The organism is Neobacillus niacini (genome assembly GCF_031456445.1).
In the GTDB taxonomy this organism is placed as follows: Bacteria; Bacillota; Bacilli; order Bacillales; family Cytobacillaceae; genus Neobacillus; species Neobacillus niacini_I.
Map to the genome: position 1 here is coordinate 1 of NZ_JAVDUQ010000008.1, position 115,343 is coordinate 115,343.

The window sequence follows — 115,343 nt, forward strand, 5'->3', positions numbered from 1 at the left end:
ACTCTTGCTTTCCCCAATCCCATTTTTCTTAATTATACAAAAAAGTACCCTATAGAGGACTTTTTTTAAGTGTCTACTCTATAGGGTACATTTTAAATTGGCTAAGGTTTTTTTATTGGCCGATAGGAAAGTATAACTTTCCTATCAGGCATAAGTGCAACTACGTCTCTGTCTTCGCCCTTAGGGGCTCGCCAGCCGGCGAGTTTTCTTTACATCATATGCGGTGCGAGTTGTCAGGGCATGATACTAATTCCGTTTGGTGTTTTTCCAACGTTTATCGTCTTGATTACTTTATTTTGCGAGTTGTCGATAACATTTAGAGTATCATCAAACATATTGGTTGCATACGTAAATTTATTATCCGGACTCGTTACGACCCCATGTGAACCTTTGCCTGTCTCAATCGTTGCCACCACTTGTAGTGATTTTAAATCAACCTTTGTTATGGAATGAGAAGGGGCATCTTCTGTTCCTTGGTTAGCCACGTAAGCAAATTGATCGCCCGTTCCGATATAAACTTGTGCAGGTCCGTTACCCACTTTGACTTTATCCACTTTTCCTGAAGCTAAGTTTACAATGGCTAAGGCATTTTCTTTATTTAAAGTAACCACTAATGTTTTACCATCCGTTGTAATTCCGGTAGTAACGGGGGTTTCTCCAACTTTAATCTTTTTCTCCTCCTTCAGGATTTGAAGGTTTAGAACACTCACGGTGTCTTCTCCCATATTTGCTACATAGGCGAACTGGCTATCCTTTGAAATCCTTAACCCGTGCGGACCCTTTCCGGTTGGAATGGTTTTAACCATTGCATAATTTTTTGCATCAATCACTGAAACAGTATTATCCTCATTGTTTGTGACTAAAACGTACTTTCCATTTTCCGTAAAGACGATATGGGCAGGGTGGTTTCCGACTTCTACCTCTTTAATCATTTTATCTTTATAAGGATCAAAGAATATTGCTTTTCCTTTCATGTCCATGGACTTGTCATGACCATGCATCATTTCCGGAACAACCGTTGCAGCCACCACTTTCCCATCTGGTGACACCTGAATATTATGAACGGCTCCGTCAAACTTAAAGTTTGAGAGAACCTTTTGCTCATTAAGACTTATTTTGGAAATACTTCCGCCTTCATTCGCTGTAAAGAGATAGCGATCCCCTTGATTTGATTTTGATACCTCTGTTTTTCCATTTCCCTTATTTGTTTTATTCCCACACCCTACAAGAAATAATGAAAAAATTAAAATGCTGGTTAAGAATAAAGCTAAATATTTTTTCATGTGATTTTCCTCCTTTACAATTTCAATACCATGATAATGTTTAAATTTGCAGAAAGTATGGATTTTGATTAATAAAGAGCAAAAGTAAGGAAAGTTGGCGAATTTTTGACAAAAATAAAAAATACATAATTTCATGAAATTTATTTGCTAAAGTTAAATTTGGATAGGAAAAAGATAAAAAAATAAATAATCGGGCTTTACATAGGGTAGGGGGGTATAGTACTATAAATACAGAGGAAAATATACTAAGAATATCCGAAAGGAATGAACATAATGGAAAAGATAACATTAAATGTTAAAGGAATGTCTTGCGGTCATTGCGTAAAGGCGGTAGAAGGAAGTCTGGGTGCTCTGTGCGGCATTAGTTCCGTTAAAGTCGATTTAAAGGGTGCTAAAGTGGATGTAGAGTTTAATCCAAATGAAATTTCATTGGAAAAAATAAAGGAAACAATCGATGACCAAGGGTACGATGTGAATTAAAGAGCGTGGAAAAGACGTGCTAGCTCCTAGCACGTTCCTTTTCATAAAAAATATACCTATATAGGGTATGAGGAGCTGGCTTTTATGAGTCGAAATATAAAAGAAACCAATCTACAAATTTCAGGAATGACCTGTGCTGCCTGTGCAGTAAGAATTGAAAAAGGTCTTAATAAATTAGAAGGCGTTGAAACAGCAAATGTGAATCTTGCCTTAGAGAGATCCAATGTTAAATATGATCCGGAAAAAATAAAGGTTGAGGACATTGAAAAGAAGATAAAGGATTTAGGATACGATGTTGTTAATGAAAAAGCTGAATTTGACATCACCGGAATGACCTGTGCTGCTTGTGCCACTCGAATCGAAAAAGGTCTTAATAAGTTAGATGGTGTCGTGAAGGCTAATGTGAATTTGGCACTTGAAAAAGCAACAGTGGAGTACAATAGTGCCGTTCTTTCAACCGGTGAAATCATTAAAAAGGTGGAAACCCTTGGTTATGGTGCTCATATAAAGGAAGATGTAAAGGAAACGATTGACCACCGTCAAAAGGAAATTGAAAAACAATCAGGGAAGTTTATTTTTTCGGCCATCCTCTCATTCCCACTTTTATGGGCAATGGTAGGTCATTTCAGCTTTACTTCCTTTATTTGGGTTCCCGAAATGTTTATGAATCCATGGGTTCAATTGGCTTTAGCTACACCAGTGCAGTTTATTATCGGAAAACAGTTTTATGTTGGTGCTTATAAAGCATTAAAAAATAAAAGTGCCAATATGGATGTTCTTGTTGCATTAGGTACATCAGCAGCTTATTTTTATAGTTTGTATCAATCGTTTACTTCTATTGGAAGTCATGCACCATCAGTGGAACTTTACTATGAAACAAGTTCCATTCTCATTACGTTAATTATTCTCGGGAAACTGTTTGAGGCGAAAGCAAAAGGGCGTTCATCTGAAGCAATTAAGAAGTTGATGGGTCTTCAGGCAAAAACGGCAATGGTTGAAAGAGCAGGAATGGAACAAGAAGTCCCGATTGAGGAAGTAATCGTTGGGGATATTCTTCATATTAAACCTGGTGAAAAAATCCCGGTTGATGGGAAAATAATAGAAGGGCGTTCTGCTATTGATGAGTCGATGTTAACAGGGGAAAGTGTTCCTGTTGATAAAAGTCCTGGGGATGAGGTAATTGGAGCTACAATTAATAAAAATGGATTTTTAAAAGTGAAGGCAACAAAGGTAGGAAGAGATACAGCTTTAGCCCAAATTATTAAAGTTGTAGAGGAAGCACAGGGATCAAAAGCGCCAATCCAGCGCCTTGCCGATCAGATTTCCGGAGTATTTGTGCCAATTGTTGTTGGGCTTGCTGTCCTGTCCTTTGTTGTTTGGTATTTTTTCGTAACACCCGGGGATTTTGCAGAGGCGTTAGAGAAATTGATTGCGGTACTTGTTATTGCCTGTCCATGTGCACTAGGTTTAGCAACACCGACTTCCATCATGGCCGGATCCGGTCGTGCAGCGGAATATGGAATTCTGTTTAAAGGCGGCGAACACTTGGAAATGACGCACAAGATTTCTACTGTTGTTCTAGATAAAACTGGCACGGTTACAAATGGAACACCGGTTTTAACAGATGTTTTCACAGACAAATCTCAAACAGAAGTAGAATTTTTATCACTGGTTGGATCTGCTGAGAAACAATCAGAACACCCGCTTGCTCAAGCAATCGTTCAAGGAATTAAAGATAAAGGAATTGCCTTAAAGGATGCAACGGAGTTTGAAGCGATTCCCGGATTTGGTATAAAGGCAATTGTCGAAGGAAAAGAGCTGCTGGTGGGAACAAGAAAGTTAATGAAAAAGTTTAATGTATCTGCGGAAAATGCTCTTGATCAGATGGATGCTTTAGAAAAGGCAGGAAAGACTGCTATGCTTACAGCAATAAATGGTCAATTTGCTGGGATTGTGGCAGTGGCTGATACGATAAAAGAAACATCCCAAACAGCGATCAGCCGCCTTCGAAATATGGGAATTGAAGTGATTATGATAACAGGAGATAATCAGCAAACCGCGAATGCAATTGCTGCTCAGGTTGGTATTGACCATGTAATTGCCGAAGTTCTTCCTGAAGGTAAAGCGGATGAAATAAAGAAACTGCAGGCACAAGATAAAAAAGTGGCGATGGTCGGAGATGGAATCAACGATGCACCAGCCCTTGCCATCGCGGATATCGGTATGGCCATTGGGACCGGTACCGACGTTGCAATGGAGGCAGCTGATATTACGCTGATTCGCGGGGATCTAAATAGTATTGCCGATGCCATTTTTATGAGTAAGAAGACGATTCGCAATATAAAGCAGAACCTTTTCTGGGCACTTGCCTATAACACGCTTGGAATTCCAGTTGCTGCACTTGGGTTCCTTGCACCATGGCTGGCAGGTGCAGCTATGGCATTCAGCTCGGTCTCGGTTGTACTGAATGCATTGCGTTTGCAAAAGGTTAAATTGTAAATGGGGGTGGATGTCCTGTCCACTCCCTTTTTTTACTTAAAAAATATTACAAAATTCGTAACTGCATACTTTCTCCATTATTCTAGGATATGATTAAGATAACAGGTTAAATTTTTTTCCGAGAATTTACAATTTCCTCTATTTAGGTAAATAAAAAAAGCCGTTCATGAAGGGGCATTAGTGGGAATGAAGATTAAAGTTAATAGCATTTCTTTTAAGCTAGGCTTATTGTTTAGTGGGGTTTTTATTGTTTTGCTGCTGCTATTAGGGCTTGTTTTATATGGAGTATTTACCAATTTATTTGTGGACTATATAAAACAAGATCTCCTCGCTAGAGGAACAAATCATGCGAAAATTTTGGAAGAAAAGTTTGACCAACTAACTATTGAACACGTTGTAGCAATGGAAAAAGGTGTTGTAACAGAAGTAGCTGTTACAGATAACCAATCAAAATTTCTTGCTTCATCGATCAAACCTAATCTTGATATGAAGCGGCATCTTCTTTCCAATCATAGTAAAAATTCAACTAGAATTATTGAAGAAGATTGGAGACATCACCAATACATTATTACCGTCTCGGCAATTGGAAATGGGAAGGGCTTTGTTTATATGTATTACCCAACCTATATTTTAAGGGACATTGTGTTTGTCATGAATCTATTAATTGTTGTAACAAGTGTTGGGATTGTTTTATTAGCACTTGGATTGATTGGTTTTCTCTCTCGAAAACTGACAAAGCCTTTATTAACCATGAAGGAGGCAACAAATCTTATGGCATTAGGTAAATACCAGCAAGCGATAACAGTAAATGGAGATGATGAAATTTCCGAGCTGGGTAAGTCCATACAATTGTTGGGTGAGAAGCTCCAGTACTTTGAAGACAGCAGGAATGAATTCCTGGCAGCTGTTTCTCATGAACTTCGTACTCCCTTAACGTACATTAAGGGATACAGTGACATATTAACGAAGGGAATCATAAAAACTCGTGAAGAAGAAACAAAATACTTAGAGATTATTAACAAAGAAGCAAATCGGATTTCTTTTCTTATAAATGATTTATTTGAGATGAGCAAACTTCAGATAGGAACGTTTGAATTGAATAAAGAATGGGTCTATATTGATCCGATTATTGAAAAAGTTATTGCCAGCTTGAAACCTGCTGCCACAAATAAAGGGCTACAAATCATTGAAAGTCTTCAAACGGAAAATCAAAAAGTCTTTATTGATTTCCAAAGAATGGAGCAAGTTTTCTATAACCTTATAGAAAACGCAATAAAATACACGAATAATGGAGAAATTGTTGTCCGCACTTATTTGAAAAAGGAGTTTACCATAATTGAAATAGAAGATAGCGGGATTGGGATTCCTTCGGATGATTTACCGAAAATCTGGGAACGGTTTTATCGAGTTGATCAATCTCGCACGAGAAAAACCGGTGGGACAGGATTAGGATTATTTGTAGTGAAAAACATTATTGAATCCCATGATGGCCAAATTCGAGTATGGAGTAAAGAAAATGAAGGATCGACCTTTACCATTTTTCTAAGAAACAAGCCTGAAAAGTCTGTTTAATTAATGGGGAGAACAAAAATGAAAAAAATATTAATCGTTGACGATGAGTTTGACATGAGACAATTGTTAAGGTTGTATTTACAACAAGAAAGCTATCTTGTAGAGGATGCAGAAGATGGCAGAAAAGCATGTGATAAAATTGAAAAAGACGATTTTGATTTAATCATTCTTGACGTGATGATGCCGATCATGGATGGGTGGAAAACGCTCAAAAATATTAGGGGAATATCTGAAGTACCTGTGATTATGCTAACGGCAAAGGGATCTGTTCAAGATAAAGTAACGGGTTTAACCATCGGAGCTGACGATTATCTTGTAAAACCATTTGATGAAGCAGAATTAATGGCAAGAGTAAAAGCATTACTCCGCAGAGCCCAATCTAATTTTAAAAACGATGAGGTTTTAAAATATAAAGGACTTGTTTTGAACTTATCTGCTAGGGAAGTAACTTATCAGGGAAGCATCATTCATTTAACACAGACTGAATTTGATCTATTAAGAGTTTTCATCGAACATATGGGGAAGGTTTTAACTCGGGAGCAGTTGGTAGAGTTGATTTGGGGCATTGAATTTATGGGAGAAGATCGTACGGTTGATTCCCATATTAAAAATTTAAGGGAAAAATTAAAAGCCGCGGGAATTGATCACTCACTGGTTAAAACGGTCTGGGGAATCGGATACAAAGTGGAATAGGGTGAGAATATGAAACGGTTATGGCCAATATTGCTGCTTTCATTTTTTATCATAATTGGCATTTCTTTTTTAATTATGGTGGTAAGAATGGTATGGTTTCCCCCTAGTTCGATGGGTATGATGATGGGAAGAAACATGATGTTCCATCATATGTTTTTTATGCTAAGTCAAATCATTGTTATCTTTATCATAATCCTAGTTGTGCTGATTGTCGTCTGGTTGATTAAAAAAATGAAAAACCATAATAAGAATGGGGAGTAAAGACACACAGGTAAAATCGGCATAAAACCGGTTCTTGCTTTGTGTGTTTTTTTGTTATTTATGTTTCTTTCTACATACTTTCTTCATGTTTTCCTTTTATAGTTTAGATATAGAAATAAAGAATCACCATTAAAAAAGGAGTGAAAGGTCATGAAAAAAATAATGATTTTAGGCGCTTTTGCAGCAGCACTTATCGTTGGGGGAGGAACTGGGGCTTATATGGCATACGCCAAAGATAGCACCGTAAATCCAACAGCCGCCATGCATCATCAGGGAATGAATATGGAGCAAATGATGAAACAAATGAAATCTGGAAATCTGGAAAATATGCAACAAATGATGAAACAAATGAAACCTGAAGATCTAGAAAATATGCAACAAATGATGGAAGAGGGAAATATGAATTTTGGCCAAATGAAGAAGTATATGAAACAGATGCACCCAGACCTAAGCAATCAACAATTAGAAGAACTTTATAAAAGTATGCATAGTAAAGATGGTGCATGCAACAGTAAGGGTTCTAAAGGAATGATGGGAGATAATCTTTAAAAAATAAGAAGACATTTTCTCTAGAGGTCGGTAAAAGAAGGAGTGACTATGATGGAATGGCTATCGTATTTGCTCATATTACTTTGCCCGCTTATGATGATTTTCTGTATGAGAGGGCATGGTGGACATAAACATCAGCATGAACAACATTTTACCAAAAACATGGAAACAAAGTTAAAACTTCTTGAAGAGGAAAATAACAAACTTAAAAATGAAATGGAGTCAATATCCAAAATAGTAAAAAAGGGGTCATAATTTTTTGAGCCGTCACCTGGAAAGGTTACGGCTCTTTATGGTTATGATAGTTACGTGCGCTTCAAACTCGGCAGAATGCTAAAAGGTTTGGCTAAATGACATGTTATTTTTAAAGGGATAGAATTTAGATTCATTTTTCTGTTGCAATTTTGTGAATTAATTTTTAGAATTAATAAACAGAAATCAATGAATGAGGTGTACCCATTGGTGATTGAATATTTGTCGGCACTTATTATGCCGGGTTTACTCGTTTTATTATTTACCCGGGTCACTTACAATCGGATTATTGGTCTTGCCTTAACTGTCGCATTAATTGCTGCTTCTGCCTATAAAGGTTATACCAACACATTACCACTGATCATCATCGATGCTTTATCATTGACGGCTGGTTTTTGGTTGGCTGCAAAAATGAAGCCGAGAATGATAAAAAAAAGCTAGAAACTAATTTGATTGTCTGCCAAATCGGGATTTGGCAGGCTTTTTGTTTGGATTTGCAAATAAAAGTGGTCGATTCGCAAATAAACCCTCTTGAATCGCAAATAAAACAGTTCAATCCGCAAATAAGCCGGTAAAATTCGCAAATAAACAGGAAGTTTCGCCTTATAAGAGAAACTGGTAAGTGAGAAAATATGAGGATAACGGAAATCTCTTTGAAAAAAACGAATATTCGTTCGCATATTATTGGTTTGTTTTTGGGGTTTTGTGGTAAGATGGTAATATAGATTTTGGAAAGAATCACTTTTCAGCCGCAACCGGTCCGAGACTTTTTTTAGAACTGAAAAGTAATTAATGGAACCTATTGTATTTAGGGGGAAATTTTGTGAAGGACCAATTTGAATTAGTATCTAAATATTCGCCGCAGGGCGACCAACCGGAAGCTATCCGTCAATTAGTGGAAGGAATCCATGAAAATAAACGGCGTCAAACCCTTTTAGGAGCAACAGGGACTGGTAAAACCTTTACGATTTCGAATGTCATAAAGGAAGTAAATAAGCCAACACTGGTGATTGCTCACAATAAAACACTGGCCGGACAACTGTACAGTGAGTTTAAGGAGTTTTTCCCAAACAATGCGGTTGAGTATTTTGTCAGCTACTATGATTATTATCAGCCGGAAGCCTATGTTCCACAGACTGATACTTTTATTGAAAAAGATGCAAGCATCAACGATGAAATTGATAAACTTCGGCACTCAGCAACTTCTTCGCTTTTTGAGCGGAAAGATGTCATCATCATTGCCAGTGTCTCCTGTATCTATGGTCTCGGTTCACCGGAAGAATACCGTGAAATGGTACTCTCCCTCCGAACAGGAATGGAAATTGAACGCAACCAGCTGCTCCATCGTCTCGTCGATATCCAATATGAACGTAACGACATCGATTTCAAACGGGGAACATTCCGCGTCCGCGGCGATGTGGTCGAGATTTTCCCTGTTTCACGGGATGAGCACTGTATGCGTGTTGAATTTTTCGGTGATGAAATTGACCGGATTCGCGAGGTCGATGCCCTAACAGGAGAAATAATCGGTGAACGGGATCATGTCGCAATATTCCCGGCCTCCCACTTCGTAACAAGAGAAGAGAAAATGCGCATTGCCATTGAAAATATTGAAAAAGAGCTGGAGGAACGGCTAAAGGTCCTTCGGGAAAATGATAAATTGCTTGAAGCCCAGCGAATCGAACAGCGGACTCGCTATGATCTTGAGATGATGAGGGAAATGGGATTTTGTTCAGGGATTGAGAACTACTCGCGCCATCTAACATTGCGGCCGCCAGGTTCAACACCCTACACCTTGCTCGATTATTTTCCAGAGGATTTTCTGATGGTGATTGATGAATCTCATGTAACATTGCCGCAGGTAAGAGGAATGTTTAATGGAGATAAAGCTCGCAAGGAAGTGCTCGTTGAACACGGCTTCCGCCTGCCTTCTGCATTAGACAACCGACCATTGACCTTTGATGAATTTGAAAAGCATATTCACAATATTATTTTTGTCTCGGCAACTCCGGGACCATATGAGTTAGAACATACACCGGAAATGATTGAACAAATTATCCGCCCGACAGGATTACTGGATCCAACCATTGAAGTTCGTCCAATTGAAGGGCAAATTGATGATTTAATTGGTGAAATCCAGGATCGGGTGAAGTTCAATGAACGGGTGCTGATTACAACCTTAACGAAAAAAATGTCCGAAGATCTAACCGATTACCTAAAAGAAATCGGCATAAAAGTCCAATATCTTCACTCAGAAGTTAAAACACTCGAGCGAATTGAAATTATTCGTGAACTGCGTCTTGGAAAATATGATGTCCTCGTCGGAATTAACCTGCTCAGGGAAGGACTCGATATTCCGGAGGTTTCGCTTGTGACCATTTTAGATGCGGATAAAGAAGGCTTCCTCCGTTCCGAACGCTCTTTAATCCAAACGATTGGACGGGCGGCAAGGAATGCTAACGGAAAGGTTATCATGTATGCCGACCGGATGACCAATTCAATGGAATTGGCAATAAGTGAAACGAAGCGCCGTCGTGAGATTCAAGAGGAATATAATCAAAAGCACGGAATTACACCGCAGACGATTCAAAAGGAAATTCGCGATGTTATCCGGGCAACACATGCGGCTGAGGAGCAGGAGGATTACAAACCGGCAGCGGCACTTGGCAAATTGTCCAAGAAAGAAAAAGAGCGCGTAATTGCCAATATGGAAAAAGAAATGAAGGAAGCCGCCAAAGCGCTTAATTTTGAGCGGGCCGCCGAGCTTCGTGATTTAATTTTAGAATTGAAAGCGGAAGGATAACGTTAATCATGGCAATGGAAAAACTTATTGTAAAAGGAGCCAGGGCTCACAATCTTAAAAATATTGATGTTACAATTCCCAGGGATAAACTAGTGGTCTTAACGGGACTTTCCGGGTCTGGAAAGTCCTCGCTTGCCTTTGATACGATTTATGCAGAAGGACAGCGCCGCTATGTTGAGTCTCTTTCCGCCTACGCCCGGCAATTCCTTGGACAGATGGATAAGCCGGATGTCGATGCGATAGAGGGATTATCTCCAGCAATCTCGATTGATCAAAAAACCACAAGCCGAAATCCCCGGTCAACAGTAGGAACAGTAACCGAGATTTATGACTATTTACGGTTATTATTCGCACGAGTTGGGCATCCCACTTGCCCGATTCATGGAATTGAAATTTCATCGCAAACGATTGAGCAAATGGTCGACAGGATTCTTGAATATCCTGAACGCACAAAAATGCAAATTCTTGCCCCAATCGTCTCCGGCCGTAAGGGAACCCATGTAAAGGTATTCGAGGATATTAAAAAGCAAGGCTTTGTCCGTGTCCGTGTGGATGGCCAAATGCTCGACATCGGCGATGAAATCGAACTGGAAAAAAATAAAAAGCATTCCATCGAAGTGGTTGTGGACAGGATTGTGGTTAAAGAAGGAGTTTCCTCAAGGGTGGCTGACTCCCTTGAAACGGCCTTAGGGCTCGGTGAAGGAAAAGTAATCGTTGATGTTATCGGAGAGGAAGAACTTTTATTCAGTGAAAACCATGCCTGTCCGCACTGTGGTTTTTCCATTGGGGAACTAGAGCCGCGAATGTTCTCTTTTAACAGCCCATTTGGTGCCTGCCCTCAGTGTGACGGGCTCGGCTCCAAGCTGGAGGTTGATGTCGACCTTGTCATACCGAACAAGGATTTAACGCTAAAACAGCATGCGATTGCCCCGTGGGAGCCAACCAGTTCGCAATATTATCCACAGCTGCTTGAGGCAGTCTGCGACCATTATGGTGTCGACATGAATATTCCGGTTAAGGATATTCCAAAGCACCAAATGGATAAAATTTTATACGGATCCGATCGTGAAAAAATTTATTTCCGTTATGAGAATGATTTCGGACAAATCCGTGAGGGACACATTGAATTTGAAGGTGTACTTCATAACGTTGAACGCCGATACAAGGATACCAGTTCCGATTATATTCGTGAACAGATGGAAAAATATATGGGGCAGCAGCCATGCCCGGCTTGTAAGGGGTATCGTTTAAAGCCGGAAAGTCTCGCTGTCTTAATCTCCGGCAGGCATATTGCTCAGATTACCGATCTTTCCATTGAAGAAGCACATCAATTTTTCTCCGAACTGCATCTTTCAGATAAAGAGATGCAAATTGCCAAATTAATTTTTCGTGAGATTAGCGAGCGGCTAGGCTTTTTAATCAATGTTGGACTTGATTATTTAACCTTGAGCCGAACGGCGGGAACTCTTTCCGGCGGTGAGGCTCAGCGAATTCGTTTAGCAACCCAAATCGGTTCACGGTTAACCGGGGTTTTATATATTTTGGATGAACCATCCATCGGTCTTCACCAGCGTGATAATGATCGGCTAATTGGAACCTTGCAAAATATGCGTGATATTGGGAATACACTGATTGTTGTCGAACATGATGAGGATACCATGCTCGCCGCAGATTATTTAATTGATATTGGACCGGGAGCCGGGGTACACGGCGGGGAAGTGGTTTCTGCTGGTACACCTGAAGAAGTGATGGCTGATCCGAATTCTTTAACCGGTCAGTATTTATCTGGTAAGAAATTTATCCCGCTCCCACTTGAGCGCAGAAAATCCGATGGTCGTTTTATTGAAATTAAAGGGGCATCGGAAAACAATTTAAAAAATGTCAATATAAAGATTCCGCTTGGAATATTTATCGCCGTTACCGGTGTCTCTGGGTCGGGAAAAAGTACGCTGATTAATGAAATCCTTCATAAGTCACTGGCGCAAAAGCTGCACCATGCCAAAACTAAGCCGGGTGAGCATAAAAGTATTAAAGGAATTGATTATTTAGAAAAAGTCATTGATATTGATCAATCGCCAATCGGCAGAACACCACGTTCGAACCCTGCGACGTATACGGGTGTTTTTGATGACATTCGTGATGTATTTGCGACGACAAACGAAGCAAAGGTCCGAGGCTATAAAAAAGGCCGCTTCAGCTTTAATGTAAAAGGCGGCCGCTGTGAAGCCTGCCGTGGCGATGGAATAATCAAAATTGAAATGCACTTTTTGCCTGATGTATATGTTCCTTGCGAAGTGTGCCACGGGAAACGCTATAACCGCGAGACACTTGAAGTAAAGTACAAAGGAAAAAACATTTCCGATATTTTGGATATGACGGTGGAGGCGGCCGTTCAATTTTTCGAGAACATTCCAAAAATCAGCCGCAAGCTGCAAACGATTTTGGATGTGGGGCTTGGATACATCAAATTAGGGCAGCCGGCAACGACTTTATCAGGCGGGGAAGCGCAGCGGGTGAAGCTCGCCTCTGAATTGCACCGGCGTTCAACTGGAAAGTCCTTTTACATTTTAGATGAACCTACAACCGGGTTGCATGTAGATGACATTGCCCGTCTCCTTGTTGTGCTTCAGCGCTTAGTGGAGAATGGAGATAGCGTTCTCGTCATTGAGCATAATCTTGATGTGATTAAAGGAGCAGATTATTTAATTGATCTAGGTCCGGAGGGCGGCGATAAGGGCGGTACAATTGTGGCGACAGGCACACCGGAAAAAGTCGCAGAGGTCCCTGAGTCCTATACGGGAAGATATTTAAAGCCAATCCTTGAACGTGACCGCATGCGGATGAAAAAGCAAATAGATGAAAAAGAAATGATCGCAAAAAGCTAGGATTAAGTGTCCTGGTTTTTTGCTTTTTGAAACTTTTAATCGATTCAATTCGTACTAAATAAGTAGAAGGTAGGCGTAAAAGTCCCAAGGGCGGAATAGGATGAATAGAATAAATGATTCGGGGTGAAAAACATGAAAGAGGAAAGAAAACGGATTTTACAAATGGTCGAGGATGGAAAATTGAAGGTTGATGAGGCGTTATCCTTACTTGAGGAACTTGAAAAAGCACAGCAGACCATGGAGCAAAAAAAAGAGCAAATCGTTCGTGAGCTTTCCACTGCAGTCAAGTTTGAGGAGTCAGGCAAAGACAATCAAGAACATGTCCACGGAAACAAATTCCAGTCTACGAAAGATAAAATATTTGAGTTTGTTGATTCCGCTTTGAAAAAAATTAAGGACTTTGATCTTGATTTAAACTTCGGACAATCCGTGGAGATCTCCCATATTTTTCATCATGGCGACGTTTATTTAAAGGATATGGATTTGGATGTGGCCAATGGTTCATTAAAAATTGCCGCGTGGGATCAAAACGATGTTCGGATTGAATGTCAGGCAAAGGTATATCGGGTTGACACCCCTGAACAGGCAAGACAAAACTTCTTAAAGGATGTCATTTTTGCAATTGAAGGGGAAAAGCTCCGCTTTACGACCCAGCAAAAATGGATGAAAGTCGATGCGGTTGTGTATATCCCGCAGGCACAGTATGAACGAATTCGTGTAAGAATGTTTAATGGACCCATTTCAGGTGAAGAATTAAATGTATCCGATTTTCGCGTCAAAACCGCAAATGGGAAAATTGACCTTACCCGATTAAACGGGAAGCGTGCTGAAATCGAAACGGCAAATGGCCATATTAAGCTTCAAAACAGTATTATCGATGACATTGAAGCGGAGACCATTAATGGTGCTATTAAACTAGACGGCAATTTTAGAAAAATGGAAACGCAGACTTTCAATGGCAATATCACTTACAGCTTGAATGGGAATCGCTGTGAGTTAATCTCAGCAAAGGCAACAACCGGCAGTATTGATATTTATGTACCTGATGGTGTTCCGGTTAATGGGGAATTAAAGACCAATCTTGGCGGCTTTAATATGAAGCTTGAGGGAGTCCAAATTCTCGAGGAAAAAAGTGAAATGATTCAAAAATTACTGCGGTTCGAATCGATTAATCATCCTGACCGGCAGTTAAAGGTATTTGCCGACACAAAAACGGGTTCCATTACGATTCATAAATCAGATGGAGTCATTCCTTTTAAATAGGTGGGAGTTTAGATGACAAAAACATTATTACCATTCGAGCGGGTTGTTAAAATATGAGATGGCTGCTTGGTGTCCTGATCAATGCTGTTTTATTTATGGCGATGGCAGGATATTTTCACGAAAGCTTTCAGTTGACAGGGTTTACAGCTGCTTTGCAGGCTAGCTTCCTCCTATCGATTCTAAATATTTTGGTGCGCCCGCTCTTGATCTTATTAACTTTACCAGCAACCGTTTTAACTCTCGGTCTATTTCTGTTTGTGATTAATGCGATTACCCTTGAGCTTACCGATGCCATCATGGGTCCGTCCTTTGAAATATCCGGCTTTGGCATGGCCTTGTTTGCTGCAGTCATCATGTCAATTGTTAACCTGATCATTCAAAAAACGATTCTGGAACCTTCAAAAAACACTAAAACGAAAAAATAGCACAGGAGAGATCCTGCGCTATTTTTTTGCGTCATAATCATGAAAAGAGTCATAACCATCCTTTTTTAAAGCAATAAAATAGAGTAGGTATACCTTTGTTTTCTATTTTTTTCATGGCAGTATATCCGAGAAAGTGTCTAAATTATTTGGTTCTTGTTTAAAAAATGCTAAAATAAGAGGAAACTTATTTTAATTTAATACCACTAGCATCAGCATTTATACCAAAACATCAGGCATCAATAGAAGCTTGCGTTTTTCTAAAAAAGGAGGAACCTACTTGGTAAAGGTACGCACGAAGGAAATTTTAGAAAAATTTCATCTTGAACTAATTAGTGGTGAAGAAGGAATAAACCGCCCGATTACCACAAGCGATATTTCCAGACCAGGCATTGAAATGGCCGGATATTTTGAATTTTATCCTGCAGAGCGAATCCAGCTTTTGGGGAAAACGGAGCTTTCTTTTTTTGAAGAACTTACACTTAGTGAACGCATGTCCCGGATGGAACAGCTTTGCACTGATATTACTCCGGCCATCATTGTTACACGTGGTCTGGAGATTCCTCAAGAATTGATTGAAGCGTCTGAACGGGAATCTGTACCTGTCCTTCGCTGTGGCATGAAAACGACGCGTTTCTCCAGCCGATTAACGAATTTTTTAGAAAGTAAACTTGCGCCAACTACTGCTGTCCACGGAGTATTAGTTGATATTTACGGCGTTGGGGTGTTAATTACCGGTAAAAGCGGCGTTGGTAAAAGTGAAACTGCTTTGGAATTGGTCAAACGTGGACACCGTCTTGTCGCAGACGACTGTGTCGAAATCCGCCAAGAGGATCAAGATACCCTTGTCGGTACCTCTCCAGAATTAATTGAGCATTTATTAGAAATCCGCGGACTCGGAATTATCAATGTAATGACCTTATTTGGTGCAGGAGCAGTCCGCAGCAACAAAAAGATTTCGCTCGTGATCAGTCTCGAAAATTGGGATTCCAAAAAGCAGTATGACCGCCTTGGATTAGATGAAGAAAAAATGAAAATCATTGATACGGATGTAACCAAGCTGACCATTCCTGTTCGTCCCGGTCGAAACATTGCCGTTATTATCGAAGTTGCTGCAATGAACTTCCGGCTTAAACGGATGGGGGTTAATGCCGCCCAGCAATTTACTGAGCGTCTCTCCGAGGTCATTGAAGAAGGGGAACATGAAGATATTTAAGGGAAATAAGGAGACAAGAACATGAAAGAAAATATTCAGCCGCTTAACCCCATTGCCTTTACACTTGGACCGATTGAAGTGCACTGGTATGGAATTATCATAGGTTCAGGTTTGGCACTTGCCCTGTTCCTTGCCATCAGAGAAGGAAACCGCCGTGGTCTTCCGAAGGATACCTTTGCTGACTTAATGCTCTGGGCGATCCCGATTGCAATTATTTCAGCGCGGATTTATTATGTGATTTTTGAATGGAAGTATTATGCCCAGCATCCTAGTGAAATTCCTGCTATATGGAATGGAGGGATTGCCATCCATGGAGCCCTCATTGGTTCCGTTATTACCACTTATATCTTTGCAAAAAAACGGGGAATTTCCTTTTGGAAAATTACTGACATTGCTGCACCAAGCATCATCCTTGGCCAAGCTATCGGCCGCTGGGGAAATTTTATGAACCAAGAAGCACACGGTGGAGAAGTCACGAGAAGCTTCCTTGAAAATTTACATTTACCAGACTTCATTATCAACCAAATGTATATTAATGGAACCTATTATCACCCAACCTTTTTATACGAATCTGTTTGGGACTTTATTGGCTTTATCTTATTAATGCTGCTTCGCCGCGTTAACCTAAGACGTGGGGAGTTATTCCTCTCCTACGTGATTTGGTATTCCATCGGTCGTTTCTTTGTCGAGGGGATGAGGACCGACAGCCTCATGCTGACCAGTACCCTTAGAATGGCGCAAATGATTTCCATTGTTTTGGTCATTGGTGCGTTGGCTATCCTGCTGATTCGGCGAAAAAAGCATCTGTCAGAAGAACGTTATTTAGATCAATAAGTATAATAAGGCGGTGTAGGAAGCAACGATGACGAACAATATTACCACCCTTCTATTTGATTTAGATGGGACATTAATCGATACAAATGAATTAATTATTGCTACTTATTTACACACACTTGAAAAATATTATCCAAACAAATATAAACGAGAAGACGTCTTTCCGTTTATGGGGCCAACGCTTCAAGAAGCATTTGAAATGGTTGGGGCGGACCCGACCCGCGTGGAGGAAATGATTTTAGAATATCGGACCTATAATCTTGCGAACCATGATTTGCTCGTGAAAGAATTTCCAAATGTGCTCGAAACCATCCGGACGTTGAAGGAAAAAGGCTATAAGCTTGGAGTTGTCACAACCAAGCGTCATGATACGAGTTTAAAGGGCTTAGCCTTAATGAAGCTTGAAGAGTATTTTGATGTTGTGATTGCCTTGGATCATGTGACAAAGGTGAAGCCGGATCCAGAGCCGATTTTTAAAGCATTGGAGCAATTAAATTCTACATCTGAGGAAACCATTATGGTAGGAGATAATTTCCATGATATATTGGCAGGGAAAAATGCCGGTACGAAAACAGCTGGGGTTGCTTGGACGATTAAAGGTCGAGACTATCTTGCAAAATATGAACCGGATTATATGCTGGAAAACATGGCAGACCTATTAACCATTCTCGGAGAGTGAAAAGGATGAGAAAAACAACCCGCTACCCGGTTGAAGGGGCGAATTCCTTATGGCATGTTTACAAAACAGTTCCATTTTGGAAGGTGGTTAAAAATTTTATTGTCATCCAGCTGGCGCGGTACATGCCGTTTCTCGGGGTGAAAAATTGGCTGTACCGCACCTTCCTCCGGGTAAAGGTTGGGGAACAAACCTCGTTCGCATTAATGGTGATGCTCGATGTCATGTTTCCGGAAAAAATCAGTGTTGGCCGCAATACGGTTATTGGCTACAATACGACCATCCTGGCCCATGAATATTTAATTAAAGAATATCGGCTTGGTTCAGTCGACATTGGCAGTGAGGTCATGATTGGCGCGAATTCGACAATTCTCCCCGGAATCACAATTGGAGATGGGGCGATTGTTTCAGCCGGCACCCTTGTACATAAGGATGTACCACCGGGAAGCTTTGTTGGTGGAAACCCAATGCGGGTGATCTACACAAAGGAAGAACTGGAAAACCGTTGGGCAGATGACTTGGTTTATGGAACCGATAATAATGTAAAAGTCTAGTCTAAATCGACTGGACTTTTTTTGAATTTTTTAAAAAATGGGTACAAAAATAGGTGATAAGGCACATTTTCGTTCTCTATTCGGAACGTTATAATAATAGAGCACATATTAAAAGATTCATTCCTACACATCGGCAAATTTTTAATAGGTTTTATTTCTATTAAAATTTTGCCGATTTTTGTCTGAATCTATGAAAAGGGAGAGGATTACTTCTACACATTTTTAGAGACTGGTTTTTAATGGAATAAATTCCAAAAAAGGGATAGGTGGAAAGGTGTATGAAGAAAAAGAATTTTGGCAGACTTAGTAAATTAACGGTTTTCGCATTATTATTAGGTACGCTCACCTCACCATTTGCATCTTTTACTGCAAAGGCGGCAGATGCAGGAACAGCTCCAGTTAAACTTCGTCTGATGGAAACTACAGATATTCACTCCAACGTGATGGATTATGATTACTATAAGGATGCTCCTGTCAATAACTTCGGATTAGATAGAACTGCTGTGTTAGTCAAACAAGCTAGAGCAGAAGAACGAAATGCTGCTACGCATGACACTTATGAGCAGAACTCTATGCTTTTTGATGCAGGAGATTTAATTCAAGGAAATCCACTTGCTGATTATGTTGCAAAGGTTCATCCCCTGGGTCCCAACGATGTTCACCCAGTCTTTAAAGCTATGGCATTATTAGACTATGATGCTGGTATTGTAGGAAACCACGAATTTAACTATGGTTTGGACTATTTAAATTCAGTATTGCAGCATGCTCCGTTCAAAGCTGCTACTGGTGGGGTTGGCCGTGATGGAATTGTAAACGCCAACATTTATGTTGACGATCATAATTCCGATCCGTCGGATGACCAGAACTACTTCACACCTTATAAAATCATCAATAAGGTTGTAAAGGATGGAGATGGAAAGGATCAAACCATTAAAGTTGGCGTAATCGGATTTGCACCACCGCAAATTATGAATTGGGATAAAGATAAATTAGAAGGCAAGGTTATTGCTAAAGATATTGTCCAAACAGCTAAAAAATTCATACCGGAAATGAAAGCGAAAGGTGCTGATTTAATTGTTGCCATCGCCCACTCTGGTTGTGATATTGCCCAGAAAGACCAAGAAAATGCAGAAAATGCTGTTTACGCATTAAGTACAGTTCCAGGAATTGATGCATTACTATTTGGACATGCTCATGTAAACTTCCCTGGTGATGCTCAATTCAATGGGAAAGATGGAATCGACAACACAAAAGGAACCATTAACAATGTCCCTGCAATGGAGGCAGGTTTTTGGGGAAACAACCTTGGTGTAATGGATCTTAAATTGGAAAAAGTCGAAGGAAAATGGAAGGTTACCGATTCAAAGGCTGCTCTAAGACCTGTTACAACTGTTCAAACTCCCGACCAGGATGTGGTGAATGCTGTAAAAACTGAGCACGAAGCAACCATTGAATATGTGCGCGGAAAAATTGGTACCACTACCGCTCCTTTGTATAGTTATTTCGCCCAGGTCCAGGATGACCCGACAATCCAAATTGTCAACAATGCCCAAACGGAATACGTTAAGAAATGGATTGAAAGTAAAAACCCGGAATTAAAAGATATCCCAGTGTTATCAGCAGGAGCACCGTTCAAAGCCGGAGGCAGAAGCGGTCCGGACTATTATACAAATATTGAAGCTGGCGATCTCTCCATTAAAAGCGCTAATGATTTGTATTTATATCCTAATACTCTAAAAGCGGTACAAGTAACGGGTGCTACAGTAAGAGAGTGGCTTGAAATGGCAGCAGGACAATTTAATACCGTAGATCCTAATAATGGACATCCACAAGACATTATTAATGATGCTTTCCCATCCTACAATTTCGATGTCATTGATGGAGTAAAGTATCAAATAGATATTACTCAAAAACCGAGATACGACAAAAATGGTGTTCTGATTAATGCTGATTCCCATCGTATAGTAGGTTTGACAATGCCTGATGGAACACCTGTTAAAGACGATCAACCGTTTATTGTTGCCACAAACAACTACCGTACAGGCGGCGGCGGAAACTTCCCTGGCATTAACGGAAAAGAAAAAATTGTCGTGGATTCTCCGGATGAAAGCCGACAAGTATTAATGAACTACATTCAAGATCAAGGTACAGTCAACCCATCCGCAGATGGTAACTGGTCCATTAAGCCTGTTAATAAAACAGCCCAATTGACTTTTAAATCTTCGCCTTCAGCGAAAACTTATGCTGAACAGTCAAGTACGATTAAATCGATTGGAAAAGTAACGGATAGTGATGGGAAGGTTTGGGGCAAGTATCAATTCGGTAAAGATGTTCATGTTCAACTATTAGGCATCAATGACCTCCATGGACAATTGGATTACAAGACAACAGTCTCAGGAAAACCTGTAGGCGGCATTGAATACTTAGCCGGTTATTTGAAAGAAAGAGAAGCATTGAACCCAGCTAACACATTAATGGTCCAAGCTGGAGATGCAGTTGGGGCAAGCCGCCCAGTATCTGCGTTATTACAGGATGAACCAACCATCCGCTTCTTAAACGAACTTGGTTTTGACGTGGGTACGATTGGTAACCACGAGTTTGATGAAGGTGTCACAGAAATGAAGCGGTTAATCTATGGCGGTGCCCATCCAAAAACGGTTGATAAGTATGGACCATTTGAAGGAGCAGCATTCCCTTACGTCGTTGCAAATGTTGTGGACGATAAAACAGATGAGCTAATTTTACCACCGTATGTAATAAAAGAAGTGGATGGTGTTAAGATTGGATTTATCGGTGTGGTTACAACTGAAACACCAAGCATTGTTACCCCAAGCGGCGTAGCAGGAGTTCATTTCACGGATGAAACAGATGCCATTAATAAGTATGCGAAGGAATTAGAAGGTAAAGGTGTTAAATCCATCGTTGTACTTGCCCATGATCCAGGAACCTCCGCTGCGGATGGTTCAAATCCAACTGGTAAGGTGGTTGACATTGCAAAAGCTGTCTATCCTGAAGTCGATGTCATCTTCGGTGCGCATGACCACAAGTATTTGAATTCAACAGTGAATGGCAAATTACTCGTTCAATCTTATTCATACGGTACTGCGTTCTCGGATGTTGATTTAACTATTGACCCGGTTACACAGGATATTGTGAAGAAACAAGCTGAGATTGTATCAACCTTTCAAGATGATAAACATTTGGATGCAAAAGTGAAGGCAGAACTTGATGCTTATCAGGCATATGTCGCTCCCATCACTAGTGAAGTGGTTGGCCAAGCGGCAGCACCGATTTCTCGTACTGCCAATGCATCAGGTGAAACGGCATTAGGCAATCTTATTGCTGATGGAATGAAAGCTGCAACGAATACGGACTTTGCCTTTATGAATGTTGGTGGAATCCGGGATGATATTAAAAAAGAAGGTCCAATTACATGGGGGGATTTATTTGCTATCCAGCCATTCGGTAATGATATTGTTACCGAAAAAATTACTGGTGAACAAGTAAGAATACTCCTTAATCAGCAATTTGCTGCTGACAGAAACCGTATCATGCAAATCGCAGGTTTGAAGTATACATGGTCAAATAATTTGCCAATTGGGCGAAAGGTTCTCGATATTTACCTTCCAAATGGTAAGAAAATTGATCCTAAAGGCGTTTATTCCGTAACTGTTAATAACTTTATGGCTGACGGCGGAGATGGATTCACCATTTTAAAACAAGGAACGGACCGGGTAACCTGGATGTCTGATTTAGATGCATTTGTTAATTATGTAAAATCCTTTGATGAGAAGCCAATTTCAGCACAAATTGAAGGTAGAATTTTAATTGATACTGTAGCACCTGACGCTCCAAAGGTGGATGAAGTCACTGATCAGTCAACAAAGGTTACTGGGACAACAGAAGAGGATGCAAAGGTAGAGGTTAAAGCAGGTGGTCAGGTTATTGGCACAGCTACGGCAAAAGCAGATGGTTCATTTACAGTTGATATTCCACATTTAAAAGCTGGAACAGAAGTTTCGGTTACTGCAACAGACGCTGCAGGTAACACAAGTTCGGAAACAAAGGTAGTGGTTAAGGACGTAACAGCACCAGATGCTCCAGATATAGGACAAATCATTGCACCAGCTAAGAGTGTAACTGGTAAAGCAGAAGCCGGTTCAACCGTAAAAGTATTTAAAGAAAAAACTCTGCTTGGTATGGCGGCCGCTGATAAAAACGGAGTCTTCTATATACCGTTTAAATCAGCGCAAACACATGACACTGTTTTATCCTTTACTGCAACGGATGCGGTGGGGAATACAAGTAAAGAAACAAATGTTAAACTTGTAAAAAGTAATCCAAAGTTCCAATAAAATGGCATCTTAATCATGGAATGAACAAAATTTTTATTCTTTAACCCCCTGAAACTTTTTTAGGGGGCTTTTTTCGGAAGTTTTTCATTGACGAAAGGGTACCCTAGAGGTAAACTACAAATAATATACTTTATCTTACTACCAATTTAGCAGACTAAAGGATTCTGTAAAAAAGGCGGTGTGAGCGGAGCCGAACAATACCTATTACTTGGATTTCTTAATTAATCGGAACTATCCAGTATATGTATTATTATGGTTTGGCGCAGCTCCGCCCTTTATCCATAGAAAAGGATGATCGTAATGAGCCGTTTGTTTATGTTTGAGAAGCCATTGGGCATGAGAGACACACTGCCAGGGTTATTTGAAAAGAAACACCATGTTCAATCCTTATTAGCGGATGCGATTAAGCTTTGGGGTTACCAATTTATTGAAACCCCGGCTCTTGAATACTATGAAACGGTCGGGGTGGCATCAGCGATTCCGGACCGTCAGCTTTTTAAATTACTTGATAAAGATGGACATACGCTTGTGTTAAGACCGGAGATGACGGCCCCGATTGCACGCGTCGCCGCCTCAAAGCTATTACAGGACGACCTGCCATTAAGATTAGCTTATACGGCAAACGTTTATCGGGCTCAGCGCCGTGAGGGCGGCAGACCGGCTGAATTTGAACAAATTGGTGTGGAGTTTATCAATGATGAGACCGTCTCGTGTGACGGCGAAGTGATTTCACTTTTAGTCTCCTCTTTAAAGCAAGCCGGTTTGGAAGAATTTCAAATATCGATTGGCCATACGTCCTTTACCGAGGAATTATTTTTACAAATTTTAGGCACAGAGGAACGGGCAGACTCACTAAGGAGATTTTTATTTGAAAAAAATTATGTCGGGTATCGCGAGCATGTTTCTTCACTCTCGTTGTCCTCGATTGATAAACAAAGGCTCCTGCAATTCCTTGAATTACGCGGCGGAGAAGAAGTTATTGGCATGGCGCTTGATTTAATCGAAAACGAGCAAGGCAAACAAGCCATCCTCCAGCTCAAAGAATGTTGGGATGTCCTCAATGATTACGGTGTACAGGATCAAGTGAGATTTGATTTAACACTGGTCGGCCATATGAGTTACTATTCGGGAATTTTCTTTGAAGCCTATGCTGGGAATGTCGGTTTTCCGATTGGAAATGGCGGCAGATATAGTTTAATCGAGAAGTTTGGTAAAAAAGCAAATGCAACCGGATTTGCACTCCAGCTTGATCGGATATTAGAAGCGATGGGTGAATTTGAAACTCAAAATGATCTGCAGTGTATTTTCTTCAGCCAGGAAAGGCGGAGGGAGGGCATCCAGTTAGCCCAAAAAATGCAGGAACAAGGAAAGCGTGTCGTGCTTCAGGATATTTCCGGGGTGCAAAATCTTGATGCTTTTTCGAAGAAATTTTCAAATGTGATGTATTTAATCGGAAAAGCAGGAAAGGAGCCCGCAGATGTGTAATTTGCTAACGATTGCGATGCCAAAAGGGCGAATATTTGAAGAGGCAGTTGTTTTACTTCGCAAGGCAGACTATAAGCTGCCGCCGGAATTTGAAGATTCACGCAAGCTGATCATCGATATTGAGGAAGAGGGCCTTCGGTTTATTTTGGCCAAACCAATGGATGTCCCTACCTATGTGGAACATGGTGTTGCCGATGTCGGGATTGCTGGGAAAGATGTTATGCTTGAGGAAGACCGAGATGTTTATGAGCTTCTTGATTTAAAAATCAGCAGCTGTTATTTGGCGGTAGCAGGTCTGCCGGACACCAAAATGAATGATGTGGCCCCTAAAGTAGCCACCAAATATCCGAAAGTGGCGGCAGCCTATTTCCGCGAGCAGGGCGAACAAGTGGAAATTATCCGTTTAAATGGATCGATTGAGCTTGCTCCGATTATTGGCTTAGCAGATCGGATTGTGGATATCGTTTCTTCTGGCCGGACATTAAAAGAAAATGGGCTTGTGGAATATGAACGGATTGTCGATGTGACATCCCGGATCATCGTCAATCCTGTTAGTTATCGAATTAAGGATGCAAAAATAAATGAGCTCGTATCGAGGCTTAATGAAGTGGTTTCAGTGGAGGTCAATTCATAATGAAAATTCAAAAGGTTGATGATTTGGTTTCGATTAAACGATCAATTGAAACTGGTACATCTGAGCAGCTGGCGATTGTAAAAAATATTCTTTCTGACATTCGCACTCGTGGTGATGAAGCGTTAAGGGAGTATACCGAAAAATTTGACCATGTTCAGTTAGCTTCTTTTTCGGTAACGGAAGAGGAAATCGCGGAAGCTTACGAGACGGTGGATGAAGATTTTGTTGCGATTGTTCGGGAGGCGGCAGAAAATATCCGCTCCTTCCATGAAAAACAGCTTCGTCCCTCCTGGATGACAACAGAAGAAAATGGAACCATCCTAGGACAAAAGATTACTGCACTTGATTCTGTTGGTGTCTATGTACCGGGCGGAACCGCAGCATATCCTTCCTCGGTGCTGATGAATGTGATTCCGGCAAAAGTGGCCGGTGTTAAACGGATTGTCATGGTATCGCCGCCAAACAAGGAAGGAAAGCTGCCAGCTGCCGTTTTAGTTGCCGCAAAGGAAGCGGGTGTCAAGGAAATCTATAAGGTCGGCGGCGCTCAAGCCATTGCTGCGCTTGCCTATGGAACAGCTACCATTGCATCGGTTGATAAAATTACAGGCCCAGGGAATATATTCGTTGCTTTGGCGAAACGTGAGGTTTTTGGCGATGTTGATATCGATATGATTGCCGGACCAAGCGAAATTGCTGTTCTTGCTGATGAAACAGCAAGGGCGGGCGAGATTGCAGCCGACCTATTATCACAGGCGGAGCATGATCCTCGTGCCTGCAGTGTTCTGGTTACACCGTCGCAACGATTAGCAGATGAGGTTTCTTTAGAGGTAGAAAAACAACTGGCATTATTGCCGAGAAAAGAAATTGCTGCGCGTTCCATTGAAGATTATGGCGTCATTTATGTGGCGGCAAATTTGGATGAAGCAGTGGAGACTATCAATGTCCTTGCACCGGAACATTTAGAAATCATCACGGAAAATGCAATGGAGCTTCTTGGGAAAATCCGCCATGCAGGAGCGATTTTTATCGGACGGTACAGTTCAGAGCCAGTTGGTGATTATTTTGCGGGACCCAATCATGTGTTGCCGACAAATGGAACAGCCCGCTTTTCCAGCCCGCTTAATGTGGATGATTTTCAAAAGAAATCCAGTGTCATTATTTACAGTGAAAAAGCTATGAAGGATAATGGAGCAAAAATTGCAGCGTTTGCCCGGATGGAAGGGCTGGAAGCACATGCAAGGGCAGTGGAAATGAGACTGAAAAACTAACTTTGGGACAATTTTTGGGGATTCGCAAATAAAGTCCATGAATTCGCAAATAAATTGGTTAGATTGGCAAATAAAAGGCGTGAATTCGCAAATAAGTTCCTTAGATTCGCAAATAAAAGCGGATTCCGACCAATTCAAATATAAATACTAGAAAAAACAACTTAGGAGGGCCCCTTCATGGAAAGAGTGGCAGGAATTGAACGGAAAACAAATGAAACACAAATTAAACTTTCTTTAGCAATTGATGGTGAAGGACATTCAGAACTTGAAACAGGGGTGCCATTCCTTACTCATATGCTTGACCTATTTACAAAACATGGGCAATTTAATCTTATGGTAGATGCGCAGGGCGATATTGAAGTTGATGGCCACCATACCACAGAGGACATCGGAATATGCCTCGGACAGGCACTTCGGGAAGCACTCGGTGATAAACGGGGGATTAAGCGCTATGGGAATGCGTTTGTCCCAATGGATGAAGCATTGGCGCAAGTAGTAGTCGATCTCAGCAACCGTCCGCATCTTGAAATGCGTGCTGAGTTCCCTGGTCAAAAGGTTGGTACTTTTGATACCGAACTCGTCCATGAGTTTTTATGGAAGCTGGCACTGGAGGCGCGGATGAACCTTCATGTCATTGTTCATTATGGAAAAAATACACACCATATGATTGAAGCAGTTTTTAAAGCATTGGGCAGGGCGCTGGACGAAGCAACCACGATTGACCCGCGGATTAAAGGGGTCCCATCGACAAAAGGGATGTTATAGTAAGTCGTTTTCGTAAATTTAGCTGTTTTTAACTGAACTTATTACTTTGAAAAAGGGTATAATTATGCTTTATTAGCGAATTTTCAGTCTTTATCAGCGAATCACATAATGCAATGAACAACGAAGGGAGTGTAATCAATGATTGGCATAGTTGACTACGGAATGGGAAATCTTTTCAGTGTCAGCAAGGCACTTGAGCGTTTAGGTGCAGAATATTTTATTTCCGCCCAAAAAAGTGAATTGCTCGCAGCAGATGCATTAATTCTTCCAGGGGTCGGTGCTTTCCGGGACGCAATGGAGCTCTTGCCAGTGGAAACGATTAAGGAATTTGCTGCAACAGGAAAACCGCTCCTTGGGATTTGCCTTGGCATGCAGCTTCTTTTTGAGGAAAGTGAAGAAAACGGACCGACGAAAGGGTTAGGCCTGTTACCTGGAAAAGTGCGCAGGTTTTCGGGCAAAACGCCTGAGGGCGACACCTACAAAGTCCCTCACATGGGATGGAACCGCCTTGAATTTGTAAAAGCTTCGCCTCTTTTAGAAAATCTTGAAGAGGATTACGTTTATTTTGTTCACTCCTATTATGTGGACGCAGCCGGCTCCGACGTTTTACTGGCGAAGGCAAACTACCATGAAGAGGTTTCTGCGGTTGTAGGCAGGGACAATATTTTTGGAATGCAGTTTCATCCGGAAAAAAGCAGTAAACTGGGAATGGCACTTTTAAATAATTTTTTACAATTAGTTGAAAAAAAGGAGGCTGTGCGATGAGTATCACGATTTACCCTGCGATTGATATGCGGGGCGGAAAATGCGTACGCCTTCTCCAGGGAGATTACGACAAAGAAACGATTTATGGGGACTCCCCTTTTGCAATGGCACAGCAATTTGCGGCAGACGGAGCAGAATGGATTCATATGGTGGATCTCGACGGGGCAAAGGATGGAAAACGGGTAAATGACCGTTTTGTCATAGAGGCGGCAAAACAGCTGTCGGTGAATGTTCAAATTGGCGGTGGTATTCGATCGGAAGAAGATATTGTCCACTACCTTGAAAACGGTGTAAATCGGGTGATCATCGGGAGCATTGCCGTTTCAAATCCTGAGTTCGCCATTGAAATGATTAAAAAATATCAAGAGCAAATCGTAATCGGTATTGATGCAAAGGATGGTTATGTAGCAACACATGGCTGGCTTGATACATCAAAAGTAAAGGCAATTGATTTAGGGAAACAGTTTGCTGACGCTGGAGCGGAAACGTTTATTTTTACCGATATTGCAACCGACGGAACGCTTGCCGGGCCAAATATTGCAGCGGTTTGCGAAATGGCAAAGGTAACGGGCAAAAATGTGATTGCCTCTGGGGGCGTTAGCAGTTTAGCTGATCTAAGTGCCTTAAAATCGGTTTCGTATCAGGGCGTTAGCGGTGCGATTGTTGGAAAGGCCCTCTATGAAAAACGGTTTACTTTAAAGGAAGCACTTGATGAGGTGAGAGTATGGCCTTAACAAAAAGAATTATTCCCTGTCTGGACGTAAAAGAAGGCAGGGTGGTAAAAGGAATCCAATTCGTCCAGCTCCGTGATGCTGGTGACCCTGTTGAGTTGGCGAGATTTTATGATGAACAAGGTGCCGATGAACTTGTTTTTCTTGATATTTCCGCATCGGTCGAAGGCAGAAAAACAATGGTAGAAGTGGTAAAGGCAGTTGCATCCGAGCTTGCAATCCCCTTTACGGTCGGTGGGGGAATCAATGCTTTAGAGGATATGAAACGAATTCTCCGGGCCGGTGCAGACAAGGTATCACTGAATACAGCAGCGGTTTTAAATCCGAAGCTAATTGAAGAAGGGGCAAGTTTTTTCGGATCCCAGTGTATCGTGGTTGCCATTGATGCAAAATTTGATGAAGAGATGGGAACATGGCGTGTTTATACCCATGGCGGCCGCACACCAACTGATAAAAAAGTAGTCGATTGGGCGCGGGAAGCAGCAGCACTTGGTGCGGGCGAAATTCTATTAACGAGTATGGACAGTGATGGCGAGAAAAATGGCTTCGACCTTGAATTGACGAAAGCTGTAAGCGATGCTGTTCCTATCCCAGTTATTGCTTCAGGGGGCGCAGGAAATGCAGCCCATTTTGAAGCAGCATTTTTAACAGCGAAAGCGGATGCGGCTCTTGCTGCATCGATTTTTCACTATAAAGAAACGTCTGTACATGAAGTGAAGAGCTATTTAAGGGAAAAAGGAGTGACGGTACGATGAAGGTGAAATTTGATGAAAAGGGGCTTGTTCCCGCGATTATCCAGGATGCAGGTACAAAAGAAGTATTAACCCTTGCCTATATGAACGAGGAATCGCTCAAAAAAACATTGGAAACAGGAGAAACCTGGTTTTACAGCCGCTCACGTCAGGAGCTATGGCATAAGGGTGAAACAAGCGGGAATACACAGTCTGTTGTAAGTATTAACTATGATTGTGATCAAGATGCACTCTTAGTACTTGTTTATCCGAAAGGTCCTGCCTGCCATACTGGTGCGGTCAGTTGTTTTTCCGAAAGAGTATATGAAGGCGGGGCAAGTTTAAGTGATTATCAAATCTTGCCATCACTTGAAAAAGTCATCCTAGACCGTCAGCGGGACCGTCCGGAAGGGGCTTATACTACCTATCTTTTTGAAAAAGGCGTCGATAAGATTTTGAAAAAAGTAGGGGAAGAAGCAGCAGAAGTCATCATTGCCGCGAAAAATCGAGACCACGAAGAACTAAAGTGGGAAGCAGCGGATTTACTCTACCACCTACAAGTTTTATTGGTTGAGCAAGAGCTTCCGTTTAAGGAAGTATTGAAAACATTAGAAGAAAGACACAAAGACCGGTCGTAAGCTGACTGGTTTTTTTATGCCAACTTCTGAAACCCTTCTCGGATAACCTCCCATTATGTTATACTACATAAGTTATGTATGCTTTAAAGAAAGATGGAGGACTTTATGGGAAAAGACTCGAAAGCAAGAATTCAAAAGGGAAAAATTCTCTCATTTGTCCCAACAGGGGAATATTATTTCAAGAAGGGATTAAAGGCCTACTATCGACGTGACTTTATCAAAGCAAAAAAATACCTGGGGCGTGCAATGCAGCTTGAGCCGGGTGAGCCGATTATTACTTGCCAGCTGGCGATTGTATCGACAGAACTAGGTGAATTTGAGAACTCGAATCGACTTTTGCATCAAATCCTTGAAGAACTTGATGACCAAATGGTGGAATGCCATTATTTTTTAGCGAATAATTATGCCCACATGGGATTATTTAAAGATGCTTATCACCATGCAAAACTTTATATAGACCTAGAGCCTGATGGTGAATTTATTGAAGATACAGAAGACCTCCTTGAGTTACTTCTTTTTGAAGAAGAAGGACTTGAAGAGGAGCTTTATCAGCAGGACGATCTGATTGTTAAACAAGAGCAAGCAAGAGATTTACTAGAGTCAGGATATTTTCCTAAGGCGATTGAATTATTAAAAGACGTTGTCGAGGAGTATCCCGAGTATTGGTCTGCTTATAATAATTTAGCCCTTGCCTATTTTTATTTAGGAAAAACGGAAAAAGCCGAATCGATTTTAGATGACGTCCTGGTAAGGAATCCGGGGAATCTTCATGCACTTTGTAACCGGCTAGTATTTGCCCATTATCAAGGGCAATTTAAAAGTGCTGATCGATTAATGGAATCCTTGAGAAAAATAAAACCGCTTCTTGTTGAACAACAATTTAAGCTTGGGGCAACGTTTGCCCTAGTCGGGGAATATGAGCTTGCCTACTATTGGCTTAAAAAGCTATATAAAAAGGGTTTTGATGGAGACGGTCCATTCTATTATTGGCTCTCCAGTGCGGCCTATCATACTGGTAACAGGAATTTCGCTGAGAATATTTGGAAAAAGGTTCTAGAAATCAATCCGGAAAAAGAAGGATTTGAACCATGGAATGCTGACCGTGTACAGGGAGGCGGATTTGAGGACCATCCAAGTTCCATTTTTCAAAAATTAGACAGCGATTATATTGAGGAACGATTATTTGCCCTTTTTCTTACAGCGGTATCAGATAAAGCAGAGGATATTTTCTCATCCAACCGCTTTTTGGAAAATCAAAGGCTGACGCCGATGGAACGGGAATATGTAGCCTTTATCAAATCCGGCATACCTTCCATTACGGCTGATGCGCAAGAAATTGCCGAGCTTTTGTATCAAAACCATCAACCGATCGGACCAATTGAATCGGGCTTATATTTAATCTGGTTTTCGACATTTGTAGAAATTTCGAAGTCAGATGTTAAATTGAAAAATAAGCAGGCATGGGCTGGAGCGATTGAATATGTTTGGAGCAAGCTTCGCAGTGAAAAAGTATCGCGGCAGGAAATCGCCAATCGGTATGGACTATCCGCAGCTACTGTTGGGAAATATGTTAAATTGGTGAACAACTTTTTAAACTAAGCAAATTCTTGGACTATAACCAATTTGTTTTATACGATTAGGGAAAGGGAATGATATACCTAATCGTATTTTATAGGGAGTGAACCAAAAGTGTCCGAAGAAAAAATTTATGATGTCATTATTGCGGGTGCTGGCCCAGCTGGTATGACCGCTGCAGTATATACTTCACGTGCAAACCTTTCAACACTTATGATTGAGCGCGGGATGCCGGGCGGGCAGATGGCCAACACAGAGGATGTTGAAAATTACCCGGGCTTTGAAAGTATTTTAGGTCCGGACTTATCCACTAAAATGTTCGAGCATGCTAAAAAATTTGGTGCTGAATATGCATACGGTGATATTAAAGAAATTGTGGACCATGGTGATTATAAAGTAGTTAATGCCGGCTCAAAACAATATAAAGCTTATTCCGTGATTATTACGACGGGTGCTGAGTATAAAAAGGTCGGTGTTCCCGGGGAAAAAGAACTTGGCGGACGCGGTGTTTCTTATTGTGCAGTCTGTGACGGAGCTTTCTTTAAAAACAAAGAGCTTGTTGTGATTGGCGGCGGAGACTCTGCTGTTGAAGAAGGTGTTTATTTAACAAGATTTGCATCAAAAGTAACGATTGTTCATCGCCGTGATCAGCTTCGTGCGCAAAAAATACTGCAAGACCGGGCATTTGCCAATGAGAAAGTGGATTTCATTTGGAATCACACCATCAAATCGATTAATGATAAGGATGGAAAGGTTGGCAGTGTAACGTTGGTATCAACGGTAAATGGGGAGGAGCAGGAATTTAAGGCGGATGGTGTATTTATTTACGTCGGTATGCTGCCATTATCGAAGCCTTTTGCAAACTTGGGAATTACCAACGAAAATGGCTATATTGAAACAAATGAGCGTATGGAAACTAAAGTGCATGGAATTTTCGCTGCTGGAGATATTCGTGAAAAAACATTGCGTCAAATCGTAACTGCTACAGGTGACGGCAGTATTGCCGCCCAAGCCGCACAGCATTACGTGGAGGAGCTAAAGGAAGAATTAAAGCTTAAAAAGTAACTCTCTTTTAATTCTTCTGTAACAGTAGTGAAATAAAGATGGGGTATGATAGTGATAGTAATTGACCCCCTTTAAAAATATACTTTTTGTGCACAGGCCAAAAACCTGTGCTATTTTTTTTGCCTTTCTTAATGATTTAATTAAGAAAGGAATTTTTTAGTTAATTATCAAATTTGTATTCATTGTGACTGGATATTAAAAATAGTATAATGAAATGAATCATTACATCGGGGATTTTTTTGAAGAAAAATTGATAAATAAAGGCTGGTTTTCAGCGCCTGGAATTGGCGCTTACGTTTTTGGAAGAAGGTGAGAAAAGTGCAGCGGGTCACCAATTGTGTATTAATAAGGGATAATCAAATTTTGTTGCTGCAAAAGCCGCGGCGTGGCTGGTGGGTGGCTCCGGGCGGCAAAATGGAGCCGGGTGAATCTGTCAGAGATTCCTGTATTCGGGAATTCCGAGAAGAAACGGGAATATACTTGAAAAACCCACAATTAAAGGGCGTTTTCACGATGATTATCAAAGAAAATGATTGTGTGGAATCCGAATGGATGATGTTTTCATTTTTGGCGAATGACTCAGACGGCATGGATGTGGAAGAGTCAGAAGAAGGAATTCTTCAGTGGCACGCATTGGATAAAATTAAAAATCTGCCAATGGCAGCGGGTGATTATCATATCATCGATTATATGATTCATGGAAAAGGAATCATTTACGGCACTTTCACGTATACAAAGGATTTTCAACTAATCAGTTATCGATTAGATCCAAGTTAATTTATTAGGGGGAATTGAAAATGAGTACCGGGTCTACGGGCGATACTCAAATGGTCATCATTACAGGAATGTCTGGAGCAGGAAAAACAGTTGCCATTCAAAGCTTTGAAGATTTAGGGTTCTTCTGTGTTGATAATTTACCCCCGACATTATTGCCAAAATTTCTTGAACTAATGAAGGAATCAGGGAATAAAATGAATAAAGTGGCCTTAGTCATGGATTTGCGCGGGAGAGAGTTTTTTGATCACCTTTTTAAAGCTCTTGATGACCTAGCGGAAACCTCATGGGTTACTCCAAGGATTTTATTCTTGGATTCAGATGATTCCACTCTAGTACGCAGGTACAAAGAAACAAGACGGTCACACCCGCTGGCACATGAAGGTCTTCCATTAGAAGGGATTAAGCTGGAAAGGGATCTTTTAGAGGAATTAAAAGGTCGTGCCCAATTGATTTATAATACTTCAGAAATGAAGCCGCGCGAATTGCGAGAAAAAATTTTAACGGAATTTACTGCGAATAAAGAACATATTTTTACTGTCAATGTCATGTCATTTGGATTTAAGCACGGGCTTCCAATCGATGCTGACCTTGTCTTTGATGTGCGTTTCCTGCCAAATCCACATTATATTGAACATATGCGGCCTAAAACAGGAATGGATGAGGAAGTCTCCAGTTATGTTTTAAAATGGAGTGAAACGCAAAAGTTTTTAGAAAAGGTAACAGACTTGCTTTCCTTTATGCTCCCTCATTATAAGCGGGAAGGAAAGGCGCAGTTGATTATTGCGATTGGTTGTACGGGCGGGCAGCACCGCTCGGTAGCACTTGCGGAGTATATTGGAAAGTTTTTTGAGAAGGATTACAAAACGTGTATTTCGCACCGTGACATTGAAAGGAGAAAGGAAAAAACTACATGAGCAATTTCGGACAGCCAAGAATCGTCATCATTGGTGGAGGAACTGGATTGCCTGTTTTGTTACGGGGATTAAAGCAATATCCTGTTGATATCACTGCGATCGTTACCGTTGCGGATGACGGCGGGAGTTCAGGGAGACTGCGAGATGACCTGCATATTCCCCCGCCTGGAGATATTCGCAATGTGTTAGCAGCCATGTCGGATGTGGAGCCGCTTGTCGAGGAAATGTTTCAGCATCGCTTTAAAACCTCGAATGAGTTATCAGGGCACTCACTTGGGAATCTCATTCTTGCAGCCATGACATCGATTACCGGAAACTTTGTTCATGCCATTCAAGAAATGAGCAAGGTTTTAAATGTTCGCGGCAAGGTATTACCGGCAGCCAATCAAAGTGTCGTTTTGCATGCTGAAATGGAAGACGGGGCTGTTGTTTCAGGTGAATCAAAGATTCCATATTCGGGTAAAAAAATAAAAAGAGTTTTTTTAACACCGAATGATATTCGTCCATTACCTGAATCCATTCAGGCGCTACGCCAAGCTGATTTAATCATCATTGGTCCAGGGAGCCTTTATACAAGCATTTTGCCGAACCTTCTTGTTCCAAAGCTTGGCGGTGAATTATGCAAGGCCCATGCCAAAAAAGTGTATATCTGTAATTTGATGACGCAGGCAGGGGAAACCCACGGCTTTACAGCGAGTGATCATGTAAAGGCGATTTATGATCATATGAATTGTGCATTCATTGATACGGTTCTGGTCAATAATGAAGAAATTCCTCCAGAGATACAGCTCCGGTATAATGAAGAATTAGCGGACCCTGTTCTCTATGATTTTCCGCGTCTTTACGAGCTCGGATTAGAAGTGGTTCATGCAGATATTGCCATTCAGGAAAACGGGGCTTTGAGGCATGACCCGAAAAAAGTTGCCAACATCTTATATAATTTGCTTATGGATGAAACTAAAAAGCGTTATCATCGTAAATAAATGTAGGCAAGAAATTTGAAGGGGATGAAGGGATGTCTTTCGCTTCGGAAACGAAAAAAGAATTAACTAACTTGGAAGTGAAAACGTGTTGCATTCAGGCGGAGCTTTCTGCTTTAATTCGAATGAACGGTTCCCTTTCCTTTTCAAATCGGAAGTTAGTTGTCGATATTCAAACGGAAAATGCGGCAATTGCCAGAAGAATCTACACATTGTTAAAAAAAAGCTATGATGTGCAGGTAGAATTGCTTGTTCGAAAAAAAATGAGGTTAAAAAAAAATAATGTTTATATTGTCCGTTTAGCGGACCAGGCAAAAGAAATTCTGGAAGATACGAAAATCTTAGGTGAAGGCTTCACTTTTATTCATGATATTTCAAACGATTTAATCAAAAAGAAATGCTGTAAGCGTTCTTATTTACGCGGTGCATTTCTTGCCGGCGGGTCTGTGAATAATCCGGAGACGTCTTCCTATCATTTGGAAATTTTTTCGCTTTACAAGGAACACAATGATTCTTTATGCGAATTAATGAATACATTTGGTTTAAACAGCAAAACACTTGAGCGGAAAAAAGGTTTTATTACCTACCTAAAGGAAGCAGAGAAAATTACCGAGTTTTTAAATATTATCGGTGCTCATAATGCTCTTTTACGTTTTGAAGATGTCCGAATTGTAAGGGATATGAGGAATTCAGTTAATCGTCTGGTAAATTGTGAAACAGCGAACTTAAACAAAACGATTGGGGCATCGATTCGTCAGGTAGAGAATATACGTTATATAGACCAAACAGTTGGACTGCATATTTTACCGGATAAGCTCAGGGAAATTGCGGAGCTCCGTATGAACTATACAGATGTAACGCTAAAAGAGCTTGGTGAAATGGTTTCCGGAGGAGCAATCAGCAAGTCAGGAATCAATCACCGTTTAAGAAAAATTGATGAGATTGCAGAAAAACTGCGACTTGGTGAAGTAGCTGTAAAAAATAGATAAACTTTTTGAGGAGGATATTAGAAATGTTGGAAAGAAAAGTGGAGGTAAAATTGAAAACCGGTCTTCAAGCCCGACCAGCAGCTTTATTTGTTCAGGAGGCTAACCGATTTTCTGCAGATGTTTTTCTTGAAAAAGATGGCAAAAAAGTAAATGCTAAAAGTATCATGGGGCTGATGAGTCTTGCCGTCGGTTCAGGGGTGGTCATTAATATCATTGCTGATGGAACCGATGAAGAAAAGGCCATTACAACATTAACTGAATTTGTAGAAAATGAACATTAAGTAAGTAAGGGTTCGGCCGCTGAGTGGCCAAACCCTTTTTTTCTTAAAAGAGAGGTTTTTTATAGACAAAAAATCCGTTGGGGCCGAAGAACTGTCTAAAAAAAGAGGTTTGATAGACAGAAAACCCGTTGAGGCCGAAGAATTGTCTAAAAAAAGAGGTTTTATAGACAAAAAATCCGTTGAGGCCGAAGAACTGTCTAAAAAAAGAGGTTTTATAGACAAAAAACCCGTTGAGGCTGAAGAATTGTCTAAAAAAAGAGGTTTTATAGACAAAAAATCCGTTGAGGCCGAAGAATTGTCTAAAAAAAGAGGTTTTATAGACAAAAAACCCGTTGAGGCTGAAGAATTGTCTAAAAAAAGAGGTTTTATAGACAAAAAATCCGTTGAGGCCGAAGAATTGTCTAAAAAAAGAGGTTTTATAGACAAAAAACCCGTTGAGGCTGAAGAATTGTCTAAAAAAAGAGGTTTTATAGACAAAAAATCCGTTGAGGCCGAAGAACTGTCTAAAAAAAGAGGTTTTATAGACAAAAAATCCGTTGGGGCCGAAGAATTGTCTAAAAAAAGAGGTTTTATAGACAAAAAATCCGTTGAGGCCGAAGAATTGTCTAAAAAAAGAGGTTTTATAGACAAAAAACCCGTTGAGGCTGAAGAATTGTCTAAAAAAAGAGGTTTTATAGACAAAAAATCCGTTGAGGCCGAAGAACTGTCTAAAAAAAGAGGTTTTATAGACAAAAAACCCTGTAAAGACCGAAAAACAGTCCAAAAAAGAACTCTTTTATAACCTTAAAAAAGCAACCAGCCCAAAAGCTGGTTGCTTTAAATATTATTTTTTATTCTTTTCATCTAATAAATTACGAGTAATAATTTTGTCGATTAACCCGTATTCTTTTGCTCTATCGGCAGTCATGAAATTATCGCGGTCTGTATCCTTGGCGATCACTTCAAGCGGTTGGCCTGTACGTTCTGCTAGAATTCCATTTAATTTATCGCGAAGGAATAAAATTCGTTTTGCAGCGATTTCAATCTCCGTCGCCTGTCCTTGGGCGCCGCCAAGTGGCTGGTGGATCATGACTTCTGCATTTGGAAGGGCGAAACGCTTGCCTTTTTCCCCTGCAGCAAGTAAGAAGGCACCCATGGAAGCAGCCATCCCAATACATACAGTTGATACATTTGGCTTAATATATTGCATCGTATCAAAAATGGCCATTCCGGCAGTGATGCTTCCGCCAGGGCTGTTGATGTAAAGGGTGATGTCCTTTTCAGGATTTTCTGCTTCAAGGAATAATAATTGGGCAACAATGGAGTTTGAGACATTGTCATCAATTGCACTGCCAAGCATAATGATCCGGTCTTTTAACAAGCGGGAATAGATGTCATAGGCTCTTTCCCCTCTGTTTGTTTGTTCAATAACTGTAGGAATCAAATTCATTTTTCTTCCTCCTTTAAGTATAAAATTTAAAACTTATGTACTGTTATCATACACTGATGGTCAATAAAGGTCAAACATTTCGATTGTAAAATTGTTCGACAACTTTCCTTCCTTCATCATTTCCATCTCTCCTAAATTTAAACCTGTTTTTCCCTTGCATTTAGGTGCGATATCGCATATAATAGGTAAGTCGCTAATATTTGCCCTCGTGGTGCAACGGATAGCACGTAAGATTCCGGTTCTTGAGATGTGGGTTCGATTCCTGCCGAGGGCGTAAATACATTTAGTAATATTAAGGATTTCCTGCGAATTTATCGCGGGAAATTTTTTTATTTCCTAGACTGCTAAATATTTCAAAATAGCATAGAAAGGGCCCCTCGAACTAGAAGAAGGCCCATTTTCATTAAGCACTTTTCGCAATATGTTGATTTTCAGCTTTTTTATATATCAATTTTCTTATTACCGGAATTGTCCAACGGTCCAAACCGATTTTTCCAGCATTCATTCCTGCCACAAGAATAAACATGCCTAATAAAACCATTTGGGGATTTGTACTTGTTGTTCCTGATAACATATAAGCAAAGTTCATTGTAAGTCCCATTAGAATAGAAAATGAAGTGAAAATTCCCAAAATTAATCCGAGACCCACTAAAAATTCTCCCCAAGGAATCATTACATTAAAAAGCTCAACGTTTGGAATTGCAACATCATTTAAAAAACTTCCCCACCAAGGTTGAACAGCAGGGTGTTCACCAGACATATTTTTTAATGCTCCATATAAAAAGCCACTAGCATCAAATTTTCCACTGGAGATTTTTCCTAAGCCAGCATTTAGCCACTCCCATCCAAGATAGAGTCGAATTACAGTAAGAATGAATGATACGTAACGGTTTTCTCTTAAAAATTGATTAAACATAATTAACCTCCTGTTCAATTGATAATAATTATCATTGATAACGATTGTCATTATCGTTTATTTTTTTATTACAGTCAATAAGAAAATTGAAAATAAATGAAATTAAGTAAATATTCTTATTCAGAAGTATTATTAGGAATGAGAACTATTCTAATGTAATTAGAAAATAATAGTTGAAACTAATTAAAGTGTTATCAATTTTAAAGGACTGTGTGAGGGGATTTTCAGGTGACAATACCGTTTCGGTTGTTTCTACCAAAAATGACTGCAAGTTTTTGTCACAATATTGTCATAAAATTATGTGGATTATAAAAAGCTGCAATAGTAAAATTAAAATGAAAAATTAAATGATATTGATTATCATTATCGACTGTGAGGTGAGAAAATGAAGAAGTGGATTATCGTCCCATTGCTGATTTGTTTTATGTTAATTTCCCATCAAGTATCCGCAGCAGGTTCTTGGGATGGAGTAGTTTCAGATATTAATGGATTCTTGAATAAAGCAATGGATGAATATGAAGAAGGCAATAAGACAAAAGCAAAAGAATGGGTTAACGAGGCTTATTTTGGGCCCTTTGAGAGCGATAAAATGGAGCAGGCCATCCGAATTAATATTTCATCAAAGCGTGCAGCGGAAATAGAATTCCAATTTAACGGGATTAAAAAGAAAATGGTTGCAGGAGAAGACATTAAGACAATCCAACAAGATGTGGATGACTTAATGGAAATGTTAAAGACTGATAAAAATATTTTGCTAAAAGCAGAGCAGGGTTCTAGAGGGCTATGGTTCTATTCCTTCTTAATCATCGTGCGGGAAGGTTTAGAAGCCATTTTAGTTATTTCTGCAATCGTCGCCTTTCTCATTAAATCTGGGAACATTAGCAGGGTTAAGGAAGTGTACCAAAGTACAGTTATTGCCATCCTGGCAAGTTTTATAACAGCATACCTATTTCAAACACTTATTCATGTAAGCGGTAGAGCCCAGGAAGTAATGGAAGGGACGATATTGTTCATTGCAACTGCGTTCTTATTTTCAATGGGATACTGGATGTTCAGAAATGCAGACCCAAAACGATGGAAACAATACATTGAAGGAAAGATCAAAGATTCTCTTACAAATAGAAAAAGATTAATGCTTTGGTTTGCTGTTTTCCTTGCAGTATATCGTGAGGGGGCTGAAACCGTTTTGTTCTACCAAGCATTACTTGCGGATTCACCTGGGGAAACCACACCTGTATGGCTAGGCTTTATTGCTGGGGCTGTTGTTCTGATTATTCTTTTCTTCATCATTCGGTTTACGAGCACCAGATTACCATTAAGACCATTTTTCATTCTTTCAGGAATCCTTCTTTATGTTCTTGCGTTTATCTTTGCAGGAGAAGGGATGAAAGAATTACAAGCAGGAGGGCTTTTTAGTAATTCTACGATTTCGGGATTTCCAGTTAGTGGAACATTGGGGATTTATCCAAGCTGGGAAGGTATTGGGATTCAATCCTTCATAATATTAGCCATGATTTTAGCAATCTTATTCAGGAAAAAGAAAACAACGATTAATACATTCAATAAAGGAGCAGAACAGTGATGAAAAATGGCTATCTTGTAACAACTTTAATAAGTTTGATTATTTTATTGGCTGGTTGTGGTGCTACAAATACAAGTAAAACCACTTCCCAATCAGATCATGCAACCCAAAATGCACATGGAAAAGCAGTTAAAGAAATACCTGTCGGAGATTCAGTTGAGAAGGAAGGGATGGATATTGCTGCAGTTTACTTTGAAGCAGCAGAAATGTACCCTCCTGAAAAAGCAGGATTACAACCAAATGAGGCAGATGTTCACCTAGAAGCAGATATTAAAGCAACAAAAGATAATAAAACTGGTTTTGGTGCAGGAGAGTGGATGCCGTTCTTAACCGTCAACTATAAATTAAAGAACGTGGATAGTGGTCAAGAGACATCAGGGACATTCATGCCAATGAATGCTGCGGATGGACCACATTATGGTTCAAATGTAAAAATGTTAGGCGCGGGAAAATATAAACTATCTTTATCGATTGAATCACCAGAAAAGCAAAACTACTTACTCCATGTGGATAAAGGTAGTGGAGTAGAAGGAAAATTCTGGACAAAGCCAATTGAAGTGGATTGGGAATTCCCTTATATGCCAAAGAAATAATTAAAAAGGCAAGAGCTTTCTTGCCTTTTTTGAGTAATAAAGAAAGGCGCTTGCGTTTTTCTTCCTACGAAAGGATATGAAAAGTTGATGTTAGAATTCTTATCTTTCCTTATTAAGACAGGTATTGAATTTCTCTTTATTGTCATACTTTTGACTAATATTTTGCAGTTACGTAACCTTCAAAGATTAATACCTTATCTTTTTTATGGAAGCATCTTTGGCGGAATTTCAGCTCTTTTCCTTTATTTGATAAAAAAATATTTAGTTAGAATGGAACTCATGGATGTAATAGAAAATGGACTCTTGTTTTTGGCCATTGTTTTGTGCATCATTTGGGTCATTTTTCAATACACAAAGAAAAAAGAAAAGGGTGGGAAAACCATACTTTTTCTTTTCGCGTTCGCCTTTATGTTAGTACGGTTTGAATTTATCCTTTTATCTGCAATTCCCCAATTATCAATAGTCAATGGAATGAACTCTGAATGGATTGGAAAAATAGCGTTAACTATTTTATCTGTTATATGTCTTTATCTAATGGCACTTGGACTAAAACTTGTAGGATCAAAAATAAGTATTCACCTTACTTTATTTATGTTCTTTTTTCAATCTCTTATTCTCTTTTTTAAGGAGTTAACAGAACTTGCGCAATTGTTATTTAGCTTGCAGATTTTGCCTCTTACAATGTGGGCTCTTGAAATTCTTGCTCCAGTAGTAAATCATAAGGACTATTTTTTCTATGTTTTAACGTCATCAATTATTTTGTTTTTATTGTATTCCTCTTTTTTGATATATCACTATTTGAAAGTTAAGGATGAAAACTTTGTTAATCCAGCTGAAAAACGAAAGTCGATAGCAAAATCAAGGAAATTAAGGCGCTGGTTTTATAGTTTTGTCAGCATTCAAATCGTCTTTTTTACTTTCCTTGCTAATGTAAAAATTATACAAGAAAAAGAGGTTATGACAAATCCACCAATGGAAGTCACTGCCCAATATGGACACATCCATATTACGCATGAAATGTTACATGAAGAAAAGGGTTTAAACATTTTTTCATATATATTTCCTGATCAGACTCAAGCACGTTTTATGGTAGTTGGCAAAACAGATGAAAATTATGGTGTAGCACTTGATGCATGTGCCATTTGTGGGGTTGCGGGTTACTTTCAAAAAGGGAATCAAATTATATGTAAAAAGTGCAATTCTGTTGTTAATGTCAATACGATTGGTTTTACAGGCGGATGCAATCCCATCCCAATGACGTATGAAAATCAAAGTAATGGACAATTAGATATTCCTGTATCCGAGTTAGAAAAATCGAAATCCTTGTTTCAATAAGGGGTGATCCTAGTTGTTTTTACGTTTACTTTATAAAACTTTTACAAGGAGTTTTAAAGATAAACTTCTGATAATTTTAACGGTGGCATTTGGAGCTTCCCTTGCTTCCTTTATGATAAATTTTTCTTTAGATTTCGGGGATAAGATGAATGAAGAATTAAAATCATATGGTGCCAATATTACAGTTGAACCAAAAATGGATACTATTCCAGTAGAAATGGACGGATTAAAAATAAATCCTTTAGGGGACCAAGCATTTCTTCAAGAAAAGGATTTAAATCAACTTAAAAAAATATTTTGGGCAAATAATATCCTCGACTTTGTACCTTATCTTGAGACAACAGGAAAACTTGAATCTAAAAAGTCTGTTCATTTAAAAGGTACTTGGTTTAAAAAAAATATCAACCAAGATGATAAAAATTCCACAACGGTTGGACTTGCTACCATGAAATCGTGGTGGAAGTTGAATGGTAAATGGCCTGAACAAGGTATTGGAAGTAAAGAAATTATTGTTGGAAAACAATTAGCTGACGAATTAAACATTACAAAAGGTAATAGTATTAGGATAGAAACAAATACTTTAAATGGCTCGAAACTAGTTGCATTTCAAGTCGTTGGCATTATTGAAGCCGGAGGAGAAGATGATGAGACTATTTTCGTTCCTTTAGCTTCGATGCAGAAAATATTAGGACTCCCTGGAAAAATCAGTAGTGCTGAGGTTAGTGCTTTAACTGTTCCCGAAACTGAAAAAGCAAGAAAGGCAGCAGAAAATCCTTCATACTTAAGTGAAAAAGAATACGAAACATGGTATTGCACCGCCTATGCAAGTTCCATTGCCTATCAGATTGAAGAAGAAATGAAGGGATCTGTTGCAAAACCAATTAGGCAAATTGCCCAATCTGAGGGAGTTATTTTAAACAAAATTAAGTTTATGATGTTCATTATTTCTATTGCGGCTATTATCAGTTCGGCGCTAGGAATTATGAGTCTAATGTATAGTAAAATTTCTGAGCGGGGAAGGGAAATAGCCTTAATGAAGGCCATAGGGGCTACAGAATATTCTGTTGTGTTACTTTTTATTTGTGAAGCCATGATTAGCGGCATCATCGGAGGAATTGCAGGATATGGAATCGGGATTCTCATTACACAATTTATGGGTCAAAGCATTTTTGGAACAGTTATTAAGATTAAATTAATTGGATTGCCATTAATTCTATTACTTTCAATCATTATGACATCGGTAGGAAGCTACCCAACAATTAGGAAAATTATTAAGCTTGACCCCGTCGGTGTTCTCCAAGGGAGGTAGAGGGAAAAGTGCATAAATTTAAATTGTTTCTTAAGCTAGTTACTCGTGCGTTATTTTATAGAAAAATACCAACAATTGTAGCATTACTGGCTATTGTGTTAGGGACAAGTGTGATTGGTGGTTTAGTAAATATTTACTACGATATAAATGACAAAATGGGTAAAGAGTTTCGGGTCTTTGGAGCTAATATTCTTGTATCTCCATCTAATCAAATAACAAAAATGAATATCGATAAAGTAGAAAAAATTCATTTGAATTTACCAAAAAATAAACTAGTAGGCATAGCTCCAATGCAATATTCGGTTATAGAGTTAGAGAAAAAATCAATTGTTTTAGTTGGAACGTGGCTCGATCAGATGAAAAATGTCAGCCCATATTGGAGTGTTGATGGTGGTTGGATTAGGGATAGAAAAAATATAAAGGAAGCAATGATAGGAATTAATGTAGCAAAAAAATTTGATGTGAAACCAGGTTCAATCATTAAAATGTCCTATTCAAATAAAAAGGTGTATCCAATACGGGTAAAAGGAATTGTTTCCTCCGGTGGTAAGGAAGATAATCAAATTTTTGTAAATTTAGGGTTAGCGGAAAATATTACAAAAAAACAAACAGCAGATATTGTTTTCATAAGTCTACAAAATAAGGGTTCTGACCTTGAGAAGGAAGCACAGAAATTACAAGCATCTGTTTCAGATATAAAAGTAGAGCCAATAAAACAAATGGGAAAATCTGAAGAAAAAATGCTTTCAAAAATTCAAAAATTAATTCGCTTAATTGGCATCATTATTTTTATTATTACAATCCTTACATTAACGACAACAATGATTAGTATGATTAATGAGAGAAGAAAAGAAGTAGGCTTAAAAAAAGCCTTAGGAGCATCGAATAAGCTATTGCTTTTTGAATTTCTTGCTGAAGGTATGATGATAAGCATCATTGGCAGCTCCTTTGGAATTATTGCTTCCTATTATATTGCACAATTAATAGGAAGAAGTGTTTTCCAAGCCGATATTGCCTTTCAATTTATCATCATCCCATGGACTTATATTCTAGCTGTAATTATTGTAGGGATCTCATTCTTTTTCCCAGTTAGAAGAATAATGGAAGTAGACCCTGCTATAGTGTTGAAGGGAAATTGAGGAGGCAAAGAGATGAATATTCTCGAAATTAATAACGTTTCAAAAAATTATGGAAATCTTCATGTTCTAAAGGAGATGCAGTTAAGTGTAAGTAAAGGAGAATGGGTTGCCATCATGGGTCCCTCCGGCTCTGGAAAAAGTACACTGCTGAATATTATTGGCTGTATGGATACGCCATCAAAAGGTTCTATAAAAATAAATGGAATCGAAACATCCCAATTAAATAAGAAGCAATTAACTGAATTACGAAGGGAAACAATAGGTCTTGTTTTTCAACAATTCCACCTTATTCCTCATTTAACAGCCCTTGAAAATGTAATGTTAGCTCAATATTATCATAGTATTCATGATGAAAAAGAAGCAATTGCTGCGTTGAATCGCGTCGGCCTTGGTGATCGGCTCCACCATCTCCCTAGTCAGCTTTCAGGTGGAGAACAGCAAAGAGTCTGTATTGCAAGAGCCCTCATTAATTATCCAGCCATAATAATTGCGGATGAACCAACTGGAAATTTGGATGATGAAAATGAGCAAATCATCATGAACGTTTTTCGCCAATTGCATCAAGAAGGCCATACAATCATTATGGTAACACATGATAAAGAAGTGGCCGAGAATGCCCAAAGAACTGTCATGTTTGAATATGGGAGAATTATTAAAGTTATCGTGAATACAATTTATGCATAATAACTTGTGGAATTGCTAAATCAGGAGTTATTTCACACTGCCTTCGGTAAGTACGTTGTGGCGTTTTTTCGAACTTTCTGTTGGACAACTTCTTGGTGCAACGGATAGCACGTAAGATTCCGGTTCTTGAGATGTGGGTTCGATTCCTGCCGAGGGCATCATAAAAGCCTCCTGTTCTATAAACGACAGGGGGTTTTTATTTTTTATAAAACTTTTTCGTTCGAAAAATCTGAAATTATATAACCTTCAAAAAATAACTGAACCTCTTAAACTCCTTATAAACCCTGTATTCTTCGCAATCCAATTGAAAAAACAGTTCCATCTGCCAATTTCTTGCCATACACCAAATCTCTTCTATCATGTAAAATAGAATTATGGGGGGATTGGAATGAACTTAAAGGCGGGTTTATGGCAACAGCAAACGTTAAAATTAACCATGACGCAGGAGCTCTCCCAGGCTATTGCGCTTTTACAGTACTCTGCACAGGAACTGACTGCTTTTTTGGAAAATAAGGCGCTTGAAAATCCCCTAATGCAGATTGAAAATGGGAATGTTCAACCGATGAATCCGTTGATCGACCGTAACCGGAAAAAGTCTCAAAAAGCAGAAAAAGACTGGATTGAACAAATTGCCGGAAAAACTGGCAATTCACTTGAAAATCAATTAATTTCCCAATTAAACTTAAAAACTCTTACACCGGAGCAATTAAAAACAATCCGTCATCTTATTCATAACATTGATGAAAACGGTTACTTAACAAGCGGCCTGACTGATATGGCAAAAGCGTTGAAAGTTCCTGAAAATCTTGTAGAAGAATGCTTACTCATCCTTCAAACACTTGAACCGGTTGGAATTGGCGCCAGGAACCTTCAAGAGTGTTTACTGATTCAAATAGAATGGGAATATCCTGATGAAGAATTGGCGCATAAAATCATTTCCGATTACTTTGTTCCCTTTGCGGATAAGAAGTGGAAACAGATCGCAAAAGAGCTTCAGGTATCACTAAAGGATATTCAGGATGTATTTGATATCATACAATTCCTCAATCCTAAACCGGGGGCACTTTTAGGGCACGAGGATACTACTTATGTAATTCCTGATGTCATCATCGAACGGAATGGGGACGAGTATACGATTCGGATGTGTAATGACTCCCTGCCAAGGCTTTCGTTTAATGATGGCTATTACAAGAAATTTTCTGGCATTCAAGGGCAAGATCCAAGTGTTGCCCGGTTTTTACAGGATAAAATGCAAGACTATCAATGGATTATGAAAAGCATTGAACAAAGGAAAGAAACATTAACAAAAGTAGTGGCGAAAATTTTAGAAAAACAAGTGATTTTTTTCCAAAAGGGGCCAAACTATTTATTGCCAATGACGATGAAGGATATTGCAAGTGAGCTTGAAATTCATGAATCCACTGTCAGCCGTGCTGTTCGTGAAAAATATGTCCAAACACCGATTGGAACTTTTCCGTTAAAATCATTTTTTACGAGTACCATCCAAACTACATCTAACGAAAATACGTCTTCAACACTCGTAAAAAAAGCAATTTCCTCAATGATTAAACAAGAAGATAAGCAAAAACCACTTTCAGATCAAGAAATTGTGGAACAGTTAAAAACTGCTGAGGGGATGGTCGTGTCGAGACGAACCATTGCGAAATATCGTGAACAACTAGGAATCCCTTCATCCTCCAAACGAAAACGTTTTAATTGAATGCTGTGGAGGCTCACCGAACCGCCCGCGGAAAGTGAAACACCTGGAGTGCAAATCAGCACAGCCAAATTAAAAGGAGCAAAACATGAAACAAATTCTCGTCACATTATATACAAGAAAACGCTGCCCATTATGTGATAAAGCAAAAAATACCTTATTGGAACTTAAAGGAAATTGGAGATTTTCTTTAAAAGAAATCGATATAGAGGAAAGTGATGAATTAACGGAACGATATGGCTTAATGATTCCAGTTGTTCATATTGATGGTGAAGAAGTTGGGTTTGGCTATGTTGATAAATTTGATATAAGTAAACGTTTGCAAGAAAAATCTGAATCTTAACCAGTTGAAATTATGATTCACTCCTGTTACAATAAAGGAGTGATTTTTTTTGGATGTAGCGGGACATAATATGTCATAGGTGGACGTTTTGTGACCAACTACATACTATATTAAGGAGCATGTGCACATGCAATCAATCATCGACATCCAAAAAAGGTTAGTTCCTGATATTCTACAAGTGCTGCAGAAAAGACATCATATCCTAAGATACATCGGATTCATGCAGCCTGTCGGAAGAAGAAGCTTAGCCGTGAGCCTTGGGTATACGGAGAGAATCCTCCGAAGTGAAGTAGATTTTTTGAAGGATCAAAATTTAATATTCTCCAATAATGTGGGAATGAGCCTAACATCTGACGGAAAAAATTTACTTGAAGATTTGGAAGGACTCATGCGTGAACTAAAAGGCATTGATGTGATGGAATTGGAATTAAAGCATCGTCTGGGTATTAAAAACGTCATTATTGTCCCAGGTGATAGCGATGAATCTCCGATGGTGAAAAGGGACCTTGGTAAGGCAAGTGCCTCTTACATGAAAAAACATCTTGGAGGAAAAAATATTATCGCTGTGACCGGCGGTTCCTCAATGGCGGCAATTGCCGATGAACTTTCGCCGGAAGCGGACTCAAAAGAGATTTTATTTGTTCCGGCACGGGGTGGTGTTGGTGAGGATGTACACAACCAAGCCAATACCGTTTGCTCAATTATGGCGGCAAACATGAAGGCGAAGCATCGTGTATTTTATGTGCCTGATCAGGTTAGCCCGGAGATTTATGAGTCACTGATTAAAGAACCTGGAATTCATGAGGTTTTAGAGTTAATCCAATCGGCGAGCATGGTTCTTCATGGGATTGGGGACGCTATGACAATGGCTGAGCGGAGAAAATCAAGCTCCGAAATCCTGGGGAAAATTGAAGAGGGAAAAGCTGTTGGCGAAGCGTTCGGTTATTATTTTAACGAGTCGGGTGATATTGTACACAAGGTATTTACTATTGGGATCCAACTCGGTGACTTGAATCGCATTCCAGATATCATTGCAGTAGCCGGCGGTGCATCAAAAGTTAAGGCAATTCGAGCCTATATGAAGCAGGCCCCGGCATCCACGATCTTCATTACGGATGAGGGTGCGGCAAGACAGTTATTAAAAGGGTAAATCCTTTTGAATATAAATATCCTTAACCAATTAAAGGAGGAAATTATCATGACAGTAAAAGTAGGAATTAACGGATTTGGTCGTATTGGACGGAATGTTTTCCGTGCGGCATTAAACAATTCAAATATCGAAATCGTAGCAATCAATGACTTAACAGATGCTAATATGTTAGCACATCTTTTAAAATATGATACTGTTCACGGAACTCTTTCTGAGGATGTAACCGTTGATGGTGAATACTTAGTAGTTGGTGGACAAAAAGTAAAAGTAATCGCTGAGCGCGACCCTGCACAACTTGGTTGGGGAGATCTTGGTGTTGAAGTAGTGGTTGAATCTACAGGCCGCTTTACAAAACGTGAAGATGCTGCAAAACACCTTGAAGCAGGTGCTAAGAAAGTAATCATCTCTGCTCCAGCATCTAACGAAGATATCACAATCGTTATGGGTGTAAACGAAGATAAATATGATGCGGCTAACCATCATGTATTATCAAATGCTTCTTGTACAACAAACTGTCTTGCACCATTTGCAAAGGTATTAAACGATACATTTGGCATCAAACGCGGTATGATGACAACTGTTCACTCCTATACAAATGACCAACAAATTCTTGATTTACCACATAAAGACTACCGTCGTGCCCGTGCAGCTGCTGAAAATATGATTCCAACATCTACTGGTGCTGCTAAAGCTGTTTCTTTAGTTTTACCAGAGCTTAAAGGGAAATTAAATGGTATGGCTATGCGTGTTCCAACTCCAAACGTTTCTGTTGTTGACCTAGTTGCAGAATTAGAAAAAGATGTAACAGTTGATGAAGTAAATGCAGCGTTAAAAGAAGCTGCTGAAGGTCCATTAAAAGGAATCTTAGCTTACAGCGAACTTCCATTGGTTTCTAGCGATTACAATGGTGCAACTGTTTCATCTACTATTGATGCATTATCAACAATGGTTCTTGAAGGAAATATGGTTAAAGTACTTTCTTGGTACGATAACGAAGTTGGATACTCTAACCGTGTTGTTGATTTAGTAGATTACATCGCTCAAAAAGGACTTTAATCATAGAACATTTTCGATTGGACGGGATTGGCAAAAACGCCGAAGGCAGTCTATAATGGGAAATGGTGTGACAAAGGGGAGTGGGGAAGATTCCCCCTCCTTTTTTTAATGTAAATGGATGTACCATTAATCGTTATTCGAAGTACATATTAAGGAGGTCCTTTTCATGAACAAGAAATCATTAAAAGATGTGGATGTAAAGGGAAAACGTGTTTTTTGCCGGGTGGATTTTAATGTTCCGATGCAAGAAGGCAAAATTACCGATGAAACACGGATTCGTGCGGCATTGCCAACCATTCAGTATTTAATGAAACAAGGGGCAAAGGTTATTTTAGCCAGTCACTTCGGTCGTCCAAAAGGGAAAGTAGTAGAAGAAATGCGTCTTGCACCAGTTGGAAAGCGCCTTGCGGAATTGCTTGGCAAAGATGTTAAAATTGCGGATGAAGCGCATGGTGATTCAGTAAAAGCTTTGATTGGAACGATGAATGAGGGAGATGTTCTTCTTCTTGAAAACGTTCGTTTTTATCCTGGTGAAGAGAAGAATGATCCGGAGCTTGCAAAAGCATTTGCAGAACTTGCAGATGTGTATGTAAACGATGCATTTGGCGCAGCCCATAGAGCACATGCTTCGACAGAAGGTGTGGCCCACCATCTTCCTGCTGTTGCTGGATTTTTAATGGAAAAAGAGTTAGAGGTTCTTGGAAAAGCTCTTTCTAATCCGGAACGTCCATTTACAGCCATTATCGGTGGTGCAAAGGTAAAGGATAAAATCGGCGTGATTGAAAATCTATTAGAAAATGTAGATAACTTAATCATTGGTGGCGGCCTTGCTTATACATTTGTGAAAGCAAAAGGATATGAAATTGGTAAGTCGCTTCTTGAAGAAGATAAAATTGACTTAGCGAAATCCTTTATCGAAAAAGCAAAAGAAAAAGGCGTTAATTTCTACATGCCGGTTGATGCCATTATTGCAGATGATTTTTCAGCCGATGCGAATTCAAAGGTCGTAGCCATTGATGCCATTCCTGCTGATTGGCAGGCACTTGATATTGGTCCAAAAACAGCGGAAATCTACCGTGATGTCATTCGAAATTCCAAATTAGTCATTTGGAACGGACCGATGGGTGTGTTCGAAATGGACAAATTTGCCGAAGGAACTAAAGCAGTTGCGGAAGCTCTTGCGGAAGCAGAGGGTACCTATTCTGTTATTGGCGGCGGCGACTCTGCAGCGGCAGTAGAAAAGTTCCATTTGGCTGATAAAATGAGCCATATCTCCACAGGCGGCGGTGCTTCACTTGAGTTTATGGAAGGAAAAGCGTTACCTGGGGTAGTGGCATTAAATAATAAATAAGATTTAAGCCCCAAAAATTATATATTAACAAATTACTTCTTTTCTAAAAGGAGAAAGGATGTGTCAACATGCGTAAACCAATCATTGCAGGCAACTGGAAAATGCACAAAACACTTTCAGAAGCAAAAAGCTTTGCAGAAGAAGTAAAAACATTAGTTCCTGCACAAGACAAAATTGAATCTGTCATCTGTGCACCTGCGTTATTTTTACAAAGCTTAGTGGAAGCTGTCAAAGGCAGCGATGTAAAAATTGGTGCTCAAAACATGCATTTTGAAGAAAGCGGAGCTTTTACAGGTGAAATCAGTCCGAAAGCACTTGCCGATTTAGGGGTTCAATATGTGATTATCGGACATTCCGAACGCCGTGAGATGTTCAATGAAACGGATGAATCTGTGAATAAAAAAGTTCTTGCAGCATTCAATTACAATTTAACACCAATCGTATGTTGCGGTGAAACGCTAGAACAGCGTGAAAACGGCGAAACGATGAATCTTGTCGGAGGACAGATTGAAAAAGCACTAGCTGGTTTAACAGATGATCAAGTTAAACAAACCATTATTGCTTATGAGCCGATCTGGGCGATTGGCACAGGCAAATCTTCTACATCAGAAGATGCAAACGAAGTATGTGCTCATATTCGTCAGGTAATTGTAAAGCAATTCTCTGAGGATGTTGCAAATGCAGTAAGAATTCAATATGGCGGCAGCGTGAAGCCTGGAAATATTAAAGAATACATGGCACAGCCTGATATCGATGGAGCATTAGTAGGCGGAGCAAGTCTTGAAGTACAATCATTCCTGCAGTTATTGGAGGCAGGAAGCAATGAGTAAATCTCCTGTTGCTCTGATTATTTTGGACGGCTTTGGTTGCCGTGATGAACACAAAGGGAATGCCGTTTATCATGCGAAAAAGCCAAACTTTGATCGTTATTGGGAAACATTTCCGCATTCTCATCTAACAGCTTCAGGTGAAGCCGTAGGTCTTCCTGAAGGACAAATGGGGAACTCAGAAGTCGGGCATTTGAATATCGGTGCCGGCCGGATTGTTTATCAAAGCTTAACCCGTGTGAATATTGCGATTCGAGAAGGAGAATTTGAAAAAAATGAAACCTTCACTGGTGCAATGGAACACGTAAAAGAACATGGTACAAGCCTGCATTTGTTTGGGTTACTTTCAGATGGCGGTGTTCACAGCCATATTAATCATATGTTTGCATTGTTAAAGCTGGCTGCCGATGAAGGGATCGAAAAAGTTTACGTTCATGCCTTCTTAGACGGACGTGATGTTGGACCAAAAACAGCGGCAACATATATTCAAGAGACACTGGATAAAATGATGGAGTATGGTGTCGGCGAATTTGCGACCATCTCAGGAAGATATTATTCAATGGACCGTGATAAGCGCTGGGAGCGGGTTGAAAAATCCTACCGTTCAATGGTATATGGAGAAGGTCCTTCGTATACAAATCCACTGGATGTTGTGAAGGATTCATATGAACATGGCATTTTCGACGAATTCGTTATCCCATCTGTAATTACAAAAGAAGATGGACAACCTGTGGCAACGATTCAGGACAATGATGCAGTCATTTTCTATAATTTCCGACCTGACCGTGCCATTCAAATTTCGAACACATTCACCAATGAAGATTTCCGTGATTTTGACCGAGGACCAAAGCATCCGAAAGATTTATTCTTCGTCTGCTTGACTCATTTTAGTGAATCAGTTGATGGTTATGTGGCCTTTAAACCATCAAACCTTGATAATACCCTTGGTGAAGTATTATCCCAAAATGGCTTGAAGCAATTGCGAATTGCTGAAACGGAGAAATATCCACATGTGACGTTCTTTATGAGCGGCGGCCGTGAGAATAAATTCCCGGGGGAAGACCGGATTTTAATTAACTCCCCTAAGGTAGCCACCTATGATTTGAAACCTGAAATGAGCGCATATGAAGTAACTGATGCACTTTTAAAGGAAATTCAAGCAGATAAATTTGATGCAATTCTTCTTAACTTTGCTAATCCTGACATGGTTGGCCATTCAGGAATGCTAGAGCCAACAGTTAAGGCGATTGAAACAGTCGACGAGTGCTTAGGAAAAATTGTTGATTTAATCCTTGAAAAAGGTGGAAAAGCGATTATTACTGCCGATCACGGAAATGCGGATGAAGTGATCACACTTGAAGGCGAGCCAATGACAGCCCACACAACCAATCCGGTTCCTGTAATTGTAACAATACCAGGTGCCCAATTGCGTGAAGATGGAATACTTGGCGATTTGGCCCCAACCGTGTTAGATTTATTAGGTGTACAAAAACCAGCTGAGATGACAGGAAAAACATTAATTAAATAATTTAGATTTCAAGGAGAGATACAAATGCCATTTATTGTTGATGTTTATGCACGTGAAGTTTTAGATTCCCGCGGTAACCCTACTGTTGAAGTTGAAGTTTTCACTGAATCCGGCGCATTTGGTCGCGCATTAGTACCAAGTGGTGCTTCTACAGGTGAATACGAAGCAGTTGAACTTCGCGATGGTGACAAAGGTCGTTACCTTGGTAAAGGTGTATTAAAAGCTGTTGAAAATGTAAATGAAATTATCGCTCCATTCCTAGTTGGAGAAGAGTTCAGCGTCCTTGATCAAGTTGGTGTTGACCAGGCTTTAATCGAGTTGGACGGAACTGAAAACAAAGGCAAATTGGGCGCAAACGCGATTCTTGGTGTATCCATGGCCGTTGCCCATGCTGCAGCTGACTACTTAGATGTTCCTTTATACCAATACCTTGGCGGTTTCAACTCCAAGCAGCTTCCAGTGCCAATGATGAACATCGTAAACGGCGGAGAGCATGCGGATAACAACGTGGATATTCAAGAATTCATGATCATGCCTGTAGGTGCTCCAAGCTTTAAAGAAGCACTTCGTATGGGTGCTGAAATTTTCCACAATTTAAAAGCTGTTCTTAAAGGCAAAGGTCTTAACACAGCTGTTGGAGACGAGGGTGGATTTGCACCAAACCTAGGCTCTAACGAAGAAGCACTTCAAACAATTGTTGAAGCAATCGAAAAATCTGGTTACAAGCCAGGTGAAGAAGTTATGTTAGCCATGGATGCTGCATCTTCTGAGTTCTACAACAAAGAAGATGGTAAATACCATCTTGCAGGTGAAGGTGTTGTGAAAACTTCTGCTGAAATGGTTGATTGGTACGAAGAGCTTGCATCCAAATACCCAATCATCTCAATCGAAGATGGTTTAGACGAAAACGACTGGGAAGGTCACAAACTTTTAACAGAACGTCTTGGCAAAAAAGTTCAATTAGTTGGTGATGACTTATTCGTAACTAATACGAAGAAGCTTGCTGAGGGTATTGAAAAAGGAATCGGTAACTCTATCCTAATTAAAGTGAACCAAATCGGTACTCTAACTGAAACTTTTGATGCGATTGAAATGGCAAAACGCGCTGGTTACACTGCCGTTATCTCTCACCGTTCTGGTGAAACTGAAGACAGCACAATTGCTGATATTGCAGTAGCAACAAATGCTGGCCAAATCAAAACAGGTGCACCATCTCGTACAGACCGTATCGCAAAATATAACCAATTGCTTCGCATTGAAGACCAATTAGGTGAAACTGCTAAGTTTAACGGAATTAAATCTTTTTATAACTTAAGCAAGTAAGCATTTTTGTCAAAGGCACTCATTTGTTAATGGGTGCCTTTTGCAGTCGGTCATGCAGACGGAATTTCCTAAAAGCTGTCACAACAACTCTATTGTGAAAAAGGAAATAATATGATAAATTTAAGATACTGTGATGTACGTCTGGAGGTGGCCTTATGCATACATTAGTCGTAATCTTATTAGTAATCGTAAGTATCGGACTTATTGCCGTTGTTTTACTTCAATCAGGAAAAAGCGCAGGTTTATCCGGTGCCATTTCTGGTGGTGCTGAATCACTATTCGGTAAGCAAAAAGCACGTGGTATCGATCTAATCCTACACCGTATTACCGTCATTTTATCTGTGCTATTTTTTGTACTAGCTGTTGCCGTTACGTACTTTAAAGTCTAATGATGAATGCTCAAAACCCGGCTGGAATTGCCGGGTTTTTTTGTGGTTATGTGCAAAATGGTTGATATCCGTTGGAAATGTGTTGATAAATTTAAAAAGTGTGTTGATATCTTTTAAAATATGTCGATATAACCGAAAAGTGTGTTGATATCTATCCAAAATATGTTGATATATTGCAAAAGTATGTTGATATCTTAAAAAATCACCATCTAGACCATCACTGCAAGCCTTTTTTCTGGAATGTTCCCCACCCCATTGCTTAAACTAAGATAAGCTAAAGGAAATTAGAAGGAGTTTTTTACATGAGAATTACAACACCAAAGCCATTTACCTTTGAAGGAGGAAAAAGAGCCGTTCTCTTGCTACATGGTTTCACCGGGAATTCCTCCGATGTGCGGATGCTAGGCCGTTTTCTTGAAAAAAAGGGCTATACTTGCCATGCCCCACACTATAAAGGACACGGGGTTCCTCCGGAGGAGCTTGTCCATACAGGACCTAAAGATTGGTGGCAGGACGTACTGAACGGCTATGAATTTTTAAAAAATAAAGGACATGAGGAAATTGCGGTTGCCGGTCTCTCCCTTGGCGGGGTATTTTCCTTAAAAATGGGTTACACTGTACCTATAAAAGGAATCGTAACCATGTGTGCGCCAATGTATATTAAAAGTGAAGAGGTTATGTATCAGGGAGTTTTAGAATATGCCCGCGAATTTAAAAAACGAGAAGGAAAAACAGAGGAACAAATCGAATTGGAAATGAACGAGTTTGCAAAAACACCAATGCAAACATTAAGGTCACTTCAAGAGTTAATTTCAAATGTTCGGGAGCATGTTGATTTAATTTATGCCCCAACCTTTGTGGTTCAAGCTCGCCATGACAATATGATCAACACAGATAGCGCCAACATCCTTTACAACAACATCGAATCTGTTCAAAAGCAAATTAAATGGTATGAAGAATCCGGACATGTGATTACCCTTGATCAAGAGAAAGAACAGCTTCATGAAGACGTTTATGCATTTTTAGAAACACTAGAATGGAACGATTAAAAGCACCCGAAAAGGAGGGATTTGCTTGGAAGATAATATTCAAAAGCACATTGATAAGCTTTTGCATTATATGAAGGACGAGGCCTATAAACCGTTGACGGTACAAGAACTTGAAGCTGCATTTGGAATTCAGGATTCCAGCGATTTTAAAGAGTTTGTAAAGGCATTAGTCCAAATGGAGGAAAAAGGATTAGTTGTTCGGACCCGAAGTAACCGATACGGCTTACCGGAAAAAATGAACCTGATCCGTGGAAAGTTAACTGGTCATGCGAAGGGTTTTGCCTTTGTGATTCCGGATGAACCGGGGATGGACGATATTTTTATTCCTCCAAACGAAACAAATACGGCCATGCACGGCGATACCGTTTTAGCCCGCGTATCATCAGAAAGCTCGGGCCAGCGCCGGGAAGGCAGCATTATCCGGATTATTGAACGAGGTATCCAGCAAATGGTTGGAACCTATGTAGAAAGCAAAAGTTTCGGTTTCGTGATTCCGGATGATAAAAAATTTGCCAGTGATATTTTCATCCCAAAAGCTGCTTCAAAAGGTGCAGTGGAAGGTCATAAGGTAGTGGTAAAATTGACTACCTATCCAGAAGGGCGAAAAAGTGCAGAAGGGGAAGTCATTGAAATTCTTGGGCATAAAAATGACCCGGGAGTGGATATTCTCTCAATTATTCACAAGCATGGCTTGCCAATGGCCTTTCCAGATGATGTCTTGCAGCAGGCAAATGAAACACCAGATAAGATTGATGAGAGTGAACTTGCGAATCGACGCGATTTACGGAATGAGACCATTGTAACGATTGATGGGGCGGACGCAAAGGACCTTGATGATGCTGTAACGGTGACGAAACTTGAAAATGGAAACTACAAGCTTGGAGTACATATTGCCGATGTCAGCTATTATGTGAAAGAAGGCTCACCTATTGATGTGGAAGCTGAGGACAGGGCGACAAGTGTTTATTTAGTAGACCGGGTGATTCCGATGATTCCGCACCGGCTTTCAAACGGGATTTGTTCGTTGAATCCAAAAGTGGACCGCTTAGTTCTCTCCTGTAACATGGAAATTACTTCGGAAGGTCAAGTGGTCGATCATGAAATTTTTCAAAGTGTCATCAAGACAACTGAGCGCATGACCTATTATGATGTCAATCGGATTTTGATTGACAAAGATGAGGAAACCAGAAAACGTTATGAACCGCTCGTGCCGATGTTTGAGTTGATGGAAGAACTGGCTGCGATTTTACGCAATAAAAGAATGAAGCGGGGCGCCATCGATTTTGATTTTAAAGAATCGAAGGTCTTAGTAGATGAGGAAGGAAATCCGACCGATGTGATTCTCCGTGAGCGTTCAGTTGCTGAGCGATTAATTGAAGAATTTATGCTTGCGGCAAATGAAACGGTCGCAGAACATTTTCATTGGATGGAAGTTCCGTTCATTTACCGTATCCACGAGGATCCAAAGGAAGATAAGCTGCGGAAATTTTTCGAGTTTATCACAAACTTCGGCTATATTGTAAAAGGTACGGCCAATGAAGTTCACCCTAGAGCCCTTCAGGAAATTATAGAAGAAGTTCAGGGTAAGCCGGAGGAAATGGTTATTTCAACGGTGATGCTACGCTCGATGCAACAGGCGAAGTATGATCCGGAAAGCTTAGGCCACTTTGGGCTGTCGACTGAATTTTATACCCATTTTACCTCACCAATTCGTCGTTATCCTGATACGATTGTGCACCGTTTAATCCGCACGTATTTGATTGAAGGCAAGCTGGATGAGGCGACAAGGGAAAAATGGAATGCGCAGCTGCCGGAAATCGCAGCCCATTCCTCAAGAATGGAACGCCGTGCCGTTGATGCGGAGCGGGAAACGGATGAATTGAAGAAAGCGGAGTACATGGAGGACAAAATTGGCGTTGAGTATGATGGGATTATCAGCTCCGTCACCAATTTTGGGATGTTTGTTGAGCTTCCGAATACAATTGAAGGACTTGTCCATGTCAGCTATATGACGGATGATTATTACCGCTTCGACGAACGCCACTATGCGATGATTGGCGAACGCACCGGTAATGTATTCCGTATTGGCGACGAAATCACGGTTCGAGTTGTAAAGGTCAATAAAGAGGAGCGCTCGATTGATTTTGAAATCGTCGGGATGAAGGGTACACCACGCCGCGAACGGTCAGAAGCGCCGAAGGTCTTTAAGACCGGCAGTGATACCAATAAACCTCGTCGAAACAAGCAGCAGGGAGACCGTAATCAAAGGTCCGGTGAGGGCGGCCAAGGCGGCAATGGTTCCAAGTCGAAAAAGAAGCGCAAATTCTACGAAAATGTGCCGAAAAACAAAAGTACGAAGCGGAAAAAGAGAAGATAATTTATTGGAGGCTGTCAAAAAAGGAAGGTATATGCCTTTTTGATAGCCTTTTTTTAATATAAATTGGTATAAAAAAGGTATCGCAGATAAAAGTGTCAGTTACGCAGATAAAGTCTAATTTATCGCAGATAAAACGTCTGGTAACGCAGATAAAAGTAGATTTTCCGCAGATAAATTTTCAAAAGGTTGTTAAACCACGCCAAAATACCTGTTTCAATTGTACAGACCCCCAAATTCTGCTACAATTTAAAGGAAATAGAGGTGAGAACATGCCAAAAGGTGAAGGAAAAGTTGTTGCGCAGAACAAAAAAGCATATCATGACTATTTTATAGAAGAAACATACGAAGCCGGCATCGTTTTGCAAGGAACAGAAATCAAGTCGATCCGTGCGGGTAAAGTAAACCTAAAGGATTCATACGCTAGAATTCAAAATGGCGAAGCTATTCTTTTCGGGATGCATGTCAGTCCTTATGAGCAAGGGAATCGTTTTAACCATGATCCGTTAAGAACCCGCAAACTATTGCTTCATAAACGCGAAATCAATAAGCTTATTGGTGAAACAAAGGAAGCTGGCTATGCACTTGTTCCATTAAAACTTTATTTAAAAAATGGCTTTTGTAAGGTTTTAATTGGTCTGGCAAAGGGTAAGAAAAATTATGATAAGCGTGAGTCCTTGAAGCAAAAAGAAGCGAAGCGTGAAATTGAACGGGCATTCCGCGAACGACAAAAAATGTAACTTACAAATACTTACAATTGAAAAATCCGCACAATGTGTTATAATAAGTTTGTCGCTAAGGAGCGACGGAAACTTTTGCTCATAACTAAATGTTGAGCACCCGAACGTCTTAGCTAAAATCTTAACCAGATTTTAAGCATATTTTATAATGGGGACGCTACGGATTCGACAGGGGTAGTTTGAGCTTAGGTTGCGAGTCGAGGGGATCGGCCTCGTTAAAACGTCAAAGCCATAACTGGCAAAACTAACAACAACCTCGCTTTCGCAGCTTAATACTGCATAGCGGTTCCTCCCTCCATTGCCCATGTGGTAGGGTAAGGGACTCACTCTAAGTGGGCTACGCCGGATTCCACCGCCTGAGGATGAAGGAAGAGAACAACCAGGCTAGCTGACCGGACGCCTGTCGACAGGCATATGGATCAGCGAAGCGCCAATATGTCGACTACACTCGTAGAAGCTTAAGTGCCGATATCTTTGGACGCGGGTTCGATTAGTAATTAGTCGCCTTGTGTGGTAACACATAAGTGATAATCCGGCTTTATCGGTGAAACCTAAGTCGCAATAAAATGCGATAGGGCAATGCCGAGCGGTATGTGGAGCAATCCAACAGCCGTGTATCGACTCATAGGCTGCCATGATTAGTTGGTAGTACTAGGATGCGAAACCTCACCTGAAAGGTAAATTTATGGTTCGCATAAGACGCCGGAGGACCTGTTTGAAATGCAGGTTCAAGATATAGTCAGTGCCATGACGAAAGCATGGAAACGCACGTCCCGCCGTCTCCACCATACATAAGGTGGATAACAAGACTAGCATAAAGAATGCTGGTCTTTTTTATATTTCAAAAAATTTTTCCTCAAAGTCTATTTTCTTAGCCAACAATTCTGTGTTGTACTTTCCATTCCTAGGGGTAACGTTTTCATAATTCTTGAGTATCCATTGTGCCCTTCTTCGTTTTTTATCCACTCTTAGATACGGGGATATGTAACTTAGAATGGATAAAACGTCCTCTTTTTTCTTTATAGTTAGTGTAAAAGAATTTTTATGCCGTTCTGGATTATAGTTTTTTTTGTTATTAATTGTTCCGTTAGTTAGAGTTTGGACATAAATTAATAGTTCTCTATCTGTTGATGCAATTGAAATACAAGGTCGCCTATGTTCGTTCTCATGCATTCTCGTTAATGAAATAGAACCTTCGCCATCAATTATACCTGCAACATAAGCAGCTTCCCACCCTACCATTATGGTGCTTCCTCCTCTATAAATACGAACTCTTGTTCTGTTTAATGTTAATACTATTACCATGAATTTTCAATAAATAAATTAAAAGTAATATGAGTTTTAAGACAACATGTTTGGATTAACACCCAAATGATAATAGATAAAAGTGAAAATAATTTATAGAAATTGGAATGTAGGACTCACTTTTCTCGCTCTTTTCTATCTTAATACCATAAATCAGGTCATTCGTTGAGGGAATATCCTCCTATATTTCCGCAAGTTTTGACCTTTTGTTCTATTGAAGGCTATTTCGAGGTTCGTTAAAATTAGTAAATGTCGAGGAATGTCGAAAAAGTTATTGAAGGAGGTATATATGAAAAAATAACGTATACCATGGTTCGATAACATCAAAGGCTTTTTAATATTTTTGGTGGTGTTTGGGCATTTTATTGAATTATATCGAAATCCAGATCATCCTAGGATTATTCTGTATTTTTATAATGTAATATATTTTTTTCATATGCCATTATTTATTATGGTAAGCGGGTATTTCTTTCGACCTCGAAAATTTGAACGGATTATTCAATTACATTCAGTGTTTTAAGTCTGGTAAATCGCGAACGGCTTCTTGTCAAAATTAATTCTAGATCATTCTCTGGTCAAATTATCACCAGAAGGTAGAATTTTTGATATATTTCCTATGGTAAAGAATCTCATATTCTTTAACAAACTCGGAGTAAATTCTTTGTTTATTTATTTAATTCACACAAACATTGTTCGTCTATATCGGGAACTTGCACCTAAACAGCTTGTCGGTCATAAGGGCATTGTGATTTTGGCAGCCATTTTGTTTGCTTCAGTGGTCTGCTGGCTGCTAACAAGAAAGTTTATTCTCAATCTTTTCAAGCCAATTATTTTCCCGCGTTTAAACTGGATGATCAAGCGGAACGAAATCCATTCGTAAAAATGGCTATAAAAAGTTTTGCCAATCTGTGTTTTGAAAGGTATACTAGTTTGATGGAAAACTGTTTTTGATAAATTTCTAAGGTTGGGAGTATGAAAATGTCTCAATTAAATGTTGAAGCCTTTCGAGCGATTAATGATCTTGGAAAAGACTATTCTTTTTTAGATCCGGTTGCCGTTTTTCTTGCAGAATATATGCTGTATTTTTTGATTTTAGGTATTGTAGTTTATTGGTTTACTAGAACCGATAAAAATAGAATGATGATTATCCTGGCGATCATTTCTGTCGCTGTGGCTGAAGTCATCGGAAAAGTAGCCGGTAAGCTTTATTCTCATTACCAACCGTTTGCCGAACTGCCACATGTTAACAAGCTAGTTGAACATGCTGTAGACAATGCGTTTCCAAGTGACCACTCTATCATCTTTTTTTCGATTTGTTTTTCAATCCTGCTTGTGCGCAAAAAAGAGGGCTGGTTATGGATTATTCTTGCCTGCTGTGTAGCCATTTCCCGTGTAATGGTCGGGGTTCACTATCCTCTGGATGTACTAACAGGTGCTCTAATCGGAATTCTTTCTGCTTTATTTGTTTACCTGATTGCTCCAAAGCTTTCATTCTTAAATAAACTGCTTGCTTTGTATGAAAAAGTGGAAGGTGCAATCCTGCCAAGATCGAAATCTGGAGATAAACATAAGAATTTCTAATAAAAAAAAGGACTGAAACCTTGGGGTTTTAGTCCTTTTTCTTTTGAATGTGTTTTTGTAAAGTGCTAGGGTGCCTTTATGGTGTCCATTCAGGTACTTTTTCGTCTACACGGGAACATTGAACCCCTGATAGTGCCATGCACTCAAAATTTCCCCAGCATGGGAATTATAGTGTCAGTGCGCCCAAAAGTGGTTTCATTGCTCGAACGAGCGGGTTTTTGCCGGAAAAAGGGAAAAGAAAGCCGGGTTCTATGGACCGAATCAAGGGAAGAATCCCGTTCACGGTAGCATAGCAAGGTTCTATGCGACCGAATCAAGAGAAGAATCCCGTCCACGGTAGCATAGCAAAGTTCTATGCGACCGACTCAAGGGAAGAATCCCGTTCACGGTAGCATAGCAAGGTTCTATGCGACCGAATCAAGGGAAGAATCCCGTTCACGGTAGCATAGCAAAGTTCTATGCGGCCGAATCAAGAGAAGAATCCCGTCCACGGTAGCGTAGCAAGGTTCTATGGGACCGACTCAAGAGAAGAATCCCGTTCACGGTAGCATAGCAAGGTTCTATGGGACCGACTCAAGAGAAGAATCCCGTTCACGGTAGCATAGCAAGGTTCTATGCGACTGAATCAAGAGAAGAATCCCGTTCACGGTAGCATAGCAAAGTTCTATGCGACCGAATCAAGAGAAGAATCTCGCCCACGGTAGCATAGTTAAGTTCTATGCGACCGAATCAAGAGAAGAATCCCGTCCACGGTAGAATAGCAAGGTTCTATGCAACCGAATCAAGAGAAGAATCCCGTTCACGGTAGCGTAGCCGGGTTCTATGCGACCGACTCAAGAGAAGAATCCCGCCCAGGGTAGCATAGCAAGGTTCTACGCGACCGACTCAAGAGAAGAATCCCGCCCACGGTAGCATAGCCGGGGTTCTGTGCGACCGAATCTCCATCTGGGGCAATAAAATCATTTAATTAATAATTAATTGAGAAGCCATTCATGCATCAAAGAAAGAGTAGACAAAAAGCTTAAGCCTAAAATGATAGAAAGCCCCCATTTTAAATGCTTGGAACTTATTTTAGAAAATAAAAAGGACGCAAGTAAACTAAACCAAACCAAAACTGTAAAAATGATTAATCCATCCAGCACATAATAGGGCAATACTCCCCAATAAAATACCACACCTAAAATGCTACTGATAATAATTGGCCAATACAGATCCTTACCCTTATTAATGACACGCTCGCTCGACTCCTCAAGGCTTTTTCCTGAAAGAAGCGGATAAACAAAGTAGGGTAAAGCAAGCCCAAAGCTAATTCCAGTCCATAACCTTCGTGCATTACTCGATTCAAATAAATGCAAATAAGACCCCAGACCGTCAACCATTAATGGAATAAGAAGCAATAATAGGTACAAACTTGTTTTAATTGAAGGAATTGTAATTGGTGTTTTTCTTTTGAAAAAATGCAAATAAAAGAGGGATGAAAAGATTCCGATATAAATTCCGGTATCCCTGGCACAAACCGAAAGTGTCTTTCCGGAAACATGGAGTGAACGATCGTCCAGTTGATGACATATCGCTCTTCCTAAAAAATGAAATATTTCTTGAACCATCGATACCCACTCCTAAAGAAAGAACCCAATTCACAAGGTGAATTAGGTTGTCAAATGAATTAATATCCGGACATAAAGGCAGGACCAATGGAGAGTGTCGATGCCGCAAACCAGCAAATACAACTTAAAACAATGGAGACAATGCCGACAATCAAACAAGTTTTCCCTACTTGTTTCTTTTCAGGGTCCTGATCATTCATCCAAATGATTCCTAAGATAATTCCAACAACAGGTATGAAAAACGATAAAATGTATAGCAGGACTCTTATACCACCTGTCACTAGCTTCACCTCCATTATTTAAGGGCATATTTCGCACTTATGAAAATGTATGTTATCGATTCCGGGATTTTGTCTGTCCATGATTTTAAAATTTGGCTTTGTTAAACTTGCCTGTTGATTTACGCTTTAGTCGCTTCGCTTTCCGTGGGTGGTCTAAAATTTAAAAATGGTTGACAAATAAAAAGTGTGCCAATATAGTTAACCTTGTTAATAGTTAATGAGTTGAATAATTAAACAAGAGAATTACTTAGTGTGAGGTGAAAAGATACATATATGTCTGATAAAAACATTCAAGAATTAGTGGACCGGTATATTACTATTTCCTTTTCCGTGAATAAAAAAGCAGAATCGCTAGTCAAAGAACAGATTGGCAGCGATCTTACCAATGACCAACACTATATGCTACGGTATATCAACAAGGCAGGAACCTGTACATCTTCTGAATTAGCAGAGGTATTTGAGGTGAAAAAGAGCGCCATCACAGCTATCATTAATCGGATGTGGGAAAAAGGTTTAATAAAACGCACCCGTGATGAAAATGACCGGCGTGTAGTTTACTTAACATTAACGGAGAAGGGCATTGACTTATTTGAACAAACAGAAGATCGAATCCATAAGCTGGTTGAATCAATCATTACCCGGTTCGATGAAATCGAAATCAAACAATTTTTAGATACGTATGAAAAGTTGAATCAAGTACTTATGGAGAATTGCAGGGGGAGTAAAGGGTGAAATTTATTATAAAAAGCAAATGGCTGATTATGATTGCCTGGATTGCCATCATTGTTGGATTGTTCATGGTAGCCCCAAATATGGCGGACCTTGTCCGTGATAAGGGGCAGGTTGATGTTCCAAAGGGATATTCTTCCCATTTAGCTTCAGAGATTATGAATCAAGTTCAGAAACAGAAGGATGGCGGCAATGAAACACAAGTCGCCCTTGTGTTTCATGATAAAAAAAAGTTAACAAATGCTGAAATCGCGGAAGCAAAAAAGGCGATTCAAGAGCTCGAAGATAATAAAGAAAAGCTAGGTATTACAGAAATCCTGAGCCATTTTAATGAAAAAAGTTTAAAAAATCAACTGGTTGCGGGGGACGGGAAATCCATTCTTGCTTCTGTTAAAGTGGCCTGGAATGACCGTGAGCCCAAAGAAGTCAGTGCTACCTTGTATAAAACCATTGAAAATGTAAAGGTGGATCATTATTACACCAGTAACTGGATGATCAATGAGGATTTGATGAAAAGCTCAGAAGAAGGCTTGAAGAAAACAGAAGGGATTACAGTCGTCTTTATTTTAGGTGTATTACTTCTTGTTTTTCGTTCATTAATATCACCGTTAATTCCCTTGCTAACAGTGGGTATTACGTATCTGGCTTCACAATCCATTGTTGCTATTTTAGTAGATAAGCTGGATTTCCCTGTCTCCAACTATACACAAATCTTTCTGGTTTGCGTTTTATTCGGAATCGGGACAGATTACTGTATTTTATTGCTTAGTAGATTTAAAGAAGAATTGTCTCAAAGGGAGACAATGGTCGATGCGATTGTGGAAACCTATCGTACGGCAGGAAAAACGGTGTTTTTTAGCGGTTTAGCCGTAATGATTGGTTTTGCAACGATTGGTTTTTCCCAATTCAAACTCTATCAATCTTCATCTGCAGTAGCCATTGGGGTCGCAATGCTGTTGGTTGCCTTGTTTACCGTTGTCCCATTTTTTATGGCTGTCTTGGGAAGAAAGCTTTTCTGGCCGTCAAAGGGCTGTGCGGAACATGCTGAGAGCAAGCTTTGGGGTGTAGTTGGGAGGTTTTCGTTAGCACGTCCATTGATTTCATTGTTAATTGTTGCGGCCATTTGTGTTCCGTTCCTCGTTACGTATGATGGAAAATTATCGTTTAACTCGTTAGAAGAAATCAGTGGTAAAGTTCCTTCCATCCGTGCTTTCAATGCCATCGCTGACAGCTTTGGTCCGGGAGAATCAATGCCGACGCAAATCGTTATTAAAAATGATGAGGCGATGAATTCAACAGACTATATGGAATTGGCTGAAAAAATTAGTCAAGAAGTAGAAAAGGTGGATCAAGTTGACACGGTCCGTTCTGTCACAAGGCCAACAGGTGAAAAAATTAAAGAATTTTACGTGAATAAGCAAGCAGAAAGTCTTGGAGATGGTTTAGGGAAGGGCAAGGATGGAATTACGAAAATTAGTGACGGTCTGCAAGATGCAGGCAGCAAACTATCAAAATCCGGGCCGCAATTAAAAGGGGCGGTTAATGGAATTGACGGATTAATTACGGGAACCAATCAATTGCAAGCAGGCTTGACGGATATTCAAACCAACCTCGCCAAAATTGAAAATGGCATCCGCCAAGGCTCAGCGGGTTCTACAGAATTGAAAAAGGGTTTAGAAAAAACAAAAGCAGGTGCTGAGGACTTACTTGCCGGCAACAAAAAGCTGCAAAAGGGTTATCAGAACCTAGATGCAAATCTTAAAATCTTAAACACTAAATATATGGATGTTGCCAGTGGATTGACAGCATTATCCGGTTCGCTAGCCCAGATTAAGGGAGAAGATTTTACTTATTTGGAAAGTCATTATGATGGATTAGCGAAAGAAGGGCAATATCAAAAAATAAAAGGAACCGTTCAAGTACTCCAGCAGCAACTTGCACCACTTGCAAGTGGTCTTAATCAGTTAAACGCAGGTCTTTCACAAATTACCAAGGGAATGGATTCCGCAAACACTGGATTTGCAAAAGCAAATGGCGGCCAGAAGGGACTTGCTGCGGGCCTGGAAAAGTTGATTAACGGAATGGAGCAGCAGCAGGCAGGACTTGATCAGTTAGCAAACGGGCAAGGGCAAATTGTTGCCAATATGCCGAAGCTGACTAGTGGTTTATCTGGAATAAACGCTGGACAAAAGCAGCTGCTATCAGGGTTTGGCGGTTTAACTGGCCAATTAACGCAGTTATCGAACGGGCTTGATCAAAGTGCGAAAGGGTTAAATCAAGTTTCGGATGGTCTTGGTTCAGCTCAGGGGTATTTATCTGACTTATCCGACTCGACCAGTATGTCCGGGTTCCATATGCCAAAAGAAGTGGTGGAAAGTAAAGATTTTAAAGACGCAATCGATACCTATATGTCGGATGACCGGAAAGTCATGACAATGGATGTGGTATTTAAAGCAAATCCATATTCCAATGAGGCGATTCATCAGGTCCCTGAAATTAAGGATGCGGTGAAAAGAGCGGTAAAAGGGACAAAGCTTGAAAATGCTGTTGTTGCGGTTGGTGGTATTACCAGTTCAAACGCGGATTTAAATAAAATGTCCAATCAGGATTTTTCCCGGACGGTTGTCTTAATGCTGATTGGAATCACGTTTATTTTAATTCTCTTATTTAGATCGATGATCATGCCGATATATATTATTGGATCCCTAATTTTAACGTACTATACCTCAATGGCGATGAATGAAGCGCTATTTGTGAACCTGTTGGGTTATACAGGAATTAGCTGGGCCGTTCCTTTCTTTGGATTTGTGATCCTGATGGCTCTAGGGGTGGACTATAGTATTTTCTTGATGGACCGATTTAATGAGTACAGGGATTTAAAGGTAGCAGATGCAATGCTGTTATCAATGAAAAAAATGGGTACGGTCATTATTTCAGCCGCCATTATTTTAGGGGGAACATTTGCAGCGATGATGCCATCCGGGATGTTATCATTGCTCCAGATTGCAGCGATTGTCCTAGTCGGTTTATTATTATACGCGTTTGTCATACTTCCGTTGTTTATTCCTGTTATGGTTAAAAACTTCGGCAAAGCAAATTGGTGGCCGTTCCATGGCATGACAAATAATTTAAAGTGAAAAATCAAAGAGGTATCCTTTGGATGCCTCCAGATTGTCGAGAAAGGGTATTTTCCCCAGTCGCTTTTTTCTTAGTCGCTGTGTATAAATTTAGTAGAAATAGTAATGTCAGAAACTTTGTATAATCGGTACTCTGAACTCACTTTTATGGTGAGTTTTTTTGTTTAAAAACTATAAATTTCTTGTTTCTATTCCTTTCTATCTGTTTTAATAGTTTTGTAATATTTTTGATATATTTGAAACATTTTGCGTGAAATATCGTCTATAATGGTCGTAAGGACATAAAATTACAGCAAAGAGGGATTTGAAAAATGGGGATGGGGAAAAATAGATGGATGAAAGGAACCTTTCTGCTCAGTCTTGCATTGGGGATATTCACTTCGGGGGCCTTTATCATCTATAATTCTAGCTCAAAGGCTAAAGCAAATGAACCGAGTATTCAAAAGGATAGCCGCAAAATGCCTTTAAAAAAGAGTGCGGAAACGATTTATCAAGTAACGATGGATGATCTATTTGAAAAGAAAAGGATTCAAGACAAACAGCATGCAGATTTAGTACAAAAACGGGAAAAAGTAGATGAAGAGACTCATAACGAAGAACATAAACCTACAGCAAAGCACACTTCTCCAGAACATGCAGCCGTAAACAAAAATAAAACTCCTAATTCATCGAAAAAGGACACCAATGCAGTTCAACCAAAGGAAAGCAACTCAAAACCTGTAAGTAATGGGAAAAGAACGATTTATCTAACCTTTGATGATGGTCCGGAAAGTTTTTCCGAGGATATTCTAGCAGTGCTGGAAAAATATCATTTCAAAGCAACTTTTTTTATGTTGGACGGAAATATTAAAAGGTATCCCAATGCGGTTAAAAAAATGGTGAAATTCGGGGATAGTATCGGGATTCATGGAGTAACGCATAATGTCAAACTTTTCTATGCATCGGAAAAATCTGTCTTGAGGGAAGTAAATCAGACCCAACACTCTTTAAAAACCATAACAGGGGAAGATTCCCATCTAATTCGAACACCTTATGGCAGCTATCCATATATGTCAAATAAAGAAAAACAGGCAGTGTCGAAAAGCGGGTATAGGATGTGGGACTGGAATATTGACAGTCAGGACTGGTACTACAAGGACGAACGATTTGTAAAAAATGTGATTCAGCAATTGAAGCAGAAATCAAAACAAAAGGGACCGATTGTAATTCTAATGCATGAAAAAAGGGAAACCTTGAAACACCTGCCTAAACTGCTGGACTATTTAAACATACATGGCTATGAAAGTAAAGCGCTGGACGACTCGATGAAACCTGTCCATTTTTAACGGAGTGGCTGAAAGGATTCTTTCTAAAAAGTAACAATTTTAAAAAATGATTTGTTATAATGAAATTAGTATATTTAGAATAAGGATAATAATGGGGTTAGATTAAATATATGATCAATAAACTTTGGCAGAGCAGCGGTTTTAAAAGAATATTAATCTTCATTTTCATTGCCCTTATCATTTATGGGATGAAAGAGATGATTAATTTAATCTTATTTACCTTTATTTTTACTTTTTTAATGGATCGTTTAGTTAAATTTATTGAGGGGAAAATTAGGCTGAATCGAAAGATTATCGTGGTGATCTCCTATGCCGTAATTGTTGGATTACTTTCGTATGGCTTGGTCGTTTATTTACCGCTTATTGCAGGAGAGATAACGCAGCTTATTAAGCAGCTTACCACCTTTTATACAACCAAGCATGATAATATTGTTTTGAATTATATTACGGAAAAAATTGAAGAAATCCAAATATCGAATTATTTAGAACAGGGGTTCACCTTCATAATCAAATATTTTACGGATATAAGCAAGGTGAGCTTGCAAATCCTTTTGGCGCTTTTAATGAGTTTATTTTTCCTGTTAGAAAAACCAAGGTTAATTGAGTTTACAAAGAAATTTAAAAAGAGTAAGGTTTCCTCCATTTACGTTGAAATTGAGTTTTTTGCCCGAAAATTTGTGGGTACATTCGGTAAAGTAATCGAGGCTCAATTAATTATTGCGGTGGTTAACTGTATTTTAACGACGATTTCATTATGGATTTTGGATTTCCCGCAGTTGGGCGGACTATCGATTATGATTTTCCTTCTTGGTCTCATTCCGGTAGCTGGAGTGATTTTATCGTTAATCCCACTGACGATTATCGCCTATAGTATCGGCGGTTTGATAAAGGTTCTTTATATTGCAATTGCCATCGCGATTATTCATGGGATTGAAGCGTATATCTTAAACCCAAATTTGATGTCGTCTAAGACTAATCTTCCTGTTTTCTACACGTTTATTATCTTGATTTTCTCTGAGCACTTTTTTGGGGTTTGGGGTTTAATTGTCGGAATTCCGATCTTTGTTTTCCTATTGGATGTATTAGAAGTAACAGATCAAAAAAAGGTATAAATTGCACCCCCGTTTCAAAAAGAAATGGGGGTTGTGTTATTCTAATGGTATGAAGGAGGTTATTATAATGAGCGAATGTAAGCTTGACCATTCACATGCAGATGTAAAAAAGAAATATGAATCACAAGCAGCCTTTTTGCCTGATGAGATGAAGCCATTATTTGAGCAGTTTTTTGAAAAAGAACACTCACAGGCATTGTTAAATGAAATGTTCCATTTGTTGAAAAAATACGACCTGGCATCAGATGAAGAACAAAGTAAGAGAAATAATCAATTATATCTTGTGTTGAAGAATGTATAATCATCACGTCCCGATCATAAACCGGGACGTTTTTTTGAATAAAATTTTTTTATGAATCTGGTTGTATTAGAAAATATTAAGGGTATTAATGATTAAAAAAGAATAGGGGATATGATGAGAGAATTATTTCAATTATTAAAAAAGGGTAATAAGTCAGCGATGATGGCTGCGATTATTAATACAATCATAGCCATCATTAAAGGGGTCGCCTATTCCTTTACAGGCAATGTGGCGATGTTCGCCGAAACGATGCATAGTATAGGGGACGCAGCAAACCAGTTATTTGTTTTTATTGGTTCAGCCTTAAGCAAAAAAGCTCCAACCGAACGATTTCCCAACGGATTCGGCCGCTTGGTCAATTTAGTTCTTTTAGGTGCCGTTTTAGTTGTTGGAATCATGGCATTTGAGACAATTGTGGAAGGGTATCATCATGTTATTCACCCAACAGCATCCCATGGTTTTATTCTTAATATCATTGTGTTAGGGGTATCCACGCTTCTTGAAACATCTGTTTTATTTAAAGCGATGAAGGAAATTTTACATGAAGTAGAGATTCAGGCAAAAGGATTAAATGTATTTGCCCAAAGCTTTGCGAATTTGGGAAGAGCAAAGCCGGCAACAAAACTGGTTTTTATGGAGGATATGGTCGCAACACTTGGAGGCTTATTGGCCATTATCGCTGTCCTTATTTCTCATTTTACTGCATTTCACCAGGCAGAGGGTCTTGTTTCGATCATAATTGGAGCGATGATGTTCTTTGTTGTCGGCAGGGTGTTTTTAGATAATGCAGCAGGAGTAATCGGTCAGGCAGATGAAGAAATGGAGGACAAAATCGGTAAGCTTGTGATGGCAGATCCTGATGTTAAGGATATTCAGGGGATTACCGTGATTAAAGAGGGGGAAGACCTGCACGTGGAATTGGAAATAGAGGTCGACCCGAAATTAACGGTTGCTGCGGCAGATGATATAAAAGACCGACTTGAGGAAAGAATTATGGCGGAAAAGGGCGTAGTGGATGTCACAATCGAAATTGATGAAGATGATCAGGTGATGAATTGGAAACCCTAGACGGAAGAAACTGCAAATTAAGCAGTCGTAAAGTATAAAACAAATTGGATGTTGGGAACCTAATGGAACACCGTGCTATTAGGGGGAGACATAATGGTTTCACATACGGCAAGATTATCCAGTTCTGAAATTGGCGGACTATGGGCACTGTTTCTCCAAGAGGATATGGGGATCCGCTTATTGGAATATTTTCTCCATCATAATCAGGATGAAGAAATTCAAAGTGTGCTAGAGCAAGCACTTGCTACTTCCATAAGACGTATTCAACAAATAACCGAAATTTTTACGGAAGAAGGAATCCCCCTGCCAGATCGACTCACAAATGATGATATCGACCTTTCCGCCCCCCCTTTGTTTTATGATACATTTGCGTTAAGCTTTGTATATTCAATGGGTCGGATGACTATGGTCAACATGAGCTTTATCACCTCCAATGTGGCAAGAATGGATGTTCTAAATCTTTTTACATCAATTGTGAAAGAATCCGCCAATTTGTATCAAAATGCTACTACTTTAATGCTTAAAAAGGGAATCTATGACCGGCCTCCGATGATTCCGTACCCTAAAAAGGTTGAATATATTGAAAAACAAACCTATATATTGGGGCTTGGCAAGAAAAGACCATTAAACACACCTGAAATTACTGAGATTTTCTTTAATGTTGAAAGGAATTATTTTTCTATTATAATATGTACCGCTTTTTTACAAATTGTTAAAGACAAGGAAATACGAAAGTATATTAAAGAAGGCAAAGAAATTTCTGAAAAGCAAATCCGGGTGTTTAACGATCTTCTCATGCGGGAAGAGCTTTTGGGAATAAAACCAACCACAATGGAGGTAACGGATTCACAGGTGGCTCCTTTCTCCGATAAATTAATCGTTTTGCTCTTTCATAGTTTAAATGCCATTGATATCACTTTTCTTGGCCATGCCTTGTCCTTATCGATGCGGACAGACTTGGCAGCCCATTATCAAAAATTTATTCTTGAGATTTTACTTTACGCGGAGAAAGGCTTTAATATTATGGTCGACCGTGGGTGGATGCAGCAACCCCCTCATGCACCCAATCGAAGAGAATTAGAAGGTTTAACATAAAGAAAACTCGCCGATTGGCGAGCCCCTTAGGGCGAAGACAGAGGCGTAGTTGCACTTATGCGTACTAGGAAAGTATAAACTTGGAAAAAGTTTATACTTTCCTAGTAGCTGAAAAAGGTCCGTCGATAATGACGAACCTTTTTTAGCTTTCTTATTCCCATGGCTTATTAATGGTTAAGTGTGCTGCTAGTTCTTTGCTGTTCTGTCTGTGCACTTTTCGTTCTTCGGCACGTTTTAATGCAGTTTCATGTAATTTCTTTTCTTCCTCGGTTTCAGGGATGATTCCAGGTACGGCTGCGGGTTTGCCGTTATCATCCAAAGCAACAAAGGTTAAAAACGCTGTGGCAGCAATTTTTCTATCCCCTGTAATAAGGTTTTCAGCAATAATTTTAACAAAGACTTCTACCGAAGTTCTCCCTGTCCAGGTTACAAATGATTCGAAACAGACGGAATCCTGGGGAGTAATCGGACTCAAGAAATCTACAGAATCAGTCGAAGCCGTGACACATTCCTTCCGTGAATGTCTTGTTGCGGAAATGGATGCAATCATATCCACATCACTCATTAATTTTCCGCCAAATAATGTATGATGATTGTTTACATCATTTGGAAATATCCTGCTTGATCTTACCACTTTTGAATCATTACATGTTTTTGCGTCCATTTATAAACCTCCATCACTTACGTACTCACAATATGCTTATTTTTCACCAGAATTTTATGTAATAACCAAAATAATTTTAATCTAATGTTCATGACACTTTAAGGAAAAAAGTGGTTTAATGAAGGCATTATGATAAAAAATAAGAAAAGTAGACCTTATGGTAGATGGGGGATTTCGAATGGGAAAAAATCTTCTTATTTGTTTATTCATCATATTGATGATTCTTGGACAAACAGCCTGCCAAAGCATGATTGGAATACATAATCATGATCATCAGACATTAGCGAAACAGCATGAAGCGAAACTTAAAGAGATTGTACAAAAGGGGAAAACAACACAACAGAGAATAAGTGACTATTTAAGATATAAACATATTAATGGAAGTGTTGCGGTTTTAAAGAATCATAAATTGGTCTATAACAAGGGGATTGGCTATGCGAATTTCAAAGCGCATATTTTAAACCAACCCTATACTAGCTATCCAATTGGTTCGATTACAAAGGCTTTTGTTGCAACAAGCATTATACAGCTGCAAGAAAAAGGAATGCTATCCATTGAAGATCCTTTATCAAAGTATATTCCCGATTTTCCTAATGGCAGAGAGATAAAATTAGTTCATTTATTAAGCCATACTTCAGGAATTCAAAAGCCCCTATGGCAAATATGGGATACAAGGCCAGTAGATATCATAAACGAAGCTGCAAAAAGGCCGTTATTGTTTTATCCGGGTACAGAATGGGATTACAAAGACATTAATTACTTGATATTGGGCTATATTCTTGAAAAGGTTTCGGGAACAACACTTAATGAATATATTCAAAAAAATATTTTTGTACCAGCAGGAATGAAAAATTCCGGGTTCATAACAGAGGAAAACCCTTTTCCATCTACATCAACCGGTTATCTAAAAATCAGCCGTCATTTACACCCAATTAAGAAACTGAACCCTTATCCCCTATTTAGCTGCGGTGATATTTACACAACAGCACTTGATTTATCCCGTTTCGATGAGGCATTATTTGGTGGTAAACTTATTTCAAGGACTAGTTTGAAGGAAATGCTTAGGCCTAGGAGTATCTCGAAATACGGATTTGGCCTTTATCATTATCCGGACAGTATTTTTAGCCGAGGCGTTTTATTAGGCTGGGAATCATTTCATGTATATTATAAAGATAAAACCCAAATTACGATCTTATTGAATATTCATTCCAAAAAGACAAAAATTAAAGCCATTGCAAATGATATTCACACAATTATTAAACTTGGAAAATCCCACCATTTGGGAATGTGACCGAGTATTTTTAAATGCAGTGGATAAAATGGAGGAAAAATATGAGTATGCAAAAGCAAATCATGCAGGAGTTAAATGTATCTTCTGAGATTAACCCAAAAGCGGAAATTAGAAAAAGAATGGATTTTTTAAAAAGTTATTTGCTTAAAACAAAGGCAAAAGGCTTTTGTTTAGGGATTAGCGGCGGTCAGGATTCCACCCTTGCCGGGCGACTTGCGCAGTTATCGATAGAAGAACTGCGGAAGGAGGGAAATGAAGCTGTTTTTATTGCGATTCGTCTGCCCTATGGTGTACAAAAAGATGAAGAGGATGCCCAAAGATCCTTGTCTTTTATTCAGGCAGACCAGGAGTATGTTTTTAACATAAAGTCGTCTGTCGATGCGGTCCAAACAGAGTATGATGGGATGACAAAAGGTGAACCTTTAAGTGATTATCAAAAAGGAAATGTAAAAGCTAGAATGAGAATGATTGCCCAATATGCAGTTGGCGGAATGGAAGGTCTTCTTGTCATTGGTACTGATCATGCGGCTGAAGCTGTAACCGGTTTTTATACGAAGTATGGCGACGGGGGTGCTGATGTTCTTCCACTTACAGGTTTAACGAAACGACAAGGAAAGGCTTTGTTAAAAGAACTTGGGGCGGATGAGCGTTTATATTTAAAAGTGCCGACAGCAGATTTACTGGATCATAAGCCGGGACAAGCGGATGAAACGGAATTGGGAATTACCTATGATGAGCTGGATGATTATCTTGAGGGAAAACCTGTTTCAAATGAGGTTGCTGAAAAAGTTGAAAATCGTTATCGCATAACAGAACATAAACGCAGACTGCCGGCAACAATGTTTGATTCATGGTGGAATTAAAGATCCAAATAGACCTATTAGAATATTTTCTAATAGGTTTTTCTACATTAAATTTTTCTAAAAGGATAAAATATCTTTACAGAAGCATGTTAGATATAATATGATAATCCAAGTAAAACAATAAGAATTCGGGGGGTTATATTCGTGAAAAAGCTTTCAGTAGTATTTGCACTATTACTAAGTTTTATGTTAGTACTGTCAGCATGTGGTACAAGTTCCACTAATGATAAAAAGAACGACAATCAATCTGCTTCAAAGGGAAACCAAGACTTATTGGCTAAGATTAAAGCAGATGGAAAAATTCTCATTGGTACGGAAGGTACATATGCACCATTTACGTTCCATGATAAAAGCGGTAAATTAACCGGATTTGATGTAGAGGTTGCAACAGAAGTTGCTAAGCGTCTTGGTGTTACACCAGAATTTAAAGAAACACAATGGGATGCAATGTTTGCTGGTTTAGATGCAAAACGTTTTGACATGATTGCTAATGAGGTTGGAATTCGTCCAGACCGTCAGAAAAAGTATGATTTTTCCGATCCATATATCACTTCCAGCGCAGTCCTAATTGTTCGTAAAGATAACAATAAAGTGAAAAAATTTGAGGATTTAAAAGGTTTAAAATCTGCTCAATCCATGACAAGTAACTATGCGGATATCGCAAGAAAATATGGTGCGAACATTGTAAGTGTTCCAGGCTTTAATGAATCCATTGATCTTCTTGGTGCTAATCGTGTAGACGCTACGGTTAATGATAAAATTTCATTTTTAGATTATAAAAAACAAAAGCCAGATGCACCTGTAAAAATTGCATCTACCTCAGCGGATGCTTCACAAAGTGGAATGATGTTTAGAAAAGATAATAAAACACTTGTTGATGCTGTAAACAAAGCACTTAAAGATATGATTGCAGATGGCACCTACAAAAAAATCTCTGAGAAATGGTTTGGTGAAGATGTACTTAAATAGTATTTTTGCTGACCCGGAGAGAACAGCACGTTTAGTGGATATTGCTCAAAGTTCCTTTCTGCCCCTTTTGAAAGGGGCTATTTTTTATACAATACCCTTAACGTTGATTACCTTTGTCATTGGTTTAATTCTTGCTATTTTAACGGCATTGGCGAGAATTTCGCATCTTAAAATTTTACAAATTATTGCCAGAGTTTATGTTTCTATCATTCGGGGTACCCCTTTGTTAGTCCAGTTGTTCATCATTTTTTATGGTTTACCGACCGTTGGGATTACTCTAGATTCCTATGTTGCAGCCATTATTGGTTTTTCTCTTAGTGTTGGTGCATATGGGTCCGAAATTATTCGTGCCGCGATTATCTCGATCCCAAAAGGACAATGGGAAGCGGGTTACTCAATCGGAATGTCGTATTCTCAAGTATTAAGGAGAATTATCCTGCCTCAAGCTACAAGAGTTTCAATACCGCCCTTATCAAACTCATTTATTAGTCTTGTAAAAGATACATCTCTGGCCTCACTTGTTCTTTTAACTGAGTTGTTTCGAAAGGCACAGGAAATTGCTGCAAGCAATTATGAGTTTTTATTGGTTTATACTGAAGCGGCACTTGTTTATTGGGTCATTTGCTTTTTCCTTTCCATCCTTCAACAATCAATGGAAAAGAGACTGGACCGCTATGTGTCTTAAGTAAAGGAGAATGACCATGATATCAATTAAAGGACTATATAAGCAATTTGACCATTTAGAAGTATTAAAAGGGATAGATATTGAGGTGGAAAAAGGGAAGGTGGTTGTCATCATTGGACCGTCCGGTTCGGGGAAAACAACGATGCTTCGCTGCTTGAATGTTTTGGAAACACCGACGAAGGGTGTTATTTCCATCGAAGGACAAAGTCTCGATTTCTCTAAGCCAGTTTCAAAAAAAAATATTGCTTCTTTTCGCCGCTTAACTGGTATGGTCTTTCAAAATTATAATTTATTCCCGCATAAAACCGCAGTGGAAAATGTAATGGAGGGGCCAACCATCGTCAAGGGTGAAAATAAAGATTCAGCTCGAAAAAGAGCGGTTTCTCTATTGGAAAAAGTCGGGCTCGGGGACAAAATTGATTACTATCCTGCACAGCTCTCAGGCGGACAGCAACAGCGTGTAGGTATAGCCAGAGCGCTTGCAATGGAGCCGGAGGTTATGCTGTTTGATGAACCGACCTCTGCTCTTGACCCTGAACTTGTCGGGGAGGTTCTCAAGGTAATGAAGGACCTTGCCCAAGAAGGAATGACGATGATTGTTGTTACCCATGAAATGCGCTTTGCCCGTGAAGCAGCGGATGAAGTTATTTTTATGGATCAGGGTGTGGTTGTTGAGAGAAACAAACCAGAAGAGATTTTCACTAACCCAAAAGAAGAACGGACACGAAAATTTTTAAATATGATTCAATAAAAAGTGCTATGGCTTCGGTCGTGGCACTTTTTTTCTTATCAATGTTGTCATTAACAAAAATTTAGTTTTTACCCTCAAAAAATCCCCACAAACCAAATTTTTCCGATAAAATGATTATGTGAAACTTTTTACATTTTTTCTACGTATATACAAATAGAGACAAGAAAAGGAGTGGATGCCTATTTATGGAGCCGTTTAGCATTCCTTTGGAAACCATCTATCTATACGCACTTATAATATCGGGTGTATTAACCATTTTGTATGTTTTGTTTGCGGATGTGTTTCATTTTCAAGGAGCCGGAGATGGCGGACTGCATCTTCTCAATCCGGTATTGATTTTTGCATTTGTGACAGTACTCTCAGCCTGTGGGTTTCTGCTGGAAAAATTGTCATCGCTTCATTATGGATTGATTTTGGCGATTTCTGCTGTTGCTGCTTTTATCGTTGTGACATTATTAAATGTTTTTGTTCTTATTCCCTTATCGTCGGCTGAAGAGTCACTTGTTTATAAAGAGAGTGATTTACGCGGCAGGATTGGTACTGTTATCACTGCAATCCCTGCAGACGGCTTTGGGGAAGTCATGATTGAAAATATTAGCGGTAGAATTGCCAAACCCGCTTCAAGCTTTGATGGCGTGGCCATTCCAAATGGCACAAAGGTGCTTGTGGTCCAAGTAGAAAATGGCGTATTACAAGTTACCATCAATCAAGAAATAGAGAGTTTCATATAAGGGGGAGTTTCAATGGGTTTTGGAATTATTTGGGTAATTATTGGGATTGTAGCATTAATCCTTATTGCCCTAATCGGGGTTTTTATTACAAAATATAAAACGGCGGGACCTGATGAGGCACTGATTGTAACAGGTAGTTTTCTTGGAAACCGCAATGTTCATGTGGATGAATCAGGTAATAAAATCAAAATTATCCGTGGCGGAGGTAGTTTTATTTTACCAGTTTTCCAGCAAGCAAAACCGCTTAGCCTTCTTTCAAGTAAGTTAGAAGTAACGACACCAGAGGTATATACGGAACAGGGTGTTCCAGTTATGGCTGACGGGGTAGCGATTATTAAAATTGGCGGCTCGATTAGTGAAATAGCTACAGCTGCAGAGCAATTCCTTGGAAAGGCGAAGGAAGACCGCGAAAATGAAGCGCGTGAAGTTCTCGAAGGTCATCTGCGCTCCATTCTCGGCTCAATGACGGTAGAAGAAATTTATAAAAATCGAGATAAATTCTCGCAGGAAGTCCAAAGAGTAGCCTCACAAGATTTAGCAAAAATGGGCTTAACCATTGTATCGTTTACGATTAAAGATGTACGTGACAAAAATGGCTATCTGGACTCATTGGGGAAACCTCGAATTGCTCAAGTGAAGCGCGATGCCGATATTGCCACGGCTGAAGCAGAAAAAGAAACACGGATTAAAAAGGCTGAAGCTTCTAAGGAAGCAAAACGTTCTGAATTGGAACGAGCAACAGAAGTTGCGGAAGCGGAAAAAATCAATCAGTTGAAAATTGCTGAATTCCGCCGTGAACAGGATATTGCCAAGGCGCGTGCCGACATGGCCTATGACCTTGAAAGTGCCAGATCGAAACAAGAAGTTACGGAACAGGAAATGCAGATTAAGATCATTGAGAGACAAAAACAAATTGAACTGGAAGAAAAAGAAATTCTCCGCCGTGAGCGCCAGTACGATTCAGAAGTGAAGAAAAAAGCGGATGCGGATCGCTACTCTGTTGAGCAGGCAGCTGCTGCAAATAAGGCAAGGGAGATTGCGGAAGCAGAAGCGAATAAATACCGGATTGAAGCCATGGCGAAAGCTGAGGCTGAAAGAATTCGCATGGACGGTCTTGCAAAAGCGGAAGCACAGAAAGCACAAGGTCAATCCGAGGCTGAAATTATTCGCTTAAAAGGTTTAGCTGAAGCAGAAGCGAAGGAAAAAATTGCCGAAGCGTTCGAGCAATTTGGTCAGGCGGCGATTCTTGACATGATCGTCAAAATGCTTCCAGAATACGCGAAGCAAATAGCTAGCCCGCTTTCGAATATCGATAAAATTACCGTTGTCGATACTGGCGGAGGTTCAGGTGCAAATGGCGGCGCCAACAAAATTACCAGCTATGCCACGAACTTAATGGCTAGCCTTCAAGAGTCATTAAAAGCCTCAAGTGGAATTGATGTAAAGGAATTAATTGAGAATTATTCCGGAAAATCCAATGTAAAAAGAAGCATTGAGGAATTGACCGAAGAAGTGAAAAAGACAGCAGAATAAATTTGAAAAATCCTTATCCGTTGTGATAAGGATTTTTTTCGCCCCAAAAATAAGATGCCCCACAAATAGGGACATCACTATGTAATCAGAGAGGTTAAGGAAAGGAGTGCAGTGTTTCTTCCACTTTCGTTCTTACACATCCATATTAGCGAGAAAGATTGAAGATATCATGAAGAAGTTGTGGTGAATTTGTGAAGTTGAAAACATCACAGAAATGAAATGTTATAGTATGGGTGAGAGGGAGTGGTGTACGATGAAGATTTTACTAGTAGATGATGAAAGACGAATAATCGAAGTTCTCGAAGCCTACCTCGAAAGGGAAGGATATGAGATTCATAGTGCAGATAATGGCATTGATGCTTTAAAAAAAGTGAAATCAGTCCAGCCTGATTTAATCATATTAGATTTGATGCTGCCCGATATTTCCGGTGAAGAGGTTTGCCGTTTAATCAGGAAAGAATCCGATGTCCCAATTCTTATGCTGACAGCGAAATCGGCAGAGGATAACCGTATAAATGGGATCATCATTGGTGCTGATGACTATTTAACGAAGCCATTCAGCCCAAGAGAAGTAGTTGTTCGTGTCCAAGCGATTTTCCGTCGTGTGAAAAAGTCTGAAAAAGTCGAACGGCTTGAATTTAACGGAAAAAAACTTGCTATTGACCTTGTAAAAAAAGAGGTAACCATAAATGGACATGAAATTACGCTGACCCCGATTGAATATAAGCTTTTAACCAATATGGCAATCAATCCGGGGAGAGTCTACAGCAGAATGGATTTGCTCGAAAAAATTCAGGATGAAGGCATGTTTTACGAAGGGTATGAACGCAGTGTCGATACCCATATAAAAAATCTTCGTAAAAAAATTGAATTGGAGTCCCGGCAGCCGGAATTTATTTTAACCGTATTTGGTATGGGCTATAAATTTGGAGGAGTCGCCGATGCTGCGAACACTCCGGTCTAAAATACTCTTTTATTTATTACTGATCTCCATGATTGGCATTTTATTGGTCAGTTTTTTTATCCAATGGGGTTTTGAAGCGAGCTTTAAAAGCTATTTAGATAGCAATCGTGAAAAAAAGATTGATAGAGTGATGGTTGAGATTGAAAAAGACTATAAAAAAAATGGTCATTTTACAAGTGATCCCGTTTTTAACCTTCTTCATGAACATGCCATGACTGACCAACTTTATTTTCAATTATACGATCGTTTTGGCCGCCTGCAGATGGATTCTTCGAAAATTAGAGGGATGTTAAATAGCCTGGGATTAACAGAACCAGTCACCGGTGGCGAAGAATGGCATACGAAATCATATACGCTAAAGGTGGACCAAACGGTGATTGGGAAGCTGGTAGCTATATATCCCGAAGGATTAATCGATGATGAGCATACATTTTTGCAAACTATTCAGCTCTATATATACGGTGCTGTTTGTTTAACCATTGTCCTCGCGATTCTTTTTAGTATGCTTTTTTCCAAAAAACTAACGTCTGGCTTGAAAAAACTCTCCTTTGCTGCAGATGAACTGCAGCAGCATAATCTTACCGTCCGGATCCCTTTGGCAGGATTGCCGACAGAGGTAAAGGATTTAGCGATTTCGTTCAATAACTTAGCAGAATCATTAGCGAAGGAAGAAATGCTGAGAAAGCAATTTACTGGTGATCTTGCCCATGAACTGAGAACACCGCTTGCAACATTGAGAAGTCAAATCGAGGCCTTTCAGGATGGCATATGGGAGCCAACGCGTGAGCGTCTGCAGCAAAGCCATGAAGAATTAATGCGTTTAGTTCGCCTTGTTAATGAGCTTGAAAAGCTGCTTGCAGCGGAAAACCCACAAATTCGCTTGGAAAAAATCGAGTTAGAAGCAGGAAGTGTACTGGCAGCTTTATGGGATATGTTTTTACCGGTGTTTAACGAAAAAAATGTTCATCTTCATATTGTGGAACCTAAAAAGGAAGAAATATTTTTTGCCGATAAGGACCGCTTAATCCAAATCCTCTCAAACGTTCTAAATAATGCGCTGAAATATACGCTTGGGGGGAAAAATGTTACGATTGCAGTTCTTACAGACAAAAAGGGATATGTTGGATTTAAGATTGAAGATGAAGGATCGGGGATTGCCGAGGATGATATCCCCCATATTTTCGAACGATTTTACAGAGGGGACAAATCTCGGGACCGCAAAACAGGCGGTGTTGGTATAGGGCTATCCATTGTAAAAGCCTTGATGGAGGCACACCAAGGAAAGATTAAAGTGAAAAGTACCGTGAATATTGGAACAAGCTTTATACTGTGGTTTCCTAGAGAAAAATAAAACCCGTTCAGTAGTGACGGGTTTTATTACGAAATCAAATCATTAACATTATATACTCTGCCGCTTTCGGCCTCACCGTTTAGGGCAAGGTCTACAAGTGCATTTGCGACTTTTTCCGGCGGAAGCAGCATGCTTTTTTCTTTAAATTCTTTATAAAAGGTTGGGATTTTGATGACTAAGCTTCTTTATATAACCGTTAACCCAAAGAGGGATGGAAAGCTTTCAAAGGGAATGCAGATTGGAGAGGTTTTTCTGAATGCATTCAAACTAGAAAAGCCGGATGTCGAAATGGTTCAAATGCATTTATATGACATGGAAATCCCGGAAATGGATATAGATTTAATGTATGCACGTGCCAAGATATCTTTTATGGGACGAACCTTTGACGAGCTATCTGAGGTAGAGCAAATAAAAATAATGAAAATGCATGCTCTTGCGGATCAGTTTATTGATGCAGATTATTATGTCTTTGTCACACCGTTATGGAATCTTGGCTCTCCAGCCATATTAAAATCCTTTCTTGATAATTTATTTATTGTTGGAAAGACCTTTATTAATACCGAGGATGGTCCTAAAGGGCTGTTAACTGGGAGAAAAGCGATTCATATCCAAACACGCGGAGGCATTTATTCGACTGGTCCTATGGCTGATTTCGAATTTGGCGACCGTTTTTTAACAACAGCCCTGGGCTTCCTCGGTTTGGAAGTGATGGACTCGATTATTGCCGAAGGAACAGATCATTTTCCAAAACAACTACCGGAAATCATGGCAAAGGCCAAACAAGAAGCCGTGGAAAAAGCAAAGGCAATGGCGAAAGAAACAGTTACCATCAGCAACTAAAAGCGGCTCAGAGAATGAGCCGCTCAGATTGTCGAGAAAGGTTATTTTTCTTGGAAATTTTTCATTTTGTCTAAATCTAAAATACCATTTTTATATTTTGGCAGGCATTGCCCGAACGAGTGGATATTCCCGTTAAAAGGGAAAAGCAAAGTGGTTTCATTGCCCGAACGAGTGGATATTCCCGTTAAAAGGGAAAAGAAAAGTGGTTTCATTGCCCGAACAAGCTGGTATGCCCGTTAAAAGGGAAAAGCAAAGTGGTTTCATTGCCCGAACGAGTGGGTATTCCCGTAAAAAGGGAAAAGCAAAGTGGTTTCATTGCCCAAACGAGTGGATATTCCCGTAAAAAGGGAAAAGCAAAGTGGTTTCATTGCCCGAACGAGTGGATATGCCCGTAAAAAGGGAAAAGCAAAGTGGTTTTATTGCCCGAACGAGTGGATATGCCCGTAAAAAGGGAAAAGCAAAGTGGTTTCATTGCCCGAACGAGCTGGTATGAACGTTAAAAGGGAAAAGCAAAGTGGTTTCATTGCCCGAACGAGCTGGTATGCCCGTAAAAAGGGAAAAGCAAAGTGGTTTCATTGCCCGAACGAGTGGATATGCCCGTAAAAAGGGAAAAGCAAAGTGGTTTCATTGCCCGAACGAGTGGATATGCCCGTAAAAAGGGAAAAGAAAAGTGGTTTCATTGCCCGAACGAGTGGGTATGCCCGTAAAAAGGGAAAAGCAAAGTGGTTTCATTGCCCGAACGAGTTGGTATGCCCGTAAAAAGGGAAAAGCAAAGTGGTTTCATTGCCCGAACGAGTGGATATTCCCGTTAAAAGGGAAAAGAAAAGTGGTTTGTCGTGTTACGATTTTTATTTTACTTTTTGAGCGATTATATTAGGAGAGTGGTGGGCTGTTCCCACACTTGAATATACCAATTGAAAAGACTTTGCAGATGAAATAAAAGGCTATCGAAAGTTTTTCGACAGCCTGAGCAGCTCAGAGTATGAGCCGCTTTTTTAGAACTTACCCGTTAATTGGAAAAACAAAATTGCAAATCCTAAAATCCAAACATAAATCGCAAATGGTTTTAGGGAATGCTTTTTTAAAAAACCGACCATCCATTTGACGGCAATATACCCAAATATAGCGGAGGATACAATCCCAACTAATAACGCCGATAAGGAAATCGTTTCACCTTTGCCCTCGAATAAATCGAAAGACTGGAGGACCACAGCCCCGGCAATCGCCGGTGTCGATAATAAAAAGGAAAAGTAGGCAGCTGTTTCACGGTCCAGTTTTCTCCATAAGGCGGCAACAATGGTCATACCGGAGCGGGAGATGGCTGGAAAAATCGCAGCCGCTTGAAAAGCTCCAATAATAAACGCATCCTTATAGCTGATTTGGTCCATTTTTTTATAGCCATTTTTTGCCGAATCAGCAAACCAAAGAAAAATCCCTGTGATTAAAAATTCCCAGCCAATGGTGACTCCCGTTTTCGAAATTTCATCAAAATAATCTTTAAAGGTTAATCCAATAAGAACGGCTGGAATGGTTCCAATAATTAATAAAAAAGTTAATTTGCTAAATGGTTTTTTGATGATATAGATAAACTCGTTCTTATAAAATACCAGTACTGCAAGAAGTGTTCCGAGATGGAGCATTGTATCCAACAAAAGCCCCGCTTCCTGCAAGCCAAACAAATTTCTTCCTAAGTATAGGTGGCCTGTACTACTGATCGGTAAAAACTCTGTTAATCCCTGAATGATTCCGAGCACGAGTGCTTCAAGTTTCGTTAACATAATTTCCCTCTCTTTTATGGTAATGGAAAGCTTGTTTATTTTATAAATATTCGTAAACGAGCTCTCTATTCAATTATTATTAAAATTCTTCTTATTTTCTCTTTGAGATTAGCAAATTATTATATTGTTTAAGCAAAAATAGTGTAAAAGGTTTTCACCCTCCCATAAAATAGAAGTAAGTATATTGAAGGGGAGAAGCGTAGTGAAAAATAGCCATTTATTATTTAACACATCCATTGGTGTTCAAAAACCTGAAAGTATCCGCAATAAGCAGCAAGCTTGCCCTTTTTGTGACCGCGATCAGCTGATAGATTTGCTTGAGGTTGATGGTCCTATCATTCTCTTGAAAAATAAATATCCTGTTTTGGTAAACGCCTATCAAACCGTATTAATTGAAACAGATGAATGCCATCAGGAATTATCATCGTACTCCAAAGCCCATTTACATAGACTTTTGAAATTTGGCCTAAAGCATTGGCGTGAAATGGAGGAAAGCGGTGTCTTTAAATCAGTAATCTTTTTTAAAAACCATGGACCATTATCCGGAGGAACGATTGCCCATCCCCATATGCAGATTGTTGGGTTAAATGATCTTGATTATAAGGAGAAAATCTCCAGAGGTGTATTTGAAGGGATCGTCATTGAAGAAACAGATGGAGTGACCTTTTCCTTATCAACTAAACCAAGGGTTGGCTTTTATGAATTTAACGTGGAAATGGCTGATACGGGCTATGTGGAGGCGTTTGGGGACTATATCCAAACAGCAGTCCATTATATTCTAAATCATTTTCCATTTAAAGCCTCCAGCTACAATTTATTTTTCCATCATATTCATCATAAAATTTTTGCGAAAATTGTTCCGAGATTTGTGACAACACCACTTTATATTGGCTACGGGATTCCTCAGGTACCGAATAATTTGGAATGGATGGTGAAAGAGGTAAAGAAATACTACTTTCAACCCAAAATTCCCAGTGAAAATCTGGATTAACCATGTAAATTAACCCATTCAAAGGTTAGAAGTTGTGATTTGCGGATAATAAAAATATAATGGAGGAATGTAAAGTTCTTTTAAGGGTTTGCTACATTAAAAGGAGAATGAATGAGCATGACTTCCAATCACAATAACACAACTTCGAAACTTGATTATAGTCTTATTTTTATATTGATGTTACTATGTTTAGCCAGCTGTATCTCGATCTATAGTGCACAGGCAAGCGGCCAATACAAAGAGAATTTTGTATTGAAGCAAATTATCTGGTATGCCGTCGGGGGTGGAATCATAGCTGGGGTAATGACTTTTGATTCTGACCAATTAAAAAAAATCACCTGGTATCTTTACGGTTTTGGTATTCTACTTCTTGGATTATTAATCATCGCACCGCCAAGCATTGCGCCGGTCATTAATGGAGCGAAAAACTGGTTTAAGGTACCGGGGATTGGATCCCTTCAGCCCTCAGAGTTTGTAAAAATCTTTATTATTCTCGCATTGGCATGGGTGATTGAAAATCATCATCAAAAATATTTGGTTAAGACAATGCAAACTGATTTTTGGCTATTAGTAAAACTTGGTATTGTCACGATGGTACCTTTAATGATGATTATAAAGCAGGACTTGGGGACATCCCTCGTTTTTTTATCCATCATGTTAGGAATGATTTTTATCTCGGGGATTTCATGGAAACTCCTCTTGCCGATTTTTTCGGTAGGGACTGTGCTAATTACAACTATTTTCTATTTTGTTTTAATAAAACCGGATGTATTGGAGAAATATCTTGGGGTAAGGCAATATCAATTTAGCCGAATATACTCATGGCTAGATCCTTATAATTTTCAAAGTTCTGCCGGTTATCAATTGACGCAGTCGCTGCTTGCAATTGGCTCAGGCATGACTTCCGGAAAGGGATATGGAAACAGGGATGTATATTTACCTGAGAGCCACACTGACTTTATTTTTAGTATTGTCGGCGAGGAATTTGGCTTTGTCGGGGCAAGTGTCTTAATCAGTTTATTTTTCTTGTTGATTTACCACATTACCAAGGTCGGTATGGAAACAAAGAATAATTTTTATACGTATATTTGTGTCGGGGTTATCAGCATGATTACCTTCCACGTTTTTCAAAATATCGGGATGACGATTGGGGTACTGCCCATCACGGGTATTCCGTTGCCATTCATCAGTTATGGCGGAAGTTCGTTAATGGGAAATATGATGGGGCTCGGATTAATTTTCTCCATCCGCTACCATTATAAAAAGTACATGTTTTCAACCACGTCATAATATTGTTAGATGACGTTGATGTTTGCAAATAGAAAGAGCGAAGTCATGAAGACTTCGCTCTTTCTATATTTTATTTTTTAAGCATTATTTTTTCTAGGTCATCTAGCATTATATTTGCAGCAAGAACTCCTCCTGCGGTATTCCAAGTTGCATCATTCACCTCGTGTGCATGACCACTTTTCACTGCTTTTAAATTTTTCCAAAGGGGATCATTCGTCCATTCTTTCACTGTTTTTAGGGCTGCTGGATCGCCGTTAGGAGCATAGGTGAAGTAGAAAAGAATATCTCCGTCCATTTTAGGGATTGCTTCTTTTCCCACTTCAATTGCAAGGTTACCCAGCTTATTATCTGCGGTAAAAAGTGCTGCCTGTTCTTTTGGACGTTTAAACCCTAATTGATCAAAAATAATACCTGAAAAGGAATCTGTGTAATAAATTCGGGTTGTACCAGCCATGAAACGGACGACTGAAACCTTTTGATTTACCTTATCACCCAATTTTTCTTTTAAATCCTTTACATGTGCATCAAACGCGCTTAATACTTCATTTCCTTTTTCCTCTTTGTTTAAAGCTTTTGCGTATAGTTTAAAGTTTTCTTTCCAATCTCCGCGAAGGGTTTCTGAGAAAACAGTTGGTGCAATCGCTTTTAATTGATCATAAATTTTTTCCTGACGCAATTTATTTCCGATAATTAAATCTGGCTTAAGAGCTGCAATCGCTTCAACATTCACTTCACTCTCAGTACCAACAACCTTCACATTTTTCATTTTATCCGCTATATGGTCATACCATGGATTTCCTGTCCAAGATTGTACGGCTCCAACAGGAGTAACTCCCATTGCTAATAATGCTTCAGTTCCTTCATTCGTTAAAACCACAATTCTTTTTGGACTCCCTTTAATTGTGGTAGAGCCCATTGCATGTTTTACAGTATAACTTGTTTCTTCCTGCTGGTTTTTCTTTTCAGTAGTTTTTTCGTTATTACCGCCGCAGGCAGCCAATAGGAAAATAGCCATGACGCTTATAAGGGTAAAGAATGTTTTTAATGCTTTCATAAATGATGTAGCCTCCTGTTTAAATGTTAATGATAATCATTTTCAATTACGATTTAATCATAAAATGGGGAGGAGTAATATGTCAACGAATAATTGATAATGATTTTCAAAATCAGTGAGGATTTGAACATTCTATGAAAAGATGAAAATGATTCTCATACTCATTGACAATCATTATCAATTAAATATAGACTAAATGATATCAAGATTCGTATTATGTATGAAAGGTTTTATTACCATGCTCTTAAAAAGTACATCAATAAAGTGGGTAGGTTTAATTGTTGCATTTGTTTTGATGCTGTTGCTTATTTGTGCAAGCATCATTTATGGATACACTAATACTAGTTGGCAAACGGCAGTAGATTCCTTTACAAATTATAATGGATCTAATGAACATATTATTATTCAAACCGTCAGACTTCCGCGTGCATTAATTGCTGGAGCTGTGGGGGCTAGTTTAGCCATATCAGGTGCACTGATGCAAACATTAACGAAAAATCCTTTAGCATCACCTGGGATATTTGGGATTAATGCTGGTGCTGGATTTGCAGTTGTCGTAGCAGTCAGTTTATTTTCAATCGCCGATTTGCAAGCATTTAGTTGGCTCGGCTTTCTCGGAGCAGCAGTAGCTGCCATTAGTGTTTATGCAGTCGGTTCCTTTGGGAGAGAAGGGCTTACCCCGATGAAGTTAACATTAGCGGGAGCCGCTATGGCGGCGATGTTTTCTTCCTTTACACAGGGCTTGCTTGTTATTAATGATGCTGCCCTTGAGCAAGTTCTATTTTGGCTTGCAGGCTCTGTCCAGGGACGAAAACTGGAAACTCTTCTTAATGTCCTTCCTTACTTATGCATCGGATGGATTGGAGCCATTTTGATTGCTGGAAAAATGAATGTCCTCTCAATGGGAGAGGATGTCGCTAAAGGACTTGGGTTAAACACGGGCCTTTTAAAAATAGCAGTGGGTATAATCGTCATTCTCCTTGCTGGCGGTTCCGTTGCAATTGCAGGTCCGATTGGTTTTATCGGAATTGTAGTTCCACATCTTACAAGGTCGGTAATTGGAATTGATCACCGCTGGGTCATTCCCTTATCAGGGGTTCTCGGAGCCATTCTTTTATTAGCTGCAGATATCATCGCTAGATATGTTCTTATGCCACAAGAACTTCCAGTTGGAGTGATGACGGCAATCATTGGAACTCCATTCTTTATTTATATTGCAAGAAGGGGGTTCAATGGTCGATGAGTAAGTATAAACAGTTTCGTCTTTTTAATAATAGATTGTCATTTTTAATTGACCAAAAAGCTGCCATTGTTTTTGCCTCACTCCTCCTTACCGCTTTCATTATTTTTGTCATAAGTACAGGGATTGGTGAAATGAATATAAGTCCGCTTACAGTTATAAAGGTTCTGTTTGGCGGTGGTCCTGATATGGAGTCACTTATTATTAAAACCTTTCGGTTACCAAGAATTATCGTTGCATTGATGGTAGGCATTTCGCTAGCGGTAGCAGGCGGAATATTGCAAGGAATGATACGTAATCCGCTTGCTTCACCGGATGTACTTGGAATTACTGGGGGGGCAAGTGTTTTCGTTGTCGCTTTTTTAGCCCTTTTTAGTAATAAAAATAATGCTTTAACTGTTAGTATTGAATGGTTGCCATTAGCAGCTTTTTTAGGGGCGGGTGTGATTGCCTTTTTGGTGTACTTTCTGGCATGGAAGAATGGGGTATCGCCAATTAGGCTGGTTCTGATTGGAATCGGAATATCCACTTTGATGCAGGCGTTAACGACATTCATGATGGTGATGGGACCGATTTATCAAGCTAGTCAAGCGAATATTTGGATTACGGGTACCGTTTACGGTTCCAGTTGGAAGAACGTTGCCACAATGTTGCCGTGGACCGTTACCTTTCTTATTATAGCGTTGATTGCCGCAAGAACGGTTAATATTCAAGAACTTGGTGATGAGATTGCGACAGGTCTAGGTGGAAAGGTACAAAAACAGCGATTTTTTCTATTAATGATTAGTACTGCCTTGATTGGAAGTTCCGTTGCTTTTGCCGGAGGGATCGGCTTTGTCGGTTTAATGGCGCCACATATGGCTCGAAGATTAGTGGGGGCATCCTTTGGGGCACTCCTTCCAGTTTCCGCTTTAATCGGCGGGATCCTGGTGATGGCAGCTGATTTAATTGGAAGAACACTATTTTCTCCTTTAGAGGTTCCTGCAGGGGTCTTTACGGCAGGAATTGGTGCTCCGTATTTTATCTATTTACTCTTTAAAACTAGGAATGCTTAATGAAAACATTTAAAAAGGAGCTGGCAAAAGATGCAGGCGATTGAAACAAAACGTTTATCACTTTCATATGGAGAATCCCTTATCATTGATGAGTTGGATTTGCGAATTCCAAAAGGAGAGATTACGGTTTTTATTGGTGGAAATGGCTGTGGAAAGTCCACTCTTCTCCGTTCAATTGCCCGTCTGCTTAAACCCAAATCCGGCGACGTAATTCTGGAGGGTCAAGCAATTGCAAAGCTGTCAACAAGGGATGTCGCCAAAAAGATGGCGATTCTTCCGCAATCTCCGTCTGCTCCAGAAGGATTAACGGTTCTTCAACTAGTAAAACAGGGACGTTACCCTCATCAGTCATGGCTAAAGCAATGGTCAGCAGAAGATGAGAATAAAGTAAATGATGCCTTAAAAGCCACTCGTTTAACGGGCTTAAAGGACAGGACAGTAGATTCTTTATCAGGGGGGCAAAGACAGCGTGCCTGGATTGCGATGACATTAGCACAAGATACTGAAATTGTCATTTTAGATGAACCGACAACCTATTTAGATATGACCCATCAAATTGAAATTTTGGACTTACTTTTTGAACTAAATGAAAAGAAAAAAAGAACCGTCCTGATGGTACTCCATGATCTTAATTTAGCTTGCCGATATGCTCATAATATTGTTGCAATAAAGGATGCTAAAGTATATGCACAAGGAAAACCTGAACATGTCATTAATTGCAGCCTTGTAAAAAACGTCTTTGGGATGGAATGCGAGGTTACCACGGACCCCTTATTTGGAACCCCTCTTTGCATCCCCTATGGGAAAGGAAGATGTATTCTAGAAGGTGTAGCAGCGGCAAATGGATAACCATTTAACCGCCCCGAGTTGAAATTGAGTCCAAAGCGATATAAAACATGTCCGTGCAGTCAAATTGCCAAGAATGGGAGATGTAACGATGGAGAAAGTGTTTGTTGAGCAGTTTGAAGCATTACTTGAGAAATACAGTGAACTACTCTTAGGAGAGAGCAGCAAAGACACAAAGGAAAAGGTCCGGGTTTGGGCACTATATTCACATATCGCCAAATCCATGCCAGCCCTAATCAAACATTGGCACAGCCTCCACCCGGAAGCAAAAGAACAAATGAAAGAAATTATCAATGAAATCAAACAAATGAATGAGGAACATCGTAAGAAATAAATTTCAAAAAATTCGGGAGGTGCGTGGCACCTCCCGAATTTTTTAAAAAGCTGCTATTGCATCATCCCGCCATTTGGGAACTGGTTGGTATAGCCTTGGAATTGCTGGTAGGATTGTTGAAGCTTTTGTTGTTCGGCGGCTTCGACTGCGTACCAGCCTTTTTTAAACATTAGGTTGTAAAGGTCTCTTTGGCAATTTTGTGTTTCGCTAAAGATCTGCATCATGTCCTGATAAAGACCTTGATGGCTAGCTTCATGCAAGGCCATGCTATAGGAAGTGGTCATATATTTTTCGGTTGTTAATAAATCATTGATAAAATCCCGTTCATTCATTTGCGGTGTTTTTGGAACCTGCGTTTCCGGGTTTTTGATTTTTTGCTGGTTCTGATTTTGGTTCATCATTTTCTCCCGCTCCTCTCTTATTGCATACCGTTCAATGACTGCTGTGAATTTGCGTGATGACCAAGGTGATTCAGAAGCTGCTGATAGTGACGTTGATGCATCTGTCCGCATTTTTCTGCTTCTGCTTTTAACTCTTGATCCTGACATTGCTGCGCAAAAAAATGTGCTTTTTTAGCCGCCAATAAATTCCATGACATCATATCGGTTAAATAAAGAGAATCCTTTGTTGAAATAATCCCTGGAGGCTGCTGCATGATGTTTTGTTGATTTTGCATATTCTGCTGCTGAGTATTCATGTTCTGCTGTTGCATGGATTAACCCTCCTGTGTCCATAATCTTTTACCCCATTATCCTTTGTAAAAAATGAATTTTTATGCTTCTTAAAAATGAATATTATGTGAACAAAAAGCAGGCTGAATGAATCAGCCTGCTTTATCTCTTTTTAAACTGATTGTTTTGGCTGTTCCTTTTACCGCCGCCGTCATTTTCGACGTTAGGACCAGCATCCCCCTGGACGCTTGCTGCACTTACCCCTGCCTTGGAGGGGTTTTTCTTTATTTTGCCCATAAATATCACCTCAAAAAATAGAATGCCCATTGATCCATTTTTATTGTATTAAACCCATGAAAAAATAATTTTCAAAAAAATTTCAATTTTCCGCGTTTATAGATTGCGCAAATTTTTAAAATCTTTTATAGTTATTAGTAACAGAACTCATTCAGGCAAATTTTTTTAATCAAAAAATGAATGAGTATTCATTCAAGGTATTGAAGGGGGAGACAATGTTGAACCAACTAATTAAAAAAGCAGCTATTCTAGGATCTGGGGTCATGGGCTCAGGGATTGCTGCCCATCTGGCAAACATCGGCATTCCAACACTTTTATTGGATATTGTGCCTCGAGAATTAACGGAAGAAGAAAAAGCAAAAGGGCTTAGTCTAGAAGACAAACAAGTTCGAAATCGTATTAGTCATACATCCATTCAAAAGCTTTTAAAACAAAAACCGGCACCATTAACAGTGAAAAAAAATCTTGCCCTTATTGAGGCGGGGAACCTTGAAGATGATTTAAGCAAATTAAAGGATGTGGACTGGGTCATCGAGGTGGTAGTTGAAAATTTAACTGTCAAAAAGCAGGTATTTGAGCGTGTTGATCAATATCGTAAGCCAGGCAGTATCATTAGTTCAAATACATCCGGAATCTCCGTCGAAGCAATGGTCGAAGGCAGATCAGAGGATTTTAAAAAGCATTTCCTTGGAACTCATTTTTTCAATCCTCCAAGATACTTAAAATTGCTTGAGGTCATCCCAACTCAATATACAGACCCTGAAGTTCTTGCCTTCATGAAAACCTTTGGCGAGGATGTTCTGGGAAAAGGTGTTGTCGTTGCAAAGGATACACCAAACTTTATTGCAAACCGCATCGGTACGTATGGTCTTCTGGTTACGGTTCAGGAAATGCTAAAAGGCGGCTACAGTGTCGGTGAAGTCGATTCTATCACTGGTCCATTGGTTGGCCGTCCAAAGAGTGCGACCTTCCGTACATTGGATGTGGTTGGTCTCGATACGTTTGTTCATGTCGCGGGCAATGTATATGAACAAGTAGCAGGTAAGGAAAAGGATGTATTTGAGGTACCAGCCTTCATGAAATCAATGCTTGAAAAAGGCTGGCTTGGCAGCAAATCCGGGCAAGGTTTCTTTCTGAAAAAAGGCAAAGAAATTCTTGAACTTGATCCCAATACATTAGAATACGGTCCGCGTAAAAAGTTATCTACACCAGCAGTTGAACTTAGTAAACAGGAAAAGGGCAGTACGAATAAATTGAAAGCGCTTGTATATGCCGAGGATCGTGCCGGTGAGCTTTTATGGAATATATTCAGTCCGACTCTCGTTTATTCCGCTCATTTATTAGGTGAAATTGCCGATACAATCGTTGCCATTGACCGTGCAATGAAATGGGGTTTCGGCTGGGAAATGGGTCCATTTGAAACATGGGATGCCATTGGCGTAGAAAAATCCGTTCAAAAAATGAAAGAAAACGGACTTGAAGTACCTGCTTGGGTTACGGAAATGCTTGAAAAAGGAATTACTTCTTTTTACAAAGAAGAATCCTTCTACCATAACGGAGAGTATAAATCGGTTGAATTTAATCCAAAGGTAATGGATTTGAAAAAGCTTAAAAAACAAAAAGGTGTCATTAAGAAAAATAGTGGCGCAAGCTTAATCGATATCGGTGACGGTGTTGCACTTCTCGAATTCCATTCTTCAAATAATGCAATTGGCCTTGATATCATTCAAATGATCAATTTCGCTATCGACGAAGTGGAGAAAAACTACAAAGGTTTGGTCATTGGTAACCAAGGAAAAAACTTCTGTGTAGGCGCAAACTTGGCCATGATGTTGATGGAAGCCCAGGACGATAATATTTACGAATTGGATATGGTCGTCCGTCATTTCCATCAAGCGATGATGAAAATTAAATACAGCTCCAAACCAGTAGTTGCAGCACCATTTGCAATGACACTCGGCGGAGGAGCAGAAGTTTGTTTACCGGCTGCTCACATCCAGGCATCTGCCGAGACCTATATGGGACTTGTGGAAGTCGGTGTCGGTTTAATCCCTGGTGGCGGCGGAAATAAGGAGCTTTATATAAAGCATTTAGAAAATCTTCCAAATGGTGTGCCATTTGATCTGCAAAATGTCGCAAATAAAGTTTTTGAAACGATTGCAATGGCTAAGGTGTCAACCTCCGGTGAGGGAGCACGAGAAAATAATTTCTTAGATCTTGCTGATGGGATCAGTGTAAATAGCGATCACCAGCTATATGACGCGAAGCAGGCAGTCCTTGCCCTCCATGAAAAAGGCTATAAACCAAAAGTTCGCAGAAAAGTACCTGTTGTTGGAGAAACTGGTTATGCAACCCTTTTACTTGGTGCAGAGGGAATGTTCCTATCGGGCTATATCTCCGAGCATGACTTAAAGATCGCCAAAAAGCTTGCATATGTCATCGCTGGCGGTAAGGTTCCATTTGGTACCGAGGTAGATGAGAATTATCTTTTGGATTTAGAAAGAGAAGCATTCCTAAGCCTTGTGGCAGAGCCAAAATCTCAGCAGCGTATGCAGCACATGCTCGCAAAAGGAAAGCCGTTAAGAAATTAAAATAATAGATTCTTATTTTGTCAAAATAAAAGAAAGAGAGGGAACGTAATGAGAGAAGCGGTCATAGTAGCCGGAGCTCGGACCCCGGTAGGTAAGGCGAAGAAAGGAACGCTTGCCCATGTTCGCCCTGATGACTTGGGAGCATTGGTGATAAAAGAAACATTAAAGCGTGCCGGAAATTATGAAGGAAATATCGATGATTTAATCATAGGCTGTGCAATGCCTGAGGCCGAACAAGGAAATAACATGGCACGTAATATTGGTGCCTTGGCAGGACTACCTTATACGGTTCCGGCCATTACCATTAATCGTTTTTGTTCTTCCGGTCTCCAAGCCATTGCCTATGCAGCGCAAGGAATAATGCTTGGTCATACCGATACGGCAATTGCCGGTGGAGCGGAATCAATGAGCATGATTCCCATGATGGGCCATGTCGTTCGTCCGAATATAAAATTGGCGGAAAGAGCACCGCAATATTATATGAGCATGGGCCACACAGCTGAACAAGTGGCCAAAAAATATGGAATAACCCGTGAAGATCAGGATGCATTTGCGGTACGAAGCCACGGGCGTGCGGCAAAGGCGATTCAAGAAGGAAAGTTTGTCGATGAAATTGTTCCGGTCGATGTTACCATTCGCACAGTTGGAAATGACAATAAACTTGTTGAAAAAACGATTCAATTTTCACAAGATGAGGGAGTCCGACCTGGTACTAACCTTGAAACGCTTGCGAAGCTTCGTCCGGCCTTCTCAGTAACTGGCTCTGTTACGGCGGGTAATGCTTCCCAAACAAGTGATGGAGCGGCCGCTGTGATGGTCATGGATCGTGAAAAAGCTGAATCGCTTGGACTAAAACCACTGGCAAAATTCAGATCCTTTGCCGTTGACGGTGTTCCGCCGGAAATAATGGGCGTAGGTCCGGTTGTTGCCGTTCCAAAAGCAGTAAAGCTCGCAGGTTTGGAACTTTCCGATATCAACTTATTTGAATTAAATGAAGCGTTTGCTTCCCAATCACTTCAAGTTATTCGTGAGCTTGGTCTTGATGAAGAAAGAGTGAACGTAAATGGCGGAGCCATTGCACTTGGTCACCCGCTAGGTTGTACAGGTGCCAAGCTTACATTGTCACTTATTCATGAACTGAAACGCAGAAATGAACAATTTGGTGTTGTTACGATGTGTATTGGCGGAGGAATGGGCGCTGCCGGCGTATTCGAACTTCTTTAAACCCAAATTTATTAATATCAGGAGGAATTTTTATGACAAACCAAACAGAAAAAATCATTAAAGGCGGAAGCTTTTTAATTGAAGATGTTTCATATGACCGTGTATTTACACCGGAAGATTTTTCGGATGAGCAAAAAATGATTGCCAAGACAACTGAGGACTTTGTAGAAAATGAAGTGCTTCCACAAGTTGAATATTTAGAAAAACATGAATTTGATCGTACTGTAAAACTCTTAAAAGAAGCAGGGGAACTTGGACTTCTAGGAGCGGATGTGCCGGAAGAATATGAAGGATTAGGATTAGACAAAGTAAGCTCATCCCTAATCACAGAAAAAATGGCCAAAGCAGGCGGATTCTCACTTTCACATGGTGCACATGTCGGAATTGGTTCCCTTCCAATTGTTTTGTTCGGAAACGAAGAACAAAAGAAAAAATATTTACCAACACTTGCTTCAGGTGAAAAACTTGCTGCCTATGCATTGACAGAGCCGGGTTCAGGTTCAGATGCCCTTGGTGCAAAAACAACAGCAAAATTAAATGCTGAAGGAACTCACTATATCTTAAATGGTGAGAAGCAATGGATTACAAATGCCGGATTTGCCGATGTATTCTGTGTTTATGCAAAAGTGGATGGCGAGCATTTCACCGCATTCATCGTTGAAAGAGATTTCCCAGGTGTTTCGACTGGTGCGGAAGAAAAGAAAATGGGAATTAAGAGTTCTTCCACTCGGACCCTGATTCTTCAGGATGTACCGGTTCCAAAAGAAAACCTATTAGGAGAATTCGGCAGGGGGCATGTCATTGCCTTTAATATTTTGAACATTGGCCGTTATAAGCTTGCGATCGGTGCTGTTGGCGGTTCGAAAAATGCCTTTGAAATGACCGTAAAATACGCAAATGGACGTCAGCAATTCAAAACACCGATTTCTCAGTTTAACTTAACGAAGGAGAAATTCGGTACATTGGCATCAAAGATTTATGCTGCTGAGAGCTCCGTGTACCGCACGGTTGGATTGTATGAAGAAAACCAAGGGCAGCTTTCAACAGAGGAAGCAAAAGATATTAAATTAGTCGCTAATTCCATTGCTGAATATGCAATCGAATGCTCCCTAAATAAATTCTTTGCAAGTGAAGTTTTGGATAAGGTTGTGGACGAAGGCGTTCAAATCCATGGCGGCTACGGCTTCATGCAGGAATATCCAATTGAAAGAGCCTACCGTGACTCCCGTATTAACCGAATCTTTGAAGGAACAAATGAAATCAACCGACTCCTTGTACCGGGAACATTTGTGAAAAAGGCAATGAAAGGCGAACTGCCATTATTTCAAAAAGCATTACAGCTGCAGGAAGAATTAATGATGTTAATGCCGGAAGAACCAGGTGACGCGCCGCTTGCACAAGAAAAATATTTAGTGAAAAATGCAAAGAAAATCGGTTTGTTAGCTGCTGGTTTAGCTGCACAAAAATATGGCAAAGCACTTGAAAAAGAGCAAGAGGTTCTGTCCAATATTGCCGATCTTGTATCCAATGCCTATGCAATGGAATCAGTCGTATTACGTACGGAAAAAGCGATTGCCAAATCTGGAGTGGAGAAGAATCAACAAAAGCTGCTTTATACACAAATTTTCTGTCAAGAAGCCTTTAATGAAATCGAGCAGATTGCAAAAGAAACATTGGTGGCAATTGAACAAGGCGATACACTTCGCATTATGTTGTCTTCGCTTCGTAAATTTACCCGCCATACCCCGATTAATGTTATTGCGAAAAAACGTGAAGCAGCAGATGTTATCATTGATGCTGAACGCTTTATCGTTTAATTCTCATCAAGCTTCCTTCTTTTTAGAAGGGAGTTTTCTTTTTGTTATATAAAATTAAAGGGCTGGAAGGAATTTTCGCGAAGAAAGTCGAATTTTTTGTAATGGATTAGAAGAAAGATTCCGATTAAATTCCTCATTTGCACGATTGATTTAAAATTATCTTATTATTGTGCTATTTTTATATTAGGAATTTCGACTCCGTTATGGTAAGATTCAATTGTCACTCTGAAGTTTAATTTTGGAAAAGAGGGCGGTGAAACAGATGTCTCTGACTTTTTACTGGTACCCAAAATGCGGAACCTGTCGAAAGGCGAAGAAATGGCTGGATGATCATCATCTTTCTTACAAAGAAATACATATTGTTGAAAATCCCCCTTCTAAAGAGGAGTTAGCGGGATTTTACCAAAAAAGCGGTTTGGAGCTTAAAAAATTCTTTAATACTAGCGGTCAAAAATACCGTGAATTAGGAATTAAAGATAAAGTGAAGTCTGCATCCGATGATGAATTACTTACCTTACTTGCATCAGATGGGATGTTAATCAAAAGGCCGATTCTAACAGATGGAGAAAAGGTTACCGTCGGCTTTAAAGAAGAAGAGTATGAGGAAAAATGGTTGTAAGCGTTTAATTTATACTTTTCTCATCTTCATTATGGAAATCGATTTTTATCGATATAGATTTTAGAAAAATTAATGGAGGGATTTTCGAATGAGTACACCAAAGGATTTACGTTATTCAGAAGAACATGAATGGGTAAAGGTTGAGGGAGAAAAAGTGCGTGTTGGAATCACGGACTTTGCACAGCATGAACTAGGAGATATTGTATTCGTTGAGCTTCCTGAAGTGGGCGATGAAATTTCTGCCGACCAACCATTTGGCAGCGTTGAGTCTGTTAAAACCGTTTCTGAGCTTTACGCACCAGTTAGCGGCAAAATCGTTGAAATTAACGAAGATTTGAGTGACAACCCTGAATATGTAAACGAATCTCCATATGAAAAGGCATGGATGATTGTGGTTGAGGTTTCCGACAGCAGCGAATTGGACAAGTTAATGACTGCTGAACAATACGAAGAAATGATTAATGAATAATTATGTAATCCAAGCACCTTGATATCAGGGTGCTTTTTTCACTTTATTACCATATTTCAAAAAGTATATTAGGATATAAATAATACAATATAACAGGAAATACCTTCATTTTTTAAAAGTATCTTCATTTCCTTATTTTTTTAATAAAAATGGACATAAAAGCAAGGCTCACGTTATATGTATATCTAGAATATGTTAACATAAAAAAAAGACTTCATTATACAGGTGATGATATGAATGACTCATATGTTGACAAGGTTCTTATTGTGGAAGGAACATCTGATAAAAGAAAGGTCAAAAGAATTGTAAAGGAACCTGTTGAAATCATATGTACCAATGGGACCATTAGCATTACAAAGTTAGATGAATTAATTGATTTTCTTGAGGACAAGGATGTCTATATTCTAGTTGATGCGGATGCAGCCGGAGAAAAACTTCGGAAACAGTTTAAAAGGGAATTTCCCGAAGCTGAACATATCTATATTGACCGAGCATACCGTGAAGTGGCAACAGCCCCTGAGCACCACCTTGCGACCGTCTTGTTAGGGGCAAATATTGACGTTCATACACAATTTTTGGAGAATTGCTGAGTAAATCATGAACGAATGGAATCGTGATGAATTCTCATCATTTATAGAAAATAAATCGACAGGGTTTGTGTACTTTTATACCCCTCTATGCGGAACCTGTCAGGTAGCTTCAAGGATGCTGCAAATCGTTGAACAAATGGTGGACCTCAATATGGGGAAAATGAATTTAAATTTTTCCCCTGATTATGGGAAAAGCTTATGTATTGAAAGTGTTCCGTGTTTAATGTTTATTCACGATGGTCAAGTGGTTGAATTGCTCTACGCTTTCCGCTCTGTCCCTTATTTGCTGGAAAAAATCAAAGAAAATCTAACATAAAACAGATGCTGCTTGCAGCATCTGTTTTAATTTGTCGACAGGTTTTGAAAGGATTATCGTTCCAATTGCTGAATTAGTTAGTTAAGCGAATGGAACGGAGTGATGAAGATGATGGAAATGATTCAAAGCTTTCTGACCAAGGTTAAAGAGTGTAATCATGTACGATCTTTACTAAATAAAGAGGATTGTCTGTTGGTCCATTTTATTTGCGGGCAGCAAAACATCGAAGTTATTTTAAAAAATGGAGAATGCACTTTACTGCATGATCCAAGCGAAAGCTTTATAAAATGTGAAATCTATGGGGATGAAGAAACGGTTGAACAGCTTCTTTCCGGTGAAAGGAAATTAAGGTTTCTCATGCAAAACGGGCGGCTGCAGGTTATGGCTTCTTTCCGAACATTGCTGCTTTTGGAGGCGCTTTTTTATTTAACGAAAATAGACACAAAATCTTTAAATATAATCTAAATAAACCTATTGACTCTATCGGAATAAAGGTGTATTATCTGTTTAAATATTCAATCAATAGTGATAATTCAATAAATATTCTTATCAAGAGCGGTGGAGGGACTGGCCCTATGATGCCCGGCAACCGGTTTTTACACGGTGCTAATTCCAGCAGAGCAATATGCTCTGAAAAGATAAGAAGAGCAAGCCTCCTCTTCTTATGAAGCGGGGGTTTATTTTTTTAAAAAGGAGTGCATTAGTGTGGGAGTCGATCAAAAGAAATTACGTTTTGAAACTTTAAGTGTTCATGGAGGCTTATCTCCAGATCCTGTAACAGGTGCTCGTGCTGTCCCGATTTATCAAAACAATGCCTATCAATTCAAAAGCACAGAACATGCCGCTAACTTATTTGCGTTAGCAGAACCTGGTTACATATATACACGCATTCACAACCCTACAACAACTGTTTTCGAAGAAAGAGTTGCCTTATTAGAAGGCGGCGTAGGAGCCCTTGCGGTTGCAAGTGGGATGGCTGCCATTACCTTAGCGATTTTAAACCTTGCTCAAGCAGGAGATGAAATTATCGCTGCATCCACATTATACGGCGGCACCTACAATCTTTTTGCAGTAACACTTCCAAAATACGGAATTAACGTAAAATTCGTTGATCCTGAAAATCCTGAAAACTTTCGCGCTGCTATCACGGATAAAACAAAAGCGGTTTTCGCTGAAACAATCGGTAATCCAAGTTTAACCATATTAGATATTGAAAAAGTGGCCGATATTGCCCACGAGGCAGGTGTTCCACTGATTATCGACAACACCTTTGCAACACCCTATCTTTGCCGTCCGATTGAACACGGGGCAGACATTGTTGTGCACTCTGCTACGAAATGGCTGTTGGGAAATGGTACGACAACCGGCGGGATAATTGTAGACGGTGGTAAGTTTGATTGGAATTCGCCGAAATTCCCAGGCTTTACAACACCTGATGCAAGCTATCATGATCTGGTTTATGCAGAGGCACTTGGTGCGGTTGCCTATATCATCAAAGCGCGTGTGCAATTATTGCGCGACTTAGGTCCTGCTTTAAGTCCGCAAAATGCTTTCCAATTTGTTCTTGGACTTGAAACCCTTCATGTCCGTATGAAAGAGCATGTTGCCAATACGAAACAGATTGTTGATTATTTAGTAAACCATCCTGCGGTTGCATGGGTCTCCTATCCAGGACATCCATCACATCCTGACCATGAACTGGCTAAAAAATATTTACCAAAAGGTGCAGGTTCAATGGTTGTATTCGGAATTAAGGGTGGAAAGGAAGCAGGGGCTAAGTTAATTGATTCGATTACTCTCTGGGCACATGTGGCCAATGTAGGGGATGCGAAGAGCTTAATCATCCACCCGGCAAGTACAACACACCAGCAATTGGACGCTGAAGGTCTTAAAGCAGCCGGTGTATCTGAAGATTTAATTCGTCTTTCCATTGGTATTGAAAATGTGGAGGATTTAATTGAAGATCTTGAATTCGCCATTGCAGCAGCAACAGGGCTGACGTCTTTAACCGCAAATGCCTAATAATACCATATTTGATTTTTTCTAAATATGTAGAATTTTCATTGACACCTCTTTTTATCCATGATACGATTGCTTTCGTAATAAAATGATTGCGACATTCATGTGTGTTAATTGAATATAGGATGCTTAATGCTCTTATCGAGAGAGGTGGAGGGATGTGCCCGATGAAGCCCGGCAACCGTCAATTTTATTGAAATGGTGCCAATTCACACAAAGCTTTTTGCTTTGAGAGATGGGAGAAAGGTTAATTTTCTTATGCCTTTCTGCCTGTGCAGAAAGGCATTTTTATTTTACTAAGATAGAATGTTTTATTTTAAACTTCAAACCCTATGTTTAAGTGACACTCTAGCAATTGTGAATTTTTAATTTGCACGTATTTTAGAAAAAAAGAAGGTGAATTCGATGATTTCTATAAAAAATGTCCGAAAAATTTTTCCTTCGAAACAAGGACAGTTAAAAGCAGTAGACGATGTGAACCTTGAAATAAACCAAGGAGAAATTTTTGGGGTAATTGGTTATAGTGGTGCCGGTAAAAGTACGCTTATTCGTATGTTAAACGGACTGGAGCTTCCTACAGAAGGCTCGGTTACCGTTGCCGGCCGGGAAATTTCAAAAATCAAAGGCAGTGATTTACGAAAAGCTCGCCAAGAAATCAGCATGATTTTCCAGCACTTTAATTTACTTTGGTCAAGAACAGTAAGTGAGAATATTGAGTTCCCATTAGAAATTGCCGGGGTAAATAAAGCGGAAAGAGTAAAGCGCGTGGGAGAGCTGGTTAAACTAGTCGGTCTCGAAGGCAGGGAAAACGCTTATCCCTCGCAGCTAAGCGGCGGTCAAAAGCAAAGAGTGGGTATTGCCCGTGCTTTGGCGAATAACCCAAAAGTATTGCTTTGCGATGAGGCAACTTCAGCACTTGATCCGCAGACGACGGATTCAATCCTTGACTTGTTGGTCGATATCAATAAAAGACTTGGTTTAACGATTGTTTTAATCACCCATGAGATGCATGTGATTCGTAAAATCTGCCACCGGGTAGCTGTGATGGAAGCCGGCAGAGTTGTAGAGCTTGGTCCGGTGTTAGATGTGTTTAAAAACCCGCAGCAGCCGATTACAAAACGCTTTGTTCAGCAGGTAACAGAACCGGAAGAGACAAAAGAAACTGCTGAGCATTTGCTTGAACTTTATCCACATGGGCAAGTGGTGCAGCTCTCTTTTGTGGGGGAAGCAACAGAACAGCCATTAATTACAAACGTAATCCGGGATTTCGATGTTGTCGTAAATATTCTTCAAGGGAAAATTTCGCATACGCAAAACGGATCATACGGAACATTATTTATCCATTTGGATGGACAATCTAATGAAATTCAGAAAGCCATCAATTATATTCACTCACAGCAAGTTGGCGTGGAGGTGATCAGTAATGGCTAACCTAATGGAAATGGTAAATTGGGACGAATTAATAGCAGCAACACGTGAAACCATTTATATGACTTTTATTTCAGTGTTTGCAACATTTGTTTTAGGGTTATTACTAGGCTTGTTGTTATTTTTAACAGCTAAAGGTAATTTATGGGCAAATCGAACAGTTAATGTCATTATAGCTGGCTTTGTTAATATTTTTAGGTCGATTCCATTTATTATCTTAATTGTTTTATTAATTCCATTTACAAAATTAATGCTTGGGACGATGCTCGGTCCAGATGCGGCGATGCCGGCCCTGATTATTGGAGCAGCTCCTTTTTATGCAAGAATGGTGGAAATTGCCCTTAGGGAAATCGATAAAGGTGTTATTGAGGCATCGCAATCGATGGGAGCAACACATGGCCGTATTATATTTAAAGTATTAATACCGGAATCTTTGCCAGCATTAATTTCAGGGATAACTGTAACGGCTATTTCGCTAGTTAGCTTTACAGCGATGGCTGGAGTCATTGGAGCCGGCGGACTTGGGAATTTTGCCTACCTTGAAGGTTTTCAGCGCAATAGACCATTTGTCACGTTGGTAGCAACGATTGCGATTTTAATTTTAGTTTTTATTATCCAATTTATTGGAGATTATTTTACAAAGAAAACAGATAAACGATAAAAGGAGGAATTAGAAATGAAGAAAGTATTTAGTCTCATTTTCGTTGCATTATTAACATTTGCTCTAACAGCGTGCTCAGGTGCAAAAAATGATACGGCAAAGAATGATGGTAACAAAAAATTAGTCGTTGGTGCTTCTGCTGTACCGCATGCGGAAGTGCTTGAAGCTGCAAAACCTTTATTAAAGAAAAAAGGAATTGACCTTGAAATAAAAGTTTTTCAAGATTATGTTCTTCCAAATGTAGCATTAAGGGATAAAGAACTTGATGCAAACTACTTCCAGACACCAGGTTATTTAGCACTTCAAATGAAAGAAAACAAGGATTTTCATTTTGTGAGTGTTGGTGAAATCCATAAGGAACCAATTGGAATTTATTCTAAAAAATATAAAAGCTTAAAAGACCTTCCAACCGGTGCGAAAATTATTATGAGTAATTCACTTAGTGATCATGGCCGTATTTTACCTATTTTTGAAAAAGCAGGTTTAATTAAGCTTAAAAAAGGCGTTGGCGCGAATGCAAGAGTAGAGGATATTGTTTCCAATCCAAAGAAACTCGATTTCTCAACTTTAATTGAAGCGAAATTATTAGCTTCTTCTTTCCAAAGCGGTGAAGGTGATGCGGTTGTTATTAATACGAACTACGCATTAGAAGGCGGTATTGACATCAAAAAGTATGGAATTGCATTTGAAGGTAGTGATGTAGTTCCAGCAAATCTTGTTGTTGTTCGCTCTGAGGACAAGGACCGTCCAGAAATTAAAACACTTATTGAAGTTCTTAAATCAAAAGAAATTCAAAAATTCATTAAAGATAAGTACCATGGTGCCGTTTTGGCAGCAGAATAAATGAAATGGAACCAGTGCAAGCAGGCACTGGTTCTTTCTATGTGCTTTGCTCCAGAGACTATCTTTTCTTTATGATTACATTACCTTACATGAAACCAATTCTTTATGAGAAAAATAAATTGAATTTGAATTTTATTACCTTGGCAATTGATTAAATAATAAGGTATCATTTTACTCGGGTGTTTTTTACATAATTGATTGTCTGAATTTTTACAAAATTATTCTCATTTAAGGTACTTCCACTGAAAATCATTTCACGTTAACACTGTTTAGGAGTTGCTATCAGATTCTATTTGTTATAAGATTGTAATGAGAATAGAATGAGAATAGATTTTTTAAGTATTGCGTTCTATAAGATACAATAACTTTCTTTTCGGAGGTATAGATATGGCTGGTTCAACATTAACAATCAAGGATCTACATGTAGAGATTGATGGAAAAGAAATTTTAAAAGGTGTAAACCTTGAAGTAAAAGGTGGAGAAATCCACGCAATCATGGGTCCAAATGGTACAGGTAAATCGACCTTATCATCAGCGATCATGGGTCATCCAAAATATGAGGTAACAAGCGGAAACATCATTTTAGACGGTCAGAACGTTCTCGAAATGGAAGTAGATGAACGTGCTCGTGCGGGTCTATTTTTAGCCATGCAATACCCAAGTGAGATTAACGGGGTAACCAATGCCGATTTTTTACGTTCGGCAATCAATAGCCGCCTTGGCGAAGGAAATGAAATCTCACTCATGAAATTTATCCGTAAAATGGATAAACAAATGGAATTCCTTGAAATGGACCTTAATATGGCGCAGCGTTATTTAAATGAAGGATTCTCTGGCGGTGAGAAGAAGCGTAATGAAATTCTTCAATTAATGATGCTTGAACCGAAAATGGCGATCTTAGATGAAATTGACTCTGGTCTTGACATCGATGCCTTAAAGGTTGTTTCAAAAGGAATTAATGAAATGCGCGGTGAGGATTTCGGATGCTTAGTCATTACTCACTATCAACGACTTTTAAACTATATCACTCCTGACTACGTGCATGTAATGATGCAAGGCCGTATCGTGAAATCAGGCGGTCCAGAACTTGCACAACGCTTAGAAGCAGAAGGATATGACTGGATCAAGAAAGAACTTGGAATTGAAGATGAAACAGTTGAGCAAGCTTAAGTAAGCGTTAGGAGGATTACCATGACAACAGAAACGAAATTACCGTTTGATCAGGATTTTGTTCGCTCCTTTTCAAAGCAGGCAGGCGAACCTGCTTGGATGGAAGAGCTCCGCGTAAAGGCATTAGCTGATGTCAATATACTTCCAATGCCAAGACCGGAAAAAACAAAAATTGATAAATGGAACTTTACTCAATTCACTTCACATAGTGTAAAAAGCGAACCATTCTCTTCTCTAAATGAATTACCGGAAGAAGTGAAATCGCTCGTAGCGGAAAATAAAAATCTATACATTCAACGCAATCAAACACCTGCGTTTTTATCTTTATCAGAAGAACTTAAAAACAAAGGCATCATTTTCACGGATCTTTTCACTGCTGCTAAAGAGCATGGGGATTTGTTAAAAAAGTATTACATGACACAAGCGGTTAATGCCGATGAACACCGCCTGACAGCACTGCATGCAGCACTTGTGAACGGTGGAGTATTCTTATATGTTCCCAAAAATGTAGAAGTTACTGAGCCGATTCAGGCTGTTTATTTACATGATGATGCCCAAACGAATCTTTTCAACCATGTTATTGTCGTTGCAGAAGATAATAGTTCTTTTACCTATGTAGAAAATTACATTTCTACAGTAGAATCAGCTGCTGGGATTTTCAATTTAGTAACTGAAGTAGTTGCGAATACAAATGCACAGGTTAAATATGGGGCTGTGGATTACCTTGCAAAAGGGATCACCACTTATGTAAACCGCCGTGGTGTTGCCGGCAGAGATGCCAAAATTGAATGGGTACTTGGTTTAATGAATGAAGGAAACACGATTTCCGAGAATACCACCAATCTTATTGGTGACGGTTCATATGGTGATACAAAAACGGTTGTGGTAGGACGTGGTGAGCAAACACAAAACTTCACAACGAAAGTAGTTCACTTCGGTCAACACACACAAGGAAATATCTTGAACCATGGTGTTGTGAAAGATAGTGCGACAACTGTCTTTAATGGAATTGGAAAAATTGAACATGGTGCATCTAAATCGGATGCGGAACAAACATCCCGTATTTTAATGCTCAGCGAGAAAGCACGTGGGGATGCCAATCCAATTCTTTTGATTGATGAAGATGATGTAATGGCAGGCCATGCTGCTTCTGTAGGTCGTGTGGATAAAGTTCAACTTTATTACTTAATGAGTCGCGGTATTTCAAAAACGGAAGCAGAACGATTAATTATTCATGGATTCCTTGCACCTGTAGTAAACCAACTTCCAATCGAAGGGGTTAAAAAGCAATTAACTGAAGTGATTGAAAGGAAAGTGCGATAAGATGAATATCCAAGATATTCGCAAACTGTTTCCCATTTTAGACCAGGAAGTTAATGGTAAGCCACTTGTTTATTTGGATAGTTCAGCAACATCGCAAAAGCCAATCCAAGTGATTGAGACTGTTGAAAAATATTATCGTGAAATCAATTCCAATGTCCACCGCGGTGTGCATACACTAGGAACAAGAGCAACAGATGCGTACGAAGGGGCAAGGGAAAAGGTTCGCAAGTTTATCAACGCGAAATCAACACAAGAGATTATTTTTACTAGAGGTACAACGACTTCTATTAATACGGTTGCAGCAAGCTATGCAGCAGCGAATTTAAAAGAAGGCGACGAAATTGTCATTACGTATATGGAGCACCATAGTAATATCATTCCATGGCAGCAGGTTGCCAAGCGGACAGGTGCTGGGTTGAAATATATTGACCTGCAAGAAGACGGCACCATTTCTTTAGATGATGTTAGAGCGCAGGTTACACCTAATACGAAAATTGTTTCCATTATGCAGGTTTCAAACGTGCTTGGTTCGATTAATCCTGTAAAAGAAATTGCCAAAATTGCTCATGAAAATGGCGCAGTAATGGTAGTTGATGGTGCTCAAAGTGCACCGCATATGAAAATTGATGTTCAAGATTTAGACTGTGATTTTCTTGCTTTTTCCGGCCATAAAATGTGCGCGCCAACGGGAATCGGTGTTCTTTATGGTAAGAAAGAATTGCTTGAAAATATGGAGCCAATTGAGTTCGGCGGTGAAATGATTGATTTTGTACATTTACAAGAATCAACTTGGAAAGAACTTCCGTGGAAATTTGAAGGCGGGACTCCAATTATTGCCGGCGCAGTCGGTCTTGGCGCAGCAATCGACTTTTTAAATGAAGTCGGCTTAGATAATATTGCCGAGCATGAACATAAGCTTGCTGCATATGCATTAGATAAAATGTCTTCCGTTCCAGGCCTTACAATTTATGGCCCTCAAGATCCGGCAAAGCGTGCAGGCTTGGTTACGTTTAATATCGATGATGTTCACCCGCATGATGTAGCAACCGTCCTTGATGCAGAAGGAATTGCCGTCCGGGCAGGACATCACTGTGCACAGCCATTGATGAGATGGCTGAAAGCAACAGCGACAGCACGTGCCAGCTTTTACCTCTATAATACGGAAGAAGATATTGATAAACTCGTTGAAGGGCTTGTCAAAACAAAGGAGTATTTCAGCGATGTCTTCTAATTTAGATTTAGACGCACTATACCGAAGAGTTATAATGGACCATTATAAAAAACCACGTAATCGTGGTATTTTAGAGGATGGCAGTCATACGATTAATATGAATAACCCAACCTGTGGGGACCGTATTCAGTTGACCTTTAAGGTGGTTAATGGAATCGTCGAGGATGCTAGGTTCGAGGGTGAAGGCTGTTCGATTTCCATGTCCTCTGCCTCGATGATGACGCAGGCGATTAAAGGGAAAAAGGTCGAAGAGGCTTTAAAACTTTCAAAAATCTTTTCCGATATGATGCAGGGAAAAGAAGTTGATGATGATGATGTGGATTTAGGTGATATTGAAGCACTTCAGGGTGTTTCTAAATTTCCTGCCAGAATCAAATGTGCAACCTTAGCATGGAAGGCTATGGAAAAAGGTTTGAAGGAAGAGGAATAACAATAAAACGAAAGAGTCCTTTTTGGTCTCGGGTCGTTTATGAAATGGAGGAAGACGACGATGGCGAAAAAGATGCCTGAAATCGGTGATTATAAATATGGTTTTGCCGATAAAGACGTTTCCATATTCCGATCAAAGCGTGGTTTAACACGTGAAATTGTTGAAGAGATTTCAAAAATGAAGAGTGAACCTCAGTGGATGCTTGATTTCCGCTTAAAATCACTTGAGCATTTTTATAATATGCCAATGCCACAATGGGGCGGCGATTTGAATTCATTAAACTTCGACGAAATCACTTATTATGTAAAACCATCTGAGAAATCTGAGAAGTCATGGGACGAAGTACCGGAAGAAATTAAAGCGACTTTTGACAAGCTTGGTATTCCTGAAGCAGAACAAAAATACCTTGCCGGTGTTTCTGCTCAATATGAATCCGAGGTTGTTTATCATAACATGAAGGAAGATCTTGAAGCACTTGGAATCGTATTTAAAGATACTGATTCTGCTCTTAAAGAAAATGAAGATATTTTCCGTGAGCACTGGGCAAAGGTTATTCCTCCAACAGATAACAAATTTGCTGCATTGAATTCTGCAGTTTGGTCAGGTGGTTCCTTCATTTATGTACCGCCGGGTATTAAAGTGGATACACCATTACAAGCATATTTCCGGATTAACTCTGAAAATATGGGTCAATTTGAGCGTACGTTAATCATTGTGGATGAGGGCGCAAGCGTTCACTATGTTGAAGGATGTACAGCTCCTGTTTATACGACGAACTCGCTTCACAGTGCAGTTGTTGAAATTATCGTTAAAAAAGGTGGATATTGCCGTTACACTACTATTCAAAACTGGGCAAACAATGTTTATAACCTTGTAACCAAGCGTACGGTTTGTGAAGAAAGAGCCACAATGGAATGGATCGACGGAAATATCGGTTCAAAATTAACAATGAAATATCCTGCTGTTATTTTAAAAGGGGAAGGTGCTCGCGGTTTGACCCTATCGATTGCCATCGCAGGCCGAGGTCAAGTCCAAGATACAGGATCCAAAATGATCCATTTAGCACCAAATACCTCTTCAACCATTGTGTCTAAGTCTATTTCTAAGCATGGTGGAAAAACTACCTATCGCGGTTTGGTTTCATTTGGACGTAAAGCTGATGGTGCCCGTTCGAATATTGAATGTGATACATTGATTATGGATAATGAATCAACATCTGATACGATTCCATACAATGAAATTTTAAATGACAATATTTCACTTGAGCACGAAGCTAAGGTTTCGAAAGTTTCGGAAGAGCAGCTCTTCTACTTGATGAGCCGCGGAATTTCTGAACAAGAAGCAACTGAAATGATTGTTATGGGATTTATCGAGCCATTTACAAAGGAATTACCAATGGAATACGCCGTAGAAATGAACAGATTGATTAAGTTCGAGATGGAAGGTTCTATCGGCTAATTCGAAAAATCCGCTTGCTGGTTTCAGCAGGCGGATTTTTTTGATCATAAGGCGAGTTTGTGAATTGGGGGTCAATAGGCGACAAAAATCTGATAGAAGCCTGTGAAAGTGTCGCCAAAGAAGGCTATAGGCGACAAAAATACAGGAAGAAGCTATAGAAAGTGTCGCCAATAAAGGCTATAGGCGACAAAAAACAGGAAGAAGCTATAGAAACTGTCGCCAATAAAGGCTATAGGCGACAAAAAAAAGGTGGAAGCAGCTGAAAGTGTCGCCAATAAAGGCTATAGGCGACAAAAAACAGATAGAAGCAGCTGAAAGTGTCGCCAAAGAAGGCTATAGGCGACAAAAAAAAGAGATGAAAGCTGCTGAAAGTGTCGCCAAAGAAGGCTATAGGCGACAAAAAACAGGTGGAAGTTGCTGAAACTGTCGCCAATAAAGGCTATAGGCGACAAAAAACAGGTGGAAGCAGCTGAAAGTGTCGCCAATAAAGGCTATAGGCGACAAAAAACAGATAGAAATCGGCAAAACTGTCACCAGTACACAAATAGACTACATAAAGATCATGCGAAAATAATAATATTCTAAGAATTGACTAAACCCAAAGTCCATTTCCCCATAAATAAAAAAACAGCCTAATTATAGGCTGTCCTAATAAGAAAACATAAATCTATTCATAGTAGGTCCACTTACCATATCCCTTTACCGCAAAATTCTTACTTAAAATTCTGCTTAATCTCCTCTTACACTCAATAACCCTACACCAATCTTGAACGACATTTGCTGTAATTTTAATATCAGGAAAAAGAAGACTAATCTCCCTCACACACCTCATTACAGCTGCCTCCACTAATTCTTTATACTCGCATATAGAACAATCAATCCATTTCCCCTCAAGAGAAATGGAAAATGAATGGCATTTTGCACAGGTCATTCCCTTTTTTAACATTTCGTAACGATAGCTTGGTAACACTTTATAGGGATTTTCAATTAAATGAGCAGATAAAAGCTGATCAGTAAATTTGATATGTTTGTTTGTTAACTTTGACCGTTTCATATTAAATTTTTCCATGAACTGACCAAGTTGTGTCGGGTAGATAATTGGTTTGTTGTTAGGGGCCTGATATAGAGTAAAGTTGGGGTTCATAAAAATAAGATGTGGTTCAATTGGTAAATAACATCCGATACTTTGAAGAAACTGACGTAGTAATGTTTCATTTCGTTCCAATTGATGCAAGGGGTTTTTAATGTCATTTCCAGAGAGTGTATAAAACTTGCCAGATTCATATTTAAAATTACCTTCATAATTTTTTACTTCAAAAAGGTCAATGGTATCTTGAGAAAAGATAATGGAGTCGCTCTGAAAGGTTGTATTGTTCTCCTCAAGTAATAAATCATTGATAATATGCCTTTCTTCCATAAGATTCTCCATTAACCGATCAAACATTACCTCTCCTTCATAGCCTTTTTCTAAGTTGTGGTAATATTTTATTTCTTTTTCTGTCAATGACATTCTTGTGTTTAAATAACGGTAAATTTTTAATTTATCCGGTTCAAAACGCGGCTTAATCGGTAGAATTGACATATTACACAACCTTTCTTCTTTCCTACCTCCCATTTTACAAAAAACGATGGATCCCTAAGCGGCAACTAAATGAACATTTTGTTAAATAAATGAAAGCTTCGGCATTCGAAAAATCAAAGCCACACAAAAAATAAGGTTATGCTATTATTATAAACGGAGGTGTTATCAATTGATTTACATCGGCGTAACAGGCTGGGGCGACCATGACAGCCTTTATCCGGGGCAACTATCACCGAGGGATAAATTAAAAGAATATGCTGGACATTTTCCAATTGTCGAGGTAGATTCATCCTTTTATGCGATCCAACCAAAGCGGAATGCCGAAAAATGGGTCAGTGAAACACCTGAATCGTTTCAATTCATCGTAAAAGCCTATCAAGGGATGACCGGGCATATGCGTGGGGAAATTCCTTTCCAAAATAAGCAGGAAATGTTCATGGCTTTCAAAGAGTCACTTGAACCATACATACACAATAATAAATTGGCGATGGCCCTATTTCAGTTCCCGCCTTGGTTTAACTGTACACGTGAAAATGTTGAATATTTAAGATGGTGTAAAAATGAAATGGGGGAAATCCCTTGTGCTCTGGAATTTAGACATCAATCTTGGTTCGCACCGCAATTCCGCAACAAGACACTTGATTTTATGAAAAAGGAAGAATGGATTCATAGTATTTGTGATGAACCGCAATCGGGTGAAGGGTCGATTCCGACGGTTTTAGAAACCCTTGAATCCCAAAAGGTCTTAGTTCGATTCCACGGTCGCAATGTTCACGGCTGGCAAAAACGAAATGCCGATAATTGGCGGGAAGTCCGTTATCTTTACCGCTACAATCAACAGGAACTTGAGGAATGGGCTGCAGATTTAAAAAAAATGGAAACGGAATCCAAGGAAGTTTACGTTCTTTTTAACAATAATTCCGGCGGAGACGCAGCTGATAATGCAAAAGAAATGATTGACCTATTAGATATAGAATACGATGGTCTAGCCCCAAGGCAATTAGATTTATTTTATTAGGATAAGGAAGAGAACTTAGAATGGAAGTCATTCAAATTTATCATACAAACGATATTCATAGTCACTTTGAGCATTGGCCCCGAATCGAAAAATTTTTATTAACCCAAAAGGAGCTTCACCAAGAGCGAGGAGATGAAGTGTTCCTTTTTGATATTGGAGACTTCATCGACCGTTGGCACCCATTTTCAGAGGGAACGAAAGGAAAAGGAAATATTGAACTTCTTAATGATTGCGGCTACGACGCTGTAACAATAGGTAATAATGAAGGAATTAATCTGCCTTTCGAAGACTTGGATCATTTGTATGATGGCGCACGCTTCGATGTGCTGCTGGCGAACTTATACAAAGCAGGAAATACTCCTCCTGACTGGATACAGCCCTACAAAATTTATCAAACCAAAATGGGGACACGAATCGGAGTAGTTGGTTTAACGGCACCTTTTACCCATCTTTATGAATTACTTGGATGGGAGCTAACTGACCCTGTTGCTGAACTGAAAAAATGGTTAAAAACGTTAAACGAAAAAAGTGATCTCATTATTCTTCTTTCCCATCTCGGTTTAGATGTAGATGAACGGATTGCTGCAAATTTCCCTGAAATTAATGTCATTCTTGGTGGGCATACCCACCATATTCTTCAGGAAGGAAAGCAAATAGGCGATACACTTCTCGCAGCTGCAGGAAAGTATGGCAATTTTGTTGGACAAGTTTCTCTTACGATTCATCCTGATAAAAAAATAAAAACTAAACAGGCGATTCTTTTTCCTTTTGAGACACTTTCCGAAGTGAAAAATGAGCAGCGTAAAATAGAGGAATTTCTTTCAGAAGGGAAGGAGCTTTTAAAAGAAAACATCACTTTTTTAAAAGAACCTTTAAAGGCTAATCCATTTGAAGAAACCAAGCTTTCAAGGATCTTGTGTGAATCCCTCCGCGAATGGTGTGAAGCAGACTGTGCTTTTATTAATGCTGGTTTGTTATTAGGCCCTCTTTCTGAGGAGGTTACAGCTAATGATTTATTAGCCATATGTCCCCATCCCATTAATCCTTGTAAGGTCGAACTAACTGGCCGGGAATTGCAGGAAGTCCTTGAAAAAACTACGGATCCTGAGTGGCCGGAAAGGAAGATCATAGGTCTTGGTTTTAGAGGAACGGTGATGGGAGTTATGGTATACGAGGGAGTGGTATTTAAAGAGGGGGACATTTTTATGAACGGTGAGAAACTGGATTTTGAAAAAAATTACTCTTTGGCTCTTCCCGATATGTTTACTTTTGGACATTTCTTTAGTGAAAATTTTAAAAGTAAACCAAAAAAATACTATCTCCCAGAATTCCTACGTGATTTATTGAAATGGAAATTACAAATGAATGCTTAGGTTATACACTCTTTTTTGAACACTTTCATAAAGTGTAGGAGAAGGGAGTGTGGGAACTTGATTGATCTTTCACCAATACAGTTGAACGGCCATACTTTTTTGGCAGTAACTGTGCTGCTTCCAAAAACAACTTTGCTGTCAATCTCAAATGATAAGGGATATATCATGTGCGGTGCCTTAGATGTTGGATTATTAAATGATCAATTAAGGGATCGTAAAATTGTTGCCGGCCGGGCAGTAGGAGTGAGAACCATCGACCAGCTCCTTAACGCCCCATTGGAGTCGGTAACATTTGAGGCTGAAAGCTTGGGAATTTATAAAGGCATGATTGGCAGGGACGCCTTGCTGAAAATGGTTTAAAACAGCTTGCAGATGGCAGGCTGTTTTTTATATCGGGGACAGTTTGGAAGTTT

Annotated in this window: 114 protein-coding genes, 2 tRNA genes, 1 other RNA gene and 2 riboswitches; of the genes, 104 read left to right on the forward strand and 13 right to left on the reverse strand. The window is 39.6% G+C overall.

Going from position 1 to position 115,343, the window contains the following annotated elements:
* Positions 1–233: 233 nt before the first annotated feature.
* Positions 234–1,283, reverse strand: a complete 1,050-nt coding sequence (locus J2Y67_RS09275; protein WP_310173159.1) for a YncE family protein — start codon at positions 1,281–1,283, stop codon at positions 234–236.
* 273 nt (positions 1,284–1,556) lie between these two features.
* On the opposite strand from J2Y67_RS09275, the gene copZ reads away from it, so the two are divergent.
* The 33 genes from copZ to J2Y67_RS09440 all read left to right on the forward strand — a co-directional run bounded on the left by copZ (position 1,557) and on the right by J2Y67_RS09440 (position 36,976).
* Positions 1,557–1,763: a copper chaperone CopZ gene (copZ, locus tag J2Y67_RS09280; protein ID WP_310173160.1), complete on the forward strand. Its 207-nt coding sequence runs from the start codon at positions 1,557–1,559 to the stop codon at positions 1,761–1,763.
* 84 nt (positions 1,764–1,847) lie between these two features.
* A complete protein-coding gene (locus tag J2Y67_RS09285; protein WP_310173163.1) occupies positions 1,848–4,262 on the forward strand; it encodes a heavy metal translocating P-type ATPase in 2,415 nt (804 codons plus the stop codon).
* A gap of 186 nt (positions 4,263–4,448) precedes the next feature.
* Positions 4,449–5,834: a sensor histidine kinase gene (locus tag J2Y67_RS09290; protein ID WP_310173165.1), complete on the forward strand. Its 1,386-nt coding sequence runs from the start codon at positions 4,449–4,451 to the stop codon at positions 5,832–5,834.
* Between the two features lie 18 nt (positions 5,835–5,852).
* Complete coding sequence (locus J2Y67_RS09295; RefSeq protein WP_310173168.1) at positions 5,853–6,527, forward strand: response regulator transcription factor; 675 nt, start codon at positions 5,853–5,855, stop codon at positions 6,525–6,527.
* 9 nt (positions 6,528–6,536) lie between these two features.
* Positions 6,537–6,788 (forward strand): hypothetical protein, encoded by a 252-nt coding sequence (locus J2Y67_RS09300; RefSeq protein WP_310173169.1) that lies wholly within the window; start codon positions 6,537–6,539, stop codon positions 6,786–6,788.
* A gap of 150 nt (positions 6,789–6,938) precedes the next feature.
* Positions 6,939–7,337, forward strand: coding sequence for a hypothetical protein (locus J2Y67_RS09305; protein WP_310173171.1), 399 nt, complete (start codon positions 6,939–6,941; stop codon positions 7,335–7,337).
* A 51-nt stretch (positions 7,338–7,388) separates the two neighbouring features.
* Positions 7,389–7,592 (forward strand): DUF2933 domain-containing protein, encoded by a 204-nt coding sequence (locus tag J2Y67_RS09310; protein ID WP_310173173.1) that lies wholly within the window; start codon positions 7,389–7,391, stop codon positions 7,590–7,592.
* A 204-nt stretch (positions 7,593–7,796) separates the two neighbouring features.
* Positions 7,797–8,030: a CsbA family protein gene (locus J2Y67_RS09315; protein ID WP_310173431.1), complete on the forward strand. Its 234-nt coding sequence runs from the start codon at positions 7,797–7,799 to the stop codon at positions 8,028–8,030.
* Between the two features lie 382 nt (positions 8,031–8,412).
* Positions 8,413–10,392: an excinuclease ABC subunit UvrB gene (gene uvrB, locus J2Y67_RS09320; RefSeq protein WP_310173176.1), complete on the forward strand. Its 1,980-nt coding sequence runs from the start codon at positions 8,413–8,415 to the stop codon at positions 10,390–10,392.
* 8 nt (positions 10,393–10,400) lie between these two features.
* Positions 10,401–13,277, forward strand: a complete 2,877-nt coding sequence (uvrA, locus tag J2Y67_RS09325; protein WP_310173178.1) for an excinuclease ABC subunit UvrA — start codon at positions 10,401–10,403, stop codon at positions 13,275–13,277.
* A 132-nt stretch (positions 13,278–13,409) separates the two neighbouring features.
* A complete protein-coding gene (locus J2Y67_RS09330; protein WP_310173180.1) occupies positions 13,410–14,540 on the forward strand; it encodes a DUF4097 family beta strand repeat-containing protein in 1,131 nt (376 codons plus the stop codon).
* A gap of 53 nt (positions 14,541–14,593) precedes the next feature.
* Positions 14,594–14,965, forward strand: coding sequence for a phage holin family protein (locus tag J2Y67_RS09335; protein ID WP_310173181.1), 372 nt, complete (start codon positions 14,594–14,596; stop codon positions 14,963–14,965).
* Positions 14,966–15,242: 277 nt separating this feature from the next.
* On the forward strand, positions 15,243–16,178 hold the full coding sequence (gene hprK, locus J2Y67_RS09340; protein ID WP_310173183.1) for an HPr(Ser) kinase/phosphatase: 936 nt from the start codon (positions 15,243–15,245) through the stop codon (positions 16,176–16,178).
* Between the two features lie 21 nt (positions 16,179–16,199).
* Positions 16,200–17,012 carry a prolipoprotein diacylglyceryl transferase gene (lgt, locus tag J2Y67_RS09345; protein ID WP_310173185.1) on the forward strand — a complete coding sequence of 271 codons (813 nt, stop codon included), beginning with the start codon at positions 16,200–16,202 and terminating at the stop codon, positions 17,010–17,012.
* Between the two features lie 28 nt (positions 17,013–17,040).
* Positions 17,041–17,691 carry a pyrophosphatase PpaX gene (gene ppaX / locus J2Y67_RS09350; RefSeq protein ID WP_310173187.1) on the forward strand — a complete coding sequence of 217 codons (651 nt, stop codon included), beginning with the start codon at positions 17,041–17,043 and terminating at the stop codon, positions 17,689–17,691.
* 5 nt (positions 17,692–17,696) lie between these two features.
* A complete protein-coding gene (locus tag J2Y67_RS09355; protein ID WP_310173190.1) occupies positions 17,697–18,242 on the forward strand; it encodes an acyltransferase in 546 nt (181 codons plus the stop codon).
* A 278-nt stretch (positions 18,243–18,520) separates the two neighbouring features.
* The gene (locus tag J2Y67_RS09360; RefSeq protein ID WP_310173192.1) at positions 18,521–22,597 is read left to right on the forward strand and encodes a bifunctional 2',3'-cyclic-nucleotide 2'-phosphodiesterase/3'-nucleotidase; all 4,077 of its coding nucleotides are present in this window, start codon (positions 18,521–18,523) and stop codon (positions 22,595–22,597) included.
* A gap of 300 nt (positions 22,598–22,897) precedes the next feature.
* Complete coding sequence (locus J2Y67_RS09365) at positions 22,898–24,082, forward strand: ATP phosphoribosyltransferase regulatory subunit (protein WP_310173194.1); 1,185 nt, start codon at positions 22,898–22,900, stop codon at positions 24,080–24,082.
* On the forward strand, positions 24,075–24,716 hold the full coding sequence (gene hisG / locus J2Y67_RS09370) for an ATP phosphoribosyltransferase (protein WP_310173195.1): 642 nt from the start codon (positions 24,075–24,077) through the stop codon (positions 24,714–24,716). The genes J2Y67_RS09365 and hisG overlap by 8 nt, the downstream gene beginning before the upstream one ends.
* On the forward strand, positions 24,716–25,984 hold the full coding sequence (gene hisD, locus J2Y67_RS09375; protein WP_310173197.1) for a histidinol dehydrogenase: 1,269 nt from the start codon (positions 24,716–24,718) through the stop codon (positions 25,982–25,984). Before hisG ends, hisD begins: the two co-directional genes overlap by 1 nt.
* 177 nt (positions 25,985–26,161) lie before the next feature.
* Positions 26,162–26,749, forward strand: coding sequence for an imidazoleglycerol-phosphate dehydratase HisB (hisB, locus tag J2Y67_RS09380; protein WP_310173198.1), 588 nt, complete (start codon positions 26,162–26,164; stop codon positions 26,747–26,749).
* A gap of 138 nt (positions 26,750–26,887) precedes the next feature.
* A complete protein-coding gene (gene hisH / locus J2Y67_RS09385; RefSeq protein ID WP_310173199.1) occupies positions 26,888–27,514 on the forward strand; it encodes an imidazole glycerol phosphate synthase subunit HisH in 627 nt (208 codons plus the stop codon).
* Positions 27,511–28,248 carry a 1-(5-phosphoribosyl)-5-[(5-phosphoribosylamino)methylideneamino]imidazole-4-carboxamide isomerase gene (gene hisA, locus J2Y67_RS09390; protein WP_310173201.1) on the forward strand — a complete coding sequence of 246 codons (738 nt, stop codon included), beginning with the start codon at positions 27,511–27,513 and terminating at the stop codon, positions 28,246–28,248. The genes hisH and hisA overlap by 4 nt, the downstream gene beginning before the upstream one ends.
* Positions 28,239–29,000 carry an imidazole glycerol phosphate synthase subunit HisF gene (gene hisF, locus J2Y67_RS09395; protein WP_310173204.1) on the forward strand — a complete coding sequence of 254 codons (762 nt, stop codon included), beginning with the start codon at positions 28,239–28,241 and terminating at the stop codon, positions 28,998–29,000. The genes hisA and hisF overlap by 10 nt, the downstream gene beginning before the upstream one ends.
* A complete protein-coding gene (gene hisIE, locus J2Y67_RS09400; protein WP_310173206.1) occupies positions 28,997–29,614 on the forward strand; it encodes a bifunctional phosphoribosyl-AMP cyclohydrolase/phosphoribosyl-ATP diphosphatase HisIE in 618 nt (205 codons plus the stop codon). Before hisF ends, hisIE begins: the two co-directional genes overlap by 4 nt.
* Positions 29,615–29,719: 105 nt before the next feature.
* Positions 29,720–31,213, forward strand: coding sequence for a tetratricopeptide repeat protein (locus J2Y67_RS09405; protein ID WP_310173207.1), 1,494 nt, complete (start codon positions 29,720–29,722; stop codon positions 31,211–31,213).
* A gap of 90 nt (positions 31,214–31,303) precedes the next feature.
* Positions 31,304–32,254, forward strand: a complete 951-nt coding sequence (gene trxB / locus J2Y67_RS09410; protein ID WP_310173211.1) for a thioredoxin-disulfide reductase — start codon at positions 31,304–31,306, stop codon at positions 32,252–32,254.
* A 318-nt stretch (positions 32,255–32,572) separates the two neighbouring features.
* Entirely contained in the window at positions 32,573–33,031 is a 459-nt protein-coding gene (locus J2Y67_RS09415) for an NUDIX hydrolase (protein WP_310173434.1), read from the forward strand.
* 20 nt (positions 33,032–33,051) lie between these two features.
* On the forward strand, positions 33,052–33,945 hold the full coding sequence (rapZ, locus tag J2Y67_RS09420) for an RNase adapter RapZ (protein ID WP_310173212.1): 894 nt from the start codon (positions 33,052–33,054) through the stop codon (positions 33,943–33,945).
* Positions 33,942–34,928 (forward strand): gluconeogenesis factor YvcK family protein, encoded by a 987-nt coding sequence (locus J2Y67_RS09425; RefSeq protein WP_310173215.1) that lies wholly within the window; start codon positions 33,942–33,944, stop codon positions 34,926–34,928. The genes rapZ and J2Y67_RS09425 overlap by 4 nt, the downstream gene beginning before the upstream one ends.
* Positions 34,929–34,960: 32 nt before the next feature.
* Positions 34,961–35,914, forward strand: coding sequence for a DNA-binding protein WhiA (gene whiA, locus J2Y67_RS09430; protein ID WP_310173217.1), 954 nt, complete (start codon positions 34,961–34,963; stop codon positions 35,912–35,914).
* 23 nt (positions 35,915–35,937) lie between these two features.
* Positions 35,938–36,195, forward strand: a complete 258-nt coding sequence (locus J2Y67_RS09435; RefSeq protein WP_310173218.1) for an HPr family phosphocarrier protein — start codon at positions 35,938–35,940, stop codon at positions 36,193–36,195.
* A gap of 109 nt (positions 36,196–36,304) precedes the next feature.
* Complete coding sequence (locus J2Y67_RS09440) at positions 36,305–36,976, forward strand: hypothetical protein (protein ID WP_310173220.1); 672 nt, start codon at positions 36,305–36,307, stop codon at positions 36,974–36,976.
* 42 nt (positions 36,977–37,018) lie between these two features.
* Here J2Y67_RS09440 and clpP read toward each other — a convergent pair whose 3' ends face one another.
* A complete protein-coding gene (gene clpP, locus J2Y67_RS09445; RefSeq protein WP_310173222.1) occupies positions 37,019–37,624 on the reverse strand; it encodes an ATP-dependent Clp endopeptidase proteolytic subunit ClpP in 606 nt (201 codons plus the stop codon).
* 202 nt (positions 37,625–37,826) lie between these two features.
* Here clpP and J2Y67_RS09450 point away from each other — a divergent pair.
* Positions 37,827–37,898, forward strand: a tRNA-Arg gene (locus J2Y67_RS09450).
* A 129-nt stretch (positions 37,899–38,027) separates the two neighbouring features.
* Here J2Y67_RS09450 and J2Y67_RS09455 read toward each other — a convergent pair.
* A complete protein-coding gene (locus tag J2Y67_RS09455) occupies positions 38,028–38,540 on the reverse strand; it encodes a DoxX family protein (protein ID WP_310173224.1) in 513 nt (170 codons plus the stop codon).
* 385 nt (positions 38,541–38,925) lie between these two features.
* Here J2Y67_RS09455 and J2Y67_RS09460 point away from each other — a divergent pair, with 385 nt between their 5' ends.
* The 20 genes from J2Y67_RS09460 to ssrA all read left to right on the forward strand — a co-directional run bounded on the left by J2Y67_RS09460 (position 38,926) and on the right by ssrA (position 59,522).
* Positions 38,926–40,122 carry an FTR1 family iron permease gene (locus J2Y67_RS09460; RefSeq protein WP_310173227.1) on the forward strand — a complete coding sequence of 399 codons (1,197 nt, stop codon included), beginning with the start codon at positions 38,926–38,928 and terminating at the stop codon, positions 40,120–40,122.
* Positions 40,122–40,715 carry an iron transporter gene (locus tag J2Y67_RS09465; RefSeq protein ID WP_310173229.1) on the forward strand — a complete coding sequence of 198 codons (594 nt, stop codon included), beginning with the start codon at positions 40,122–40,124 and terminating at the stop codon, positions 40,713–40,715. The genes J2Y67_RS09460 and J2Y67_RS09465 overlap by 1 nt, the downstream gene beginning before the upstream one ends.
* 246 nt (positions 40,716–40,961) lie before the next feature.
* Complete coding sequence (locus J2Y67_RS09470; RefSeq protein ID WP_310173231.1) at positions 40,962–42,050, forward strand: Fe-S-containing protein; 1,089 nt, start codon at positions 40,962–40,964, stop codon at positions 42,048–42,050.
* Positions 42,051–42,063: 13 nt separating this feature from the next.
* A complete protein-coding gene (locus J2Y67_RS09475) occupies positions 42,064–43,359 on the forward strand; it encodes an ABC transporter permease (RefSeq protein ID WP_310173232.1) in 1,296 nt (431 codons plus the stop codon).
* An 8-nt stretch (positions 43,360–43,367) separates the two neighbouring features.
* Complete coding sequence (locus J2Y67_RS09480) at positions 43,368–44,498, forward strand: ABC transporter permease (protein WP_310173234.1); 1,131 nt, start codon at positions 43,368–43,370, stop codon at positions 44,496–44,498.
* A 12-nt stretch (positions 44,499–44,510) separates the two neighbouring features.
* Complete coding sequence (locus J2Y67_RS09485; RefSeq protein ID WP_310173236.1) at positions 44,511–45,182, forward strand: ABC transporter ATP-binding protein; 672 nt, start codon at positions 44,511–44,513, stop codon at positions 45,180–45,182.
* A 94-nt stretch (positions 45,183–45,276) separates the two neighbouring features.
* Positions 45,277–45,337: transfer RNA gene (locus J2Y67_RS09490), tRNA-Arg, on the forward strand.
* Positions 45,338–45,570: 233 nt separating this feature from the next.
* Positions 45,571–46,902, forward strand: coding sequence for an RNA polymerase factor sigma-54 (gene rpoN, locus J2Y67_RS09495; RefSeq protein ID WP_310173237.1), 1,332 nt, complete (start codon positions 45,571–45,573; stop codon positions 46,900–46,902).
* A gap of 85 nt (positions 46,903–46,987) precedes the next feature.
* Complete coding sequence (locus tag J2Y67_RS09500; RefSeq protein ID WP_310173239.1) at positions 46,988–47,242, forward strand: glutaredoxin family protein; 255 nt, start codon at positions 46,988–46,990, stop codon at positions 47,240–47,242.
* 127 nt (positions 47,243–47,369) lie between these two features.
* Positions 47,370–48,392 carry a sugar-binding transcriptional regulator gene (locus J2Y67_RS09505; RefSeq protein WP_310173241.1) on the forward strand — a complete coding sequence of 341 codons (1,023 nt, stop codon included), beginning with the start codon at positions 47,370–47,372 and terminating at the stop codon, positions 48,390–48,392.
* A 48-nt stretch (positions 48,393–48,440) separates the two neighbouring features.
* Positions 48,441–49,448, forward strand: coding sequence for a type I glyceraldehyde-3-phosphate dehydrogenase (gene gap, locus J2Y67_RS09510; protein WP_310173243.1), 1,008 nt, complete (start codon positions 48,441–48,443; stop codon positions 49,446–49,448).
* Between the two features lie 166 nt (positions 49,449–49,614).
* Complete coding sequence (locus J2Y67_RS09515; protein ID WP_310173245.1) at positions 49,615–50,799, forward strand: phosphoglycerate kinase; 1,185 nt, start codon at positions 49,615–49,617, stop codon at positions 50,797–50,799.
* Positions 50,800–50,867: 68 nt separating this feature from the next.
* The gene (gene tpiA / locus J2Y67_RS09520; RefSeq protein WP_310173247.1) at positions 50,868–51,629 is read left to right on the forward strand and encodes a triose-phosphate isomerase; all 762 of its coding nucleotides are present in this window, start codon (positions 50,868–50,870) and stop codon (positions 51,627–51,629) included.
* Positions 51,622–53,154, forward strand: coding sequence for a 2,3-bisphosphoglycerate-independent phosphoglycerate mutase (gene gpmI / locus J2Y67_RS09525; RefSeq protein WP_310173249.1), 1,533 nt, complete (start codon positions 51,622–51,624; stop codon positions 53,152–53,154). The genes tpiA and gpmI overlap by 8 nt, the downstream gene beginning before the upstream one ends.
* A 24-nt stretch (positions 53,155–53,178) precedes the next feature.
* Entirely contained in the window at positions 53,179–54,477 is a 1,299-nt protein-coding gene (gene eno, locus J2Y67_RS09530; protein ID WP_310173252.1) for a phosphopyruvate hydratase, read from the forward strand.
* Between the two features lie 155 nt (positions 54,478–54,632).
* Entirely contained in the window at positions 54,633–54,866 is a 234-nt protein-coding gene (gene secG, locus J2Y67_RS09535; protein ID WP_071354656.1) for a preprotein translocase subunit SecG, read from the forward strand.
* 302 nt (positions 54,867–55,168) lie between these two features.
* Positions 55,169–55,915 (forward strand): alpha/beta hydrolase, encoded by a 747-nt coding sequence (locus tag J2Y67_RS09540; RefSeq protein WP_310173256.1) that lies wholly within the window; start codon positions 55,169–55,171, stop codon positions 55,913–55,915.
* Positions 55,916–55,940: 25 nt separating this feature from the next.
* A complete protein-coding gene (rnr, locus tag J2Y67_RS09545; protein WP_310173258.1) occupies positions 55,941–58,292 on the forward strand; it encodes a ribonuclease R in 2,352 nt (783 codons plus the stop codon).
* A gap of 269 nt (positions 58,293–58,561) precedes the next feature.
* Positions 58,562–59,029: an SsrA-binding protein SmpB gene (gene smpB, locus J2Y67_RS09550; protein ID WP_310173260.1), complete on the forward strand. Its 468-nt coding sequence runs from the start codon at positions 58,562–58,564 to the stop codon at positions 59,027–59,029.
* A gap of 158 nt (positions 59,030–59,187) precedes the next feature.
* Positions 59,188–59,522: a transfer-messenger RNA gene (gene ssrA, locus J2Y67_RS09555) on the forward strand.
* Positions 59,523–59,863: 341 nt separating this feature from the next.
* Here ssrA and J2Y67_RS09560 read toward each other — a convergent pair.
* Complete coding sequence (locus J2Y67_RS09560; RefSeq protein WP_310173262.1) at positions 59,864–60,271, reverse strand: LAGLIDADG family homing endonuclease; 408 nt, start codon at positions 60,269–60,271, stop codon at positions 59,864–59,866.
* A 367-nt stretch (positions 60,272–60,638) separates the two neighbouring features.
* On the opposite strand from J2Y67_RS09560, the gene J2Y67_RS09565 reads away from it, so the two are divergent.
* From J2Y67_RS09565 to J2Y67_RS09575, 3 genes are all read left to right on the forward strand, one after another.
* Positions 60,639–60,854, forward strand: a complete 216-nt coding sequence (locus J2Y67_RS09565; protein WP_310173436.1) for an acyltransferase family protein — start codon at positions 60,639–60,641, stop codon at positions 60,852–60,854.
* Between the two features lie 141 nt (positions 60,855–60,995).
* Positions 60,996–61,214, forward strand: a complete 219-nt coding sequence (locus J2Y67_RS09570; protein ID WP_310173264.1) for a hypothetical protein — start codon at positions 60,996–60,998, stop codon at positions 61,212–61,214.
* Between the two features lie 92 nt (positions 61,215–61,306).
* Positions 61,307–61,915, forward strand: a complete 609-nt coding sequence (locus J2Y67_RS09575; protein ID WP_310173266.1) for an undecaprenyl-diphosphatase — start codon at positions 61,307–61,309, stop codon at positions 61,913–61,915.
* Between the two features lie 974 nt (positions 61,916–62,889).
* On the opposite strand, the gene J2Y67_RS09580 is transcribed toward J2Y67_RS09575, so the two are convergent.
* Both J2Y67_RS09580 and J2Y67_RS09585 read right to left on the reverse strand, forming a co-directional pair.
* The gene (locus tag J2Y67_RS09580) at positions 62,890–63,522 is read right to left on the reverse strand and encodes a DUF2085 domain-containing protein (protein WP_310173268.1); all 633 of its coding nucleotides are present in this window, start codon (positions 63,520–63,522) and stop codon (positions 62,890–62,892) included.
* 59 nt (positions 63,523–63,581) lie between these two features.
* Positions 63,582–63,803, reverse strand: coding sequence for a hypothetical protein (locus tag J2Y67_RS09585; protein ID WP_310173270.1), 222 nt, complete (start codon positions 63,801–63,803; stop codon positions 63,582–63,584).
* A gap of 273 nt (positions 63,804–64,076) precedes the next feature.
* On the opposite strand from J2Y67_RS09585, the gene J2Y67_RS09590 reads away from it, so the two are divergent.
* The 7 genes from J2Y67_RS09590 (at position 64,077) to J2Y67_RS09620 (ending at position 72,570) form a co-directional block, all read left to right on the forward strand.
* Entirely contained in the window at positions 64,077–64,535 is a 459-nt protein-coding gene (locus tag J2Y67_RS09590) for a MarR family winged helix-turn-helix transcriptional regulator (RefSeq protein WP_310173273.1), read from the forward strand.
* The gene (locus J2Y67_RS09595; RefSeq protein WP_310173276.1) at positions 64,532–67,669 is read left to right on the forward strand and encodes an MMPL family transporter; all 3,138 of its coding nucleotides are present in this window, start codon (positions 64,532–64,534) and stop codon (positions 67,667–67,669) included. Before J2Y67_RS09590 ends, J2Y67_RS09595 begins: the two co-directional genes overlap by 4 nt.
* 311 nt (positions 67,670–67,980) lie before the next feature.
* Positions 67,981–68,994 carry a polysaccharide deacetylase family protein gene (locus tag J2Y67_RS09600; protein ID WP_310173278.1) on the forward strand — a complete coding sequence of 338 codons (1,014 nt, stop codon included), beginning with the start codon at positions 67,981–67,983 and terminating at the stop codon, positions 68,992–68,994.
* Between the two features lie 110 nt (positions 68,995–69,104).
* Positions 69,105–70,106: an AI-2E family transporter gene (locus J2Y67_RS09605; protein ID WP_310173280.1), complete on the forward strand. Its 1,002-nt coding sequence runs from the start codon at positions 69,105–69,107 to the stop codon at positions 70,104–70,106.
* Positions 70,107–70,173: 67 nt separating this feature from the next.
* Entirely contained in the window at positions 70,174–70,407 is a 234-nt protein-coding gene (locus J2Y67_RS09610; RefSeq protein ID WP_310173282.1) for a hypothetical protein, read from the forward strand.
* Between the two features lie 114 nt (positions 70,408–70,521).
* Positions 70,522–71,475: a cation diffusion facilitator family transporter gene (locus J2Y67_RS09615; RefSeq protein WP_310173284.1), complete on the forward strand. Its 954-nt coding sequence runs from the start codon at positions 70,522–70,524 to the stop codon at positions 71,473–71,475.
* A 93-nt stretch (positions 71,476–71,568) separates the two neighbouring features.
* Positions 71,569–72,570 carry a DUF3231 family protein gene (locus tag J2Y67_RS09620; RefSeq protein ID WP_310173286.1) on the forward strand — a complete coding sequence of 334 codons (1,002 nt, stop codon included), beginning with the start codon at positions 71,569–71,571 and terminating at the stop codon, positions 72,568–72,570.
* A 151-nt stretch (positions 72,571–72,721) separates the two neighbouring features.
* On the opposite strand, the gene J2Y67_RS09625 is transcribed toward J2Y67_RS09620, so the two are convergent.
* Entirely contained in the window at positions 72,722–73,234 is a 513-nt protein-coding gene (locus J2Y67_RS09625) for an acyl-CoA thioesterase (RefSeq protein WP_310173288.1), read from the reverse strand.
* Between the two features lie 178 nt (positions 73,235–73,412).
* Between J2Y67_RS09625 and J2Y67_RS09630 the strand changes: the two genes are divergently transcribed.
* From J2Y67_RS09630 to J2Y67_RS09690, 13 genes are all read left to right on the forward strand, one after another.
* Positions 73,413–74,525 carry a serine hydrolase domain-containing protein gene (locus J2Y67_RS09630; protein WP_310173289.1) on the forward strand — a complete coding sequence of 371 codons (1,113 nt, stop codon included), beginning with the start codon at positions 73,413–73,415 and terminating at the stop codon, positions 74,523–74,525.
* Positions 74,526–74,566: 41 nt separating this feature from the next.
* Positions 74,567–75,388 carry an ammonia-dependent NAD(+) synthetase gene (nadE, locus tag J2Y67_RS09635; protein WP_310173291.1) on the forward strand — a complete coding sequence of 274 codons (822 nt, stop codon included), beginning with the start codon at positions 74,567–74,569 and terminating at the stop codon, positions 75,386–75,388.
* A 144-nt stretch (positions 75,389–75,532) separates the two neighbouring features.
* Positions 75,533–76,357, forward strand: coding sequence for an amino acid ABC transporter substrate-binding protein (locus J2Y67_RS09640; RefSeq protein WP_310173293.1), 825 nt, complete (start codon positions 75,533–75,535; stop codon positions 76,355–76,357).
* Positions 76,344–77,042 (forward strand): amino acid ABC transporter permease, encoded by a 699-nt coding sequence (locus tag J2Y67_RS09645; RefSeq protein WP_310173296.1) that lies wholly within the window; start codon positions 76,344–76,346, stop codon positions 77,040–77,042. The genes J2Y67_RS09640 and J2Y67_RS09645 overlap by 14 nt, the downstream gene beginning before the upstream one ends.
* A gap of 16 nt (positions 77,043–77,058) precedes the next feature.
* Positions 77,059–77,793, forward strand: a complete 735-nt coding sequence (locus tag J2Y67_RS09650) for an amino acid ABC transporter ATP-binding protein (protein ID WP_310173298.1) — start codon at positions 77,059–77,061, stop codon at positions 77,791–77,793.
* Between the two features lie 185 nt (positions 77,794–77,978).
* Positions 77,979–78,524 carry an NfeD family protein gene (locus tag J2Y67_RS09655; RefSeq protein ID WP_310173300.1) on the forward strand — a complete coding sequence of 182 codons (546 nt, stop codon included), beginning with the start codon at positions 77,979–77,981 and terminating at the stop codon, positions 78,522–78,524.
* A gap of 12 nt (positions 78,525–78,536) precedes the next feature.
* Entirely contained in the window at positions 78,537–80,057 is a 1,521-nt protein-coding gene (locus J2Y67_RS09660; protein ID WP_310173302.1) for a flotillin family protein, read from the forward strand.
* 253 nt (positions 80,058–80,310) lie between these two features.
* Positions 80,311–81,021 (forward strand): response regulator transcription factor, encoded by a 711-nt coding sequence (locus J2Y67_RS09665; protein ID WP_310173304.1) that lies wholly within the window; start codon positions 80,311–80,313, stop codon positions 81,019–81,021.
* Positions 80,999–82,372: a HAMP domain-containing sensor histidine kinase gene (locus J2Y67_RS09670; RefSeq protein WP_310173306.1), complete on the forward strand. Its 1,374-nt coding sequence runs from the start codon at positions 80,999–81,001 to the stop codon at positions 82,370–82,372. Before J2Y67_RS09665 ends, J2Y67_RS09670 begins: the two co-directional genes overlap by 23 nt.
* Before the next feature lie 171 nt (positions 82,373–82,543).
* Complete coding sequence (locus tag J2Y67_RS09675; protein ID WP_310173308.1) at positions 82,544–83,212, forward strand: FMN-dependent NADH-azoreductase; 669 nt, start codon at positions 82,544–82,546, stop codon at positions 83,210–83,212.
* Positions 83,213–83,278: 66 nt separating this feature from the next.
* The gene (locus J2Y67_RS09680) at positions 83,279–83,452 is read left to right on the forward strand and encodes a hypothetical protein (protein ID WP_310173310.1); all 174 of its coding nucleotides are present in this window, start codon (positions 83,279–83,281) and stop codon (positions 83,450–83,452) included.
* Between the two features lie 118 nt (positions 83,453–83,570).
* Positions 83,571–83,705, forward strand: a complete 135-nt coding sequence (locus J2Y67_RS09685) for a hypothetical protein (protein ID WP_310173312.1) — start codon at positions 83,571–83,573, stop codon at positions 83,703–83,705.
* A 177-nt stretch (positions 83,706–83,882) separates the two neighbouring features.
* Positions 83,883–84,089: a hypothetical protein gene (locus J2Y67_RS09690; protein ID WP_310173313.1), complete on the forward strand. Its 207-nt coding sequence runs from the start codon at positions 83,883–83,885 to the stop codon at positions 84,087–84,089.
* Positions 84,090–84,207: 118 nt separating this feature from the next.
* On the opposite strand, the gene J2Y67_RS09695 is transcribed toward J2Y67_RS09690, so the two are convergent.
* A complete protein-coding gene (locus tag J2Y67_RS09695; protein WP_310173315.1) occupies positions 84,208–84,990 on the reverse strand; it encodes an undecaprenyl-diphosphate phosphatase in 783 nt (260 codons plus the stop codon).
* Between the two features lie 202 nt (positions 84,991–85,192).
* Here J2Y67_RS09695 and J2Y67_RS09700 point away from each other — a divergent pair, with 202 nt between their 5' ends.
* Positions 85,193–85,981: a DUF4931 domain-containing protein gene (locus J2Y67_RS09700; RefSeq protein ID WP_310173319.1), complete on the forward strand. Its 789-nt coding sequence runs from the start codon at positions 85,193–85,195 to the stop codon at positions 85,979–85,981.
* Positions 85,982–86,098: 117 nt separating this feature from the next.
* A complete protein-coding gene (locus J2Y67_RS09705) occupies positions 86,099–87,271 on the forward strand; it encodes an FtsW/RodA/SpoVE family cell cycle protein (protein ID WP_310173321.1) in 1,173 nt (390 codons plus the stop codon).
* Between the two features lie 70 nt (positions 87,272–87,341).
* On the opposite strand, the gene J2Y67_RS09710 is transcribed toward J2Y67_RS09705, so the two are convergent.
* Complete coding sequence (locus J2Y67_RS09710; protein WP_310173324.1) at positions 87,342–88,325, reverse strand: ABC transporter substrate-binding protein; 984 nt, start codon at positions 88,323–88,325, stop codon at positions 87,342–87,344.
* A gap of 238 nt (positions 88,326–88,563) precedes the next feature.
* Between J2Y67_RS09710 and J2Y67_RS09715 the strand changes: the two genes are divergently transcribed.
* The 4 genes from J2Y67_RS09715 to J2Y67_RS09730 all read left to right on the forward strand — a co-directional run bounded on the left by J2Y67_RS09715 (position 88,564) and on the right by J2Y67_RS09730 (position 91,800).
* On the forward strand, positions 88,564–89,568 hold the full coding sequence (locus tag J2Y67_RS09715) for a FecCD family ABC transporter permease (protein WP_310173438.1): 1,005 nt from the start codon (positions 88,564–88,566) through the stop codon (positions 89,566–89,568).
* Positions 89,565–90,620, forward strand: a complete 1,056-nt coding sequence (locus J2Y67_RS09720; protein WP_310173327.1) for a FecCD family ABC transporter permease — start codon at positions 89,565–89,567, stop codon at positions 90,618–90,620. Before J2Y67_RS09715 ends, J2Y67_RS09720 begins: the two co-directional genes overlap by 4 nt.
* A 30-nt stretch (positions 90,621–90,650) precedes the next feature.
* Positions 90,651–91,469, forward strand: a complete 819-nt coding sequence (locus J2Y67_RS09725) for an ABC transporter ATP-binding protein (protein WP_310173329.1) — start codon at positions 90,651–90,653, stop codon at positions 91,467–91,469.
* An 88-nt stretch (positions 91,470–91,557) separates the two neighbouring features.
* On the forward strand, positions 91,558–91,800 hold the full coding sequence (locus J2Y67_RS09730; RefSeq protein ID WP_310173331.1) for a DUF2573 family protein: 243 nt from the start codon (positions 91,558–91,560) through the stop codon (positions 91,798–91,800).
* Between the two features lie 53 nt (positions 91,801–91,853).
* On the opposite strand, the gene J2Y67_RS09735 is transcribed toward J2Y67_RS09730, so the two are convergent.
* From J2Y67_RS09735 to J2Y67_RS09745, 3 genes are all read right to left on the reverse strand, one after another.
* Complete coding sequence (locus J2Y67_RS09735; RefSeq protein WP_310173440.1) at positions 91,854–92,198, reverse strand: spore coat protein; 345 nt, start codon at positions 92,196–92,198, stop codon at positions 91,854–91,856.
* Between the two features lie 20 nt (positions 92,199–92,218).
* Positions 92,219–92,512, reverse strand: a complete 294-nt coding sequence (locus tag J2Y67_RS09740) for a hypothetical protein (RefSeq protein ID WP_310173333.1) — start codon at positions 92,510–92,512, stop codon at positions 92,219–92,221.
* A 121-nt stretch (positions 92,513–92,633) separates the two neighbouring features.
* Entirely contained in the window at positions 92,634–92,768 is a 135-nt protein-coding gene (locus tag J2Y67_RS09745; RefSeq protein ID WP_310173334.1) for a YuzL family protein, read from the reverse strand.
* A gap of 215 nt (positions 92,769–92,983) precedes the next feature.
* On the opposite strand from J2Y67_RS09745, the gene J2Y67_RS09750 reads away from it, so the two are divergent.
* The 18 genes from J2Y67_RS09750 (at position 92,984) to J2Y67_RS09835 (ending at position 111,378) form a co-directional block, all read left to right on the forward strand.
* Entirely contained in the window at positions 92,984–95,359 is a 2,376-nt protein-coding gene (locus J2Y67_RS09750) for a 3-hydroxyacyl-CoA dehydrogenase/enoyl-CoA hydratase family protein (protein WP_310173336.1), read from the forward strand.
* A gap of 48 nt (positions 95,360–95,407) precedes the next feature.
* Positions 95,408–96,583, forward strand: a complete 1,176-nt coding sequence (locus tag J2Y67_RS09755) for an acetyl-CoA C-acetyltransferase (RefSeq protein ID WP_310173338.1) — start codon at positions 95,408–95,410, stop codon at positions 96,581–96,583.
* A 32-nt stretch (positions 96,584–96,615) separates the two neighbouring features.
* A complete protein-coding gene (locus J2Y67_RS09760; protein ID WP_310173340.1) occupies positions 96,616–98,400 on the forward strand; it encodes an acyl-CoA dehydrogenase family protein in 1,785 nt (594 codons plus the stop codon).
* Between the two features lie 262 nt (positions 98,401–98,662).
* A complete protein-coding gene (locus J2Y67_RS09765) occupies positions 98,663–99,019 on the forward strand; it encodes an arsenate reductase family protein (RefSeq protein WP_310173342.1) in 357 nt (118 codons plus the stop codon).
* Between the two features lie 88 nt (positions 99,020–99,107).
* Positions 99,108–99,488, forward strand: a complete 381-nt coding sequence (gene gcvH, locus J2Y67_RS09770) for a glycine cleavage system protein GcvH (protein WP_310173345.1) — start codon at positions 99,108–99,110, stop codon at positions 99,486–99,488.
* A 233-nt stretch (positions 99,489–99,721) separates the two neighbouring features.
* A complete protein-coding gene (locus J2Y67_RS09775) occupies positions 99,722–100,078 on the forward strand; it encodes a toprim domain-containing protein (RefSeq protein ID WP_310173347.1) in 357 nt (118 codons plus the stop codon).
* Positions 100,079–100,085: 7 nt separating this feature from the next.
* Complete coding sequence (locus J2Y67_RS09780) at positions 100,086–100,394, forward strand: thioredoxin family protein (protein WP_310173348.1); 309 nt, start codon at positions 100,086–100,088, stop codon at positions 100,392–100,394.
* Positions 100,395–100,502: 108 nt separating this feature from the next.
* Entirely contained in the window at positions 100,503–100,859 is a 357-nt protein-coding gene (locus J2Y67_RS09785; protein WP_310173350.1) for a hypothetical protein, read from the forward strand.
* A 78-nt stretch (positions 100,860–100,937) separates the two neighbouring features.
* Positions 100,938–101,039, forward strand: a riboswitch (SAM riboswitch).
* 60 nt (positions 101,040–101,099) lie between these two features.
* The gene (locus tag J2Y67_RS09790) at positions 101,100–102,416 is read left to right on the forward strand and encodes an O-acetylhomoserine aminocarboxypropyltransferase/cysteine synthase family protein (RefSeq protein ID WP_310173351.1); all 1,317 of its coding nucleotides are present in this window, start codon (positions 101,100–101,102) and stop codon (positions 102,414–102,416) included.
* Between the two features lie 132 nt (positions 102,417–102,548).
* Positions 102,549–102,655, forward strand: a riboswitch (SAM riboswitch).
* Between the two features lie 163 nt (positions 102,656–102,818).
* The gene (locus tag J2Y67_RS09795; protein ID WP_310173354.1) at positions 102,819–103,844 is read left to right on the forward strand and encodes a methionine ABC transporter ATP-binding protein; all 1,026 of its coding nucleotides are present in this window, start codon (positions 102,819–102,821) and stop codon (positions 103,842–103,844) included.
* The gene (locus J2Y67_RS09800; RefSeq protein WP_310173356.1) at positions 103,837–104,502 is read left to right on the forward strand and encodes a methionine ABC transporter permease; all 666 of its coding nucleotides are present in this window, start codon (positions 103,837–103,839) and stop codon (positions 104,500–104,502) included. The genes J2Y67_RS09795 and J2Y67_RS09800 overlap by 8 nt, the downstream gene beginning before the upstream one ends.
* A gap of 15 nt (positions 104,503–104,517) precedes the next feature.
* Positions 104,518–105,345 carry a MetQ/NlpA family ABC transporter substrate-binding protein gene (locus J2Y67_RS09805; RefSeq protein ID WP_310173358.1) on the forward strand — a complete coding sequence of 276 codons (828 nt, stop codon included), beginning with the start codon at positions 104,518–104,520 and terminating at the stop codon, positions 105,343–105,345.
* A gap of 387 nt (positions 105,346–105,732) precedes the next feature.
* On the forward strand, positions 105,733–106,515 hold the full coding sequence (gene sufC / locus J2Y67_RS09810; RefSeq protein ID WP_026576037.1) for a Fe-S cluster assembly ATPase SufC: 783 nt from the start codon (positions 105,733–105,735) through the stop codon (positions 106,513–106,515).
* A gap of 21 nt (positions 106,516–106,536) precedes the next feature.
* The gene (sufD, locus tag J2Y67_RS09815; protein WP_310173361.1) at positions 106,537–107,838 is read left to right on the forward strand and encodes a Fe-S cluster assembly protein SufD; all 1,302 of its coding nucleotides are present in this window, start codon (positions 106,537–106,539) and stop codon (positions 107,836–107,838) included.
* Position 107,839: 1 nt separating this feature from the next.
* Positions 107,840–109,069 (forward strand): cysteine desulfurase, encoded by a 1,230-nt coding sequence (locus J2Y67_RS09820; protein WP_310173362.1) that lies wholly within the window; start codon positions 107,840–107,842, stop codon positions 109,067–109,069.
* The gene (gene sufU, locus J2Y67_RS09825) at positions 109,059–109,499 is read left to right on the forward strand and encodes a Fe-S cluster assembly sulfur transfer protein SufU (protein ID WP_310173364.1); all 441 of its coding nucleotides are present in this window, start codon (positions 109,059–109,061) and stop codon (positions 109,497–109,499) included. The genes J2Y67_RS09820 and sufU overlap by 11 nt, the downstream gene beginning before the upstream one ends.
* Positions 109,500–109,559: 60 nt before the next feature.
* On the forward strand, positions 109,560–110,957 hold the full coding sequence (gene sufB, locus J2Y67_RS09830) for a Fe-S cluster assembly protein SufB (RefSeq protein ID WP_310173367.1): 1,398 nt from the start codon (positions 109,560–109,562) through the stop codon (positions 110,955–110,957).
* A 265-nt stretch (positions 110,958–111,222) separates the two neighbouring features.
* Positions 111,223–111,378 (forward strand): hypothetical protein, encoded by a 156-nt coding sequence (locus tag J2Y67_RS09835; protein WP_310173369.1) that lies wholly within the window; start codon positions 111,223–111,225, stop codon positions 111,376–111,378.
* A 246-nt stretch (positions 111,379–111,624) separates the two neighbouring features.
* On the opposite strand, the gene J2Y67_RS09840 is transcribed toward J2Y67_RS09835, so the two are convergent.
* Entirely contained in the window at positions 111,625–112,539 is a 915-nt protein-coding gene (locus J2Y67_RS09840; protein ID WP_310173371.1) for a nuclease-related domain-containing protein, read from the reverse strand.
* 169 nt (positions 112,540–112,708) lie between these two features.
* Between J2Y67_RS09840 and J2Y67_RS09845 the strand changes: the two genes are divergently transcribed.
* Genes J2Y67_RS09845 through J2Y67_RS09855 form a run of 3 tightly spaced genes read left to right on the forward strand, consistent with a single transcriptional unit; the run spans position 112,709 to position 115,290 of the window.
* Positions 112,709–113,557 (forward strand): DUF72 domain-containing protein, encoded by an 849-nt coding sequence (locus J2Y67_RS09845; RefSeq protein WP_310173373.1) that lies wholly within the window; start codon positions 112,709–112,711, stop codon positions 113,555–113,557.
* Between the two features lie 20 nt (positions 113,558–113,577).
* A complete protein-coding gene (locus tag J2Y67_RS09850) occupies positions 113,578–114,930 on the forward strand; it encodes a bifunctional metallophosphatase/5'-nucleotidase (protein WP_310173375.1) in 1,353 nt (450 codons plus the stop codon).
* Positions 114,931–114,987: 57 nt separating this feature from the next.
* Entirely contained in the window at positions 114,988–115,290 is a 303-nt protein-coding gene (locus J2Y67_RS09855; protein ID WP_310173376.1) for a YunC family protein, read from the forward strand.
* Positions 115,291–115,343 lie beyond the last annotated feature (53 nt).

Bases quoted from the DNA above. Each gene is read 5' to 3' on its own strand.
- J2Y67_RS09605 (WP_310173280.1), top strand. From the start codon at position 69,105: ATGATCAATAAACTTTGGCAGAGCAGCGGTTTTAAAAGAATATTAATC.
- J2Y67_RS09485 (WP_310173236.1), top strand. From the start codon at position 44,511: ATGAATATTCTCGAAATTAATAACGTTTCAAAAAATTATGGAAATCTT.
- J2Y67_RS09650 (WP_310173298.1), top strand. From the start codon at position 77,059: ATGATATCAATTAAAGGACTATATAAGCAATTTGACCATTTAGAAGTA.
- J2Y67_RS09515 (WP_310173245.1), top strand. From the start codon at position 49,615: ATGAACAAGAAATCATTAAAAGATGTGGATGTAAAGGGAAAACGTGTT.
- J2Y67_RS09745 (WP_310173334.1), bottom strand. From the start codon at position 92,768: ATGGGCAAAATAAAGAAAAACCCCTCCAAGGCAGGGGTAAGTGCAGCA.
- J2Y67_RS09675 (WP_310173308.1), top strand. From the start codon at position 82,544: ATGACTAAGCTTCTTTATATAACCGTTAACCCAAAGAGGGATGGAAAG.
- J2Y67_RS09560 (WP_310173262.1), bottom strand. From the start codon at position 60,271: ATGGTAGGGTGGGAAGCTGCTTATGTTGCAGGTATAATTGATGGCGAA.
- clpP (WP_310173222.1), bottom strand. From the start codon at position 37,624: ATGAATTTGATTCCTACAGTTATTGAACAAACAAACAGAGGGGAAAGA.
- uvrA (WP_310173178.1), top strand. From the start codon at position 10,401: ATGGCAATGGAAAAACTTATTGTAAAAGGAGCCAGGGCTCACAATCTT.
- whiA (WP_310173217.1), top strand. From the start codon at position 34,961: ATGTCTTTCGCTTCGGAAACGAAAAAAGAATTAACTAACTTGGAAGTG.
- J2Y67_RS09305 (WP_310173171.1), top strand. From the start codon at position 6,939: ATGAAAAAAATAATGATTTTAGGCGCTTTTGCAGCAGCACTTATCGTT.
- J2Y67_RS09465 (WP_310173229.1), top strand. From the start codon at position 40,122: ATGAAAAATGGCTATCTTGTAACAACTTTAATAAGTTTGATTATTTTA.
- hisB (WP_310173198.1), top strand. From the start codon at position 26,162: ATGGAAAGAGTGGCAGGAATTGAACGGAAAACAAATGAAACACAAATT.
- J2Y67_RS09435 (WP_310173218.1), top strand. From the start codon at position 35,938: ATGTTGGAAAGAAAAGTGGAGGTAAAATTGAAAACCGGTCTTCAAGCC.
- J2Y67_RS09795 (WP_310173354.1), top strand. From the start codon at position 102,819: ATGATTTCTATAAAAAATGTCCGAAAAATTTTTCCTTCGAAACAAGGA.
- J2Y67_RS09285 (WP_310173163.1), top strand. From the start codon at position 1,848: ATGAGTCGAAATATAAAAGAAACCAATCTACAAATTTCAGGAATGACC.
- J2Y67_RS09580 (WP_310173268.1), bottom strand. From the start codon at position 63,522: ATGGTTCAAGAAATATTTCATTTTTTAGGAAGAGCGATATGTCATCAA.
- J2Y67_RS09360 (WP_310173192.1), top strand. From the start codon at position 18,521: ATGAAGAAAAAGAATTTTGGCAGACTTAGTAAATTAACGGTTTTCGCA.
- J2Y67_RS09850 (WP_310173375.1), top strand. From the start codon at position 113,578: ATGGAAGTCATTCAAATTTATCATACAAACGATATTCATAGTCACTTT.
- gpmI (WP_310173249.1), top strand. From the start codon at position 51,622: ATGAGTAAATCTCCTGTTGCTCTGATTATTTTGGACGGCTTTGGTTGC.
- J2Y67_RS09805 (WP_310173358.1), top strand. From the start codon at position 104,518: ATGAAGAAAGTATTTAGTCTCATTTTCGTTGCATTATTAACATTTGCT.
- J2Y67_RS09780 (WP_310173348.1), top strand. From the start codon at position 100,086: ATGAACGAATGGAATCGTGATGAATTCTCATCATTTATAGAAAATAAA.
- hisA (WP_310173201.1), top strand. From the start codon at position 27,511: ATGAGTATCACGATTTACCCTGCGATTGATATGCGGGGCGGAAAATGC.
- J2Y67_RS09840 (WP_310173371.1), bottom strand. From the start codon at position 112,539: ATGTCAATTCTACCGATTAAGCCGCGTTTTGAACCGGATAAATTAAAA.
- J2Y67_RS09610 (WP_310173282.1), top strand. From the start codon at position 70,174: ATGAGCGAATGTAAGCTTGACCATTCACATGCAGATGTAAAAAAGAAA.
- sufB (WP_310173367.1), top strand. From the start codon at position 109,560: ATGGCGAAAAAGATGCCTGAAATCGGTGATTATAAATATGGTTTTGCC.
- J2Y67_RS09310 (WP_310173173.1), top strand. From the start codon at position 7,389: ATGGAATGGCTATCGTATTTGCTCATATTACTTTGCCCGCTTATGATG.
- J2Y67_RS09785 (WP_310173350.1), top strand. From the start codon at position 100,503: ATGATGGAAATGATTCAAAGCTTTCTGACCAAGGTTAAAGAGTGTAAT.
- J2Y67_RS09330 (WP_310173180.1), top strand. From the start codon at position 13,410: ATGAAAGAGGAAAGAAAACGGATTTTACAAATGGTCGAGGATGGAAAA.
- J2Y67_RS09625 (WP_310173288.1), bottom strand. From the start codon at position 73,234: ATGGACGCAAAAACATGTAATGATTCAAAAGTGGTAAGATCAAGCAGG.
- J2Y67_RS09630 (WP_310173289.1), top strand. From the start codon at position 73,413: ATGGGAAAAAATCTTCTTATTTGTTTATTCATCATATTGATGATTCTT.
- hisIE (WP_310173206.1), top strand. From the start codon at position 28,997: ATGAAGGTGAAATTTGATGAAAAGGGGCTTGTTCCCGCGATTATCCAG.
- J2Y67_RS09705 (WP_310173321.1), top strand. From the start codon at position 86,099: ATGACTTCCAATCACAATAACACAACTTCGAAACTTGATTATAGTCTT.
- J2Y67_RS09670 (WP_310173306.1), top strand. From the start codon at position 80,999: ATGCTGCGAACACTCCGGTCTAAAATACTCTTTTATTTATTACTGATC.
- J2Y67_RS09665 (WP_310173304.1), top strand. From the start codon at position 80,311: ATGAAGATTTTACTAGTAGATGATGAAAGACGAATAATCGAAGTTCTC.
- J2Y67_RS09615 (WP_310173284.1), top strand. From the start codon at position 70,522: ATGAGAGAATTATTTCAATTATTAAAAAAGGGTAATAAGTCAGCGATG.
- J2Y67_RS09735 (WP_310173440.1), bottom strand. From the start codon at position 92,198: ATGAACCAAAATCAGAACCAGCAAAAAATCAAAAACCCGGAAACGCAG.
- J2Y67_RS09500 (WP_310173239.1), top strand. From the start codon at position 46,988: ATGAAACAAATTCTCGTCACATTATATACAAGAAAACGCTGCCCATTA.
- tpiA (WP_310173247.1), top strand. From the start codon at position 50,868: ATGCGTAAACCAATCATTGCAGGCAACTGGAAAATGCACAAAACACTT.
- J2Y67_RS09295 (WP_310173168.1), top strand. From the start codon at position 5,853: ATGAAAAAAATATTAATCGTTGACGATGAGTTTGACATGAGACAATTG.
- J2Y67_RS09590 (WP_310173273.1), top strand. From the start codon at position 64,077: ATGTCTGATAAAAACATTCAAGAATTAGTGGACCGGTATATTACTATT.
- smpB (WP_310173260.1), top strand. From the start codon at position 58,562: ATGCCAAAAGGTGAAGGAAAAGTTGTTGCGCAGAACAAAAAAGCATAT.
- J2Y67_RS09290 (WP_310173165.1), top strand. From the start codon at position 4,449: ATGAAGATTAAAGTTAATAGCATTTCTTTTAAGCTAGGCTTATTGTTT.
- J2Y67_RS09820 (WP_310173362.1), top strand. From the start codon at position 107,840: ATGAATATCCAAGATATTCGCAAACTGTTTCCCATTTTAGACCAGGAA.
- J2Y67_RS09540 (WP_310173256.1), top strand. From the start codon at position 55,169: ATGAGAATTACAACACCAAAGCCATTTACCTTTGAAGGAGGAAAAAGA.
- rpoN (WP_310173237.1), top strand. From the start codon at position 45,571: ATGAACTTAAAGGCGGGTTTATGGCAACAGCAAACGTTAAAATTAACC.
- J2Y67_RS09575 (WP_310173266.1), top strand. From the start codon at position 61,307: ATGAAAATGTCTCAATTAAATGTTGAAGCCTTTCGAGCGATTAATGAT.
- eno (WP_310173252.1), top strand. From the start codon at position 53,179: ATGCCATTTATTGTTGATGTTTATGCACGTGAAGTTTTAGATTCCCGC.
- J2Y67_RS09725 (WP_310173329.1), top strand. From the start codon at position 90,651: ATGCAGGCGATTGAAACAAAACGTTTATCACTTTCATATGGAGAATCC.
- J2Y67_RS09740 (WP_310173333.1), bottom strand. From the start codon at position 92,512: ATGCAACAGCAGAACATGAATACTCAGCAGCAGAATATGCAAAATCAA.
- J2Y67_RS09275 (WP_310173159.1), bottom strand. From the start codon at position 1,283: ATGAAAAAATATTTAGCTTTATTCTTAACCAGCATTTTAATTTTTTCA.
- J2Y67_RS09600 (WP_310173278.1), top strand. From the start codon at position 67,981: ATGGGGATGGGGAAAAATAGATGGATGAAAGGAACCTTTCTGCTCAGT.
- rapZ (WP_310173212.1), top strand. From the start codon at position 33,052: ATGAGTACCGGGTCTACGGGCGATACTCAAATGGTCATCATTACAGGA.
- J2Y67_RS09695 (WP_310173315.1), bottom strand. From the start codon at position 84,990: ATGTTAACGAAACTTGAAGCACTCGTGCTCGGAATCATTCAGGGATTA.
- J2Y67_RS09775 (WP_310173347.1), top strand. From the start codon at position 99,722: ATGAATGACTCATATGTTGACAAGGTTCTTATTGTGGAAGGAACATCT.
- J2Y67_RS09645 (WP_310173296.1), top strand. From the start codon at position 76,344: ATGTACTTAAATAGTATTTTTGCTGACCCGGAGAGAACAGCACGTTTA.
- J2Y67_RS09300 (WP_310173169.1), top strand. From the start codon at position 6,537: ATGAAACGGTTATGGCCAATATTGCTGCTTTCATTTTTTATCATAATT.
- gcvH (WP_310173345.1), top strand. From the start codon at position 99,108: ATGAGTACACCAAAGGATTTACGTTATTCAGAAGAACATGAATGGGTA.
- J2Y67_RS09710 (WP_310173324.1), bottom strand. From the start codon at position 88,325: ATGAAAGCATTAAAAACATTCTTTACCCTTATAAGCGTCATGGCTATT.
- J2Y67_RS09660 (WP_310173302.1), top strand. From the start codon at position 78,537: ATGGGTTTTGGAATTATTTGGGTAATTATTGGGATTGTAGCATTAATC.
- sufU (WP_310173364.1), top strand. From the start codon at position 109,059: ATGTCTTCTAATTTAGATTTAGACGCACTATACCGAAGAGTTATAATG.
- secG (WP_071354656.1), top strand. From the start codon at position 54,633: ATGCATACATTAGTCGTAATCTTATTAGTAATCGTAAGTATCGGACTT.
- J2Y67_RS09355 (WP_310173190.1), top strand. From the start codon at position 17,697: ATGAGAAAAACAACCCGCTACCCGGTTGAAGGGGCGAATTCCTTATGG.
- J2Y67_RS09655 (WP_310173300.1), top strand. From the start codon at position 77,979: ATGGAGCCGTTTAGCATTCCTTTGGAAACCATCTATCTATACGCACTT.
- J2Y67_RS09750 (WP_310173336.1), top strand. From the start codon at position 92,984: ATGTTGAACCAACTAATTAAAAAAGCAGCTATTCTAGGATCTGGGGTC.
- J2Y67_RS09460 (WP_310173227.1), top strand. From the start codon at position 38,926: ATGAAGAAGTGGATTATCGTCCCATTGCTGATTTGTTTTATGTTAATT.
- J2Y67_RS09405 (WP_310173207.1), top strand. From the start codon at position 29,720: ATGGGAAAAGACTCGAAAGCAAGAATTCAAAAGGGAAAAATTCTCTCA.
- hisD (WP_310173197.1), top strand. From the start codon at position 24,716: ATGAAAATTCAAAAGGTTGATGATTTGGTTTCGATTAAACGATCAATT.
- lgt (WP_310173185.1), top strand. From the start codon at position 16,200: ATGAAAGAAAATATTCAGCCGCTTAACCCCATTGCCTTTACACTTGGA.
- hisH (WP_310173199.1), top strand. From the start codon at position 26,888: ATGATTGGCATAGTTGACTACGGAATGGGAAATCTTTTCAGTGTCAGC.
- J2Y67_RS09365 (WP_310173194.1), top strand. From the start codon at position 22,898: ATGAGCCGTTTGTTTATGTTTGAGAAGCCATTGGGCATGAGAGACACA.
- J2Y67_RS09620 (WP_310173286.1), top strand. From the start codon at position 71,569: ATGGTTTCACATACGGCAAGATTATCCAGTTCTGAAATTGGCGGACTA.
- J2Y67_RS09505 (WP_310173241.1), top strand. From the start codon at position 47,370: ATGCAATCAATCATCGACATCCAAAAAAGGTTAGTTCCTGATATTCTA.
- J2Y67_RS09715 (WP_310173438.1), top strand. From the start codon at position 88,564: ATGCTCTTAAAAAGTACATCAATAAAGTGGGTAGGTTTAATTGTTGCA.
- J2Y67_RS09720 (WP_310173327.1), top strand. From the start codon at position 89,565: ATGAGTAAGTATAAACAGTTTCGTCTTTTTAATAATAGATTGTCATTT.
- J2Y67_RS09730 (WP_310173331.1), top strand. From the start codon at position 91,558: ATGGAGAAAGTGTTTGTTGAGCAGTTTGAAGCATTACTTGAGAAATAC.
- hisF (WP_310173204.1), top strand. From the start codon at position 28,239: ATGGCCTTAACAAAAAGAATTATTCCCTGTCTGGACGTAAAAGAAGGC.
- hisG (WP_310173195.1), top strand. From the start codon at position 24,075: ATGTGTAATTTGCTAACGATTGCGATGCCAAAAGGGCGAATATTTGAA.
- J2Y67_RS09800 (WP_310173356.1), top strand. From the start codon at position 103,837: ATGGCTAACCTAATGGAAATGGTAAATTGGGACGAATTAATAGCAGCA.
- J2Y67_RS09455 (WP_310173224.1), bottom strand. From the start codon at position 38,540: ATGTTTAATCAATTTTTAAGAGAAAACCGTTACGTATCATTCATTCTT.
- J2Y67_RS09755 (WP_310173338.1), top strand. From the start codon at position 95,408: ATGAGAGAAGCGGTCATAGTAGCCGGAGCTCGGACCCCGGTAGGTAAG.
- nadE (WP_310173291.1), top strand. From the start codon at position 74,567: ATGAGTATGCAAAAGCAAATCATGCAGGAGTTAAATGTATCTTCTGAG.
- sufD (WP_310173361.1), top strand. From the start codon at position 106,537: ATGACAACAGAAACGAAATTACCGTTTGATCAGGATTTTGTTCGCTCC.
- copZ (WP_310173160.1), top strand. From the start codon at position 1,557: ATGGAAAAGATAACATTAAATGTTAAAGGAATGTCTTGCGGTCATTGC.
- J2Y67_RS09765 (WP_310173342.1), top strand. From the start codon at position 98,663: ATGTCTCTGACTTTTTACTGGTACCCAAAATGCGGAACCTGTCGAAAG.
- J2Y67_RS09425 (WP_310173215.1), top strand. From the start codon at position 33,942: ATGAGCAATTTCGGACAGCCAAGAATCGTCATCATTGGTGGAGGAACT.
- sufC (WP_026576037.1), top strand. From the start codon at position 105,733: ATGGCTGGTTCAACATTAACAATCAAGGATCTACATGTAGAGATTGAT.
- J2Y67_RS09760 (WP_310173340.1), top strand. From the start codon at position 96,616: ATGACAAACCAAACAGAAAAAATCATTAAAGGCGGAAGCTTTTTAATT.
- ppaX (WP_310173187.1), top strand. From the start codon at position 17,041: ATGACGAACAATATTACCACCCTTCTATTTGATTTAGATGGGACATTA.
- J2Y67_RS09335 (WP_310173181.1), top strand. From the start codon at position 14,594: ATGAGATGGCTGCTTGGTGTCCTGATCAATGCTGTTTTATTTATGGCG.
- gap (WP_310173243.1), top strand. From the start codon at position 48,441: ATGACAGTAAAAGTAGGAATTAACGGATTTGGTCGTATTGGACGGAAT.